Genomic DNA, 114,562 nt, shown 5'->3' on the forward strand with positions numbered 1-114,562 from the left:
GGCGGCATGGGCCTGGGCCTGTCCGGCGCGCGCCGCCTGGCCGACGACTTCATCCTCGACAGCGCGCCGGGCAAGGGCACGACCGTCACAATCGCGAAATGGAAGCTGTTTTGAACAGATTAGGCAGGCAAGCGGCGTATCACGTAGGCGAATTAAGCGAAATCGCATCGGCCCGCCGCGCCGGCAATACCCTGGCACGCCAGCTGGGGTTCGACGAAACGCGCGCCGGCCAGCTGGCCATCGTGATCACCGAAGCGGCCACCAACATCGTCAAGCATGCCCGCGAAGGCGAGATCCTGCTGCGCGCGCTGCATGCGGGCGAGCGCGCCGGCGTGGAAGTGATCGCGCTCGACCGCGGTCCCGGCATGGCCAATGTGGCGCTGCGCATGGAAGACGGTAATTCCACCGCCGGCACATACGGCGTGGGACTGGGCGCCATCGGCCGCCTGACGCCCGAATTCGATATCTATTCGGTCGAAGGCCAGGGTACGGTACTGCGCATGACGGTGTGGAGCGGCGCGGCCGGCGCGCCCGTGTCGGACTGGGAAGCGGGCGCGGTATGCCTGCCGATGCCGGGCGAAGACGTGTGCGGCGACGCCTGGGACTTCGGTTTCGCCAAATGGGGCCTGACGTTCGGCATGGCCGATGGCCTGGGCCACGGCCCGGAAGCGGCGGTCGCATCCGAGGCGGCGGTCGCGCTGGTGGTCGACCGTGCCGCCGTGGGCGTGTCGGAACTGATGCAGCTGGCGCATGGCGCGCTGCACGGCACCCGCGGCGCCGCCGTGGCCCTGGCCGCAATCGATTGCGACGCTGGCGAACTCACTTTTGCCGGCATCGGCAATATCGCCGGCTGCATCTTCGATGGCAGCGCGCGGCGCCACCTGATGTCGCACAACGGCATTGTCGGCAGCAATCTGCGCAAGGTGCAGACGTTCACCCATCCGTGGGCGCCCGGCGCCATGCTGATCATGCATTCCGATGGCCTGGGAACGCGCTGGGACCTCGATGCCTATCCGGGCCTGGCGTTCCGCCACCCGGGCCTGATCGCGGCAGTGCTGTACCGCGATTTCGCGCGCCAGCGCGACGACGCCAGCGTGCTGGTGGTGCGCGAAAGGGAACTTGGGTAATGTCGCTGCGCATTCTCAAGATCGCGATCGGCACCGAGCTCGATGTGGTCGGAGCCCGCCAGCGGGCGCGCGAGATCGCGGTGCTGTGCGGCTTCGCCATGCAGGATCAGGTGCGCATCGCCACCTCGGTGTCCGAACTGGCGCGTAACGTCTTCAATTATGCGCATGGCGGCAAGGTCGAGTTTTCGATCGAGGACGCCGACGGCGTGCAGGCGCTGCAAATCCGCATCGACGACCAGGGCCCCGGCATCGCCGATCTCGACCTGGTGCTGTCCGGGCGCTACCAGTCATCGACCGGCATGGGCCTGGGCATCCTGGGTGCGCGCCGCCTGATGGACCGTTGCGACATCAGCACCGCGCGCGCCAGCGGCACCCGGATCGTGCTGCAAAAGCGCTTTTCCAGCGATGCGCCGCGCATGACGGCGCGCATGGTGGGCGACATGTGCGCCCACCTCAACGCGCAGGCGCCCGATTCGATGCTGGGCGAGGTGCAGCAGCAAAACCAGGAACTGCTCGGCACCCTCGATGAACTCAAGGCACGCCAGGAAGAGCTGCTGCAGCTCACGCGCGAACTCGAAGAGAACAACCGCGCCGTCAAGGTCCTGTACGCGGAGCTCGACGAGAAGGCCGACCACCTGCGCCGCGCCGACCAGATGAAGTCGCGCTTCCTGTCGAACATGAGCCACGAATTTCGCACGCCACTGAGTTCGATCCGGGCCCTTGCCAAGCTGCTGCTGGCGCGCGCCGACGGCGAGCTGTCGGGCGAGCAGGAGAAGCAGGTCAGCTACATTTTGCAGGGCACGGTCGCCATGAACGAGATGGTCGACGACCTGCTCGATCTGGCCAAGATCGAAGCGGGCAAGGTCGATGTGCGGGCCGAGCGCTTTCTGGTGGCCGACATGTTCAGCACCTTGCGCGGCCTGCTGCGACCCTTGCTGCATAGCCCCAACCTGGCACTGACGTTCCAGGAGCCCGAAGCGGAGCTGGCGCTGCACAGCGACCAGGGCAAGCTGTCGCAGATCCTGCGCAATTTCATATCGAACGCGATCAAATACACCGAACGGGGTGATATCACGGTCCGGGCGGCGCTTCTGCCGGAGCAGGGTATGATGCACTTCAGCGTGTCCGATACCGGGCTCGGAATCGCTGAGTCGGACCAGGCACTCATTTTCGAGGAGTTCAGCCAGATCGAAAACCGCTTGCAGACGCGCGTCAAGGGAACGGGCCTGGGCTTGCCGCTGTGCCGTAATCTGGCCGGCCTGCTGGGCGGGTCGGTCGGCGTCGACAGCGTGCCGGGCGCCGGTTCCGTGTTCTGGGTGTCGATCCCGCTGACCTATACGGCAGAGGGAGGCAATGCCGCCGTACCGCCGTATTCCTACTAACCGGATTGAGGTCCACCATGCAGTCCATGCCATTTGCCGATTCCCTGATCCTCAACGTCGACGACAGCGAAGGAGCGCGCTACGCCAAGTCGCGCATCCTCACGCGTGCCGGTTTCACGGTGATCGAGGCCGCCGACGGCAACTCGGCCCTGTTGCGCGCGCGCGAAGACAAGCCGGACCTGGTTCTGCTCGACGTCAAGCTGCCCGACATTAACGGCTTCGAAGTGTGCCGCCTGCTCAAATCCGACCCCGACACGCGCGCCGTGCTGGTGCTGCAAACGTCGGCCTCGTACATTGGCGTGGCCGACAAGATCAGGGCGCTCGAAGGCGGCGCCGATAATTATCTGTTCGAGCCGATCGAGCCCGAAGAACTGGTCGCCAACGTCAAGGCGCTGCTCCGGCTGGGCAAGGTCGAACGCGAACTGCGCGATGTCGACCGCCGCAAGGACGAATTCCTGGCCACGCTGGCGCATGAACTGCGCAATCCCCTGGGGCCGATCCGCAACGCGGTCGAGCTGCTGTGCCGCCTCGATCCGAACGTGCCGGAGCGCCAGGACAAGGCACGCCAGACCATCCTGCGCCATACCGGCCACCTGGTGCGGCTGGTGGAAGACCTGCTCGACGTGGCCCGTATTTCGCAGGGCAAGATCACGCTGCACGAAGAGCGCGTGGAACTGCAGACCTTTATCGGCAGCGCGCGCGAGTCGGTGACGCACATCGCCGAAAGCCGCAACCAGGCGCTCGAAGTGAGGCTGCCGGCGCACGAAGTGTGGCTCAGCGGCGACCATGTGCGGCTGGCGCAAATCGTCGGCAACCTGCTGCACAATGCCTTCAAGTTCACGCCGCCGGGCGGCGTCGTCAAGCTCTCGGCCGAGGTGATCGGACAGGAAATCCTGATCCGCATCGCGGACAACGGCATCGGCATTGACGCCACCAAGCTCGATTACATTTTCGACCTGTTCGCGCAGGATGGCTTTACGCCGGACCGGGTGCAGGACGGCCTGGGCATCGGCCTGTCGCTGGTGCGCACGCTCGTCGCCCTGCACCATGGAACCGTCAGCGCCTCCAGCGCCGGGGTAGGCCAGGGCAGCGTGTTCGAGGTGCGCCTGCCGATCGACGCGGTCGGCAGCGCTGACGATAGCGCCGCCGTGCCGGGCGCCGATGACGCCGGCGCTGCGCGCATCCTGGTGGTGGACGATAACGTCGACGCGGCCGACATGCTGGCCGAGCTGCTCGGCATCAGCGGCCATGATGTGAAGGTGGCGTACAACGGGCAGCAGGCGCTCGACCGCGCGGCCGAGTTCAGGCCGACCTATGTATTCCTCGATATCGGCTTGCCCGACATGAGCGGCTACGAGGTAGCGGCCAAAATGCGCGTACTGCCCGGCATGGACGACGCGGTGCTGGTGGCTCTGACCGGCTACGGCCAGGCGCGCGATCGCGAGCAGGCGATGGAGGCCGGCTTCGACGACCATATCGTCAAGCCGATCGATTTCGCCAAGGTTACCTCGCTCGACCTGCAGCGCCGCAAGCGCTGACCGCCACAGCCGCCTGGTCGCTTACTGCCAGGGGAAGAACCACGTGAGCGGCTTGTCGACGCGCGCAGCCCACGATTTTTCGTTGTGGGTTGCGCCTTCGGCCACGTGGTAAAACAGGTCGGCGTCCTGGCGGTAGCCCTGTTTGAGCATCGCGTCGCGCATCTTGACGGTATCTTCAAGGCCATCCTTGACGGTGCCGGCATCGAGGTAGAACCTGACCGGCAGGCGTGGCGGCAGGCTGGTGACGAATTCCTGCTTGTTCCACCAGAACGAACCGGACACCGACGCCGCCTTTGAAAACACCGCCGCATTTTTCTGCGCGATCCAGACCGATGCAAGGCCGCCCAGGGAGGAACCCATGATGGCGGTCGATTCCTTTGCCGGCATGGTGCGCAGCGTGCTGTCGATATACGGCTTGACGGTGTCGACCACGAAGCGCTGATAGGTGTCGAGCTGGCCGCCGCCGTACTGCGGGTCGCAGCAAGTCGTGTATTCGGCGATGCGTTCCGGCGTATTGTCGATGCCGACCACGATGATCTCTTCCATGATGCCGGTGGCTACCAGCCGGTTCACCGTTTCGTCCACACCCCATTCGACACCAAAGGCGGCGGTTTTTGCGTCGAACAGGTTCTGGCCGTCGTGCATGTACAGCACGGGATAGCGCTTGGCCCGATTTTCGTCGTAACTGGGCGGCAGGTAGATGCGCAGATTGCGGCTGTTCTTGAGCTGGGGCGAGGCGAAGCCGGGAATGATTTTCACCTTGCCGAACGGAGCACCAAAAAAAGGATAGATGTCGCGCGTGCTGCCGGCGGCGAGCTTGTAGGTGCCGCCGATGGCGACTTTTTCGTCACCGAGGGTGGGCTTCATGACGACGTCGCCCAGGTCGTCGGGCCAGGTATAGGTCCATACCTTGGCGTCGTCGCTCTTGGCCGCTGCGCCCTTCGACCAGGACATCGGTCCCTTGTCGCCACGGATGGTGACGCCATCCTTCGGGCTCTCGTAATGGACGCGCACCGTGGTGGCGCCCGCGGCCAGCGGCAGCAGGCTTGCCGCGGCCAGCGTAACTCGTGCCAGTGTCATTGCGTTTTCCTTTTTTACTTCAGGCGCAGCAGCCGCGCGCCGTACACATCGAACTTGTTGGATGGGCCTTCGGCGCCACCGGCCGCGCTGAAGGTGCTGTTACTTTGCAGGTAGCTCATATTATAGAAGTCGCTCATCTCCAGCGAGTATCGGCCCGGCTTGAGGCGGGTCCGCAAGGGCGTCGACATCACCGGTGGCGTGCCGGTCTTGTCGATGCGCGCATGCGGCAGCTGCACCACGCCCTGCGCCGCAATGCGGCCGGCGGCGTCTTTCAGGACCAGCCATTTTACGCCGCCGCTGATGCCAAGGTTGATCTGGTTGGCGCGATTATGGTAGCGCACCTGCAGGCCGTATTCGCCAGCCTGCGCGACCCTTACCGCGCCGAAACGCAGGCGCTCGCCCGGCTTGCCCCAGTCCTTCAGCGGCGTCTGCGCAAGGGCGGCGCCGATCAGGGGGATCTCGATCACCGTGCCGGTGCAGTGCGGCACGCTGTGGTGGCTGCGATTGCCCGAAGCGGAAAATTGCGCCTCGACAGCGTAGCACGCGGCCGCCGGCGCAGCGCGGTCGCTCCAGGCGCCGGCGGCGACGCTGGCGGCAGCCAGCTTGCCGTCGCGGTAGATGTTGTACACGGTGCCGGCACCATTGCCGTTCGCATCGATCCGCAGCGTGGCCGCTTCAGTGCCCTTGGCGATGCCCGGTTCGCGCGGTCCGAAAACGTCGGGCCCTTCGGCGTAGGGCGCCGCATCGACGCGGCGGATCTGCTGGTCGCCTTCCTGCAGTGGACCGAGCGCGATATCGATGGTCGCGTTATCCGGCAGTTGTTGCCACGTGAGCGACGCCGCTGCCGGCACGCCGCCGATGGCGATGTTCTTGACCGGATAGTAGCCGTCTTCCTTGCTGGCGGCGGGCAGTGCGATCCGGACGTTCATGCGCTTGCCGCGCAGGGTCAGGTTATTGAGGGTGATGACGGAGGCCGCGCCAAACGTCTCGCGCCGCAGCTTGGCGGTGATAAATGGACGTACATCGATGCCGCTGCTTGTCACGCTGATGCCGAACACGTTCCCGATCACCATGCCGAGGTAGCCGCCGACCGACCACAGTTGGCGCTTCGAGTTGATCACGGGGCCGATCAGTGCAGGCTGCTGTTCATCGAGCAGCAGCGGCTGGCCGGAGATCCACTCCAGGTTTTCCATGTTCGACAGGTTCAGCGCGGCGCCGCGCATCAGCGTGCCGTATGCGGCGTCGGCCACGCTGACGTTGGCGCGCAGGCTGGCGGCCTTGAGGCCGTAGGCGGTCACGAACGGCCAGATGGCGCGGTTGTGGTACACCGGCGTGCCTTGCTGCTGCGGGTAGATCACGGGTGCGCCCATCGGCCCGTGCGGATAGCTGGCCAGGATGCGGCGCGCGCGTTCGCCGTCGGCCACGCCGGTGACGATGGCCAGCGCTTGTCCGAGCCAGTCGAATTTATGCATTGGCGCCCCGTCGAAGTGGGGCGCGCTCAAGCTGCTGTACATGCCGGCGTCCTCAAGCCACAGGCGCTCGTTGATGCTGCGCTTGAGCGCCGTGGCCCAGCGGCCATATCTGGCCGAACGTGCGTGGTCGCCGCTGTCGTGTGCCAGCGATGCGGCCAGGGTCAGCGCCTTGTAGTGAAGGACGTTGGTCGACAGGGCTTTCGAGCTGGCCAGCGAGGCCAGGTCGCCCACGATCCAGGCGGCGTAGCTCTGGTCGCGCCAGTCGAGAAAGGATTGTTCGCCCATGTACAGACCGGAGGCGGCGTCGAACGCAGCCAGCCGGTCGTTTTCCAGGGTGTTGACCAGCGCTTTCAGGGCGCGCTCCACAAACGGTGCGCGCTGCGCCGGCGGCAAATTATTGAGCGCCGCTTCGGCGCCGAGTACCCACGCTACGCGGTCGGTGCTGACCGGCCAGCTGCCGCCGCTGCCGGTATCCTGGATGATCTGCATGCCGTCGGCGCTGCCCGCCACCTGCGGCGCGCGGGTGATACCGGGCCGGTAGCCGGACAGCTTGAAGTCGAGCGAGTTGCGCACCCGCTCCGGGTCGAGCATCGCCAGCCCCAGGTCGGCTGCGTACGACAGGTCGCGTGTCCAGACGTAGTGCCATTTTTCGCCGGTTTCGAAGCAGTCGCAGTCGATGGCGCTGGCGCCGTTGTAGTTGCCATCCTTGATTTGCGCGACCGCATTCTGCTTCATTTCATCGAGCGCCAGTGCGAACAGCGCGTCGAAGGCGAGGCTGCCGCTGCGCACCGTGGGCTGGCCTGCGGCCTCTCGATAGGTGGCCGATTGCGGGCCGGGGTCGCGCAGCGGCATTGTGGTCGATTGGGTATAGCTGCGCAGCGTCGCATGCACGTCCGGCGTCGAGAAGCGCACCGTGGCAGTGGCGCCATCAATGATGCGGTATTCGCTGGGGCTGATGACGGCGTGGCCCTGGTGCGGATCGGCCGTGCTGGCGGGCGGCGTGCCTGTCTGCGCCACGCGCAGCAGCGGCGCCGCCGGGTCGGAGGCGTCGATGGAAAAGCGCCAGGTCGATGTCTTTTTGACGAACAGGTAGTCCTCGGGACCGGGCCGGGGTTGCATCTTGTAGCTGGCGCCGGCGGCGACGGTGACGCTGGCGGTCGGGTCGATCACCCATTCGGCCGACCAGTCCTTGCTGCCGACCTTGAAGCCGTGATAGCCGGGGCTGACCAGGATCTCCGCTTCGTACACGCCCTTGCCTTTGTAAGCCAGCGGATGGTCAATGCCCCAGCCATTGAAGCCGCCGCGCAGGTACATGGGCGCGGCCAGCGTGCCGCTGTCGGCGATGCTGGCGGCGCTGGCCGAGAACAGGACGGCGGCGAGCAGGTGGGTGGTCTTGAACATCAGCGGTATTCCTTCCGTTCGACGATGCCCTTCAAGGCATCCTTCGATTTGAGCATGGGGAAGTCGTCGGCGCGGTAGCGCCGGGGCGTCTGGAAAACGAGTTCGCCGATCTCGCTGGCATAGCTGGCCTGGCGCGGGCGCACCGCGAGCGGCTTGCCGTTGACCGTGGCCTTGCCGCCACCCGTCACCAGCAGGGCCGGTTTGCCGGGAGCGAGTTCGAACGCGAGCTGCGATCGGCTCTTGTCGCCGTTCAGGAAGTTGAACGACACCTTGCGCGGCGCGCCGCCGTTCAGACGCAGCGTCCAGTGCTGCTGCTTGCCCACGCGGCGGAAATCGACTTCGATGCTGTCCGCTGCGCCGAAGGGCAGGGTCGCGTAAAACTCGCTCCACGCGGCGGGGATCGCCGGCGTGAAGGCCAGCGTGTTGTCGAGCAGGCGTGGCCGGAAGCCGACGTAGTCCTGGTAGCCGTTGCGCGCATACTCGGCCACGCTCCACGACTGAGCGTAGGTGCCGGATGGTGTGGGCTTGCCGTCGTCGCCGGGCAGGGCGTCGAGCAGTTCGCTCATGTTCCCCAGTGTGCCGAGGCCGAGGATTTGCTGGCCCAGGTTTTGGCTCAATTTCCAGGCCAGGTCCTGGTAGCCGAATTTGTTCAGCGCCGTGACCGTGAAGCCGGCATTCCAGCCCCAGATGGTGCCCTGGTGGTAGGCCGCATCCTTGTGGTGAAAGGCCGGGTTTTCATGGCGCGGATGGAAGTAGGGATCGTTCTGGCTCAGCGAAGCAATGCCGTAGGGGTAGAGCAGTTCGGACACCGCGTTGCGCGTCACGCGCGCCTGCACCAAGGGCGCAATGAAGTCGTCGAACGGAATGGACACCAGCATCAGCTGGTTGGGACGGATCTTGGTATCGCGGCTGGCGTCGTCACGAAGGCGGTCGGCCATGCTGCTGCCGTCCCAGTACAGCTTGAGGAAGCTGCGCTGCGCCTTGGCGGCCAGTGCGTTCCACTGGCGCGCGCGGCCCTTGTCGCCGGCCTGCGTTGCCAGCCAGGCGCCGGTCTTGAGGGCGGTGTGCCACAGGGCCTGGATTTCGACGGCGCGCGGGCCGCGTGCAGACCACGGGTCCTTGTTGTCGATGCGGGCGTCCATCCAGGTGTCGGCCGAATCGTGCGCCAGCAGGCCGTCCTGGTCGACATAGTTGGCGAGGGCGCCGTCGAAGTAGGGCAGGGCGAGCTGGTACATCTGGCGCGCAAAGGCTTTGTCGCCGGTGTACTGGATGTACTCGAAGGCTTCGCGCAGCATCCACGGCGTACCGTCGACGGTGTTGTAGATAATGCTGTCGCCGGCCGCGACGCGGTTGGGAATGCGGCCGTACTCCTTGTCGCGCGGTTCGCGCAGGTTCTGGTAGCGCGCGAAATTCGACAGCACGGCTTTGGCTTCGTCGAACTGGCCCGATACCAGCAAGGTGCCGGGCAGGGCGATGAAGGTGTCGCGGCCCCAGTTGTCGCGAAACCACGGCAGGCCGGCCCAGATGCCGGTGCCGAATTCCTCGACCACGAACATGCGGCTGGCGGCCTTGGCCCAGTTGAGCGCCTTGTTGTATTCGGCGTCGCTGGTGGACAGGTAGCTTTTGGTCAGCGCTTCATATAGTGCCTTGCGTTCGGCGTCGATCGGCTCAAGCTTCACCTGCGCCAGTGCGCGTTCGCTGGCCTGGGCTGCGGTGTCGCCAAAGGCCACGACCACCGTCATGTCACGCACCGCTTGCGCGCTGCGCAGGGTGAGGCCGTCGCCCAGCACGAAGGGGCGGTTGGCTGCGATGGCGGTGAAAAGACCCATGGCATCGGCTGGCGCCACGACCACAACGTCGCCGTCGCGGCCGATGGCGCCCGGCGCCTTGAGCAGCGCCTGCACTGCCAGCTCGGCGTCGGCCGGGTTGGTCAGCCGGATCGCGAGCGCGTGCTTTTTCGACAGCAGCGCCATTTCCTCGATGGCGCCGCCGGCGTGGCGCACCCGGTGGCCGTAAGGGAGAACCTGTTCGCTGGAGCGTGTGCGTTCGTTGGGTGTGCCGTTTACAAACGTGGCGTAGCCCTCGAACATGGAGGCATTCCTGATCGTGTAGCCGGCACCCCTGTCGTAGCTCTGGGTGTAGCCCTCGAAGTAGCCCGCCAGGTTGTCGCCCACCACGAACTGCGGTTGCTGGCCCGGCGGAACGCTGATCGCCATGGCGTCGAAGAAGGCGTCCACGCCAGGCTTGCCGGCAGCCGCGGTGATTGGCATGGCGATGGCGGCCGCCAGCGCGATCAGGTACTTCATTCAATCTCCAGGATCAATGCCGAACGGGCCGGCAGGGTCAGTGCCGTTGCGAGGGCATGGGTGGCACCGGTGATGGCATCGGTGCCGCTTTTGGCGCCCTTGAGCATTTCGTGAAAGCGCTCTAACGGCAGCACGGCGTCCTTGTCGCCTTTGTTCAGCGCCACCATGACCTTTTTCTTGCCGTCGTAGCGGAAGTAAACCCAGGTGCCATTCTCGGCGCCGTACTGCATGGTCTTCCCGTGGTGGATGACGCTGTGCGACTTGCGCCAGTTGACCAGCTTCTTGACGAAGGCCTGGGCCTCGCGCTGCTGGGCGTTCAATCCATCGCCGGTAAAGGCGCTGGCCGCGTCGGCGCGCCAGCCGCCCGGGAAGTCCTGGCGGAAGCTGGCGTCGTCGCGGATTTTGGTTTCGCTGGTCATGAGCACCTCGGTACCGTAGTAGAACTGAGGTATGCGCGGCAAGGTCATGAGCATGGCGAGGCTCATCTTGTACAGCTTGAGGTCTTCGCCGACCACGCTGAAGGTGCGCGCGATGTCGTGGTTCCCCTCGAACAGCACCAGATTGCCGGGGTCCGGATACAGGTGGTCTTGCGAAAGCATTTCGTAGACGTCGGTGAAGCCCGGTGCCGGATCGGTGGCGGCGAGGGTGGCGCGGATGGTTTCGGCCAGCGGAAAGTCCATCAGGCTGGGAAGGTAGCTGATGTAGCCGTCGAAGTTGACTTTGCCGCGCTGCCAGTGCGACACCACCACCGGCGACTTGTGCCATTCTTCGCCCACCAGGTTCAGATTGGGATATTCGGCCATCAGGCGCCGCGTGTACTCGGTGAGGAAGGCGCTGTCGGAGTAGCCGTAAGTGTCGATGCGCAGGCCGGACAAGCCGGCGTACTCGATCCACCAGATGTTGTTCTGAATGAGGTAGTTGGCTACCAGCGGGTTGGCCTGGTTCAGGTCCGGCATGCTGCTGGCGAACCAGCCCTTGGTGAAGTTGGCGCGGTCCTGCTGCGATCCGTACGGGTCCTGCACCGATACGCGATGGTGCTGGGTGGGCGTGAACGTGCCGCCGTTGGTGGTCCAGTCCGGGCCCGGCAAGTCTTTCATCCACCAGTGGTGGCTGCCGATATGCGACAGCACCACATCCTGAATGATGCCGATACCTTTCTTGCGCGCCTGCGCCGAGAGCCGGCGGTAGTCCTCGTTGCTGCCGTAGCGCGGGTCGATGCGGTAATGGTTGGTGGCCGCATAGCCGTGGTAGGAGTAGGCCGGCATGTCGTTTTCGACCAGCGGCGTGGGCCAGATCTGGGTGAAGCCCATGGCCGCGATGTAGTCCAGATGGTCGGCCACGCCGCGCAGGTCGCCGCCATGGCGCGCGGTGCCCGAGGTGCGGTTGGCCTGGTCGGCCATGCCGGGGACGTTGTCGTTGGCCGGGTCGCCGTTGGCGAAGCGGTCGGGCATGATCTGGTAGATGGCGTCCTTGCTGCCGAAGCCCTGGCGTTGGGCCGATCCGGCGTCGCGCGCCTGCAGTTGGTAGGGGTAGCGGATGGTGCGGGCGCCCTCCTTGAACAGGATGTCGAATGTGCCCGGTCTGGCGTCAGGCCCGATCATCAGGTCAATGAAGAGGTAGTTGCGGTTCGCGACCTGGGTGACCGCTTCGATGCGCACGCTCGGATAGTCGATGACGGGGCGGGTATCGGCGATGCGCTCCCCGTGGACCATCAGCTGGAGTTTGCTGTGCCGCATCCCGGTCCACCAAGAGGGCGGTTCGAGGTGGGAAATGCGTGCGGCCGGCAGGGATGCGGCGCCGGCAAGCGCGGCGGCACTTCCCAGGGCAGCAAGAGCAAACAGTCGGAGTAGGGGCGTGCGGCTTCCTGCTGGGGTCATGCTGTCTCCAATGTGTCAGGGATGACTGTCTGTGCAGTCGCGTAGTATGGCTACATGGTCTTGTTATCGATAAAGCATACTACAGAAGAGGATGGCTATCAAACGCCATGGCGCGGCGGCGATCAGTCAGCTTTACAGGTGCTAGTTTAGCTACATGGCGTGTCAATACTGTCTTAATACGCCGCAGAGATCGTCTGCGGGTCCAGCATCCGGGCATTTTTTGATCGGGTGCAACGGCGTGGGTATCCATGGTGTGGTTTTTTACTACGGAATCTGCTACAAAAATGTAGTAACGATAAATTTCCAAAAAGGAAGATTGCACTAGCTTGGTGCGAAAACTATCCAAAGCAAGGAAAAATCCGGATGATGTAGTCGGACTACAGCTGTCTTTACCGTGTTCTGTAGCCGAAATACAACGAGCCACCCCATCGCAGCCGGTAGGCGATGCAAAAACCGCACTTTTCCGTAGTCGTACGCAACTCACGTTGACAGTGCATCTAGTTTTAGTACAGAATCGGCTCAGAGCGTCCTAGAACGTTGCATTTGGAACCCGTGCAGTCGCCGCCATGCTGAAGATACGGGAATTGTGTAGTAATGATGAGATGAGGGGACAGAATGAAATTTTTCGCCAATACCCGTACCAAGAGTGCCGCATTCCCACTGAGCCCGGTCGCTGCCGGCTGCGCGCTGTTCGTGTCCGCCATGTCGGGCAACGTCTATGCGCAAGCTTCCGCTGCGCCGCAAGCAAGCGATCAGCCGATCACAACGGTCAAGGTGTCGGGCATTCGCCGCGGTATCGAGGACGCGATTTCGGTGAAAAAGGATTCGTCTTCCATCGTCGAGGCTATCTCCGCGGAAGATATCGGCAAGTTGCCGGACGTTAGTATTGCTGAATCGATCGCCCGCCTCCCCGGCTTGGCGGCGCAGCGCGTCGGCGGCCGCGCCCAGGTTATCAGCGTACGCGGCCTGTCGCCGGACTTTTCGACCACCCTGCTCAATGGCCGTGAACAGGTCAGCACGGGCGACAACCGCAGCGTCGAATTCGACCAGTATCCATCCGAGCTGCTCAGCGGCGTGACCATTTATAAGACCCCGGACGCCGGCCTCGTCGGCCAGGGCTTGTCCGGCACCATCGACATGCAAACCGTGCGTCCGCTGTCGTTCGGCAAGCGCACCATCGCGATGAATGTGCGCGGCGAGAAAAACTCGCTCGGCGGCATTGCCAATGCGAAAGACACCGGTAACCGTTTCAGCGTCAGCTACATCGACCAGTTCGCCGACCGCACGATCGGTATTGCGATCGGTTACGCGCACCTGGCGTCGCCGGTGTTGTCCAACGAAACTGGTTTGTACGAGCCGTGGAAAACCGACTCGCGTCCTGGCGTGCCTGCCGGCACCTCCTTGATGGATGGTTTGAAGTCGGTCGCGCGCAGCGGTACCAACAAGCGCGATGGCGTCATGGGTGTCCTGCAATATCGTCCCAACAAGACCTGGACCAGCATGATCGATATGTACGCGTCGAAATTCAAGCGCGAGGAAACGGCCAATCAATACGAAGTCAACCTGAGCAACTACAACGGCGGCTTCGAGCCGGGCCTGATGTACACGCCCGCAACCACCTCGAACGGCGTGCTGACGGGCGGCTCGGCCAGCGGCGTATATCCGCTGGTGCGCGGCATGTACAACAACCGCAAGGATGAAATCAAGGCGATCGGCTGGGGCAACACCCTGCGCTTCGATGGCTGGTCCGTGTTTGCGGACGTCAGCTACTCGAAGGCGAACCGGGATGAAGTGAGCCTGGAAAACAACCTGCAACTGAGCAACGCTGCCGGCGATCCTTTCCTCGACACCGTCGACCTGAAATTCGCCACCGGCGGCTTCTCGCAAATCGGCGGCCGCCTGAACTACAGCGACCCTAAAAACCTGTATCTGCGCAACACGATCTACGGCTCGGGCTACGGCAAGACGCCAAGCATTGAAGACGAACTCAAGGGCTTCAAGCTGGTCGCCTCGCTGCCGATGCCGACCATGCTGCAAAGCTACTTCTCGGGCCTGGACGTGGGTGTTAACTACGCCGACCGCACCAAGAGCAAGATTCAGCCGGAAGGCGCGATCACCCTGCGCGGCGCACCGGGTCCGGTTCCAAGCGAGCTGTCGTACGGGCAGATCGATCTGGGCTTTGCCGGCACCGGCATGGTTCCTGCGTGGAACGTGCCTGGCGTTGTCAGCCAATACATGAACTTTAACCCGAGCTCGACCGAGTCATTCCTGATTTCGAAGGCGTGGGAAGTGAACGAAAAGATCACTACCAGCTTCGTCAAGGCCAATATCGACAGCGAAATCGGTTCGGTCACCGTCAAGGGCAATGTGGGCGTGCAGGTGCAGCATACCGAGCAGTCGTCCAAAGCCAACTATTTTGATGGCACAGCCCCCGCCGGCACCCAGGTCAAACCCGTCCAGGATGGCATGACCTACACGGATTACCTGCCGAGCCTGAATCTGGCGTTTGGCCTGGGCAACCAGCAGACCGTTCGTTTTGCGGCCGCCAAGCAACTGGCCCGTCCGCGTATCGACCAGTTACGCTCGGCGCTCGATTTTAACGTTGGCACCACGGACTTCAAGCCGAGCGCCAACGGTGGTAACGCGCGCCTCGATCCCTGGCGCGCCAAGGCACTCGATCTGTCGTACGAAAAGTATTTCGGCAACAAGGCGTACTTCGCGGTCGCGGCTTTCCACAAAAAGCTCGATACGTACATCTTTACGCAAACCAAGGATTACGATTTCTCCAAATATGTTCCTGGCACCAACGCAATTACCGCGATTGGTAACTACAAGGCGCCGTATAACGGCAATGGCGGCAAGCTGAAGGGCCTGGAACTGTCGGCATCGCTGCCGCTGAGCTTGCTTACGCCGGTGCTGGATGGTTTCGGCGTCTCGGCCAGTGCGACTCACAGCAAGAGCTCGATCGCGATTGAAGATCCGGACAGCAATATCGGCAAGAACATTCCGCTGCCGGGTCTGTCGAAGCGCGTGACCAACCTGACTTTGTACTATGAAAAGAATGGTTTCGAGACCCGCGTGAGCCAGCGCAAACGTTCCGATTTTGTTGGTGAAATCGGCAACTTTGCCAATGACCGCAGCTTGCGCTATGTCGTTGGCGAAGATGTGGTCGACTTCCAGATCGGGTACAACTTCACCGAAGGTAGCTTCAAGGGCTTGGGATTGGTGTTGCAGGTTAATAACGTTGGCGACACCGCGTATGAAACCTACGCTGGCGACCGCAACAAACCGCTGGAATACCAGAAGTATGGCCGCACCTTCCTGATGGGCGCGAATTACAAGTTCTAATGCGTGTTCTACCGGGTTGATCCCGGTGCTGAAAACAACCCCGGTGCACGCGAGTGTGGCGGGGTTGTGTCATTTTGGGAATGGCGCGAGAAGGGCGGGGAGCGCGTTAACGACGATTAGATTGCACGAATAGCCTCAATTACACCCCACTTGCACGCAACTCCGTTACAAAAAATCGCATTCTGGACTACAAGAGAGTAAACTGCAGGATGCTTTCCCGTCGGGCTAGCTAGTCAAATTGTGAGTGTCCTATGTCTGAAACCCCTGTACTACTGTTTTCCGAACTCAACCTGAGCGCCCAAGTGCTGAAGGTCATGAAAGAGGTCGGTTACGAAACGCCGTCGCCGATCCAGGCTGCCACCATCCCGCTGCTCCTGGCCAATCGCGACGTGCTGGGGCAGGCACAGACCGGAACCGGGAAGACCGCGGCCTTCGCGCTGCCGATTCTGTCGCGCATCGACATCAAGCAGCAGTCGCCACAGGCGCTGGTGCTCGCACCAACCCGCGAACTGGCCATCCAGGTCGCCGAAGCATTCCAGAAGTACGCAACGCACATTAAAGATTTCCACGTCCTGCCGATCTACGGCGGCCAGAGCTACGGTCCCCAGCTGCAGGCCTTGCGCCGCGGCGTGCACGTGATCGTCGGCACCCCGGGCCGCGTGATCGACCACCTGGAAAAAGGTTCGCTCGATCTGTCCAAGCTCAAAACGCTGGTGCTCGACGAAGCCGACGAGATGCTGCGCATGGGCTTTATCGACGACGTCGAACAGATCCTGCAAAAAACCCCTGAATCGCGCCAGACCGCGCTGTTCTCGGCCACCATGCCGTCCGCGATCAAGCGCATCGCCAAGACTTACCTGCGCGATCCGGCAGAAGTCACCGTCGCCGCCAAGACCGGCACCGCCGACAATATCCGCCAGCGTTACTGGATGGTGAGCGGCATGCAGAAGCTCGAAGCGCTGACCCGCATTCTGGAAGCGGAACCGTTCGACGGCATGATCATCTTCGCGCGCACCAAGCTCGGTACCGAAGAACTGGCGACCAAGCTGCTGGCGCGCGGCTTCGCGGCCACCGCGATTAACGGCGACATGCAGCAAACGCAGCGCGAACGCACCATCGAACAGCTCAAGAACGGCAAGATCGACATCCTGGTCGCCACCGACGTCGCCGCGCGCGGCCTGGACGTGGAACGCATCAGCCACGTGATCAACTACGACGTGCCGTCGGACCCGGAAAGCTACACCCACCGCATCGGCCGTACCGGCCGCGCGGGCCGCAGCGGCGAAGCGATTTTGTTCATCACCCCGCGCGAGCAGGGTTTGCTCAAGGCGATCGAACGCGCCACGCGCCAGCCAGTCGCGCCGCTGACCTTGCCGACCGTGAAAGCCGTCAACGACGTGCGTATCGCCAAATTCAAGGACCAGATCACCGAGGTGCTGGCCGCCGGCGGACTCGATGTATTCCGTTCGCTGATCGAAGAATATGAGCGCGAGCAGAACGTGCCAGCCGTCGAAATCGCAGCGGCCCTGGCCAAGCTGGCGCGCGGCGACATTCCGCTGCTGCTGGAAAAACCGAACCGCGACGCCAAGAGCGCACCATCGTGGCAGGAAAACGCCCCTGCCGCGCGCGCACCGCGTTCGGACGCGCCAATGCGCAGCGACCGTGGCGATGCGCCAGCGTTCAAGCGCGAGCGCGTATCGCGTCCGTCGGAAGAGGGCATGGGCACCTTCCGTATCGAAGTCGGTCATGCGCACGGCGTCAAGCCGGGCAACATCGTCGGCGCGATTGCCAACGAAGCCAACATCGAGTCAAAGTTCATCGGCCGCATCGAGATTTATGACGACTACAGCACGCTCGACCTGCCGGTCGACATGCCTGCGGACCTGATCGATCACCTCAAGGGTGTGTGGGTCGCGGGTCAGCAGCTGAACATCACGCGTGATGGTGAAGCGCCGGCGGTCAAGAAGGCAGCTCCGAAAAAAGCGGGCGACCGTCGTTTTGAAGAGAAAAAGCTCGGACCTAAGAAGCCGTACGACGCGGCCACCAAGGCCAAGAAGGAAGCGCGCAAGCTGGCCAAGCCAGAGTAAAGTGGCAGGCGGGTAAAAAAATGGGCAGCTTCGGCTGCCCATTTTGCTTGGGTGGTACTACGCAATTTGATCGGGGTGACTGGCACAAAAGCGGACCATCAGCGAGGACTCGACATCCATCCGAAGTCCAATTGCAGCCAATCCTATTCGCTCCACCTGATTGTACTAAGGACCGCGTCGAGATCCCGGCGTGCCTCTTGAGCGGAGCTTGCATCCACTTGAGCTGCATACACGAAGCCCGCAGGCCCGCATAGCAGGCGAATGGATGTGTACATCGTCCCTTCCGGCAGGTCGGTCTGGTCCGATGCCTCGTACTCGACGTAAGCACCTGCGCGTTCGACTGGTTTAAGCGCGAACCGCAGATTGGGCACGGATCCCGACCGTTTGATCGTTGAAAGGTCGCACGCCGATGGGCACGAGCCCCCGCTTCCCAATTGGCATGACTCAAGGATCAGCAGCGGGGGCGCCGGCAGCCCTGTCTTGCTCGACAAAAGGCGTCGTCCTTTATCCCACTCGTTATGCCACCCAGGCAGGGGTGCTACTGAAAAGATGCCCATATCCACCCTGTCCGACGCATGTGCTCCGGATATGGAAGCCAAGGTGATAGCGACGAGGACCGCACAGGCTTTCAAAGTTCTTGAGACTGATTTCATGACTGGTTTTTCCGGGGTGGCGCGCTGCGGGGAAGATGCCCGATCCGAGCGCAAGCTCGCCGCCGATTGTACCAGTCGATCATGTACGGTTTTCCGACCCCGCAGCAAGCTGCTCTTGCGTTGACATCAGTGTGCGCGAGCGGGCATCGCGGCCTGTGTGGCTGGCGCCTCATCCTTCACCAGGCACCACAAGGCCGCCGAGATGGTCAGCGAGGTGCCGCAGATGATGTACAGGGTGCTCTGGTCGGGCACCTTTTTCAGTACGAAGCCCACGCCGGTGGACATCAGCTGCGGCAGCACCACCGACAGGTTGAACACGCCCATGAAAAAGCCCATGCGGCTTTTGTCCACCTTGTCGCTCATGATCGCAAACGGCAGGCTGACCATGGCGCTCCAGCCGATGCCGACCACCGCCATCAGCGCGTACAGCATCATCGGCGTGCGCGCCATGGTCGCAATCAAAAAGTAACCGACCGCCATGATGGCGATGCAGCCGGCCTGCGTGTGCACGCGCCCGATCCTGCGCGCCAGGGGCGCGAGCACCAGCGCCGGCAGCAGGAAGCCGACGGTATTAAGCACCGCAAAGGCATAGGCGATGATCTGGCCGCTCATGGCGTCCGCCGCCTTGGTTTCCAGGCCCGCCGGCACCAGCTGCTGCTGGATGAAGCCATAGGTGTAGACGAACATCGACTGTACGCCGAGCCACGCAAAGCCGTGCGCGATGTAGATGCGCCACAGCTGGCCCCAGTCGGCTTTGGTGGCCGCCGCGGTGTCGTTCTTTTTCACCAGCTCGCGTTCTTCCTTGATGAAGAACATCGGCACCACCGAGAACACGAACACGATGCCCGCGCCGACCGAAATGAGCACGTCGTTGCCCATGGTCGCGCCGATCACGTAGGCCATCACGCCGAAGAATCCCGACACGGTCTGCATCCACGTGTAGCCACGGGTGCGCGCTTCGCCTTCCGGGGTCAGGTCGGCGATGATCGAGCGGGTCGGGTTGAAGCTGATATTGATCGACAGGTCGAGCGTCAGCGCGATGATCACCGCCACGATGACCATGTCGTCGATACCCAGCAGTTTCCCTACCACGTCGATGCGCGGCAGCAGGAACACCATCAGCGCGGCCAGGGTGCCGCCGATCAGGATGAAGGGCCGGCGCCGCCCGCCCCAGAACCAGGCGTCGTCGCTGATCAAGCCGATGATCACCTGGCCGAAGATGCCTGCCAGCGGTCCGGCCGCCCAGACGATCCCGATTTCGTGAATTTCGAGGTTGAAGCGCGTGCTCAAAATCCAGCTCAGGGCCGAAATCTGGATACAGAGCGCAAATCCCATCGCCGTTGAAGGCAGACTCAGGGTCGCGTAAAAAAGGTTATTCAGGCGCTTCTGCATGTCCAGCATCATGTCCCCATCTTGTCTGTTATTTGACTACAAAATCGTGATTTTGCTCGTCTTGTTGCGGCGATTTTACTATGGAACTGTTTAGATTGACACTTAGAAATCGTCATGTTATTTTCCTACAAATATAATGCGTAGCCAAACGCCTGGAGACTCCTGATGCAGATGCAATTCCCGCCAATCAAACCACGCCTGAGTTTCTGGCAGTTGTGGAACATGAGCTTCGGCTTCTTCGGCATCCAGTTCGGGTTTGCACTGCAAAACGCCAACACCAGCCGCATTTTCTCGACCCTGGGCGCGAACGCCGACGACCTGCCGCTGTTCTGGCTTGCCGCCCCGGTCACCGGGCTGCTGGTCCAGCCAATCATCGGCTACCTGAGCGACAATACCTGGCACCCGTTCTGGGGCCGGCGCCGTCCGTTCTTTTTCCTCGGCGCGATCCTGGCGACCGTGGCCATGTTCCTGATGCCGAACTCCACGTCGCTGTGGATGGCGGTGTTCGTGCTGTGGATGATGGATGCGTCGATCAACGTATCGATGGAGCCGTTCCGCGCGTTCGTCGGCGACAAGCTGCATCCGACCCAGCAGACGTCAGGCTTTGCGATGCAGACCTTCTTCATCGGCTGCGGCTCGGTGATCGCCTCGCTGCTGCCGACCATGTTTACCGAGTGGTTCAACGTCAGCAATGTGCCGGTCAACGGCGGCATTCCGGACACGGTGCGCTACTCGTTCTATGTCGGCGGCCTGGCCTTCATGGGCGCGGTGTCATGGACCGTCATCACCACCCGCGAAACGCCGCCCGAAGACATCAAGGCGTTTCGCGCCGATGTAGAGAAGCGCAAGGGCACGCTCCATGCGCTGCGCGAGATTCTGGGTGGCTTCACCACCATGCCGCGCACGATGGTGCAACTGGCGAGCGTCAGCTTCTTTTCGTGGCTGGCGCTGTTTACGATGTGGGTCAACACCACTCCTGCCGTCGCCGAAAACGTCTTCGGCACGCTCGACGCCCAGTCGCCAGCATTCCAGAGCGCCGGCAACTGGGTCGGCGTGATGTTCGCCGTGTATAACGGCGTGTCGGCCATTGCCGCCTTTATCCTGCCCGCCATCGCGCGCCGCACCAACCGCAAGATGACGCATTTGGCTTGCCTCGTCATCGGCGGCATCAGCCTGGCCAGCATTTTCTTCATCACGCAAAAAGAGATGCTGCTCATTCCGATGATCGGCGTCGGCATCGCGTGGGCCAGCATTCTCACCGTGCCGTATGCGATCCTGGCGGGCGCGCTGCCGGCCGAGCGCATGGGCTTCTACATGGGCGTCTTCAATTTCTTCGTCGTGATCCCGCAGATCATCGGCGGTGTGATTCTCGGTCCGATCAGCGCGGCCCTGCTGGGCGGGCGTCCGGTGGCGACCCTGCTGCTGGCCGGTGCGTGCATGGCCATCGGCGGCTTGCTGACCGTGTTCGTGGCTGACAAGGGCGAGCAGGCCAGCTAACGTGGCGTCGAAATTTCCCTACCTGTCGTATCTTATTGTTAACAGACAGGAGTAAAAATGACCATCCACACAGTGAACACCACGGCTTTTGCCGGACAGCGGCCGGGCACCTCCGGCTTGCGCAAGAAGGTAAGCGAGTTCCAGCAACCCGCTTACCTCGAAAACTTCGTGCAGTCGATCTTCAACACCCTGGGCGACTGCGCCGGCCAGACCCTGGTCGTCGGCGGCGACGGGCGTTACTTCAACCGCCACGCGATCCAGGTCATCCTGCGCATGGCGGCGGCACACGGCTTTGCCAGGGTGCTGGTGGGGCAGGGCGGCATTCTGTCCACCCCGGCGCTGAGCTGCGTGGTGAGGAAGCGCGCCGCCTCGGGCGGCATCGTGCTCTCGGCCAGCCACAATCCGGGCGGGCCCGATGGTGATTTCGGCATCAAGTACAACATCGCCAATGGCGGCCCGGCTCCTGAAAAAATCACCGATGCCATCTACAGCCATTCCCAGGTCCTGAGCGAATACCGCATCAGCGACGCCGGCGACCTTGATCTCGATATCATCGGCAGCGCGCGCATCGAGCAGATGGACGTCGAAGTCATCGACCCGGTGGCCGATTACGCAGCGCTGATGGCCGACCTGTTCGACTTCGGCGCCATCAAAGCCCTGTTCTCAGGCGGCTTCACGATGCGCTTCGACGGCATGCATGCCGTCGCCGGCCCGTATGCGCACGCCATCCTCGAAGGCTTGCTTGGAGCGCCGCGCGGCACCGTCATCAACGGCGAACCGCTGGAAGACTTCGGCGGCCACCATCCCGATCCGAATCCCGTCAACGCGGCCGAACTGATTGCGCTCATGTCCACTGCGGACGCACCGGACTTCGGCGCCGCATCGGACGGCGACGCCGATCGCAACATGATCGTCGGGCGCGGCATCGCCGTGACACCGTCCGACAGCCTGGCCATCATCGCCGCCAATGCGGCTGTGGCACCGGGCTACCGCGGCGGCATCAAGGGCATCGCCCGCTCCATGCCCACCTCCACCGCGCCGGACCGGGTGGCGGCCGCGCTCAAGGTGCCGTGCTACGAAACCCCGACCGGCTGGAAGTACTTCGGCAACCTGATGGATGCCGGCATGGTGACGCTCTGCGGCGAAGAAAGCTACGGCACCGGCTCGGACCATATCCGCGAAAAGGATGGCTTGTGGGCCGTGCTGTTCTGGCTTAACCTGCTGGCGGCCAGCGGCAAATCCGTCGAAACGCTGGTGCGCGAGCACTGGGCGCGCTTCGGCCGTAATTACTACTCGCGCCACGATTACGAAGCGGTCGAGTCCAGCGCGGCGGAAGGCTTGATGACGCACCTGCGCGAGCAGCTGCCGGCGCTGGCCGGCCAGGTCATCGACGGCTACACTGTTGATTTCGCCGACGATTTTGTCTACAAGGACCCGGTCGACGGCAGCATCGCCAGCAAGCAGGGCGTGCGCATCGTGATGACCGATGGCTCGCGCATCGTGTTCCGCCTGTCCGGCACCGGAACCGAAGGCGCCACCATCCGCCTTTACCTCGAACGCTACGAGCGCGACGTGGCCATGCACGACATCCCGGCGCAGGAGGCGCTGGCCGGCCTGGCCACCATCGCCGACCGGCTGGCCGGCCTGCACCAGCGTACGGGGCGCGACCGGCCGACGGTCACGACCTGACGAACCACTTTAACAATCAGCCAACAGGGAATACATGAAATTTTCCGCACTTGCAGTTTCACTGGCGCTCACTTTCGGCGCTGCCCACGTCAGCGCCGCCCCGCCGGTGGCGCGCACCCCGTTTATGTGGGAAAACGCGACTGTGTATTTCCTGTTGACGGACCGCTTCAACAACGCCAACAAGGCCAACGACCTGGCGTACGGGCGCAAGGCCGATGCCGCGCCGCTGCGTGGCTACATGGGCGGCGACCTGGCCGGCGTGACCGCGAAGATCAAGGAAGGCTACTTCAAGGAGCTGGGTGTCGATGCGATCTGGATCACGCCGCCGGTCGAGCAGATTCATGCCGGCACCGATGAAGGTACCGGGAAATCCTACGGCTTTCATGGCTACTGGGCGCGCGACTTCACCAGCATCGACGCCAACCTGGGCACCGAAGCGGACCTGCAGGAACTGGTCGACACCGCGCACGCCAACGGCATCCGCGTGCTGCTCGACGTGGTGATGAACCACACCGGCCCGGTCACGGCATCCGACCCTGTATGGCCCAAGGATTGGGTGCGCACCGCACCGGTGTGCGCCTTCAAGGATGCCCGCACCACCGTCGACTGCACGCTGGTGAAGAACCTGCCGGACTTGCGCACCGACGTCGACCGGCCCGTTGCGCTGCCGCCGGCGCTGGTGGCCAAGTGGAAGGAAGAGAAGCGCTACGATCGTGAAGTGGCTTCGCTCGATGCCTTTTTCAAGGAGACCGGCTACCCGCGCGCGCCGCGCTACTACCTGATGAAATGGCACGCGGACTGGGTGCGCAAATATGGCTTCGACGGCTTCCGGGCCGACACCGCCAAGCACGTCGAGCCACGCGTGTGGAAGGACCTGAAGAAAGTCGCCAGCAAGGCGTTCGAGGACTGGAAGCGCGAGAACCCGGCCAAGCGCCTGGGCGACAGCAAATTCTATATGACGGCTGAAGTCTACAACTACTCGCTGCGCCACGCGCACCAGTTCGACATGGGCGGCGAGACCTTCGTCGACTTCTACGACAATGGCTTCGACAGCGTGATCAATTTCAGCATGACGTCGGACGCCAAGGGCGGCTACGACGCCATGTTCGGCCGCTACGCAGCGCTGCTGGGCGGGCCGCTGCGTGGTTATTCGGTGATTAATTATCTGAGTTCGCACGACGATGGTGCGCCGTTCGATCCGACGCGCGCGCGTCCTTTCGACTCGGCGGTCAAGCTGCTGCTCTCGCCTGGCGCGGCGCAGATTTATTACGGCGACGAGACCGCGCGCCTGCTCACGCACGACGGTGCGAAGGGCGACGCGGTGCTGCGTTCCTTCATGAATTGGGAGGAACTGGCCAGCAACGCCCAGCGAGACGGCTACCGTATCGCCGATGTGCGCAAGCACTGGGGCCTGATCGGCCGCTTCCGCCAGGCGCATCCGGCGGTGGGCGCGGGCGAGCATCGCAAGCTGCAAACGACCCCCTACACGTTTGCGCGCACGTACGAGAAGGACCGGGTCGTGGTGGCGCTCGACCTGCCGACCGACAAGTCGACGCCGATTGTGGTGGGGCCGATTTTCAGGGACGGCGAGTCGGTGACGGATTACTACTCGGGCAAGAAGGCCGTGGTGGCGGGCGGGAAGGTCGATTTCCACACGAAGAACGGGATCGTGCTGATCGCGAACTGATCCACCCGCGCTAACGAAAAACCGTCGTTCCCGCGGGCGGGAACCCAATTCCGTGGAGCCGCCTGAAACTACGGCATGAACTTGGGTTCCTGCCGAGGGCCGCCTTTGCGCGGGAACGACGCTGCTGCCATTTCATACATTTCATACAATAGGGTATGCTACGCGCGAACTGCCCGAACTGTCCCAAGCGACCGCGATGACCAAAGAACACGACTCAGAACAAAAGTACAGCCGTACCGCCTACGCCGACGGCCCGCGCCTGCTGGCCGATATCGGCGCGACCCACGCGCGCTTTGCCCTTGAAACCGCACCCGGCGTGCTGCGCTCGGTGCGCGTGCTCAAGTGCGACGACTTCTCGGGCATCGTCCCGCTGCTCCACACCTATCTCGCCGACCACGCCGGCATCCGCATCAATCACGCTGCCTTCGCCCTCGCGAACCCGATCAGCGGCGACATGATCCGCATGACCAACCGCGACTGGCAATTCTCGACCGATGAAGTGCGCCGCGAACTGGGCCTCAATACCCTGCTGATCGTGAACGACTTCACCGCCCTGGCGATGTCGCTTCCCGGCCTGTCGGGCGAGGACCTGATGCAGGTTGGCGGCGGAACGCCGGCAACGAATGCCGTTATCGGCGTCGTCGGACCGGGCACCGGCCTTGGCGTCTCCGGCATGATCCCGACGGTTGACGGCTTCGTCACCCTCGGCAGCGAAGGTGGCCACGTCAATTTCGCCCCGGCCGACGAGCGTGAATTCGCGATTCTGCAATATGCATGGAACGAGTGGTCGCATGTATCGAACGAGCGCCTGATCTCCGGCCCCGGCATGGAAATCATCTACCGCGCGCTGGCCCAGCGCAACGGTGTGCAGGCCACGCCACGGACCTCGCCCGAGATCATCACCGGCGCGCTGGACGATAACGACCCGCTCTGCCTCGAAGTGCTCGACTGCTTCTGCGGCATGCTTGGCGGCGCGGCCGCCAACCTTGCCGTCACGCTCGGCGCCTTCGGGGGCATCTTTATCGGCGGCGGCATCGTGCCGCGCATGGGCGAATGGTTCGCCACATCGACGTTCCGCGCGCGCTTCGAGGCCAAGGGCCGCTTCACGTCCTACCTCGGCCAGATCCCGACTTACGTCATCATGATTCCCAACCCGGCCTTCATCGGCGTGGCGACGATCCTGTCCGAACACCTGCGCGGGCGCAGCGGCGCCAACACGCTGATGGAGCGCGTGCAGCATCTGCAGCACGAACTGTCGCCGGCCGAACAGCGCGTCGCGACCCTGGTGCTGGAACATCCGCGCAAGGTCCTCGGCGAACCGATCGCCGAGATCGCGCGCCTGGCCGACGTCAGCCAGCCGACCGTGATCCGTTTCTGCCGCTCGCTGGGCTTTCTGGGCCTTGCCGACTTCAAGCTCAAGTTCGCAAGCAGCCTGACCGGGACCATCCCCGTGCGCCACAGCCAGGTGCGGGTATCCGACAGCACGCACGACCTGTCGGCCAAGGTGATCGACAATACCGTGTCGGCGATTTTGAAATTCCGCGACCAGCTCGACGTGGTGTCGATCGACCGCGCTATCGCGCTGCTGCGCAAGGCCAACCGGGTCGAGTTCTACGCGATGGGCAATTCACGCGTGGTGGCGCTGGACGGCCAGCACAAATTCTTCCGCTTCCGTATTCCCACCTCGTCGTACGGCGACTCGCATCTGTTCACGCTGGCCGCCGAACTGCTCAAGCCGGGCGATGTGGTGATCGCCATTTCCACCTCGGGCCAGTTGCCGGAGCTGCTGGCGGCCGTGGATGCGGCGCGCGCCACCGGCGCCGACGTCATTGCGATTACCAGCAGCAAATCGGCGCTGGCGAAGCGGGCGACTATTTGCCTGGCGGTCGATCACAGCGAAGACAGCACCAGCTTCCTGTCGATGATCTCGCGCGTGCTGCAGCTTCTGCTGATCGATATTCTGTCGGTCGGCATTTCGCTCGGTGCGCAGGGCGACGATCCGGCGGATCACGAGAAAAAGCGCTCGCTCATCTCGCACCTCGATATCTGATCACTCCACGAACACGACGGCGGTACGCGCGGGGATGGTAAAACGTCCCGTCGCGCTGTCAAACGTGCTTGCCGCGGCACGCTGGTCGGCTGCGGTGGGTGCCGTATGCACCGGATGCAGGCGCAGGCGCCTGCCGCGCATCTCGGCCACATCGAGCGTGTGCGCCACCTTGTCCACATTGATGAAGTACGTCACGCCCGCAAAACCGGCGCCGGCGTAGCCCGTGCCATCGATATGCGCAGCGATCACGGTGGGAACCTGCTTCGACCCGGTGTTGTAGAAGCGCAGGCGCTGCCCGATGTCCTGCGCGCTGCGCATGCGGAACAGCGTGGAGCTGGCCCTGATTTTCAGCAGGTCGCGAAACGCATTGCGCGTGAAGGCGATATCGGCCGGCGCGGGCTTGAGCGCGGCATTGGCCAGCAAGGGTTTGATCAGCGCGTAGTCCTTGGCGTTGTCGTCGGCCGGCGGTGCGCCGGTGCCGAAGTAATTGTCCTGGTAAGTCCAGTCGATGCGGTTGAACCAGTCGCCCGAATTGAAGCTGTTGCGGTCCATCGACTTCGAACGCAAGGTGTCGATCCCGGCGTGGAAGTAGGCCACGCCCTGGCTAAACGCGTTGATTGCCGTGCCCAGTGTCTGCACCCGGGCGCGCTCGGCGCCTGATGTCGCCAGCGGCAGCTTGAACACGTTCATGTCGTACAGCGTCTGGTTGTCGTGATTCTCGACGTAGTTGACCACTTCACCGGGCTCGCTGGCGTATCCGGCCGGCTGGCCGTTGTAGTCGATGGCCTCCAACGCCAACGTGCTGTCTTTCCAGGTCGTCATGGCGTAGCTGCGCACCGAACCGGCCAGCCCAACGCGCACCATGTCGGCCGCCTGCATCAGGTCCGCCGGCGCCCGCTCGCCGGCCAGCGCATTCGGGTCGTACACCAGACCGTTGATGTAGCCCTGGCGCCGGATCAGGTCCGCCCCGCCATCGGCCGCCGAGCCACCGCGTACATGGTCGCGCGCCCGGTCGCTGAAGGTGCCGATGCCGCTGCCGTTCAGCGACAATTGCGACGCTTGCATGAAGCGCGCGCCATCGGCCACCTCGCCGAAGTTCCAGCCTTCGCCGATCAGCTGTACATGGCGGCCCGCCGCCGCGTTCACGCGCGCCTGCAACCGCTCCATCGCCGCGCGCGGCTGGTGGCCCATCAGGTCGAAACGGAACGAGTCGATCCTGTACTCGCGCGCCCACAAGGCGGCCGAGTCGATCATGAGTTTGGCCATCATGCGGTTTTCGGTCGCGGTGTTGTCGCAGCAGGTCGACTGCTCGACGCCACCGGCTGCGTTCAGGCGGTGGTAGTAGCCGGGCACAATGCGGTCGAGGACCGATTTTTCCTTCTGGCCGGAGGCAAAGGTGTGGTTGTACACCACGTCCATGCCGACCCGCAGGCCGGCCCGGTGCAGGTTCATGACCATGCCGCGCAATTCGACGATGCGCGTGGCACCATCAGCCGCATCGCTGGCGTAGCTGCCTTCCGGCGCGTTGAAGTGATATGGGTCGTAGCCCCAGTTGAAGCAATCGGTTGCCGCTGTCTGCCTGATCAGCGTCTGCTGCGCTTCGCTTTCCGCCGCGCCGGTGGGAGCCGGCTGTGCGCATCCGCGTTCCGGAATGGTGGCGATGTCGTACACCGGCAGCAGATGTACGTCGGTCATGCCGGTGCGGGCGAGGGCGGCCAGATGCTTCATGCCGTTCGAGCCTGTGTGGGAAAAAGCGGCGTACTTGCCACGCCTGGCCGCCGGCACGGTGGCGTCGTTGATCGAAAAATCACGCACGTGCAGCTCGTAGACGACCATGTCGGTCTGCGTCGTGACTGTCGCCGGTGGCGCCGACTTGTCCCAGCCGGCCGGCTTTAGTCGCGGCGAGGCCAGGCTGGCGATGTAGCTGCGTTTCGAGTCGGTGGTCAGGCTGACCGAATACGGGTCGGTCACCATGTTGCGCACCAGGCCCGTGCCATCAGCCACCACGTCGACCGCGTATTTGTAGTATTTGCCGGACAGGTCGCCTTTTCGGGTGGCGCTCCAGATACCGGTCGCGCGGTCGAGCCGCATCGTATCGATCGCTGTCGCGCGCCCGCTGCCGCTGTCATAGGTGCAGACGGATACCTGACGCGCAGTCGGCGCCCACAGCTTGAAAGTGGTGCTCCGGCGCGCAGGGATGGCACCGAGATCGCTCGCCGATTCCGCGGCCGCATAAAGATCGTCGAGCGCGCCCGCCGCCTGCAGCCTTGTCGCCGCGCGCACTTTTCCGTCCTCGTCCTCCTGCACCAGTACCAGCTGCTGGCGGTGCAGGTCGGGCAGGCGCGCCAGATCGGATGCCGCTACGATCAGCACCGCGCCCTTGCCGACGTACTTGAAGCGCTGCGCCACGTCCGGCGCCAGTGCGCCGCTGAAAGCAGCGAGCGACAGGGCGCCTGATGCACCGGTGACCGTGCCGCCGGTCGGCGCGGCGATGGTGCCGTCGGGCGAGTGATAGAGTTTGAATCGTCCCGCGTTCTCCACGCCGGGCCATTGCGCAAGGCGCCGGTCCAGCCAGACGGCGCGTGCATCGATGCTGCCGGGCGACGGCTGCACGATCGTTTGAAACGCGTCGCTGTCGCAGACCGCTGCCATCTGCGAGGCCGACGCCGATGCGCTGGCGCCGGCGAGGACTGCGGCCCTGAAAAGTGAGAAGGTCATCTGGCGTCCGGTGTCGTCGTTGTAGAAGCGCCAGGACAGCGAGGTTATCTTTGCTACACCCCGATTTCGTCCAAGCCCCCGATTTTTGCATATTATCGGCGACTTTGTAGTGAAATTACATATGCTGGCTATTTTTTGCCAGGAGCCAGCTGATATTTTTTGAGCTTGTCGTACAGGGTTTTACGCGGCACGCCGAGTTGGTCGGCGGCGGTCGATACGTTCCCGTCAACCGCATCGAGCGCGTTGGCGATCAGTTCGCGCTCGTAGGCGTCGAGCTGCTGCGGCAGCGTCAGTGCGGCGCCCGGGATGGAGGTGGGGGCGGGCGCCGGCGCGGCAACGATGCCAAGCACCAGCCGCTCGGCGAAGTTACGCAGCTCACGCACGTTGCCCGGCCACTCCGCCGCCTGCCACTGGCTCATTTGCTGGCTGCTCCACTGCGGCACCGGCCGCCCGTAGCGCTGCGCCGCATCCTGCGTGAAGTGCGCCATCAGCGGCGCGATGTCGTCGCGCCGTTCGTTCAGGCGCGGCAGGTCGATGGTGGCCACGCCGATGCGGTAGTACAGATCTTCGCGAAAGCGGCCCTCCGCGCTCAGTTCCAGCAGGTCGGCCTTGCTGGCCGCGATGATGCGAAAGTTCACCGCAATCGCCTCGTTGCCGCCCAGCCGCTCGAGCCGGCGTTCCTGCAGCACCCGCAGCAGCTTGACCTGCAGCGCCATCGGCATGCTCTCGATCTCGTCGAGGAACAGGGTACCGCCGTTGGCGTATTCAAGCTTGCCGATGCGGCGTTTGTGCGCGCCTGTAAAGGCCCCCGCTTCGTGCCCGAACATCTCGCTCTCGAACACCGATTCGGGCAGGGCGCCGCAATTGATCGCGACAAAATTGCCCTTGCGCGCGCTGGCCGCGTGGATCAGGCGTGCGACGACTTCCTTGCCGGTGCCGGTCTGGCCGTTGATTAGTATGTCCACGCCGGCCGGCGCGATATTGCGCACCAAAACCTTGAGCCGTTCGATGGCGTCGGAGTGTCCCACCAACTGCGGCGTATCCGGATGCAGCGCCCACGCGGTCTTGAGGCGGCGGTTTTCCAGCACCAGGCTGCGCCGCTCCTGCGCGCGCCGGACCGCGTCGAGCAGGCGTTCGGCGCCGAACGGTTTTTCGATGAAGTCGTACGCGCCCGCGCGCATGGCGCCCACCGCCATCGCCACGTCGCCATGGCCGGTGACCATGATCATGGGCAGTTCCGCGTCCAGCGCCACTACTTGGGCCAGCAGGTCGAGGCCGGAGCGTCCGGGCAGCCGGACATCGCTGACGATCACGCCATCGAAAGCCGCGTCCAGCGCCGCCCCGGCTTCTTCGGCGCTGGCAAAGGCGCGCACGCCGAAGCCCCCCAGTTCCAGGGTCTGGGTGGTGGCCAGGCGCAGCGGCGCTTCGTCTTCCACCAGGATGGCTTGCATGGTTTTCATTCGTTCTCCTCGTCGTTTTCCCTGCCCGGCAGCGGCAGACGCACCTCGAACTGGGCGCCGCCGCCGGGGCGGTTGCTGCCTTCGAGTCGCCCGTTCATGGCTTGCACGATCGATGATGATATCGCGAGCCCGAGCCCGAGGCCCTTGCCCGATGGTTTGGTAGTAAAAAATGGCTCGAACAGGTGGGCAGCCACGCTGTCGGACATCCCCGGCCCACTGTCGGCGATGCGCACCACGGCGTAGCCATCCTGCTGCGCCAGCGTGACCGACACTTCACGTACTGCTGCGTCGTCGACGGCGTCGAGCGCATTGCGCAGCAGGTTGATGAACACCTGCTCGATGCGTACGGCGTCGCCGGTGATCAGCAGCGGAGCGGGCGGCGGCAGCGCCAGCGCGACGCCCAAGCGTTTGAATTCGCCCTGCAGCAAAAATGCCGAGGCGGCGAGGGACTGGGCGATGTCGACCGTCGCCACGGCGTCGCTGCGCCGCGCGAAGCCCTTCAACTGGCCGATGATGGCGCCCATGCGCGCGCTGGCGTCGCTGATGTGGGTCAGGTTGGCGCTGGCCTGCGCTTGCTGCCCGCGTTCGAGAAAGGTGCGCGCGTTGTCGGCAAACGCGCGGATCGCGGCCAGCGGCTGGTTCAGTTCATGCGTGACGCCGGCCGCCATCTGTCCCAGCATTGCGAGCTTGCCCGCCTGGACCAGCTGGTCCTGGGTCGAGCGCAGCACATGTTCGGTTTGTTTCAGGGTGGCGTAGCGCGCTTCCAGGTCGTCGTTGGCCTGGCGCAGCAGCGCGGTGCGCTCGGCCAGTTTCACATCGAGTTCGCCCGCCGCACGCTGCAACGCCGCATTGGCGGCCTGGCGCTCTTCGAGCCGGCGGCGGCGCTGGTACATGGCCCAGGCGGCGACGATGGCGCTGGCCGCGACCAGGGCGGCTGCCAGCGCCCACAGGGCCGCCACGCGCTGCACCCGGCCCGGCGCGGGGAACAGCATCAGCTGCCACCCCAGGGGGCCCGTCTTGCGCGCGGCATGCGGCGCCGGCTGCCCCTCGATGGGGGTGATGGCGCGGCGCGCGTATTGGTCGGTGCTGGCCAGCTCGCGCTGGGTGGCGGCGCTCAGGGGGTGCAGGCTGCGGTACTTCCATTGCGGCCGGTTGGACAGGAACACCACGTCGGCACGGTCGGCCAGCACGATGGTGTCCTCGGCGCCGGCCCAGTTTCGTTCAAATTCGTCGAGGCTGATCTTGACCGCGACCACGCCGCTCACGGTGGCGCCGATCATCACCGGCTGGGCGATGAAGTAACCGGGTTCGCTGGTCGTGCTGCCGATGCCGTAAAAGCGCCCGGCGCGCCCGGCCAGCGCTTCGCGAAAATACGGACGGTAGCCGAAGTTCCTGCCCACGAAGGTGAGCGGCAAATCCCAGTTGCTGGCGGCGATCGTGTTGCCGGCGCGGTCCATCAGGTAAATGGCGCCCACCCGCGACTGGCGGGCGATCGCCTTGAAGCTGCGGTTGACCTGATCGATGCGCGCGCGCTCGCCGGGTTGGGCGAGCAGCGCGGCCACGTTTTCCTGCAGGCCGACGACGTAGGGCAGCGTTTCGAACTTGTCGAGCGCCGATTCCAGTTCGGGCGCCATCAGCTGCAGCTGGCGCGCGCCGCGTTCGAGTTCGTCGGCAGCGCCCTGGCGCGCCGCCCAGTGATAGGCGCCCGCAATCAGCCCCGCGCTGACGAGCAGCGCGAGGAGCCAGGCGAGTTGTCGTTTTACGTGCATGATCGGCCCACGGTGAGTGGCCTCGATTCTACTGCACGCGCATGCTCAGTCGACAGCCGCCATCCTGATTTCATCGTTGTGGTGGCGCTGCTGCTCTTCCATCACCAGTGCCCCCAGCTCGCGCTTAAGTTCATTGAAAGCTGCCGACGACGGATCGCGCATGCGCGGCAGTTCAACGATGATGTCGCGCTTGACGGTGCCCGGCCGGTAGGTCATCACGATGATGCGGTCGGCCAGGTAGATCGCCTCTTCGATGCTGTGGGTGACGAACACGATGGTCTTTTTCAGGTCGGCCCAGATGCGCAGCAGCTCGTCCTGCAGGTTGCGCCGGGTGAGGGCGTCGAGCGCGCCGAACGGTTCGTCCATCAGCATGATGGGCGAGTCGAGCGCCAGCACGCGCGCGATCGCCACGCGCTGGCGCATGCCGCCCGACAGGTCCTTGGGAAAGCGATGCCGGAAATCCGACAGCGACAGCATCTCCAGCAGGGCGCCGACGCGCTGGTCGATCGCGGCCGGCTCCATGCCCTTGATCCCGAGGCCGAAGCCGATGTTCTTTTCGACTGTCATCCAGGGGAACAGGGCGTACTCCTGGAACACCATGCCCCGGTCCGGGCCGGGGCCGGTCACGCGCGCGCCATTGGCGTGGATGTCGCCGGTGGACGGCAGCGAAAAACCGGCGATGGCATTGAGCAGGGTCGATTTTCCGCATCCCGATGGCCCCAGCAGGCAGACGAACTGGCCGTCCGGGATGTGCAGGTTGATGTCGCGCAGGGCGGTCACTTCGCGCTCGCCGGCATTGAATATCTTGCTGACGTTCGCAACGTCGATATGGGAGGAAGTCATGTCAGCTCTCCAGGCCACGGTGCCAGCGCAGCAAATGGTTGTTCAGTTTATTCATGGCGATGTCGATGCCCAGGCCGAGGAGGCCGATGCTGATCATGCCGGCGACGATTTTGTCGGACCAGAAGTATTCGCGCGCTTCGAGAATACGGAAACCCAGCCCGTTGTTCACAGCGATCATTTCGGAGACGATGACGACGATGAACGCGGTACCGATCCCGATCCGCACGCCGGACAGGATGTACGGCACGGCGGCCGGCAGCATCACGCGCAGGAACATGGTGCTCTGGCTGGCGCCCAGGTTGCGCGCGGCACGGATATAGATGCTGTCGACCTGGCGCACCCCGGCGATGGTATTCATCAGCACCGGGAAGAACGCGCCGATGGCGATCAGGAACACGGCCGGCGCATTGCCAAGGCCGAACCACAGGATCGCCAGCGGAATGTAGGCGATCGGCGGAATCGGGCGCAGCACCTGCATCAGGGGATTGAGCCACGCGTACATGGTGCGGCTCGATCCCATCGCCAGCCCGAGCGGCAGGGCCAGCCCGGCGCCGATGACGAAACCGACCACCACGCGGTACATGCTGCCCATGGTGTCGATCAGCAGTTCGCCCGAAAACATCCACGCCAGGCGCGATCCGGCGGCCGGGTCGTAGGCGCTCAAGGGCAGCGCATACTCGATCCACTTGAGCAGCACCGCCCATGGCGATGGCAGCACCTGCGGGTTGATCACCCCCAGCATTGCCCCGGCCTGCCACAAGGCGATGATGACGACCGGTACGACGAATCCAACGGCGCTTTCGCGCCATTTAGCTTGGGTCATGAAGGCCTCCGCTTACTGGACGGACAGGGACTTCTTGGCCTGGTCGAGCAGGTCGGTCTTGACCCAGTCCTTGGCGAGCGGCGGCGTGCGCATCTTGCCGGTACCGGTTTTGGCCATCACGTCGGTGGTGGTCTGGATATGCTCGATGCTGACGTCGTAGGTGTAGGGCGAGTTGGCGATCGCGTCCTCGAAATCGTCCTTGGTGATCTGGTTCTTGAACATCGATTCGCGCACATATTTTTCGCCGGCTGCCTTGTTATCGATGAACAGCTTGGTGGCCTGCACGAAGCAGCTCATGAACTTGGCCGCAGTGGCGCGGTTCTCCTTGTAGAATTTTTCGCTCATGACGAGCGTGCGTACCGGCTCGCCGATCGGGGTATCGTAGGGCTTCATCACTTCCATGCCGAAGCCCTTGTTGATCGCTTGCGACGATTGCGGCTCGCTTTGCATGATCGCGTCCAGGTTCTTGCCGAGCAGCGCCTGGTTCAGGTCCGCGAACGCGAGGTAAATGACATGCACGTCCTTGCCGGCCGAATCGGACCAGGTCAGGCCATGCTTGGCAAGCTGCGCATACAGCAGCACTTCATGGATGCCGCCGCGCGTCACGCCGACCTTCTTGCCCTTGAGGTCCTTGACCGACTTGATGCCGCCGTCGGGGCGCGCGACCAGGCGCGCGCCACCTTTAGCGAAACCGGCCACGATGTAAATGGGAGCGCCATTGGCGCGGCCGGAAATGGCCGCTTCCGATGCGGTGGCGCCGACGTCGAGGTCTCCCGACAGGATCGCCTGCATCACGTCGGGGCCTTTGGCGAACATGTTCTCTTCCACCTTGATGCCGCACTTGGGCGCGATCTCCTTGATGTACGAGACGGCGCCGTAATGGGCGAATTTGAGGTTGCCGAGCCTGACGACATTGTCGGCTGCTTGAGCGGACGCGGACAGGGCGGCAGCCGCCAGGATCAGGTGGTGGATGGTTTTCATTTTTCGTCTCCGTTATGGTTTAACTACACCATGTCTATTGCATCTTTCGTGCCAGCGGCGCAGGCGCTGCCCGCACGGGCAAAGCGGCAAGGAGACGGACGCAAACTGGCGAAAATCCGGAACGGGGACACTGCGGCGTGCGGAAAACCGCGTGGAAGGAGAAAGGCGCCACGGCTGCGGCGCCCGGAGTGCGTACTTACTTGTAGATGCCGCAGTTGATGATCAGGTCTTCGTATTTTTCGAAGTACATCGACTTCGGTTCGATCTGCTTGGTGACCGGGTTGACGAATTTGTAATCTTGCCAGCCTTTGCCCTTGGCCTTGACCAGGTCGAGGCGCTCGCGCATGAACGACTTGCCGTCGGCGTCCTTCAGGTCGATCAGGTCCTTGCCCTGCATCTTGGCGTTGGCGCCATGCGCCAGGTTCTTCATGGTCATGTCGTTGATGGTCACGTACAGGTCGCGGTCGCGAAAGCGCGTGCTTTGCATGTCGTTGATCTCGGCGATGGTTTTTTCGCGGCCATTCGCTTTCATGTAGGCGATCACCTTCTGCACCAGTGCCTTGGCTTCCTCGGCACTGCCATGGTCGCTGGCGGCGACACTGCTGGTGCAAAACACGGCGGCGCAGCACATTAACGCGATCTGGAACAATTTACGCATGATGATCCCCTTATCGTTGTCGGGCGGGGAGGCTGGCAGCTTCCCCGCCCTTATACGGCCAGTTTTTACGCCTTGGCCGGTGCGGCGTCGGAACGGTAGTTATCCATCATCTTATAGCGTGTCGCGTACCAGCCGAAGACGGCGGCGGCCACGAACGCAAAGCCGGCAAAGAAGTACATCTGGAAGGCGATGACGCTAAAGCCGCTGGTGGCGATGTTCGCGACCACTGCGTCGTTCTTGACGCTGGCGTTGACGATCAGGACCCACAGGCTGCCCACGGTGGTGGCCAGGAACCAGAAGGCCATGATCACGCCCTTCATGGATGGTGGCGACTGGCTGTAGGCAAATTCGAGGCCGGTGGCCGATACCAGCACCTCGCCGAAGGTGAGCAGCGCGTAAGGCAGGACCTGCCATGCCATCGAGGTTGGCGTGCCGCCGTCCATCTGCACCTGCAGGGTGCCGATCACGATCCACGACAGCGCCGAGAACACGATCCCGGTCGTCATGCGGCGCAGCGGAGTCGGTTCGACGCCCATCTTGCGCAGGGCCGGGTACAGCACCAGGTTGTTGAACGGGATCAGGATCATCACCAGCAGCGGATTGAGCGCCTGCATCTGGGCCGGTACGAACGTGAAGTCGCGGCCGAATATGCTGAGGGTGGGCGGGATCATCGAATTGGCTTGCACAATCCAGGTCGACGCCTTCTGGTCGAACAGCGAAAAGAACGGTGTCACCAGCGCGAACACGATCAGGATGCGCAGCACGGCGCGCACGCCGTCGACCGCAACGTCCGGGTGCAGGCCGCGCGCGCGCTCGAGCTGCATCGAAGTGCCGATGCCGCCGAACGCCAGCAGCAAGACCAGCGCGGTACAGGCGGCGATGACGAAACCCCACTGTGGCGACATGGCCAGCGAAGCCACCGCGCCGGCTACGCCGAACAAGGCCACCCCGAGGCCGGTGCGGGCCTGGCCGGGTTTGTGCGCCAGCAGGGCAGTGCGCGCCACGCGGGTAAACGAATCCGGATCGGGCGGGGCGGGCGGGACGTGGATATATTTTTTGCGGCCCAGCCAGAACACCATCGTGGCCACGAACATGAGCGCACCCGGAATGCCGAAAGCGACGGCAGGTCCGTAATCGCGCAGGAAGATCGGCATCAGCAGCGAGGCGAAGAAGGAGCCGAAGTTGATCATCCAGTAGAACACGTCGTAGACGACTTTCGCCTTGTTCTTGTTGGTCTGGTCGAACTGGTCGCCCACGAACGACGAGATCAGGGGCTTGATGCCGCCCGAGCCTAGCGCGATCAGGAACAGGCCGAAGTAAAAGCCCTTGAGGCTATCTTCAAAGATCGCCAGGCAGGCGTGGCCCGCGCAGTACACGAGGCTGAGCCAGAAGATGGTGTCGTATTTACCGAAGAAGCGGTCGGCCAGCCAGCCGCCCAGCAGCGGAAAAAAATACACACCGATGACAAAGGTGTGGAACACGTGCTTGGCTTCGCCGGCGCGGTCGGCAACCGGCATGAACAGCAGCAGAGTGCTGATCAGGAAGGGGGTGAGGATGTTGCGCATCCCGTAAAAACTGAATCGCTCGCATCCCTCGGTGCCCACGATGTACGGAATCTGACGGGGCATCGGCCCGTTTCCGTTTTCTTTATCCAACTGCGACATGGGTACTCCCACTATTTAAACAGATGGGATGCTAAGCCCAAGCCCGGAGGCTGGCAATAGGTATCGTTCGTCGTGGCGGTGTGCCGTGCGCAGTCCCCGGGCGCGTCGTTACAACAGTACCGGTCGGTACCGGGTATGCCTGTAGTTTGACTACTGAATCCATTGCGTCAGTGTCGATGCATTTGGCATAAGTTATTGAAATAAAAGGAAATTTCTCGATATCACTGTTTTGTGCTGTAAATTGTAAAATCCCTTGGCTTGATGTATATTATGTACAAAAACTCCTATGGGCGCCCATCATGAACAAAGATAATTCGCTGCACTCCGAACAAAATACGCCATGGTGGCGCGAGGCCGTCATTTATCAGGTTTATCCACGCAGTTTCCGTGATACCAATGGCGACGGAATCGGCGACCTGCCCGGCATTACCGAAAAACTCGACTACATCGCCGGCCTGGGCGCCGATATCGTATGGATCTCCCCGTTCTTTACGTCGCCGATGAAGGACTTCGGCTACGACGTGGCCGATTATTGCGACGTCGACCCGATGTTCGGCACCCTCGACGACTTCGACGCGCTGATCGCCAAAGCGCACAGCCTGGGCCTGAAGATCATGATTGACCAGGTGCTCTCGCACACCGCCGACATCCACCCGTGGTTCGCCGAGAGCCGCAAGAGCCGCGACAATCCCAAGGCCGACTGGTACGCGTGGGCCGACCCGCTCGCGGACGGCAATCCGCCGAATAACTGGCTGTCGGTGTTCGGCGGCTCGTCGTGGCAGTGGGACAGCCGGCGCAAGCAGTACTACCTGCATAACTTCCTGGTCAGCCAGCCGGACATGAATTTCCACCATCCCGACGTGCAGCAGGCGCATTTGGACAACCTGCGTTTCTGGCTGGCGCGCGGCGTGGACGGCGTGCGCATGGACGCCTGCAATTTCCACTTCCACGATCCTGAACTGCGCAGCAATCCGGCCGCCACCAATCGTGACACCTCCACCGTCACCGATGTGAACCCGTACGGCATGCAGGCGCACGTCTACGACAAGACGCGTCCGGAGAACCTGGCCTTTCTGCAGAAAATCCGCGTGCTGCTGGACGAATTCGGCGCGGTCGCCATCGGCGAAGTGGGGGCGGACGATGCGCTCGGCGTCATGGCCGACTACACGGCCGACGGCGACAAGCTGCACATGGCGTACAGCTTCAATCTGCTCACGCCTGAATTCTCGGCAGGCCACGTGCGGCGCCAGGTCGAAGAATTCGAGGCGCGCGTCAAGGGCGGCTGGGCCTCATGGTCGGTCGGTAACCACGACAGCATCCGCGTCATGACGCGCTGGGGCGGCGCCGCGCCGACCCATGCGCTGGCCAAGCTGGTGCTGGCGATGCAGCTCTCGCTCAAGGGCACGCCGTGCCTGTACCAGGGCGACGAACTGGCGCTGACCGAGGCGGACGTGCCGTTCGAGCTGCTGCAGGACCCGTACGGCATCACCTTCTGGCCCGAGTTCAAGGGCCGCGACGGCTGCCGCACGCCGATTCCCTGGACCGCCGAACTGCCCAACGCCGGCTTCACCACTGGTACGCCGTGGCTGCCGGTGGCTGAAGAACACATCGCGTCGGCCGCCAGCGCACAGGAAACCGATACGGACTCGCCGCTCAATTTCGCGCGCCGCATCATCGCCTGGCGCCGCCAGCAGCCGCAGCTCACGCGCGGCGAGATCGTCTTCTTCGACGCGCCTGAACCCGTGCTGGCGCTGCGCCGCGACCTGGCCGGCCACGCGAGCGTGCTGGCCGTGTTCAACCTCGGCCCGGACCCGGTCACCTACGAGTTTGCCGACGCCCTGGATGCGGTCTCGATGATCGGCCACGGCCTGCATGGCAGCGCCGAAGGCAGCACGCTGACCTTGCCGGCGTATGGCGCGTGGTTCGGTACCAAGAACTGATGAACGAGCAGCCGGATCCCGAAAAATTCGGCCGCACGGCCTTTGCCGACGGCCCGCGCCTGCTGGCCGACATCGGCGCGACCCATGCGCGTTTTGCGCTGCAGACCGCGCCCGGCGTATTTCGCTCGGTGCGGGTGCTCAAGTGCGACGACTTCGAGGGCATCGTGGCGCTGCTGCGCTTTTACCTGGCCGACCATGCCGGCATGGTGCTGAACCATGCGGCGCTGGCTGTCGCCAACCCGGTCAACGGCGACCAGGTGCGCATGACCAACCGCGCCTGGGAGTTTTCCACCGATGCGGTGCGGCGCGAACTGGGGCTGCACACGCTGTTGATCGTCAACGACTTCACGGCCCTGGCGATGGCGCTGCCGGGCCTGACGCCGGACGACCTGATGAAGGTCGGCGGCGGCACGGCGGCCGGCAATGCCGTCATCGGCGTGCTCGGTCCCGGCACCGGCCTGGGCGTGTCGGGCGTGATTCCCACGGTCGATGGCTTTGTCACCCTCGGCAGCGAAGGAGGTCACGTCAATTTCGCGCCGGCCGACGAGCGCGAATTCGCGATCCTGCAGTTTGCCTGGAAGGAGTGGCCGCACGTATCGAACGAGCGCCTGATTTCCGGACCCGGCATGGAAATCATTTACCGTGCGCTGGCGCAGCGCAACGGCGTGGCGGTCGCGCCGCGCACCTCGCCCGAGATCATCGCCGGCGCCGTCGACGACAAGGACCCGCTGTGCCTGGAGGTGATCGAGTGCTTCTGCGGCATGCTGGGCGGCGCCGCGGCCAACCTGGCGGTGACCCTGGGCGCGTTTGGCGGCATCTTCATTGGCGGGGGCATCGTGCCGCGCATGGGCGAGCTGTTTGCCGGTTCGCCGTTTCGCAGCCGCTTCGAGGCCAAGGGGCGCTTTTCTACCTACCTGGCCGATATTCCCACCTACGTCATCACCACGCCCAATCCGGCCTTTCACGGCGTGGCGACGATTTTGTCGGAGCACCTGCGCGGGCGCAGCGGCGCCAATACGCTGATGGAGCGCGTCCAGCATCTGCAGCACGAACTGACGCCCGCCGAGCAGCGCGTGGCCAGCCTGGTACTGGAGCAGCCGCGCCTTGTGCTCAATGAGCCGATTGCCGATATCGCGCGCCTGGCGGAGGTGAGCCAGCCGACCGTGATCCGCTTCTGCCGTTCGCTCGGCTTCCTGGGCCTGGCCGACTTCAAGCTGCGCTTCGCCAGCAGCCTGACCGGCGCCATTCCCGTGCGCCACAGCCAGGTGCGCGGCGGCGACAGCACGCATGACGTGTCGGCCAAGGTGATCGACAACACCGTCTCGGCGATCCTCAAGTTCCGCGACCAGCTCGACGTGCGCGCGCTCGACCGCGCCATCGAACTGCTGACCCACGCGCACCGGGTCGAGTTTTACGCGATGGGCAATTCACGGGTGGTGGCGCTGGACGGCCAGCACAAGTTTTTCCGCTTCCGCATTCCGACCGCCTCGTACGGCGACTCGCACCTGTTCACGCTCGCGGCCGAACTGCTCAAGCCGGGCGATGTGGTCATTGCGATTTCAAATTCCGGGCGCTTGCCCGAACTGCTGGCCGCCGTGGATGCGGCGCGCGCGGCCGGCGCCGATGTGATTGCGATGACCAGCAGCGGCTCGCCCCTGGCCAAGAAGGCCACGGTGTGCCTGGCGGTCGATCATGCGGAAGACAGCACCAGCTTCCTGTCGATGATCTCGCGGATCATGCAGCTGCTGCTGATCGATATTCTGTCGGTCGGGATTTCGCTCGGCGCCGACGGGCAACCGGACGGCGGCAACCGCCACACGCAGATTTCGCACCTGGGCGGGTAGGGCACCCGCCGGCATCAATCAAGGCGGAGGAGCCGGAACCGGAGTCGGGCCAGTCTCGGTTGGCGCGGGCGCCGCTTCTTTAGCAATGCGCTCCATCGGGCGCGTTTCGGTGCGCCACTGGGCCAGCGTGAGCTGGCGGTCGTCGTTCATGTCGTCGACCAGAATCTCGTCGCCTGTGGCGGCAACCAGAAAAGTCTCCCAGCGATGAGCCGCATCCTTGCTGTTTTCGACGAAGCTCAGGGTCCAGTAATTTTTGCCGTTGATGACCTTCATCGCGGTCTCGTCGTCGAGCACCGCGCCACGCGCGGTTCCGCCCGAGGATTTCTCGATATGCGCCGACCAGGCTTTCAGCTCCGGCAGCGCCATCAGCGCATCGATCGCCTGCGCTTTGGTGCGCGCGATCTGCGCCCCCGGCTTGGCACTGGCGGCCACCGGGGTCGGCGCATGGGCCGATTCATGGTACCGGTGGTACACCACGGCGCCCGCGGCGACCAGGGCGATCATGGCAAACAGCAGGACTACTTTTTTCGACGATCCGGACATAGATGTGGGCTGCAAAGGCACGTTGATGTTGTGGTCATACTACGCCAAAACTATACGGGGAGCAACATGGCCAGCGGCCCACGCAACGGCATCCTCCAGCCGGTCGTTTCCCCAGAACATCTCGTCCCGGGCAAAGAACATCGGCGCGCCGAACACGCCGCGCCGCATGGCTTCCTCGCCCTGGGCGCGCATGGCCAGCTTGTTCTCGTCGGTGCCGGCGGCGGCGATCAGGGCGGCGGCGTCCAGGCCCAGCGCGGTGAGGATCTCGCCGACCAGGGCCGCGTCATCGATCTCGCGGTCCTCGACGAAATTGCATTGTATGATGCGGCGGCAAAACGCGCCGATCCACGCTTCGCCGGCACCAAGCAGGGCGACGCGCAGCGGCAGCAGCGCGCGCCGCGGAAAGGTGCCCGGCTGCGTCCACGGCAAGCCGTATTTATCGCACTGGCGCTGCATGTCGCGCCACACGTAGGCGCCTTTTTCCTTTTGCAGCACGAAGGGCGACGTGGTCCAGCCCAGGGACTTGAACACGGGCCCGAGCAAAAATGGCTTCCACAGCACGCGCACGCCCTGCGCGGCGGCCAGCGCCTCGATGCGCATGGTAGTCAGATAGCTGTAATTGCTGCCGAAATCGAACCAGAATTCGATCTGCGGATCATTGGTAAGCATGACGTCTCCTTGCTTGGTTAATCGTAAATGACGAGGCAGCGCGCTTCGATGCTCACGCGCGGTGGCACGCCGGGCGGCGCGTCGGGATGCTCGAACGCGGCATGCGGCGTGAAGCGGGCCGCCCCGCTGCGTTGGGAATCATACTGCTTGAAGACCAGCGCCTCGTCCGGATGCATGGCCGGAAAATAGAACCAGCGGTGCAGGGGCGAATAACGCGCCAGATAGATTTCGCCGGTGCGGCGCGGATAGCGTACCTCGGCCTCGACCATGTCCTGCGCGGCCACGCTGCGGGCGTCGCACACGGCCAGCGGCGTGTCGAGCACCGGGGCGCGGATCGAGCGCCACACATTGACGATGCTGTAGCGCCGTCCGTGCAGCTGCGCGGCCAGTTCGCCGAAGACCAGGCCAAGGCGCTTGTCGCCGGAATGATCGGTGTAGTCGTTGTGGACGCAGCCGTTGGGACCGGCCGGCTGGCCCCGGTCCGCACGTCCGAATCCCGGTGCGCCGGCGCCGGGGCGGCAATGGCGCACCAGATGGTCGAATACGCGGGCGCGGGTCGCGCCGGTGACGGCGCAGGCCAGTTCGGCCACCTCGGGATAATAAAACCGCACGATGTCGTCGTCGGTCAGGAAGCTGCGTTTGTCGACCGGCGCGTCGCACAGGACGAAGCCGTCGGCATGCACCGATGGCGCAGTTGCCAGCAGCCGGGCGTCGCCGATGCACACCGTGCGGCGGTCGGCGTCGTAGTTCTGCCATGGCTGGCCGGGCGGCGGTTCGCAGGCATAGTTGAACGGGCCGGCGGCCGGCGGATGCATGTAGGCGAGCGTGGCCTGGACTGATCCGGCTTGCGCGGGCAGGGCGAAGGGGGCGTTCATGCGGAGTCTCCTGGGGGTGTCGCCGGGACGATTCCCGTTCGACCCGTTCATTGAAACCCGCCGGCGGCATGCGCTCAAGCGCAGAACGCGCCGTGTTCGCATGCATGCGGCGCATGCGTGGCGCAGCGGCTCGTGCCGCTTCAGTTGACGGCCGCAGCTTCGTTGACGATCCAGTCGATCACCGCGCCGACGTCCGCACGCGGCTCGGCGACGGCGCGCACCAGCCAGTAGGCGTGCTCGCAGGGGGAAGCGAGTCGGGAGCAGGGCAGTTGCACCAGCCGGCCCGCGCGCAGCATCGGCTCGATCAGCTCGATGCGGCCAAGCGCGACGCCATGGCCGGCCAGGGCCGACTGGATCACTTGATCGTACTGATTGAAGCGCAGGATGCTTTTCGGTCCGGCCAGGCTTGGTCGCGCCCGGTCAGGCCCGGCGGCCTGCAGCCAGTCCTTCCAGTGCAGCCAGGGCTGGCCCGGATGATCGAATTCGAGCAAGGTGAGGCCGGCCAGATCGGCGGGTCCGTCAAGACGCGTGATGCCGAGCGACGGGTGGGCCACCGGCGCGATCGTTTCGCGAAACAGCAGCGTGGAGTGGGGCGCAACGGCGGCCAGCGGTGCATAGCGGATCGCCAGGTCGAGCCCTTCGCGTTCCAGGTCCTGGATGCGGTTGTTGGCGGCCACGCGCAGATCGATGCCGGGGTGCTGCTGCTGGAAGCTTCCCAGGCGCGGCAGCAGCCACAGGCCGGTCACCCCGATGCTCGCGCTCAGCGCCACTTGCCCGTTGCGCGCCGACGGCTTGATGGCGGCGCAGGCGTCCTGCAACTGCCGGAGCGCGCCGTCAGCGCTCTGGAACAGCCTTTCCCCGGCCGGCGTGAAGGCGATCGCGCGATGGGTGCGGACGAACAGGCGCACGCCGAGCCGCTGTTCGAGCGCCTGGATCTGGCGGCTCAGGGCCGACTGGGTCAGGCACAGGTCGGCGGCCGCCAGGGTGATGCTCATGCGCCGCCCGACCGCCACGAAACCGCGCAGCGGCTCCATCATGGCCGCCAGGGGAACCAGCGAATCCGACATGCGCCCTCCTCATGCAAAACGCCAGCATACCAGCGCCCGCCGCCAGGTCTGGTATTCAGACACGGGCCGAAGCGTACTGCTTGTCAATCAGGCAAGTTCGCGTTACAGTCGTCGCTCTACTTCACTCGGGGAAGGTCTTTGCCATGCGACACATTTTGACCGCGCTCTCGGTTTGCCTGGCGTGTGCGCTGCCGGCCGCCGTGCGCGCTGAACCGGCCAAGGTCCAGTTCGCGACCGAAGTGTTTTTCGACAGCGGCAGCGCGCGCCTGTCGGCCGATGCGGTATCGATTCTCGACCAGGTGGTCAGCAAGAGTGGCGAACTCGCGCCGGAGCTGATCATGGCCATCGGCCACACCGATGCGCTGCTTAGCGACGCCAGGGCGCAGACGCTGTCGGTGCAGCGCGCCGAAGCCGTAAAAAAATATCTGGCCGACAAAGGATTCGAGCGCATCCGCATTTATACCGAAGGCAAGGCCAAGCGCCTGCCAGTGGCCGAGAACGACACGCGCGAAGGGCGCGCCCGCAATAACCGGGTCGAGGTGCAGCTGGTGGGACCTAGAGCCGGAGCCGCCGAGCAGTAAGCAGACAGACGTAAAAAAGCCTGCAAGGCGCAAACCTTGCAGGCTGTTCGGTGACGCCGGAAGCGGACCAGCCGCTCCGGCGCGTCCGGCAATTACATCATGCCGTCCATGCCACCCATGCCGCCCATACCACCCATGCCGCCCATGCCGCCAGCTGGCTTGTCTTCAGCCAGTTCGCATACCATGGCGTCGGTGGTCAGCATCAGGCCAGCGATCGAGGCTGCGTTTTGCAGTGCCGAACGGGTGACTTTTGCTGGATCCAGAACACCCATTTCGACCATGTCGCCGTAGGTGCCGTTCGCTGCGTTGTAGCCGTAGTTGCCGGTGCCGGCCAACACTGCTGCAACAACCACCGACGATTCTTCGCCAGCGTTTTGAACGATCATGCGCAGTGGCTCTTCCATGGCGCGCAGGACGATCTTGATGCCGGCTTCCTGGTCAGGATTGTCGCCTTTGACCTTGATGTTGGCACGAGCGCGCAGCAGGGCAACGCCGCCGCCAGGAACGATGCCTTCTTCCACGGCAGCGCGGGTTGCGTGCAGTGCATCTTCAACGCGTGCTTTCTTTTCTTTCATTTCGACTTCGGTGGCTGCGCCAACCTTGATCACTGCAACGCCGCCTGCCAGCTTGGCAACGCGCTCTTGCAGTTTTTCACGGTCGTAGTCCGACGTTGCTTCTTCGATCTGAACGCGCACTTGCTTGACGCGCGCTTCGATCGCTTCTGCCTGGCCGGCACCGTCGATGATGATGGTGTTTTCCTTGCCCACTTCAACGCGCTTGGCTTGGCCGAGTTCTGCCAGGGTGACCTTTTCCAGGGTCAGGCCGACTTCTTCAGCGATCACCTGGCCGCCGGTCAGGACAGCGATGTCTTCCAGCATGGCCTTGCGACGGTCGCCGAAGCCTGGGGCTTTGACTGCGCAGGTTTTCAGGATGCCGCGGATGTTGTTCACAACCAGGGTGGCCAGTGCTTCGCCTTCGATGTCTTCCGCGATGATCAGCAGTGGACGGCCGGCTTTGGCGACTTGTTCCAGGATCGGCAGCAGATCGCGGATGTTCGAGATCTTCTTGTCGCACAGCAGGACGAACGGGCTGTCCTGGATGGCAACTTGCTTGTCCGGGTTGTTGATGAAGTACGGCGACAGGTAGCCGCGGTCGAACTGCATGCCTTCGACGATGTCGAGTTCGTCGTTCAGGGACTTGCCGTCTTCAACGGTGATAACGCCTTCCTTGCCGACTTTTTCCATCGCTTCAGCGATGCGCTCGCCGATCGAGTAGTCCGAGTTGGCGGAGATCGCGCCAACCTGGGCGATTTCCTTGGTGGTGGTGCATGGCTTGGAGATCTTGGCCAGCTCTTCGACGGTGGCAGCAACTGCCTTGTCGATGCCGCGCTTCAGATCCATCGGGTTCATGCCGGCGGCAACGAACTTCATGCCTTCGCGCACGATGGCTTGTGCCAGCACGGTCGCGGTGGTGGTGCCGTCGCCGGCGTTGTCGCTGGTACGGGAAGCAACTTCCTTGACCATTTGCGCGCCCATGTTCATGAGCTTGTCTTTGAGTTCGATTTCCTTGGCGACCGAGACACCATCCTTGGTGACGGTCGGCGCGCCAAACGAGCGCTCGAGCACCACGTTGCGGCCTTTCGGGCCCAGGGTGACTTTGACTGCGTTGGCGAGGATATTGACGCCTTCAACCATTTTGGCGCGCGCTGCGTCGCCGAATACTACATCTTTAGCTGCCATGTTTATTTTCTCCGTTGTGCGTAGATTTCTATCGCGTGGAATTCTTAATGAAAGGTCGTGCGCGGACTAGTTGAAGATCACTTGACCAGGACGGCCATGATGTCTTCTTCACGCATCACCAGCAGCTCTTCGCCGTCGACTTTGACGGTTTGGCCGGAGTATTTGCCGAACAGGACGCGGTCGCCGACTTTCACTTCCAGCGCGCGTACTTTGCCGTCATCCTGGACTTTACCGTTGCCGACAGCCAAGATTTCGCCTTGATCCGGTTTTTCAGCAGCTGCGTCAGGAATGATGAGGCCGGACGCAGTTTTGGTTTCCTGGTCGAGACGCTTGACGATAACGCGATCGTGCAATGGGCGAAGGTTCATGCAAAACTCCTTAATATTCAGTGGTTTAGTAGCTATTGGTCAGGACCGCCACAGGCGTTCCCGGTGTTTCAACATGTCTCGCGGTGTTGCCGCGGAGACTAGAAAGAGTTGTTAGCACTCTCTACTAACGAGTGCTAATTATAGGGACGGTCAAGGTGTTTTTCAAGGCGTCCTGTTGACTATTTAACAGACGAGCTTGATCTGGCGCAAACCGCGGGCCCGCCGCGGCACCGTAAACTGGAGAGATCTCAACGCTGCGCGGGAATGCGGTTCCCCGCATCCTGCGCACTTGCCGGCGCAACTTCCGGTTTGCGCCAAGTCTGAAAAGGCGGTAATGAATCGGTCCGGGCGCGGCCGATTCAGCCGGGCGCTATTACATCCCCTTACATCAATCGTCTACCCCTGTTACTGATTCGGTTGACGGACTTTCATTCACACCCCTATAGTTACGGGATGATTTCTGAATTCGACGAACTATCCGAAAAAATTGACCGGCTTGCCGCGTTGACCCTCTCACTTCGCAGCGAGAACGCGCAGCTGCGCCAGACCAATGCCGAACTGCGCCAGTCGAATATGGCGCTGTGCGCCGAAAACGAGGAATGCGTGGGACGCATGCATGAAGTGCAGCGCCGGCTTGAAGCCTTGCTCTCGCAAATGCCCGATCCGAATGCGCCGCCTGCACCGCTTGTACAGCATGATGAGGTTGCACAATGACCGAGCTCAATGTCACGATCATGGGAAGCTCCTACCGCCTCATGTGCAAGGAAGGCGAGGAACGCACCTTGCTGGAAGCGGTGAGCTATCTCGACGGCAAAATGTGCGGCTTGCGCGATTCGGGCAAGGTCAAGGGAAATGATCGCATCGCCGTCATGGCCGCGCTCAGCGTGGCCGCCGAATTCCTGTCGGTGAAAACCCCGCAAGGACCGCTTTCCGAAATGTCGATTTTGGAAGTCAAGCAGAAACTCGGCGACATGCACACGGTCCTCGATAACGCCCTGACCCCCCAAGAAAATCTGTTCTGAGGCTAATTTCGTTTGACATGACGGCACATCGGAGTAAACTCCGTCTCACCCTGCGGTGTTCGCGATTGCCATATATTCCTTGAACCATTTATGTGCACCGGTTGCGGAATTTTGTTCGATGGGAGTGAGCGTCGCTTGTCCGACGAACCCGAAATTGGACTAACTGCGACCACCTTGAACCATTAGGTTCGGGATGCCGGCAAAAACGGCACAGGCGGGGCTCTGATTTTCATAAGCGGTTGCAAGCATTCGGTGCGCAACCGTTTTTTTATGGGCGCGCGCTTTGTCAATGCTTGGCAACGGCGCGCCGCCAATGGCGACGCGCCGACGGAGTGGCATACATGGCTTATTGGTTGATGAAGTCCGAACCGGACGAAGTGAGTATCGACGACGTGCTGGCCGCGCCGGATCGCACGGTGGCCTGGTTCGGCGTGCGTAATTACCAGGCGCGTAATTTCATGCGCGACGCCATGCGCGAAGGCGACCTGGTGCTGTTCTACCATTCCAGCTGCGCCGAGCCGGGCATCGCCGGCATCGTCGAGGTGTGCTCGAACGCTTATCCGGACGCCACCCAGTTCGACCCCGCCAGTCCGTATTACGACCCCAAGGCCACCCGCGAACAGCCGCGCTGGATCAGCGTCGACGTGCGCGCCGTGCGCAAGACCGCGCTGCTGAGCCTGAAAGAGCTGCGCACCATTCCCGAGCTGGCCGGCATGCGCCTGCTGGCCAAGGGCAGCCGCCTGTCGGTCATGCCGGTCGAGCCGCACGAATGGCATGCCATCGACGCCTTGCTGGGCCGCTAGCCGGCATCCTGCTCAAGATCGAACGCGACGCGCGCAGCTGATGGCGGGGCGCCTCCAGCTGCCGCAGCGCTAGCGCGGTAGAATGGTTTCTCGGGCAAGTCTGTGCGTGGCTTGCAAATAACCACAAGCCATCAAGAGCGCACCATGACGACTGCACCTGCAACGACGCCTATCCCAGCGGGAGGCCGATGGACTGGAGCCTGATTCTGATCCTTCTGGCCATGGGCGCCGCCGGCGGCTTCGCGGCCGGCTTGCTGGGCATCGGCGGCGGCATGGTGCTGGTGCCCTTCATCACCATGATCTACACCGCCCAGCATTTCCCGCCCGAGGCGGTGGTGCACATGGCGATCGCCACCTCGCTGGCCACCATCATGTTCACCTCGCTGTCATCGGTGCGCGCGCATCACGCGCATGGCGCGGTGGTGTGGCCGATCGTGCGCATGCTCACGCCCGGCATCGTGGCCGGCTCCTGGGTCGGGCCGTGGCTGGGCAAGCAGCTCAACACCACCGCGCTGGCGCTGGTGTTCGCCGCGTTCGTGGCGTTTTCGGCCACGCAGATGCTGAGCGGGAAGAAGCCGGCCGGCGCGCGCGAGCTGCCGCAGGCGCCAGGCATGTTCGCGGCGGGCGGCGCGATCGGCGTGGTGTCGGGCGTGGTGGGGGCGGGCGGCGGTTTCATGTCGATTCCGTTCATGACCTGGTGTAACGTCAAGATTCATCAGGCCGTGGCCACCAGCGCCGCGCTGGGCTTTCCGATTGCGCTCTCGGGCACCTTGTCGAACATCTGGTTCGGCTGGGACCAGCCTGGCTTGCCGCCGTATTCGCTCGGCTACATCTACCTGCCCGCGCTGGCCGTCATCGCCGCCGCCAGCGTGCTGGCCGCGCCGCTCGGGGCGCGCGCCGCGCACCGCATGCCGGTACAGACGTTAAAGCGCATCTTCGCCTTTATTTTGTATGCGCTGGCCGGCTATATGCTGTGGAAGGCGTTTCACTGACCGCACCGCTGCGGTAGGCCCAGACCAGCATGGCCACGCCGCCGATGATCATCGGCAGCGACAGCATCTGTCCCGACGTGACCGGCAAGCCGGCCACGCTGATCTGCCAGTCCGGTACGCGGAAATATTCCGTGAAGAAGCGCGCGCAGCCGTACAGCAGCGTAAACATGGCGCCCACGGCCAGCCGCGGGCGTTCCTTGCGCGCATACATCCACAGCAGCACGAACACCACCAGCCCGTCGACGATCATCTGGTACAGCGGCGACGGATGGCGCGGCCCCTGCACGCCCGGCCACAGCATGGCCCACGGCAGGCTGGCGTCGGCCACGCGGCCCGGCAGTTCGGCGTTGATGAAGTTGCCCATGCGCCCGGCCGCGTAGCCGAGCGGGACCAGCGGCGCGATGAAATCGTAGACGTCCAGCAGGTTGCGCCTTGCCTTGCGCGCCCACAGCGCCATGGCCACCAGCACGCCGAGAAAACCGCCGTGGAAGGACATGCCGCCCTCCCAGACCTTGAAGATGGCCACCGGATCGGCCATGAAGCGGGCCGGCTGGTAAAAGAACACTTCGCCCAGGCGCCCGCCGATGATCACCCCGAGCATGCCGTAGAACAGCATGTCGTCCAGGTCTTCTTTTTTCCAGCCACGCGCGGCGATATGCGCTTGCTTGATGCGCACGCGTCCGAGCGCGAGGAACATGGCGAACGCCAGCACGTACATCAGCCCGTACCAGTGCACGTGCAGCGGGCCGAGCGAAAAGGCGACGGGGTCAGGCATCGGGTGGGTCAGCATCAGTATTTTTCCTCAGTAAATCCAAAAAACCCTGCAAGACCGGCGAGACGGCGTCGCGCCGCCAGGCCAGCCCGGTTTCCACCTGCGGCGTCGGTTCGCGCAGGGCCCGGTATTCTACGCCGGGCCGCATCAGATTGGACACCGATTGTGGCACAAGTGCCATCCCCATGCCGGCCGACACCAGACTGACGATGGTCTGCATCTGGATCGCTTCCTGCCCGATCTCGGGCGTGATGCCGGCCGCGCGAAAGCACCCCAGGATCGCATCGTGCAGGGCCGGGGCGATGGGGCGCGGAAAGATAATCAGCGGCAGCGGCGGCAAGGCCGCCAGCGCTACCGGCGCATCCCCGGCGGCCCCGCTGGTGCCGGCCGGCAGGGCGGCGATCAGCGGCTCGGTCAACACCTTGAGGTAATCGAGTTCCAGGCGCGCCTTGTCCGGCAGCGGCGGAATCAGGAGGCCGGCGTCGATGCGCCCGTGCAGCAAGTCGTCGATCTGCACGTCCGAGGTGGCTTCCTGCAGCGCGATCTGGACCTGCGGAAACGCCGCGCGGTAGCTGCGCAGGAAGGGCGGCAGCACGCTGTAATCGGCCGAGGACACAAACGCCAGCGACAGGCGGCCCGCCTCGCCGCCGGCCGCGCGCCGCACCAGGGTGGGGAGAAACGCGCTGGCGGCCAGGATGCGGCGCGCTTCGGGCAGCAGGGCCTGGCCGGCCGGGGTCAGTTCGACCGCGCGCCGGCTGCGCGCGAACAGCGGCGCGCCCAGCAAGTCTTCGAGGCCCTGGATGGTTTGCGACAGCGGCGGCTGAGTCATGTGCAGGCGCAGCGCGGCCTTGCCGAAGTGAAGTTCTTCAGCGACGGCGACAAAATAGCGCAACTGGCGCAGTTCCAGGTTCATCGATATGCTTTTCCATGTGAAGAAGGTGTTGTGATATGCGTTGCGACTCACAGCAATGCAAATGATATATTTGACGCGCGCCCGGCTGCAAGGCATTCTTGGCAATATTAGATCAACACCAGATCATCACCGGAGTGAAGCCATGTCAGACCAGCCACGCTATAACCGTCGTTCCCGCAACATCACCGAAGGCGTCTCGCGCAGCCCGAACCGCTCGATGTACTACGCCATGGGCTATGAAACCGAGGATTTCGACAAGCCGATGATCGGCATCGCCAACGGCCACTCGACCATCACGCCATGCAACTCGGGCCTGCAAAAGCTGGCCGACATTGCGATTGCCACCGTCAAGGCCGCCGGCGCCAATCCGCAGGTGTTCGGCACCCCGACCATCTCGGACGGTATGTCGATGGGCACCGAAGGCATGAAATATTCGCTGATCTCGCGCGAAGTGATCGCCGATTGCATCGAAACGTGCGTGAACGGCCAGTGGATGGATGGCGTGGTCGTGATCGGCGGCTGCGATAAGAACATGCCGGGCGGGATGATCGCCCTGGCGCGCACCAATGTGCCGGGCATTTACGTGTACGGCGGCACCATCAAGCCGGGCAACTGGAAGGGCAAGGATCTGACCATCGTCTCAGCGTTCGAGGCGGTGGGCGAATTCACGGCCGGGCGCATGTCGAAGGAAGACTTCGACGGCATCGAGCGCAACGCCTGCCCGTCGGCCGGTTCCTGCGGCGGCATGTACACGGCCAACACCATGTCGTCCTCGTTCGAGGCGCTGGGGATGGGCTTGCTGTACTCGTCGACCATGGCCAATCCGGACGACGAAAAGGTCGGCTCGGCCGCCGAATCGGCGCGCGTGCTGGTCGAAGCGGTGAAAAAGGATTTGAAACCGCGCGACATCATCACCCGCAAATCGATCGAGAACGCGGTTTCGCTGATCATGGCGACGGGCGGATCGACCAACGCGGTGCTGCACTACCTGGCGATTGCCCATGCGGCCGAGGTCGAGTGGACCATCGACGACTTCGAGCGCGTGCGCCAGAAAGTGCCGGTCATCTGCAACCTCAAGCCGTCCGGACAGTACGTGGCGACCGACCTGCACAAGGCGGGCGGCGTGCCGCAAGTGCTCAAGCTGCTGCTCGACGCCGGCTTGCTGCATGGCGACTGCATCACCATCACCGGCCGCACGATTGCCGAGGAACTGGCCGAGATCCCGTCGGTACCGGACCCGAAGCAGGATGTTATCCGCACCATCGACAAGGCGCTGTACCAGCAGGGGCACCTGGCCATCCTCAAGGGCAATCTGTCGCCGGAAGGCTGCGTTGCCAAGATTACCGGGCTGAAGAATCCGGTGATCACCGGTCCTGCGCGCGTGTTCAACGACGAGTATTCGGCCATGGATGCGATCCTGGCGGACGGCATCAAGGCCGGCGACGTGCTGGTGATGCGCTACCTGGGGCCGAAGGGTGGTCCGGGCATGCCGGAAATGCTGGCGCCGACCGCTGCGCTGATCGGCAAGGGGCTCGGTGAATCGGTGGGCTTGATTACCGACGGGCGTTTCTCGGGCGGCACCTGGGGCATGGTGGTGGGCCACGTGGCGCCGGAAGCGTTCGATGGCGGCACGATTGCGTTGGTGGAAGAGGGCGATTCGGTGACGATCGATGCGCACCAGCAGCTGATTCAGCTGAACGTGAGCGATGAAGAGATTGCGCGCCGCCGTGCTAACTGGGTCAAGCCGGCGCCGCGGTATACCCGTGGTGTATTGGCCAAGTTTGCGGCGCTGGCGTCGTCGGCCAGCAAAGGTGCTGTCACGGGCTGATTAGCCTTACACCGTCTCCCTCGCGCCAAGGCGGCCCTCGGCGGGGGCCCAAGTTTTCTGCTCAGTCGAGGACTACAGAGCCGTCAGGCGCGGGGCGACCGTGATGAAGTCCGCCCCCCCTCGCCACAGCTCCTACTTCTTATTCGCCTTCTCAAACGCTTCCTTCACACGCGCCTTGCGCCGTGCCTCATCGACGTTGTGCGCTTTTTTCTTGTCCAGTCCGAAAATCTTTTCGACGAACTCGAACCAGATGAAGGCCACGAACATCAAACCAATCACCCACCACCACGACAACTCGGCAAAACGCCAGACTTCGAAATAGCGCAGGCCCACAAGCGCTGCAATTAATAGTATCAGTGGCATGGCAAACTCCTTTTCATACGCATATCTTACAAACAATTGCCTCTGAGGGGCAGTAAAATCGTGTCGCTGGGCAAATAGTTGGGTCAACCGTCCACAGGCTTGACCCGTTATAGAGCGTGTGGCCGCACATTCGGATTTCCGAAACACGGTAAAATTGCATTCAGTTGTTCACTCTGGAGAAATACATGAAACGGTCCCTGATGTTGTTCACGGTGTTGTCGGCGCTGGCCTCGTCGAGCGCCATGGCAAACGCCGATTTGGCAAAAGCAAAAAATTGCATGGCTTGCCACGCTGTCGCGAACAAGCTGGTCGGACCTGCCTACAAGGACGTTGCGGCAAAGTATGCCGGCCAGAAGGATGCTGAAAACAAGCTGACCGCCAAAGTCCTCAAGGGCGGCGCCGGCGCCTGGGGCGCGGTACCGATGCCAGCCAATCCGCAAGTGAGCGATGCTGAAGCCCGCACCCTGGTCAAATGGATCCTGGCACAGAAATAAGCCGCTGCTTCCTCGATCATCCGCAATAGAAAAAACGCGCTGTCACTGCAGCGCGTTTTTTTATGCCTGCGGCTCTGGCTGCGGCGCTGGCCGCGGCCAGGGCTGCAGCCAGCGCAAGGTCTTTACTTGACGACCGACATTTTGGTCTTCTTGCCACCTTTGAAGGTGAACATGGTCAGCGCGCCATCCTTGATGTCGCCCTTGTCGTCGAACTGAATCAGGCCGGTCACGCCCTGATGCTTGATCTTCTGCAGTTCAGGCAAGTACTTGACCGGGTCGGCCGACTTGGCGTTTTGCATTGCCGCCGCCATGACCATCACCGCGTCGTACACATATGGCGAGTACAGCTGGACGGACTCGTTGGGGAAGCGTTTTTTGTAGCGTGCCACAAAGTCCGCCAGCGATTTTTCCTGCTCGCCAGTCACGCCGCCTGCTTCGGCGCAGGTGACATTGCCTTCGCCCACGCCATCACCGGCCAGGCGCACCAGCGATTCGGTGCAAATCCCGTCGCCGCCCATGAATTTGGCGTTGATGCCGAGTGCCTTCATTTGCTTGAGCATCGGGCCGCCGACCGCATCCATGCCGCCGAAGAAGATCAGGTCCGGCTTCTTGTTTTTGAGCGAGGTCAGGATGGCGGTGAAGTCGGTCGCGGTGGCGCTGGTAAATTCCTTGCCCACGACCTTGATCGCCGGATTTTTTGCCTTGGCGCCCTTGAGGAACTCGGTGGCCACGCCCTGGCCGTAGGCCGAGCGGTCATCGATGACGGCAATACTGCTCACTTTCAGGGTGTCGACCGCGTAGCGGCCCAGGGTGCCGCCAAGCTTGTTGTCGTTGGCCACCACGCGGAAGGCCGACTTGAAGCCTTGCTTGGTGTACTCGGGAATCGTGGAGGAAGGGGAAATCTGGGGAATGCCCGCGTTATGGTAAATCCGCGAGGCCGGCACGGTGGTGCCCGAATTGAGGTGGCCGATCACGCCCTGTACCTTGGCATCGACCAGCTTCTGCGCCACGGCAGTGCCCTGCTTGGGATCGGCGCCGTCATCTTCCAGCACCAGTTCCAGCTTGACCTTCTTGCCGTTGATCATGAAGCCCTTGGCGTTCAATTCTTCCACGGCCATCTTGGCGCCGTTCTCGTTATCCTTGCCCAAGTGCGCGCTGGCGCCCGAGATCGGACCGACGTGGCCGATCCTGACGACGTCCTGGGCGCTGGCGCTGGCGGCAAATGCCATGGCGATTGCGAGTGGAATGAGTTTGGTCGTGAACTGCATGTGCATTCTCCATTGGATTGAAAACAGACAGCGCTCATGGCGCCGTTTCGAAAATTTTGTGTAGGGCAAAAGGTACAACAATTTAAATGCTTCGCAAAGCCGATTGTCAGAATTTAAGGAAGAAATTGTGGCTTCTCACCATAAACGCGCGTGCGGGCGTTGCGTGCACGCCGGGGTGCACCGGATTACCGCTGTTTTGTAAGCAAATGAAAGGCGCCGCCCGCGAGGGCAGGCCGGGCAGGCTATTTGTGGCTCTGCAGATGGCTCAGTTCCTGGGCCACCGCCCGCACCACGATGCTCTCGATGGCGTCCTGCAGGCCGGTGCGCAGCTCGGCCGTCAGCCCCGCCACGGCGTGCTGCAGCACTTGTTCCATGCTGTCGCGCAGGCGCTGTTCGAGCACGAAGTCGACTCTTCCCTGGATTTGCTGGAGAATGCGCTCGGACAGGCGACGTTCGAGCAGGGCCCATTCCGGCTCGCTCCAGTCCGCCAGCAGGGGTTCCTGCGCCGACGGCTGCGCGGCCGGATCGGCTTGCGCCTCGCCTTTGTCGGAAAACAATTCCGTCAGCACGGGGATATTCGGATCGAACGGACGAGCCTGGGTCATGACTGGCCTGCGACGAAGTGAGTCAGTGGATAGGATTGCTGCTTGTAGGCGACGTAGCGCTTGCGCCCGGCGGCGGCGTCGCTGTCATCGGTGGAAATGATCTCGAACACGCGCTGGAATCGCCCGAGCTGGGCCGGCGTGGCCCGCGTCAGGTTCACCAGCATGTCGTAATGGGGCAGCTCGGCATCGTCCCTGTCGGTGATGATGATGGGCGTGTGCGCGGCCAGCGGGTCGCCGGCCATCACGTGCGGCAGGAAATCGGTTTCCGACAAGGTCCACAGGGCCTCGTCCAGCGCTTGCGCCTGCGCCGCATCCTCGGCCAGCAGCACCACCTTCGCACGGCTGGCATAGGCTTTGCGCGCCAGCCGGCAGGCGTAGCTCAGCTTGTCCGGGATGTTGGTATGGAAATCGATGCGCGTCATCGGCGTGCTCAGAACACGAAGCCGGGCGGGGATGTCTTTTCCTGCGGCGGCGCGCGTTCGGCATCCTGGGCAGCCTTGGCCTTTTCATCGACTTTCGGCACCACCGGCTCCGGTGGCGCGGCGGAGGTCGGTTTCGGGTACTGGTACGTTGCCGGCAGGATTTTCTTTTCCGGGTAGGACGCTTCGGTCAGCATGGTATTCCATGCGCCCGCTTCAAAACCGGTCGATTTGGCGCGGCCGATCTTGATGAAAGGCAGGCGGCCATCGCTACCGGCTTCCTTGAGCTTGGCTTCATCGGACTGGGTTTGCACCGTTTTCTCGGCAAACGGAATGCCGCGCTCCTTCAGGAAGGTACGGGCCTGGTCGCAAAAATCGCACTTGGAGCGCGTGTAGAGCACCACCGGCTGCGAGCGCACGGCCTGCGCCAGCGCATACGGCAGGGGCACGCTGGCCGCGCCGCCGACGCCGGCCTTGATTTCCACCGGCTTGGTGTTGGCCGGCGGCGGCTGGTCGCTGAACGTGACCTTGCCCGAGGCATCGACCCATTTGTACATCTGCTGTGCACTGGCGCCGCCCGCGCACAGCAGCAGCGCCATCATCGTGCCAGTCATCTTTTTTGTTACTGTCATTACAATTCTCCTGCTGGCACGGTCTTTCAGGACTGCATGCCGCTGTGGCGCAACAGCGCATCGATACTGGGCTCGCGGCCGCGGAAGGCCTTGAACGATTCGAGCGCGGGGCGCGAACCGCCGACGGCCAGTATCTCTTGCTGGAAGCGTTTACCGGTTTCTTCGGACAGGGCTCCGCCGCCCGCCTCGACCGCTTCTTCAAAGGCGGCGTAAGCGTCGGCAGATAATACTTCAGCCCACTTGTAGCTATAGTAACCGGCGGCGTACCCTCCGGCAAAAATATGTCCGAAAGAGTGTTGGAAACGGTTAAATGCGGGCGGCATCATGACCGAGAACTTCTGGCGCACGTCGTTGATCAGTTCCTGCACGGTTTGCGCGCTGGCCGGATCGAAGTCGTAGTGCAGGTGCATGTCGACCAGCGAAAACTCCACCTGGCGCAGGGTTTGCAGGCCGGACTGGAAGTTCTTGGCGGCCAGCATCTTGTCGTACAGCGCGCGCGGCAGCGGCTCGCCAGTCTTCACGTGGGCGGTCATGTGCTGCAGCACATCCCATTCCCAGCAAAAGTTTTCCATGAACTGCGATGGCAGCTCGACCGCATCCCACTCCACGCCGGAAATGCCGGAGACGGCGATTTCGTCCACTTGCGTGAGCATGTGATGCAAACCGTGCCCGAATTCGTGGAACAGGGTGGTTACTTCGTCGTGCGTGAACAGCGATGGCTGCAGCTGGCCGTCAACCGTGGCCGGCGGCGTGAAGTTGCAGGTCAGGTAGGCCACCGGCGTTTGCAGGGTACCGCCGGTTTGCAGGCGGCGCCCGCGGGCGTCGTCCATCCAGGCGCCGCCACCCTTGCCGCTGCGGGCGTACAGGTCGAGGTAGAACTGGCCGACCAGCTTGCCGTCGCGCTCGATGCGGAAAAAGCGTACGTCCGGATGCCAGGCGGCGGCCGTGTCGGGCTTGATCTCGACCGAGAACAGGCTTTGCACGAGGCGGAACAGGCCGTCGACGACTTTCGGCTCGGGAAAATATTCCTTCACTTCCTGGGCCGAGAAGGCATAGCGGCGTTCGCGCAGTTTTTCCGAGGCGTAGGTCAGGTCCCAGGCTTCGAGCTTGTCGATGCCCAGCTCGTCCTTGGCGAAGGTGCGCAGTTCGGCCAGGTCTTGCTCGGCGAACGGACGCGCGCGGCGTGCCAAGTCTTCCAGGAATTCGATCACATGCTCGGGGCTCTGGGCCATCTTCGGCACCAGCGAGACTTCGGCGAAATTGCGATAGTCGAGCAATTTGGCTTCTTCGTCGCGCAATTTCAGCAAACTGGCGATGTTGCTGCTGTTGTCCCACTTCTCCAGCTCGCTGAACACGGTACCCATTTCCGACGCCTTGGTGGCGCTGGCGCGGTAAATCGTTTCGCGCAGTTCGCGCTTGTCGGCAAATTGCAGGATCGGGAAGTACGACGGGAAATGCAGGGTGAACTGGTAGCCGGCCTTGCCATCGGCCTCGGCGGCGGCGCGCGCGGCCTGCTTGACGTCGTCCGGCAGGCCGGCCAGGTCGGCTTCGTTCTCGACCATCAGCTTGTAGTCGTTGGTGGCGTCGAGCACGTTTTCCGAGAAGCGGGTCGAGATGCTGGCGTGCTGTTCCTGGATTTCGGCGAAACGCTGCTTTTTCGATTCCGGCAGTTCGGCGCCGCCCAGGCGGAAGTCGCGCAGGGCGTTTTCGACGATGCGCTTGCGCGCCGGCGACAGCGCTGCATAGGCGCCGCTTGCGCGGATCGCCTTGTATTTGGCAAACAGCGCTTCGTTCTGGGCCAACGCGGTCCAGAATTCGGTCACTTTTGGCTGGTTGTCGTTGTAGGTGGCGCGCAGTTCGGGCGTGTCGACCACGTTGTTGAGGTGGCTGACCACGCCCCAGGCGCGGCCCAGCTGTTCGGTCGCTTCTTCGAGCGGAATGACGAAATTGTCCCAGGTCACGTCGTCGCTGGGCGCTTCGAGCTCGGCCACGACCGCGCTCGCATGCGCGATCAGCTGGTCGATGGCGGGCGTGACATGCTCCGGCTTGATATCGTTAAAACGTGGCAGGTCGCTGAAATCGAGCAGGGGATTGCTGGTATCGGTAGTCATCGTGTTTTCCTCATGTCGGTTTCAAATAATTTGTCAATCGCGCTGGCAAGCCCGAGGTTTAGCCGCGCTCGGCCGCTTCGACCGTGTTCATCAGCAGCATGGTAATCGTCATCGGGCCCACGCCCCCTGGCACCGGCGTGATATGCGAGGCCACTTCGCGCACTGCGGCGGTATCGACATCGCCACACAGTTTGCCGTCATCGTCGCGGTTCATGCCCACATCGATCACGATCGCACCGGGCTTGACCATGTCGGCCGTCAGCGTGTTGCGGCGACCCACGGCGGCCACCACCACGTCGGCCTGGCGCGTGTGGTAAGCCAGGTCCGGCGTCGCACTATGGCATATGGTCACGGTGGCGTTCGCTTGCAAGAGCAGCAGCGCCATTGGTTTGCCGACCGTGTTGCTGCGGCCGATGACCACCGCGTGCTTGCCGCGCAGATCGACACCGGTGCTTTCGATCAGTTTCATGCAGCCGTACGGGGTGCACGGGCGAAAACCCGGCAGGCCGGTCATCAGTTCACCGGCGCTGAGCACCGAGTAGCCGTCCACGTCCTTGGTAGTGGAGATCGCCTCGATCACCTTGTTCGGGTTGATGTGCTTGGGCAGCGGCATCTGCACCAGGATGCCGTGGATGGCTGGATCGCTGTTCAGGCTCGCGATGCGGTCGAGCAGGGCCGCTTCGGTCAGGTCGGCATCGTACTTTTCCAGGATCGAATGAAAGCCCACGTCAGCGCATGCCTTGACCTTGTTGCGCACATACACATGGCTGGCCGGATCTTCCCCCACCAGGATCACGGCCAGCCCCGGCTGCTTGCCTTTGGCGGTCAGGACCGTGGCGCGCTGCTTGATTTCTGCGCGTAATTGTTGGGAGAGGAGAACACCATCGATCAGTTGAGCGGACATGATTTTTAGCCGGGAAAAGAGTGGGAAGAAATAGTGCGGAGAAAAGCGGGATTATAAAGCCACTGCTGCTATCGCGTGCCCCGAATCCCGGGAACTCCCCATAATCTTGCATTGGGAGAAAGATGGACTTTACGTTCACGTCAAGTGAAATTCCACGATATGAAACGATATATCGTAATTTGAAAAAGCAGAAAACTACTGTTAGAATTGCTCCACTAAATTTGGGTATTGGTAAATAATCAGCAAAACGTCCGCCGTTGATTTCGATCGGGTAGGGCACTAACAAAGGAGACGCATCAATGTCAGCTCAACTCGACCAGTTGACGGCAGCAGCCGCCAACGATCCCGACACGCTCGAAACCAAGGAGTGGCTCGACGCGCTCGAAGCCGTCATTGAAAATGAAGGCACCGACCGCGCCCACTACCTGATGGAACGCATGGTCGACCTGGCCCGCCGCCGCGGCGCCCACATCCCGTTTTCCAGCAACACCGCCTACGTCAACACCATCCCCACCCACCTCGAAGAACACTGCCCCGGTAACCTGGAGTACGAAGAGCGCCTGCGCTCGTGGATGCGCTGGAACGCGATGGCGATGGTGGTCAAGGCCAACCGCGCCGACGGCGACCTGGGTGGGCACATTTCGAGCTTCGCCTCGCTGGCGAACATGCTCGGCATCGGCTTCAACCACTTCTGGCGCGCCCCGACCGCGGACCATGGCGGCGATTTGCTGTACCTGCAAGGCCACTCCTCGCCTGGTATCTACGCGCGCGCTTTCCTCGAAGGCCGCCTGTCGGAAGACCAGATGCTCAATTTCCGCCGCGAAGTCGACGGCAAGGGCCTGTCGTCGTATCCGCACCCGAAACTGATGCCGACCTTCTGGCAGTTCCCGACCGTCTCGATGGGCCTGGGCCCGCTGATGGCGATCTACCAGGCGCGCTTCCTGAAGTACCTGCACGCGCGCTCGATCGCCGACACCTCCAACCGCAAGGTCTGGGTCTTCTGCGGCGACGGCGAGATGGACGAGCCGGAATCGATGGGCGCGATCGGCATGGCCGCGCGCGAGCGCCTCGACAACCTGGTGATGGTTGTGAACTGCAACCTGCAGCGCCTTGACGGCCCTGTGCGCGGCAACGGCAAGATCATCCAGGAACTCGAAGCGGACTTCCGCGGCGCCGGCTGGAACGTGGTCAAGGTCATCTGGGGCCCGGGCTGGGACGCCCTGCTGGCCAAGGACAAGGAAGGCATCCTGCAGCGCGTGATGATGGAAACCGTCGACGGCGAATACCAGAACTACAAGGCCAAGGATGGCGCCTTCGTGCGCAAGAACTTCTTCGGCAAGCATCCGAAGCTGCTGGAGATGGTCGCCAACATGACCGACGACGACATCTGGCGCCTGACCCGCGGCGGTCACGATCCGCACAAGATCTACGCCGCCTTCAAGATCGCGCAAGAAAACAAGGGCACCCCGACCGTCCTGCTGGTGAAAACCGTCAAGGGCTTCGGTATGGGCAAGTCCGGCGAAGCGCGCAACACCGCGCACCAGACCAAGAAGCTCGACGACGAAGCGATCCGAGAAATGCGCGACCGCTTTGCGATCCCGATCCCGGACGACAAGCTGGCCGAGATCCCGTTCTTCAAGCCGTCCGACGATGCGCCGGAAATGGTCTACCTGCACAAGCGCCGCGAACTGCTGGGCGGCTACCTGCCGCAGCGCCGTCCGCAAGCAGCCGAATCGCTGCCGGTGCCTGCGCTGTCGGCGTTCCAGAACGTGCTCGATGCAACCGCTGAAGGCCGTGAAATCTCAACCACGCAGTCGTTCGTCCGTATCATTTCGACCCTGCTGCGCGACCCGAACCTGGGCCAGCGCATCGTGCCGATCCTGGTCGACGAATCGCGTACCTTCGGCATGGAAGGCCTGTTCCGCCAGATCGGCATCTTCAATCAGCAGGGCCAGTTGTACGAGCCGGTTGATAAAGACCAGGTCATGTACTACCGCGAAGACAAGGCCGGCCAGATTCTGCAGGAAGGCATCAACGAAGCGGGCGGCATGAGCTCGTGGATCGCCGCGGCGACCTCGTACTCGACCAACAACCGCATCATGATCCCGTTCTACACCTTCTACTCGATGTTCGGCATGCAGCGCATCGGCGACCTGGCGTGGGCGGCGGGCGACATGCGCGCACGCGGCTTCCTGATGGGCGGCACCGCGGGCCGCACGACCCTGAACGGCGAAGGCTTGCAGCACGAAGATGGCCACAGCCACGTGATGGCGGCGACCATTCCTAACTGCCTGCCGTACGATCCGACCTTCGCGCACGAAGTCGCGGTCATCGTCCAGGACGGTCTGCGCCGCATGGTGGCGGAACAGGAAGACGTGTTCTACTACATCACGCTGATGAACGAGAACTACGAGCAGCCAGGTCTCACGCCAGGCACGGAAGAGGGCATCCTGAAGGGCATGTACCTGCTGCAGCAAGGCGACGCCAGTGCCAAGCAGCGCGTGCAGCTGATTGGTTCGGGCACCATTTTGCGCGAATCGATCTTCGCGGCTGAACTGCTGCAGAAGGACTTCGGCATTGCGGCTGACGTGTGGTCGGCACCGTCGCTGACCCTGATCGCCCGCGACGGCCAGGACGCCGAGCGCTGGAGCATGGTCCACCCGACCGACGCGCCACGCCTGCCGTATGTCACGCAGCTGATGGAAAAGACCACTGGTCCGATCATCGCCACGACCGACTACATGCGCCTGTTCGCGGAACAGATCCGCGCGTTCATGCCGAAGGGCCGCACCTACAAGGTGCTCGGTACCGATGGTTTCGGCCGCTCCGACAGCCGCGTCAAGCTGCGCGAGTTCTTTGAAGTGAACCGTTACTACATCGTGGTGGCGGCGCTCAAATCGCTGGCCGACGAAGGCGTGATTGCGACGTCCGTGGTGGCCGATGCGATTGCCAAGTACGGCATCAATCCTGACAAACCGAATCCGGTGACCCAGTAACTTTGCCCGGCGTTTTTCCGCACCTCCGATAGCTTCGTCGTTCCCGCGCAGGCGGGAACCCAAGTTACGGGGTGCGGCGAGCGCGCGACTAAACGAATAAGAACGGAGTAAACGCTATGAGCATTGTGGAAGTCAAAGTCCCGGATATCGGCGACTTCAAGGAAGTCGAAGTCATCGAGCTGATGGTCAAGCCGGGCGACACCATCAAGGTCGACCAGTCGCTGATCACCGTCGAATCCGACAAGGCCAGCATGGAGATCCCGTCCAGCCACGCAGGCGTGGTCAAGGAACTCAAAATCAAAGTCGGTGACAAGGTCGCCGAAGGCGCGCTGCTGCTGATCCTCGAAAGCGACGACGCAGCAGCCGCACCGGCAGCCGCAGCACCGGCCGTCGCAGCCGCACCTGCCCCGGTGGAAGCCGCGCCAGCCGCCGCAGCCGTTCCGGCGCCAGCCGCCGCTGCTCCGGCACCAGCCGCAGCGCCAGCACCAGACGCACCAGCCGCCGCAGCCGCACCAGCCCAATCGAACGCCAAGGCGCACGCCTCGCCGTCGATCCGCAAGTTCGCGCGCGAACTCGGCGTCGACCTGCTGCGCGTGCCCGGCAGCGGACCGAAGGGCCGCATCACCCAGCAGGATGTGCAGAACTTCGTCAAGGGTGTGCTCGCGAGCGCGTCGCCTGGCAACGGCAGCAAAGCCTCTGGCGGCGGCTCCGGCGTGGGTCTCGACCTGCTGCCATGGCCATCGCTCGACTTCAGCAAATTCGGCCCGACCGAACTGCTGCCGCTGTCGCGCATCAAGAAAATCAGTGGCCCGAACCTGCACCGCAACTGGGTGATGATCCCGCACGTGACGCAGTTCGACGAATCCGACGTGACCGACCTCGAACAGTTCCGTGTCGATTCGAACGCCGCGCTGGCCAAGTCCAAGTCGACCGTCAAGCTGACCATGCTCGCTTTCGTGATCAAGGCCAGCGTCGCCGCGCTCAAGAAATACCCGGCGTTCAACGCATCGATCGACGCCACCGGCGCCAACCTGATTCTCAAGCAGTACTACAACATCGGCTTCGCGGCCGACACCCCGAACGGCCTGATGGTCCCGGTCATCAAGGACGCCGACAAGAAATCGATCTCGCAGATCGCCGTCGAAATGGGCGAGCTGTCGGCCCAGGCGCGCGACGGCAAGCTCAGTCCCACCAACATGCAGGGCGCGACGTTCACCATTTCGTCCCTGGGCGGCATTGGCGGCACGGCCTTCACGCCGATCATCAACGCACCGGAAGTGGCGATCCTTGGCCTGTCCAAATCGTCCATGAAGCCGGTGTGGGACGGCGCGGCATTCCAGCCACGCCTGATGCTGCCGCTGTCGCTGTCCTACGACCACCGCGTGATCGACGGTGCCATGGCCGCGCGCTTCACCGCATATCTGGCCGAAGTCATGGCCGATCTGCGCAAGACCTTGTTATAAGGACGACACAGCGATGAGCACAATCGAGGTAAAAGTACCGAATATCGGCGACTTCAAGGAAGTTGAAGTCATTGAAGTGATGATCAAGGTGGGCGACACGATCAAGGTCGACCAGTCCCTGATCACCGTCGAATCCGACAAGGCCAGCATGGAAATCCCGGCCAGCCATGCCGGCGTGGTCAAGGAAATCAAGGTCAAGGTGGGCGACAAGATCGCCGAAGGCTCGATGCTGCTGGTGCTCGACGAAGCCGGCGGCGCCGCGGCGGCTCCTGCGGCGGCAGCACCTGCCGCAGCGGCTCCGGCGCCGGCGGCGGCCGACCGGGCCGAATCGCAGGCGCCTGCGCATCCGACGCCGCCAGCGGCCCCAAGCGCGGCAGCGCCAGCGCCGGCCATGGCCAAGTACGACGGCAAGGTCGACATCGAATGCGAGATGATGGTGCTGGGCGCGGGTCCCGGCGGCTATTCCGCGGCGTTCCGTTCGGCCGACCTGGGCATGAACACCGTGCTGATCGAGCGTTACGCGTCGCTGGGCGGCGTGTGCCTGAACGTCGGCTGCATTCCATCGAAAGCGCTGCTGCACGTGGCCGCCGTGATCGATGAAACGCAAGCCATGTCCAAGCACGGCATCAGCTTCGCCAAGCCGGACATCGACATCGACCAGCTGCGCGCCTACAAGGACAAGGTCATCACCAAGATGACCACCGGTCTGGCGGGCATGGCCAAGATGCGCAAGGTGAATGTGGTGCAGGGCGTCGGCCAGTTCGTCAGCGCCAATCACATCGAAGTGACCGCCGCCGACGGCAGCAAGAAGATCGTGCAGTTCCAGAAGGCGATCATCGCCGCCGGTTCGGCCGTGGTCAACCTGCCGTTCGTGCCGAAAGATCCGCGCATCGTCGATTCGACCGGCGCGCTGGAACTGCGCCAGATCCCGAAACGCATGCTGGTTATCGGCGGCGGCATCATCGGCCTGGAAATGGCGACGGTGTACTCGACCCTCGGTGCGCGCATCGATGTCGTCGAGATGCTCGATGGCCTGATGCAGGGCGCCGACCGCGACATGGTCAAGGTCTGGCAAAAGTTCAACGAGAAGCGCTTCGACAAGGTCATGACCAAGACCAAGACGGTTGCCGTGGAAGCGCTGGAAGAGGGCATCAAGGTCACGTTTGAAGCGGCGGAAGCCGGCGTCACCGCGCCCGAGCCGCAGATCTACGACATGGTGCTGGTGGCCGTTGGCCGCAGCCCGAACGGCGGCAAGATCGCGGCCGCCAAGGCCGGCGTGACGGTCACCGACCGTGGTTTCATTCCGGTCGACGCGCAGATGCGCACCAACGTGCCGCACATTTTCGCCATCGGCGATCTGGTGGGCCAGCCGATGCTGGCGCACAAGGCGGTGCATGAAGCGCACGTCGCCGCCGAAGCGGCGCATGGCGAGAAGGCCTTCTTCGACGTCAAGGTGATTCCATCGGTGGCCTACACCGATCCCGAAGTGGCATGGGTCGGCATTACCGAAGACGAGGCGAAAGCCAAGGGCATCAAGCTGGAGAAGGGCCACTTCCCGTGGGCCGCAAGCGGCCGCGCGGTTGCCAATGGCCGCGACGAGGGCTTCACCAAGCTGCTGTTCGACGCCGAGACGCACCGGATTGTCGGTGGCGGCATCGTCGGCACGCATGCGGGCGACATGATCGGCGAAATCGCGCTGGCGATCGAGATGGGTGCCGATGGCATCGATATCGCCAAGACGATCCACCCGCATCCGACCCTGGGCGAGTCGATCGGCATGGCGGCGGAAGTGTATGAAGGCGTGTGCACGGACTTGCCGCCGGTGCGCAAGAAGTAAGAGCCGTAAATAGAAAAAGCCCCGTTCACGCCATGCGTCAACGGGGCTTTTCATCGTCCTCCCGGCCACTAAATCGTCGTTCCCGCGCAGGGCTGGGCGCCCCCACGGCAACCCAGTTTTCGTGTAGTCGTCGGTGCAGTACGAACTTGGGTTCCCGCCTGCGCGGGAACGACGGGGCGTTTTAGTGAAAACTCACCCACCGCGCAGGAATCTCGATATTCCCCGAGCGCGCGGCAGCCGCATACGCGTGCATTTCGGCGACGACCGCTTCAAGTTGTTCCATGTTCGGGTTCTCTAAAAAACCCTTCATCCGTTCATTCAGCGACGCTTGCTGGTCATGCCATTCGTAGCGAGCAGACTTGCTCATACATCCTCCTTGAAAGACTGAACTTTGCCAGAAATGATGCACCACTTCGGTGCGATGACGCACATTCTGCCTGGCACGCCGTCCCGCTACCGCCTCACGGCGCGCGCAGAACGCTGCGATAAAACAGATCCAGGCGCTGCTCCAATGCCGTCACCACCTCTTCCCGCGCTTGCGGAACCGGTTGAAACAGGAACCGTCCGAAGTACTCACCCTGCACGCAGTTCAGCAAAAACGTCGGAACCAGTTCCAGCGCCAGATCCTCGCGCAACTGGGCCCGGATATCGGCACGCGCGAAATAGCGCATCAGCATATCGCGCGTCTGGCGTGGCCCCGCTTCGTAAAACGATGTGGACAATTCCGGATTCGACGCCGCTTCCGCAATCACCATGCGCTGCATGCTCAGGGCTTCCGGCGCGGTGATCATGTCGAAAAAATGCAGGCTGAATTCGGAAATGACCTGCTTGAGCGGGCGCATGTCCTGTTCCACTTCGTTGGCCGTGAAGAACCGGCTGCGGTTAGCCAGCAGCACCGCCTGGAACAAACCCGCCTTGCCGCCGAACTTGACGTAAATCGTGCGCACCGCCACGTGCGCTTCGCGGGCAATGGTTTCCAGGCTGACCTTGCCGTAGCCGTGCTTGAGCATCAGCTGGCCGGCCGTGTCGATCAGATTATTGTGGCGCGCCTCAAGCTCGCTAGCGCGCGGACGGCCCGCCGATTTGGCGGCCGGAACTGGTGGGGCAGGGTTGGCTGTCGTCATGGCCATCACTCTAATTCAATCTTAAATGAAATGCAATCGTTTCATTTCTTGACTTGATGCAATGCATAAGGAATAATGCACTTACCCCATTTCATTATTCGGAGCAGTACCATGTCGCAAGCACAAGCCAAGGCCGAGCCACAAGCCCTCGCCGTTGTTCCACCCGTCGCGGCGCCCGCCGCGACCCCGCCCAACTGGCGCGTGCGCGGCATTCTGGCCCTGATCGCCCTGGTGGCAGTCGGCGCGGGCGGGCGCATGTGGTACCGCAGCTCCCATTTCGTCGAGACCGAGAACGCCTATGTGTCCGGTCACGTGCATCCGGTTTCGGCGCGCATTGCGGGCGTGGTGACCAAGGTGCTGGTGGAAGATAACCAGAGCGTCAAGGCGGGCGACGTGATCGCCGAACTCGATCCGGCCGACCAGCGCGTCAAGGTCGAACAGATCCAGGCGCAGATCGCCAGCGCCCAGCAGCAGGTACTGCAGGCCGACGCCCAGGTCGAACAGGTGCGCGCGCAGGCCGCCGCCGCCTCGGCCCAGGTACTGCAATCGGAAGCGCAGCTGGTGCGCGCCAGGCAGGACGCCGAGCGTTTCGGCCAGTTGTATAACGCGCAGATGAAGGCCGTGTCGAAAGCGGAACTCGACGCCGCCAACGCCGGCCGCGCCGGCGCCGTCGCCGACGTGTCGGCACGCCGCGGCACCGTGGTCGCGGCCCAAGCCCAGATCACCGCCGCCGGCGCCGCGCGCGACGTCGTCAAGGCCCAGATCAAGGTCCTGCAAACCCAGTTGAAGGACGCCCAGCAGCAGCTGGCCTACAACCGCATCGTGGCGCCCGTCGAAGGCCGCCTTGGCCGCCGCAGCGTGGAAGTGGGCGCGCGCGTCCAGCCCGGCCAGCAGCTCGCCGCCATCGTCCAGGACGACGTCTGGATCACCGCCAATTTCAAGGAAACCCAGTTGGCAGGCCTGCAGCCCGGCCAGTCGGTCCACGTGGTGATCGACGCCATGCCGAAGCACCCGCTGGTCGGGCGCATCGACAGCTTCTCGCCGGCGTCGGGCAACCAGTTCGCGCTGCTGCCGGCCGATAACGCCACCGGTAACTTCACCAAGATCGTCCAGCGCGTGCCGGTCAAGATCGTGCTGCGCGCGGAAGACGTCAAGGCCCTGCGCGGCCGCCTGGTGCCCGGCATGTCGGCACTGGCGGAAGTCGAACTTGGCCAGGCCGCTCCCGCCACCACGACCGCGACCGCACCGGCCGCTCCCGCAGCCCACTAAGCACAGTTCATGAGCAGCCCGACCAACACCATGACCGCCGGCGCAATGGCGGCAGCGCCGCCGATCTCCGACAAGGTCGACATGCGCACCTGGATCGCCGTCGCCGCCGGCATGCTGGGCGCCTTCATGGCGATCCTGGACATCCAGATCACCAACTCCTCGCTCAAGGACATCCTTGGCACCCTCTCGGCCACGCAGGAAGAGGGCTCGTGGATCTCGACCGCCTACCTGTGCGCCGAAATCGTCGTCATCCCTATGACCGCGCTGCTGGCGCGCGTGTTCGGCATGCGCATGTACATGATGGGCACGACGGCCCTGTTCCTCGTCTTCTCGACCCTGTGCGGCACCGCCTGGAACCTGGAAAGCATGATCGTGTTCCGCATGCTGCAGGGCTTTACCGGCGGCGCGTTGATTCCGATGGCGATGACGCTGGTGATGGCCAAGCTGCCGCCGTCGCGCCGTTCGGTCGGCATGGCCATTTTCGGCCTGACCGCGACCCTGGCGCCGGCCATGGGCCCGACCCTGGGCGGCTATCTGTCCGAGCTGTACGGCTGGCCATCGATCTTTTACATCAACTGGGTGCCGGGCCTCTTGCTGATCGGCGGTATCTGGTGGGGCCTGGACCGCGACCGCGGCAATCTTGGCCTGCTGGCGAAAGCCGACTGGCTCGGCATCGTCATGATGGCCATGGGCCTGGGCTGCCTGACCATCTTCCTGGAAGAAGGCAATTCGAAGGACTGGTTCGATTCGAGCTTCATCATCACCTTTGCCGCGCTGTCGCTGGTGGGCCTGGTGGGGTGGGTGACAACGAGCCTCACGCGCGCCGATCCGTTCGTGAACCTGCGCCTGTACGGCCAGCGCAACTTCATCGTCGCCACCATTTTGTCGGCGGTGATCGGCATGGGCCTGTATGGCTCCTCGTTCCTGCTGCCGCTGTACCTGGGCCAGATCGCCGGCTATACGCCGATGCAGATCGGTGAAGTGATCATGTGGGCCGGCCTGCCGCAACTGTTCATCATGCCGTTCGCCGCCGCGTTGTCGTCCAAGGTCGACAACCGCATCCTGTGCTCCATCGGCCTGACCCTGTTCGGCATCTCGTGCCTGATGAATTCGCACATGGATGCGACCACCGGATACGACCAGCTTTTCTGGTCTCAGGTCGTGCGCGCCCTGGGCCAGCCTTTCATCATGCTGACCTTGTCGAGCTTCGCGATGCATAAAGTCGCACCGGCCGATATGTCGTCGGCATCGAGCCTGTTCAACATGACGCGTAACCTGGGCGGCTCGATCGGCATCGCCATGCTGGCCACCACGCTCACCAACCGCGAGCACTTTCATTCCGCGATCATCGGCCAGTCGGTCACGGCGATGTCGGCCCCGGTGCAGCAACGGCTGGACCAGCTGACCCAGGCCTTCACGGCCAGCGGCATCGATCCCGCCACCGCCGCCAACCAGGCGCTGGCCGTGATCGACCGCCTGGTGCGGCGCGAAGCCTATGTCATGGCCTATAACGATGGCTTTGTCATCATGGCCGTATTCCTGTTCGCTTGCGTCGGCGCGCTGCTGTTCGCCGACAACGTCAAAGCCCCGTCCGGTCCCGGCGCGGGCGCTCATTAAAGTAGGGAGAATCACCTTGAAGCCACTGATCCTGTGCGCGCTGCTGGCGCTGTCCGGCTGCGCCACCATCGGCACCGATTTCGTCGAACCTGTCGCCGCGGCCAACCCGGCATGGCGCCACGCCGGCGCCGACAACCTGGCCAGCGCGCGTCTGCCGGCGAGCTGGTGGACCGTGTTCGGCGACACGATCCTGAACGACCTTGAGCAGCGCGCCGTGCGCGACAACCCGGGCGTGAAAGCCAGCGCGCAGCGCCTGCTGCAGGCGCAGGCGCAAATGGGCAACCTGCGCGCCGCGCAGTCGCCGAGCGTCAACCTCACCACCTCGGCCGCCAATTCGCGCACCTCCGCCGAAACCTCGCAAAGCCTGGCCCTGGGCGGGCGCTCGATCGAAGGGAGTAACTACTTCGTCGGCGCCTCGCTGTCGTATGAGCTGGACCTGTGGGGCCGCGTCAAGCGCGTGGTGGAAGCGGCCGATGCCCAGGCCCTGGCCGCGCAGGACGACCGCGATGGCGTGATCCTGCTGCTGTCGGCGCAGGTGGCCAGCACCTACTGGCAGCTGCGCGGCATGGATGCCGAAATGGCCATCCTCAAGAATGCACTGGCAACCCGCGGCGAATCGCAGCAGCTCATTGAAGCGCGTTTCGACGCCGGCCTGTCGAACGAACTCGATGTCTCGCGTGCCCGCATCGAGCGCGCCAACGCCGAAGCGGACCTGCACGAAGTGCAGCGTCAGCGCAACCTGCTCGAACACAGCCTGGCCACCCTGGTGGGCGTGTCGCCGTCGTCGCCGCTGATCGCCGCCGCCAAGGTGGACCTGCCGGCGCCGCCGGCCATTCCGGTCGGCCTGCCGGCCAGCCTGCTGGCGCAGCGGCCCGACCTGGCGTCGAGCGTGGCGACCCTGCGCGCGGCCAATGCACAGGTGGCGGTGTCGGAAGGCGCGTTTTATCCTTCCTTGACCCTGACCGGCAATTTCGGTTTCGCATCCGAGAGTCTGAGCACTCTGACCAATAGCGGCGCGCGCCAGTTTTCCATCGGCCCGCTGGCCTTGTCGCTGCCGCTCTTCGATGGTGGCCGCAACAAAGCCAATCTGGCGATGTCGCAGGCACGCTACGCCGAAGCGCGCGCCAACCATGAAACCAGGCTGCTGACGGCTTTGCGCGAAGTGGAAGATGCGCTGTCGGACGTGCAGCAGCGTCAGCGCCAGGGCGAAGTGCAGGCCCAGTCGCAGCAGGCCGCGGCGCGCGCCTATCTGGTGGCGCAGGCACGCTATGAGCGTGGCCTGTCGACCTATCTGGACGTGACCGACGCCCAGCGCAGTTCGCTCAATGCCGACCGCGCCGCGGCGCAAATCCGCACCCAGCGCCTGCTGGCCAGCGTGGCGGTGGCGCGTTCGCTCGGTGGCGGCTGGACCCAGCAAACGGCCGAAGCGACCATCGCCCAGACGTCGCGTTAAGCCTTGCCCGCAGTGGTGCCTACGCCGTGCTACTGCGGGCCGAAGTGCTCCAGCAGAAAATCGACGAAGGTGGTCAGTTTCGGCGTGGCCTGACGGTCGCGCGGATACATGACGTGCATCGTGCGCGGCGCCGGAATATGCGCTTCCAGGAGCGATACCAGCCGTCCCGCGGCCACTTCCTGCGCCAGCATCACCTCCGCCTGCATCACAATCCCGAAGCCCGCCAGCGCCGCCTGTTTCAGCGCCTGGCCATTGTTCGACCGGAACCGGCTGGCCCGCGCCGGCGCACCGCCGTCATCGTCGCCCAGGCGCCAGCGCACCAGTTTTTTCCAGTGCATGAAGTCCAGACACTCGTGGTCGGCCAGGTCGGCCGGCACGCGCGGCTCGCCGTGGCGCGCAAGGTAATCGGGCGAGGCGCAGATCAGCATGCGGTAAGGTCGCAGCCGGCGCGCGATCATGCCCGAATCATCCAGTTCGCCGATGCGGATGGCCGCATCGTAGCCATCGTCCACCACATCGACCAGGCGGTCGTTCAATTCCAGGTCGAGGCTTACTTCGGGATGCCGCGCCAGATAGCCTGGCAGCAGCGGCGAGAGCGATTCACTGCCGAAGGTGACGGGCGCGCTGATGCGCAGGCGTCCGCGTGGGGCGAGGCGCATCGCTTCGGCTCCCGATTCGGCCGCGCGCACCTGCGCCAGGATGCTGCGGCACTGCTCCACATACTGTTCGCCGATTTCGGTCAGGCTCTGGCGCCGCGTGGTGCGCGCGATCAGGCGCGCGCCCAGGCGCTCCTCCAGGAAGCGGATGTGCTTGCCGACCATCACGGCCGACATATCGAAACGCGCGGCGGCCGCGGTGAAGCTGCCGTCGTCCACCACCGCGGTAAAAATCTCCATGCTGCGCAGCTTGTCCATTGATTCCGAATCATGAGTGAGCAATATCCGTCATATTAGTCCATTTATCTTCATTGCTAAGGGATCGATACTGATTGCTTGCATCGCCCATTTCTTAACTTCTATGGAGTAGCTATGAAAATCATCGTGATCGGCGCCAGCGGCACCATCGGCAAGGCAGTTTCTTCCCATCTGGCCGCGCGCCACGAGATCGTGACCGTGGGGTCCAACAGCGGCGAGGTGCGCGCCGATATCCGCGAGATCGCCCAGGTGCGGCATCTGTTCGAGCAGGTCGGCAAGGTCGACGCCGTGGTGGTGGCCGCCGGGGCGGTGCATTTCGGACCGCTGGCCGAATTGGGACCGGAGCAGTTCCAGGTTGGCATCGCCAGCAAGTTGATGGGGCAGGTGAATGTGGCGCAAGTGGCGCCGGCATTCCTGAACGATGGCGGGTCGATCACCTTGATCAGCGGGATCGTGGCGGAGCAACCGATCCGGTACGGCGCGTCGGCCAGCATAGTGAATAACGCCGTGGAGGGGTTTGTGCGCGGCGCCGCCATCGAACTGCCGCGCGGCTTGCGCATCAATGCCATCAGCCCGACGGTGCTGGAAGAATCGCTGGATGCGTATGGCCCGTATTTTTACGGATTCGAGGCGGCGCCGGCCAGCCGCGTGGCGCTGGCGTACAGCCGCAGCGTGGAAGGCGCGCAGACGGGGCAGGTGTACCGCGTGTGGTAGAAAGATGCACTGATTGATGGCGGGATGGCACGGGAAGGTATTGGCCCGCGCCCCTATCGGGCACCCGCTTTGCGGATCAATTTGATCAACACGTTCTTTTGGGCGATGTCGAAACGTCCAGAAAGGTTGCGCTCACGTTCAGTCAGAAGTTCCAGCCATTCCGCGAGAAACGCAATGTCATTTTGCAGCCCATTTTTTTCCGCCGCCCACCGTGTCACGTAAGGCTTGATCTGTTCTGCAATGGCATTCGACTGGTTCCAGCATGGCCTGCACAGTTTGCGTTCCTGGTCGATGTAAGCCTTTTTTACCTCGTACGTATATTTCTGGTCTTGCGCTGTAAAAATGCACGGTGCGCCGCAGGTCCGGCAGACATATTCCTTGTCGGTGTAATGCGTGACCCATCCAAACTGGCACGGAACCGAGTTTTGGCTTTGGGCGGACCAGAGTCCTGTATCGGCGGGAACGGTTGACGGGCGACCATCGGGAATGGTGTTGTTGAGCGAGGTCAAGTTGACACTCCATCCAATGCTGAAAAGCATATTTTACGTGAATGGATAGCGCCGGCTACCGATGGGTTCGAGATTGTGGATTACCGATTCGGCAAAAGCGACTTGCAGGTCCATCCCGAGATAACAGGTTCCAAACCGTCCGGCCGCATCATCGAAGCGACAGCCAGCGGTGCGCCCGAAGAATGGTTCGCCGGTGTTGTGGCCGGAAATCCGGTACAGCCTGGTCGAGATCGTGGCCCAGGTACGGGCCGGCACGGCGACCATCACCACCGCCTCGTCCGAGATCGCAGCCGGCAACCTGGACTTGTCGGCACGCACCGAAAGCCAGGCCGGCACCCTGGAAGAGACGGCCTCGTCGATGGAAGAGTTGACCAGCACCGTGCGCCAGAACGCCGACAATGCGCGCCAGGCGAACGGGCTGGCGCTGTCGGCCTCGGAGGTGGCGGTCAAGGGCGGCGCGGTGGTATCGCAGGTGGTCGATACGATGGCCCCGATCAACGAATCCTCAAAAAAGATCATCGATATCATTGGCGTGATCGACAGCATTGCTTTCCAGACCAATATCCTGGCCCTGAATGCGGCGGTGGAAGCGGCGCGGGCAGGCGAGCAGGGACGCGGCTTTGCCGTGGTCGCTGCCGAAGTGCGCAACCTGGCCCAGCGCTCGGCTGCGGCGGCGCAAGAGATCAAGACCCTGATCGGCAATTCGGTCGAGCGGGTCGACGCCGGCGCGCGCCTGGTCGACCAGGCTGGCAGCACGATGCAGGAGATCGTCTCCAGCGTCAAACGGGTGACCGACATCATGGCCGACATCAGCCTGGCCAGCCAGGAACAGACGGCCGGTATCGAGCAGGTGAACCTGGCGATCGGGCAGATGGACCAGGCAACCCAGCAGAATGCGGCGCTGGTGGAGCAGGCTGCGGCCGCGGCCTCGTCCCTCAATGGCGAGGCGGCTTCGCTGACGCAGGTGGTGGGCGTGTTCGTGCTGGCAGAAGGCGCCGCGCGCGTGCCGGCCCCGGCGGCGCGGGTCAAGGCTGCGGCGCCAGCCAGACCGGCGCAGAAGAGCAGGGCGCTGGCACGGGTCCCGGCGGCCCCGGCGCGCGGGCACGGCCAGAGTGCCGGCCCCGGCAAGCGTGCCGACGTTGTTGCAGACGCGTGGGAAACCTTCTGATTGTTTGCGTTGGCGCTAGCTTGACATGGCGCCATGTTGAGAATTTTCCACAAGGAAAGATATTTTTCCCAAAGCGTCCCAGAGGTCTATATTATTGCTCTTAGGCATTTATAGACCTCCTGAGGAAACGCCATGTTGAAGCACCTTTTGACTGCCCTGCTCGCCCTTATTCCTGTTGCCGCCACTGCTGGCGCCACCCTGACCGAGCTGGAAACGCGCTGGTTGAAGGCCGCCGCTCCCGTGTTGGCGTATTCGCAACGTATGAACTTGCCAATAGATATCACCGTGCAACCAAAAGCCGGCCCCGGCGATGTGCCGCTGGCGATGGGCTTTGTCGACGGCCGCTGCAAGCTGGTGCTGTCGCTGCGCGGTAATCCCGATGCCGAAAAAATCCTGCACAGCGTGCCGGAAGCCGAGCGCGCGCTGCTGATCGAAACCATGGCCGCCCACGAAATCGGCCATTGCTGGCGTTACGTGCAGGGCGTGTGGCACGCCCTGCCGGCCGGCTTCGTCGAAACCGGCGACGAACATGCGCACGACGGGCAGATGCTGGCCGAATCGAAAGCCATGCGCGACATGCGCCGCGAAGAAGGTTTTGCCGATCTGGTGGCGCTGGCCTGGGTACAGCGCCAGCACCCCGCGCAATACGGTCGGGTATATGCCTGGCTGTCCACCCTGCGCGACGCCGTGCCGGTCGAACGCAGCGGCCACGATACCCGCGCCTGGGTGCGCCTGGCGAAGAATGCCGACGGTTTCGGCCGCGGCGCCAGCCCCTTCGACGACGCCGTGACGATGTGGCAAGCCGGATTGCTCAACGATGAATAAGCTGTGCGCCGCCGTACTGCTGGCGCTGGCCGGCCCGGCGGCATCGGCCGCCGCTCCCGCCACCGAAGCCCAATGGATCGCCGCCGCCACCGAGGCGGTCGCGTATGGCCGCGCGCAAGGCATGCCGATCGACCTGGAAGTGGTGGACGGCAACGGCTTGCCCGGCCATACGCCGGTCGGGCTGGCCAGCGAAAACGGCCGCTGCACTTTGGTCGTTTCGGCCAGCAATAATCCGACCGCCGACAAGCTCAGTTCCATGATTAAACCCGAGCTGCTCGACACCTTTCTGGCGGGCGCGGCGATGCATGAAGTGGGCCATTGCCACCGCCGCCTGAACGGCTATCCGCATAACGAAAAATTGCTGCCGGTGGTGGCCTGGATCGGCCCGCTGCGAGACTGGTTCACGCGCCGCGTGCGCACCGAGGAAGCCTACGCCGACATGACCTCGGTGGCCTGGATCGCGCGCTACCATCCCGAGCGCTACACGGCCCTGGTCAACGAAATGCTGCGCGTGCGCACGCGTTTTCGCGAACCCAAGCACGACACCGTGGCCCTGCTCGAACGCGCCCTCGCCGAAGGGCCGCAAGATGCCAACGAGAATCTTTTTGCCCAGGCCGATGAGCGATTAAACAGATATCGATAGTCCTTTTGCGTCCGTATGTACGTTGTCGCACAGATGTTGCGTGTGGTTAGGATGTTAAATCCGTCTACCAACAACCATACATTTAAGGGACCTCACCATGAAACCTATCGTCGCCACATTGCTTGCCACCGCCCTCAGTGTCGCTTTCCCCAGCGCCAATGCCGCCGAGACGCCCGCCAAGTCCGATACCGCGACCTACCGCACGATGACGCAAAAGGCCGCCGCCGATTACAAGGCAGCCTCGGCGCAGTGCAAGGACATGAGCGGCAACGCCCGCAGCCTGTGCATGGAAGAAGCGAAAGTCGTGCGCGCGCGCGCCGACCTGGCTGCGTTGACCGATTACAACAACACCCTCAAAGGCCGCACCAAGGCCCGCACCGAACTGGCTAACGCCGACTACTCGCTGGCCAAGATCAAGTGCGCCGACACCACCGGCGCCGAAAAAGACAGCTGCATGAGCAACGCCCGCGCGGTCCACACCGCGGCGCTGGCCGATGTCAAGGCCGACCGCAACCTGCAGGTCGCCAGCAGCGGCACCACCGATACCATGAGCCCGGTTACCCGCACCACCACCACCGATGCCACCAAGTCGGCGGCCGTGGACAAATGCGCCCAGGTAGCAGGCAGCCCGAACACCGGCTGCCTGGTCGATAACAACAACCGCGCCGCGGTCACCACGACCACCACCACCGGCGCCGTGGCCAACCGCACCGAAATGGCGGCCGACACCGCTGCCCAGCGCACCGCCAACGCGGTGGACAATGCCGCCGACAAGACCCGTGCCGCCGGCGCCGCCGTGGCTGCCAAGACCGAGCGCGCGATCGACACCCTGGCCGACAAAACCGAGCGCGCCGCCGACAACATGGCCAACAAGACCGACCGCGCAGCCGACAAATCGGGCGCCGTGATGGCCGATTCGCTCATCACCACCAAGGTCAAGGCCGACATCTTCAAGGAGCCTGAGCTGAAGTCCATGGCAATTCACGTGGAAACCGAAAAAGGCGTGGTCATGCTGAGCGGCTTCGTCGATTCCAAGGCTGATGCCGAGAAAGCCGTGCGCCTGGCCAAGAGCGTCGAAGGCGTCACTTCCGTCAAGAGCGCCATCAAGGTCAAGTAAGCCAAGCTCTTGCACTACCCAGGCCGGCCCGGCAAACCCGGGGCGGCTGGCGCAAAACAGCGGCCCCGTGCGGTGCGACGATGCGATTGTGTTGCATTGCCGCACTGTTCGGGGCTTTGTCGCTGCAATCCATGGCGCCAGACCCTGCCCAAGGTATAATTTTCCTGTGAACAGACTAGAAGCCTTTGGATATATTGCCGCGCAAGCCGCACGCGGGGAAATCACCCTCCCCACCAGCGTGAATGCCGCCTTGCGCCTGCAACTCGCACTCGACAATCCCGATTGCCATATTGAAGACGCCATCAAGCTGGTGCTGGGGGAGCCGCAACTGGCCGCGCGCACCGTCGCGCTGGCCAACTCGGCCGCTTTCAACCGCAATGGCGACGCCCCGATCACGAACGTGCGCGCGGCCGTCATGCGGGTGGGCTACCGCAGCTTGCAGACCCTGGTCGCCAGCCTCGTGGTGCGCCAGTTCGGCATGCGCATCGTCGATCCGGTGCTGCGCGCCAAGGCCGAGCAACTGTGGGAGCATACCGCCCACGTGGCGGCGCTGGCCCAGGTGCTGGCGCGGCGCGTTACCTTCGTCAATCCCGATACCGCCATGTTCGCGGCCATCGTGCACGAGGTGGGCGGCTTTTACCTGCTCTCGCGCGCCGATGAATTCCCCGGCCTGCTCGACGACGATCCCGAAAAATGGGCGGAGTTGTGCGAGGAAGTGGTCAGCCGCGAAGTGCTGAAAAAACTCGCCATTCCCGAGACCGTCACCCAGGCCATCCTGGCCCTGCGCGATGGCTGGCTCACCATGCCGCCGGGGACCCTGCTCGACACCCTGCTGCTGGCCAATCAGTTCGCACCCGTGCGCTCGCCGCTGGGCGTGCCGGAAGAGCCGCTGCCGGAGCATGCCGATTCGGTGCTCGACTTCGTCATCGACAACGATACGCTGCAATCGATCCTCGACGAGTCGGCCGACGAAGTCAAATCGATGAGCGCCGCGCTGCTGGTCTAACCAAGGCAATCAAAACACGGAACCAAAGCGCTTGTCCGGTTTCTAACCCCAGGTAAGGCGGGACACGGGGTCCCATGCCGGGGGAGCGATGAGGCGCATGACGCATGTTTGGTTTGGCGCTGCGGATGCCGATGCGGGACCAGGGCTGCCGTCCCTGCCGCGCGTGCTGATCGCGTGCGCCACCTTTCTTTTGCTGCTCATGTGGCCGCCGGCCGCCGCCGCGCCGGTCGCAGCCGCGCCGGCGGCTGTCACCGTGCTCACGGTGAACGGCGCCATTGGCCCCGCCACTGCCGACTACGTGGCACGCGGCCTCGAGCGCGCCGCGCAAGACCGTCACCAGCTGGTCATTTTCGCGCTCGACACGCCGGGCGGGCTCGACACATCCATGCGCGCGGTGGTCAAGGCCATTCTCGGTGCGCGCCTGCCGGTGGCCGTCTACGTGGCGCCCTCGGGAGCGCGCGCGGCCAGCGCCGGCACCTTCATCCTCATGGCCAGCCACATCGCCGCCATGGCGCCCGGCACCAACCTGGGCGCCGCCACGCCCGTGCAACTGGGCGGCCCGGGCTCCGGGGGCGATGACGCGCTGCCGGGCCCGGGCAGCGGCGAGCGCGGCGGCAAGGCCAAGGACACCACCAAAGATGGTCCCGCCGGGCGCGCCGGCAAGGCCGACCCCCGTGCCTCCACGCCCATGGAACGCAAACAGCTCAACGACGCGGCCGCCTACATCCGCGCGCTGGCCGACCTGCGCGGACGCAACGCGGACTGGGCCGAGCGCTCGGTGCGCGATGCGCTCAGCCTGCCGGCGGCCGACGCCCTGAACGCGCGCGTGATCGACTTTGTGGCCGCCGATGTGGCGGCGCTGCTGGCGCAGGTCGACGGCAGGCAGGTCGCGCTGCGCGCGGGCGCCGTGCCGGACGCCGTAACGCACGCCGTAACGGACGCCGTGACCCTGCACACGCGCGGCGCTACGCTCCACCACGCCGATCCCGACTGGCGCGCGCGGCTGCTGGCCGTGATCTCCGATCCGTCGGTCGCGCTGATCCTGATGAGCATCGGCATTTATGGCCTGCTGTTCGAATTCATGAGTCCCGGCGCGGTCGCGCCCGGCGTGGTGGGCGGGCTGTGCCTGCTGCTGGGCCTGTACGGACTGCACCTGCTCCCCCTTAACTACGCCGGACTCGGCCTGATCCTGCTCGGCCTCGCCTTCATGGTGGGGGAGGCGTTCCTGCCCAGCTTCGGCGTGCTCGGCCTGGGCGGCATGGCGGCCTTCGTGGCCGGTGCGCTGATCCTGATCGATACCGACCTGCCCGGATACGGCGTGCCGGCCGGCGTGGTGGTGCCGCTGGCGATCGTCAGCGCGCTGCTGCTGGCGGGCATGGCGGGGGTGGCGCTCAAGACGCGCCGGCGCGCCGCGGCCGGCGGACCGAACGCGCTGGTCGGCAGCCTTGCCGAGGTCATCGGCACGAGCGGGACCGACACCTGGGCCAACGTCAACGGCGAAACCTGGCGCGTGGCCGGCAGCGCCGCGCTGCGGCCCGGGCAGACGGTGCGGGTGCTGGCGCGCAAGGGGGCGCGGCTGGACGTCGTCCCGGTTAACGATGTCAAACAAGGAGAATAACGATGATCAATGGATTCGGGTTCGGTATCGGCACGCTGGTATTCCTTCTGCTCGTGCTGCTGGCGATGTCGGTGCGCATCCTGCGCGAGTACGAACGGGGCGTGGTGTTCCAGCTGGGACGCTTCTGGTCGGTCAAGGGGCCGGGGCTGATCCTGCTCATTCCCGTGCTGCAGCAAATGGTGCGGGTGGACCTGCGCACCATCGTGCTCGACGTGCCCAAGCAGGACGTGATTTCGCGCGACAACGTGTCGGTCAAGGTCAACGCCGTGCTGTACTTCCGCGTGATCGATCCCGAGCGCGCCATTATCCAGGTGGCCAACTTTCTCGAAGCGACCAGCCAGCTGACGCAGACGACCTTGCGCTCCGTGCTGGGCAAGCATGAACTCGACGACATGCTGGCCGAGCGCGAACGGCTCAACATCGATATCCAGCAAGTGCTCGACGCCCAGACCGACGCCTGGGGCATCAAGGTGGCCAATGTCGAGATCAAGCATGTCGACCTGGACGAATCGATGGTGCGCGCCATTGCCCGCCAGGCGGAGGCGGAACGCGAGCGGCGCGCCAAGGTCATCCACGCGGAGGGGGAACTGCAGGCGTCGGAAAAATTGATGCAGGCGGCCAATGTGCTGTCCCGGCAGCAGGGCGCGATGCAGCTGCGCTATCTGCAAACCCTGGGCACCCTGGCCAGCGACAAGAGCAACACGATCGTCTTTCCGCTGCCGCTGGACATGCTGGGCGGGCTGCTCGAGCGTGCGCGGGACAGGCCGTCCGCCGCTGCGCACAGCAGTCCGGTCAGCAGCCCGTACAGTTAATGCGCTGCCACGCCAGCCCGATCCACTCGTGGGTGGCGTAATACGAGCGGAACATGCCGCTCCAGCCGGGCACGAACATCAGCGGCGAGAGCGCGCTGCGCGCATAGAACATGGTCGGCGCCGGCACCACCTCCAGCCCGGCCGCCACAAAGGCGCGCTCGGCGCGCGGCATGTGCATGGCGTGCGTGACCAGCAGCACGCGCCGCACGCCGGCCGCCTTGAGGATGGCGGCGCTGCAGGCGGCGTTCTGGGTGGTGTCGGCCGAGCGCTCCTCGGTCCAGGTGACGGCGGTGCGGAAATCCTCGCGCAGGGCGCGCGCCATGGTGCTGGCCTTGGGTGGAATGCCCTTTTCCGGTTCGCCGTTGCCGCCGCTCACCAGCAGCGGCAGTCCGGTGGCGTGCTGCAGGCGGGCCGCGTAGCGCAGGCGCACCAGGGCCACCTCGTCGGGGATGTCGGCGCCGTATTCGGGGGCGGCATGTACATTGCCGGCGGCCAGCACGACGATGGCCTGGGCGCCGCTGGCACGGGCGTCGGCCAGCGGCGCCGTGAGCCCTTCGAGCGGCCGCACCAGCAGCAGCGAACCGGCGTTGGTCGACAGCACCAGCAGCGTGGCCCATCCCACCCCGCTGACGGCGCGCCCGCAGCGCGGCCAGCGCCGCCGCAGCGCGTAGCCTGCCAGGATCAGCACGATCAGGCTCATCGGCGGCACGAGCAGCACGCGCACGAGGATATCGATCATGCCGGCAGCGCGTTCAAGGAGCAGGGTTCACAGCGAAGCCCAGGCCTGGCGCAGGCCGAGCACGTGGACAATGCCGATCGTCATGCAAATGGCCGAGCTCCAGCCCCAGAAAACCGTGCTGCGGCCGGGCATCATGATCATCATCGGCACAACGGCCAGACCGCGCAGCACGTAGACGGCAGTAATGGCGCACAGGATAATGCGCAGCAACGGCAGGCGCGGCAGCACGCCGGCGCCGGACAGGGCATACGCCGCCCAGACCGTCAGCGCGACGCAAATGCCGAAGGTGACGATGGCCGGATACCACGAGCCTGATTCGGCCATTTGCGCCATCTTTTCGCCCGCGCCCAAGGCGCGATACCAGGCGGGACCGCCGACAATGCAGGCAATATGCAGCGCGGCGGCGGCGGCGCTGAGGGCGGCGCCGATCGTGAGAAAGTGGATGGATGCTTCGGGCATGGGTGGCAGGCAGGTCAGGTTGTCGCGACAATGCGGCGCGAAGGTTACTGTGTGCGCCAGGAAATTGGCTTTCAGCGTAAAGTCATTATAAGATTAACAAAATGCATTGTGGAGCAGAACATGAAATGGGAAGGTAATCGCGAAAGCGACAACGTGGAAGATGTGCGGGGTTCGGGCGGCGGCGGAGGTGGTGGCGGGTTCGGCTTCGGCGGACGCTCGGTCGGCATCGGCACGATCGTGATCGCGCTGGTGGGCGGCTGGATCTTCGGTATCAATCCGATGACCATTCTTAATATCATGAGTGGCGGCGGAGGCGCGGTGCCTGTGCAGCAGCAACAGGGCCAGGCGCCGGGCGTGCCGGCCAACGACCGCGGTTCGAAATTCGTGCGCGTGGTGCTGGCCGATACCGAAGATGTGTGGACGGCTTTGTTCCGCGAACAGGGCGGCACTTACCAGAAGCCGGCATTGCAATTGTTTTCCGGCCGCACCCAGACAGCTTGCGGCGCCGGACAAAGCGCGACCGGGCCTTTTTATTGTCCGGCCGACCGCAAGGTGTATCTGGACATGAGCTTTTTCCAGCTGATGGAAGAGCGCTTCAAGGTCGAGGGCGAGTTTGCCCAGGCTTACGTGATTGCCCACGAAATCGGGCACCACGTGCAGCATTCGATGGGCCTGACCGACAAGGTCGACGAGGCGCGCCAGCGCGGCACGGAAAAACAGGCGAACGCGATGTCGGTGCGCCTGGAATTGCAGGCTGACTGTTTTGCCGGGGTTTGGGCTTTCCATGCCAACCAGTCGCGTGCGATTCTGGAGCAGGGCGACGTCGATGCCGCGCTGAAAGCGGCAACGGCCATCGGCGACGACGCCTTGCAGCGCCAGTCGCAGGGCCATGTCGTGCCCGACTCGTTTACCCACGGCAGCTCGGAGCAGCGTGCGCGCTGGTTCAAGCGCGGCCTCGACGAGGGCAAGGTCGCCTCGTGCGATACCTTCGCCGCGCGCCAGCTGTAACAGTGTGACTAGTGGCCGGCGAGCGCTTCGGCGCCGGCCATCAGGGACTCGACCGCGCGCTCGAACACGGGCGCGTGTTCCATCGTGCGCAAGGTTTCGGACTGCATCGCCGCCAGCAGGGCATCGCGGGTGAAGGTGGACGGCGCCGCCTGGCCCTTGACCGAGAACAGATACAGGCTGCCGCGCGGGCTGACCGCATTCAGGCGCGCCGGCACGTAGCGCCCATCCACGGCAATCTCGAAGCCGGCGCCCGGCAGCGCCATGCCCAGCCATTCCTGTTCGTCGGCGGCGCGCGCGGCGCTCTTGCCGCCGTCGGTGTACAGCTCGGCGCGAATGCCGCGCTGCTCCAGCGCCGCTTCGAGCTGGGCGTGGCCGATGCTGACCGCATCCTGGCCCGCTTCGCACACACCGCCGAAAGCGGCGAAGTGCGCGCGCAGCTGGTCCAGATCCATGGCCTTTGCCGAGGCCGGCTGGCGGTTGCCCAGCACATCCATGTGGACCATCACCAACTGGTCGAGCGCGGCCTTGGAGACGGTCTCTCCCATGCCGATCGCGGCCAATCCTTCGCGTACCCGTTTGACCAGGCTGGGCAGCATGCGGACCATCTGGGCACGCTCCTCCATCGTATTTTTTTCCTGCGCGCTCCATACCAGCTCGGCCAGCATCGCCTGGCTGGCGGGCGCGTCGCTGCCCGGATGGACCAGGACGCGGCTCCACATATCGGTGACGAAATTGCCGATGCGCGGATCGACATCGAGCGGATCGAGCAGGGCGCCCAGGGCCGTGGCGGTGTCGCTGTGGCGGGCGCTGCTTGCTTCGACCGCGCCGAGGGCGTCGATGCAGCGCGCCAGGCCCACGTCGCCGCGCGGCAACAGGGTCGAGACGAACTGGTCGAGCCTGCGCTGGCCGTCGGCAAAGGTCGTCATGTCCGTGTCAAAGCGCTCCAGCACGCCGTCCAGGACCGTGTCGATTTCGTCTTCCAGCGCCGGGTAGCACGCCATGTCGGGCGTGATGCCGGTGGCGACGGTGCCGATCCGGTCGAGCAGGCGGCGCGCCGGATGCTGGGCGTCGTGCAGCATCGATGGGTCGAGCATGGCGGCGCGCAAAAACGGCACATGCAGGCGGCCAAGCTGCTGGCGTACGCCTTCGGGCAATTGCTCGTCGTGCACGATGGATTCGAACAGCAGACTCACCAGGTCGATGGTAACCCGGTCCGGCTCGCTGCTGGCGGCATCGGCCAGCTGGGCGCGCAGGTCGAGCGGAGCTGGCGCGGGCGCACCCCTGGCAGTGGCGGCCGGCTTTGCCTGTTGCATTTGTTTTAAGCGCGCATCGAGGGCGGTGCCGGGCTGGCCGTCCGCAGCAGGGGCCGGGGCGTCGGCATGGCGCGGCGGGCGCGCTGCCTTCGGCTGGTTAAAGACATTCCAGACCATTTCCTGCAAATCGGGCGCGTGCGGCTGCGCCGGGGCGCCGGCCGCCACGTTGCGCTGTTGCTGCATCATGCGTTGTAATTCCGGCAGTATGCGCGACTGCTTGGGCGGTGCCGCCTGCCCCTGCTGCGCCGGCTGGCTGTCCGCGCGTCCACCCGCCGCCACGCGGCCGATGAGCTGCTCGGCGGCCTTTTGCCAGGCAAGCCGCTCACGCTGGGCGCGCGTGAGCGCGCTCGGCCGGGCGGTCAGCTTGCTGGAAATCCCGCGCGATTTGAATACTTCTTCTATTGCAACGTAGTATCCTTGCAGGCAATGCTCCATCGCGACCGACAGTGTATCGAACAGCGCTTTGGATTGGGCCTCGTCCCTGACCGCTTCGCGCAGGGCTTCGTGCAGCGAACGGGCCAGCAAATACGGGCGGAATGGGTTTTCGCGTTCGCGCACCTCGCCGTCGCCGTGTAGCTGGGCGATCATCATGTTCAGGCGCCCGAGGCTGGGCTGGTCGGCATCGCGCAGGCGCATCACCAGCCGGTCGATCTCGATTTGCCGCGTCACGACGTCATCCTCGATGAGGGTCAGGTTGTCCGCACTGATCTCGTCCAGGCTGGCGCGCGTGTCCATGTACATGGTGTGCATGGCGCGTTCGAGGTAATTGGCAAAGTGGTGTTGCATGCGCGCTAACAGAAAGTTGCCTTGCTCGCGCAAGGCCTGGCGTGCATTCATCATCAGGCGCTCGTCGGGCCGGGCGGCGCCTTTCAGGGCCTTGTCCAGGATCGCCTCGGCTTCGGCCAGGGTTTTGGTGGCAAGGACGTGAAAACCCGACAGTGCGGGTTGTTTCGCAAGCTGGAACACTCTTTTTGGTATTTGCATGGCGTTTTTTGTGCTCAAATGGATGAGCTGCTCCGGGTTTCTGAAAGCCATGATAGCGCATTAGAGCAACAAAGTTGGCCTGAATGCACTGTTCAGTTGCATTTATTTAAGGAAGATGTATAAGATACAATGCCCGTTCGCGACCTTTATCTATGCGTGTTGGCGAACCGACCACATGTAAGATCAACCTTAGTATCCCAGAATGAAAATATTCGCTGAACTCGATGATGCGGTACTGAACAGAACTGTTCACGCCAGTAACGACCCTGTCGCGGTGGCCACAGCCATGGCCGCCCCGCTGCGGCCCGAGTCACGTCCTCTGCGCGTGATCGGGCGCGGCGATACGCTCACGGCGCAAAAAGTTGAAGTCGGCATTATCTTGCAAGCCATGCTGGGCACGGGAGGCGCTGCGGAGTATCTGGCGGACAACGCCGTGCATATCAGCGTGTCCTTGCGGGTGCTCACCAAACCGGCTTTGCGGCGCGGTCAACATGACGAGTTCGGCATTCCCACCGATCTGGAAGGTTAAGAAAGCGTTGTTTTCTGGCGATTGAACCGTTGTGACACTGGCGAACGCCGCTTCGTCACCACGGCAACACGGCAAAGTGCTCCACCAGAAAATCAAGTAGCGCGCGTACCGCTGGCGACAATTGCCGGCGCGATGGATAAATCGCATAAATCGTCAGCGCTGGCACGCGCCACTGCGGCAGCACGCACGCCAGCTCCCCGCTGGCCACCACCGGGTTCACCAGATAGGTCGGCAACATGGCGATGCCGCCGCCGGCCAGGGCCGATGCCAGCAGGGCGGTTGCATCATTGGCGCTGAAATAGCTGACCACGCCGACCTGGACCGCTTCCCCATCGCGCGCGAACGACCAGATGCTGCGTCCCACGTTGGCGTGGCTGAGGCAGCGGTGTTGTTCCAGTTCCTGCGGCGTGGCCGGCGCGCCATGCGCGGCCAGGTAAGCGGGCGAGGCCACCAGCAGCGAATCGCACTGCGCCAGCGGGCGCGCAATAAGCAAGGGCGACGGTTCGCCGCTGATGCGGATCGCCAGGTCGATCCGTGCTTCGACCAGATTGAGGGCGCCTTCGTTCAGATTCAGATCGATTTTCAGGCGCGGATGGCGCGCCGTGAAGCGCACCAGCGCCTGCGCCAGTTGCGCATGCCCGAAGGACAGGCTGCAGGTGACGCGCAACAGGCCGCGCAGCTCACCGCTGCTGGCGGTTTCCTCTTCCATATTCTCACTCAGCGACAGCATTTGCTGGCTGCGCCGCAAGCATGTTTCGCCGGCATCGGTGAGCGTCACGCGGCGCGTGGTGCGCTGGAGCAGGCGCGTGCCCAGCCACTTTTCCATTTCGGACACATAGCGCGTCACCATCGCCCGCGACATGTCGAGCTTGTCCGCGCTGGCGCTGAAGCTGCCGCTGCCGGCCACCTCGACGAAGACGCGCATTGCTGTGATTCGATCCATTTGTCCAATCCATGAAACAGTGATGTACAGTTTAACCCGTTTATCCGGACGAAAGAGGTCACTACACTGCAGGCTTCCTTAAAACAACTTTATCGGAGTCTGTATGTTTCGTACCACCACCATTGGCGCCGTCCTCACGCTGGTGTTTAGCAACGCCCTGGCCGCGCCCGCCCTGCAAACCAAGGTCTACAACGCCGATGGCGCCAGCTTCAACGTCAATTCGACATTGATTTATGGCGAGACCGAAGCCATGGTGATCGACGCCGGCTTTACGCGCGCCGACGCGCTGCGCATCGCCGCCAACGTGCTCGACAGCGGCAAGCAGCTCAAGACCATCCTGGTCAGCCAGGCCGATCCGGATTACTACTTCGGCGTCGACACGCTCAAGCAGATTTTCCCGAAGGCGCAAGTGGTCGCCACGCCGCAAGTGATCGAGAAGATCAAGGAAAAGATGGCGGCCAAGCTGGCCTTCTGGACGCCCAAGATGGGCGCCAACGCACCGGCGGCGCCAAGCCTGCCCACGGCGCTGCAGAACATGACCCTGACGGTGGATGGCCAGGCGGTGGAAGTGCGCGGCACGCAAGGCGTGCTGGCGCATCGCCCGTATGTGTGGATTGCGTCGACCAGGACGATCACGGGCGCGCTCGGCGTGTTCGGCAACCTGCATTTGTGGATGGCCGACGCACCAACGGCGGCCCAGCGCAGTGCGTGGAGCGCCCAGCTCGACGAGATGGCCGCGCTCAAGCCGGCCGTTGTCATTCCGGGGCATATGAAGGCGGGCACGCAACTGGACGAGAGCAGCATCGCCTACACCCGGAACTACCTCAAGAGCTACGAAAAAACGCTGGCAGCGAGCGGTAACAGCGCCGACGTGATTGCACGCATGAAGACGGCGTATCCTGACGCGCCGCCGGGCATGGCCCTGGATATCGGCGCCAAGGTCAGCAAGGGCGAGATGACATGGTAAGCGCGTAAAAGCCGGTGCGCGGCGCCTTCCGACATCGTTCGCAGCGATCGTGCGGGTGCTTCGGGTTAACAGCCGGGAAGCTCGATCGCGAGCGGCATACTTTGCCGCTGCCGATGCATGCGGTGGCGGTTCCGAACGGCAGCCAGTCCCGCCGATGGCAAGTATGCGCCTGCCCGGCTCACTCCGGCCCCAGCACCCGGAACACCTCATCGGGCGTCGTCAAGCCGTCGCGCACCTTGATGAACGCGTCGTCGCGCAAGGTCATGAATCCCTGGGTGATAGCGTACCGCGTGATTTCCGTGATGGCGACCTGGGACGCGATCAGGTGCCGCATGTGCGTGTCGGGAGCGAGCACTTCATACAGGCCGAGGCGGCCCTTGTAACCGCTGCCGTGGCAAACTTCGCATCCCGCGCCGTAAAAGGCTTGGAACGGCTGGGCGGCGAAATTGCCGCCGAGGCGCTGCAGCAAGTCCGGCTCGGCCGGCGCAGCTGCGCGGCAGCGTTCGCACACCTTGCGCACCAGGCGCTGCGCAATGACCGCTTCAAGCGCCGTGGCGATCACGAACGGCTTCAAACCGAGGTCGAACAGGCGCGAAATGGTGGCGATCGCCGAATTGGTGTGCAGGGTCGAATACACCTGGTGGCCGGTCAGCGCCGCGTGAAATGCCACCTCGGCTGTTTCAAAATCGCGGATCTCGCCGATCAGCAAGACGTCCGGATCCTGGCGCAAGATGGCGCGCAGCACCAGGGGGAAGGTCAGGCCGATTTTTTCGCGCACCACCACTTGCCCCGCCGAGTCGAGGTAGTATTCGACCGGGTCCTCGATCGTGATGTAGTTTTTTTCCGACGTTGCGCTGCTCTGGAGCAGGCTGTAGAGCGTGGTTGTCTTGCCGCTGCCGGTCGGGCCCGTCGCCAGGACGATGCCCTGCGGCTTGTCGCTGGCGTTGCGCACCTTGGCCAGGTCCATCGGATTGAAACCGATGCCGTCGAGACGCAGCACCGCCGCGTTCCGGTCGAGAATGCGCATGACGATTTTTTCGCCGTTGATCGTGGGCAGCGTCGAGATCCGCAGGTCGACCACCCGCTGCGGGGTCTTGACCGCCAGGCGTCCGTCCTGCGGCCGCCTGCGCTCGGAAATATCCATCTCGCCCATGATCTTGATGCGCGAGACGATCGACTGGTGCATATTGTGCGGAATCTGCATCTTGTCGATCAGCACGCCATCAACCCGCAAGCGCACCATCACGTTCTTGGTGCGCGGCTGGATGTGGATGTCGGACGCTCCCAGGTTGATCGCCTCGAGCAGGATCGCGTTGACCAGCCGGATCGCGGGCGGCTCGTCCGTGCCGCGCAACAGCTCTTCGAGCGACTGCCCCAAGCCGTCGTCCTCGATGACGATTTCCACCCCTTCGTACGGGTCGTTCGAGCCGAACGCCGCTTCGAGGTCGGTCAGGTCGGCGCGCCCGGTGCCGTAGACGGTGGCAATCTTGGCCAGGATGGACGACATCGGTGCGAGCACGGGCGCAATTTCCAGGCCGGTCACGAAACGCAAGTCGTGCAGCAAGCCTTCGTCCAGCGGGTCGGCCATCGCGACCGTCAGGCGCTTGTCGTCGATGCGCAGGGGAATGATCAAGTGGCGCTGGCACAAGGCGGCCGGCACCAGCGCGGCCACCGCCACGTCGATCGCCATTTCGTCGACGCTCACCTGCTGGATCATCAGCTCGGCAGCCAGCAAGTCGTGCACGACCTTTTCCTGCACCCAGCCGCGCTCGACGATTTCCTTCAACACCGCCTGCTGCTTCTGGGCCTGCTGCTGGATGCGGATCAGCTCCTGCACTTGCCCCAGATTGAGTTTGCCGTGGCGATGCAGCACGGTGGCCAGCCGGCTGCGGTTGCCTGCCGAAAACTTGGCCATCTGCTCGATTTCCTGCGACTTGCGCGCGTTTTCCTGGAGCAGGACTTTGTTGCTGCGGTTGAGTTCCTGGCGTTCGAGCGCCAGCGCAACCGTCACGCGCAGGTCGTCATCGTTCCACGGCTTGAGGATGAACTTGTAGACCGCGCCGGTCTTCACCGCCCCGACCACCGCGTTGACGTCGGCATGGCCGGTGAGCATGATGCGGATCATGTCCGGTTCGATCTGGCGCGCCTGGCGCAGCAATTCACCGCCGTCCATGCCCGGCATCATGAAATCGCTGATGATCAGGTGGAAGGTGTCGGCCTTGAGCAGCGCCAGCGCCTCGCGCGGATTGCCGCTGGTAACGATCTCGTAATTTTCCTGGCGAAATACCCGGCGCAAGGCCGACAGCACGTTCGGCTCGTCGTCGACCAGCAAGATGCGGTAGGCGCGCACCGGCGCCGCACTGCTGTCGCCCTCGGCGGCGCCGGTGAACAAATGCCCGTAGCTCATGCGCGTTGGTCCGCCTGCAGCGGTAGGTGCACATCGAAGGTGCTGCCGCCGCCCGGCGTCGAGCGCACCGCGATATGCCCGCTGTGGGCGCGCACCACGTCCGCGGCCACCGTTAAGCCGAGCCCTATCCCGCCGCCCACGCCATGGGTGGTGAAGAAGGGGTCGAAGATGCGGGGAAGCACCGCCTCCTCGATCCCGCAGCCCTGGTCGCACACCGAGACCAGCAGCTCGCCGTCGCGGGCGGCGCTGGCGAGCCGGATCACGCCCTGCCGCTCGCGCATGGCCGTGCGCGCGTTGAGCAGCAAGGCCAGCACCACCCGGGTCAGGCCGTCGCGGTCGCAACTGACTTGCGGCAGCAAGCCGAGCTGCGTGTCGAGACGCACCCCGGCCGGCAGTTCGCCCAGCATCCTGACGGCCGCGCGCAACGCATCGTTCGGATCGATGGCAGCAAACTGGGCCGGCTCGCAATGCGCGTACGCCTTCAAGTCCGCGATGATGCGCGACACCCGGTCGGCGCCGGCGATCGATTCGTCCAGCAAGTTGGGAAAATCGGCGACGATATAGGCCAGCTGTTTCGCCTCGGCCGACGCCAGGGGCTGGGCCGCGATGGCCTGTCCAAGTTCGGCGACGTAGTCCTTGGCGGTGCTCAGATTGCTCCTGATGAAACCGATCGGGTTGTTGATCTCGTGCGCCATGCCGGCGGCCAGGCTACCGATCGAGGCCATCTTCTCGGCCTGGTACATGCGACGCTGGCTCTGCTCGATCAGGCCCACCTGTTCGTGCACGCGCGCCTCGAGCTGCGCGCTCAGGGCGCGGTAGCGCGCCTCGGATTCGCCCAGCGCGGCGTGCTTGTCCATGAGCTCGCGGTGATCCGCAATCACCGTCTCCAGATGCAGGTCGGCGGCCATCCGGTAACGGTTCGATGCGCCCAGCAGCAGTTCGATCCATTTGCCCGCCGGCGCCAGCCAGGCTTGCCGGTCGGCCGGCGCCGACAAGGTGCCGACGACCTCGATGTCGACCACCAGCGCGACGGAGCAGACGGGGCCGTCGATCGCCAGCGCGCCTGCGTGCACCAGCCCGTCGTCGGCGCCGTCGATGCGCCAGGCACGGCCGACGCTGTGCCCCATCGCCGTTTCCAGCGCGGTCGTCGGGACGTTGCGCATCATCTCGCGCAAGCTGACCTGGCGGTCGAAGGCGGGTAGGGTTTCGTTCACCGCGCCGCTCCTCCGGCCGCTTCGATGAACGCGTCTTGCGTCAAGCCATGCTCGACCAGCAGCGCGAACTGGACGTCGAGCCGCACATAGACCAGCTTGAGCAAGGCCGAAAACGTTTCCCTTACCCCATCGCCCTGCAGCGCGCTGGCCAGCAGCACCGGCCAGGGCGCCTTGCTCCAGCGTTGCGCGATCTCTTCCTCGGACAAAATATCGGGCAAGTCGCGCTTGTTGTACTGCACCACCAGCGGAAAGCTGGCCACATCGATCCCGACGGTCGCGGTATTGGCGATCAGGTTGTCGAACGATGCGCCATTATTGACTGCCTGGTGACGCTGGGAGTCGGCCACGAACACGGCGCCGTCCGCACGCGAGAGCACCGCCTTGCGCGTGCCATTGTGCGCAACCTGTCCGGGAACGGTAAACAGCTTGAATTTGACGAGCAGGCCGGATGGCGCGGTGAAACCGAAAGGCAGCAAGTCGAAAAACAAGGTTCGGTCGCCTTCGGTTTCGAGCAGCATCATGTCGCCCACCAGGTCGGCCGTCAGCAAATCGTGCAGGCGCGTCAGATTGCTCGTCTTGCCGGACATCGCGGGGCCGTAGTAGACCAGTTTCACGGTCAGGCGTTGCGCTCGCTCGTCCAATTCCGCCATATCGTTCCCCGCCTCCATCGACACCTGTCCCCAAGAGTACCTTAACTTTGCCCGTTCGCATGTAATGCGGCCGTGCGCGTATGCCGGGCGCAACAACGTTAACGATCTGAGGAAGGTCGCTCCAAGGCCCATCATTTTTCTATTGGCAAATGCAGCGGGGGGCGGGGCGGACGGCAAAAAGCCCACAAGCGAACTTGTGGGCTTTTTTGATGAAACTTGGTAGGCCGTGCGGGATTCGAACCTGCGACCAACGGATTAAAAGTCCGCTGCTCTACCAGCTGAGCTAACGACCCAAGGTAAAACGATCAAAAAAAGCAGTGGCGATCGCTCGCAACTGCTTCGTTTGCTTACTGCGAATTCGTGGTAGGCCGTGCGGGATTCGAACCTGCGACCAACGGATTAAAAGTCCGCTGCTCTACCAGCTGAGCTAACGACCCCGAAAGAGGCAATATTATAGCTGGCGATTTCGATTTCCGCTAGGAAGTTTTGCAACAGCTGTTGCGGACCCCGTTGTTCAGGTCAGCTTGGCCGTCACTTTGAGCACTTCGTCGGCCGTGGTCGTGCCCTCGATAATCTTGTACGCGCCCGCGATGCGCAGCGGCTTCATGCCGTCGTTCACACTCTGCTGGCGCAGGGCGGCCAGGTCGGTCTGCTTCCCGATCATGTTGGTAAAGCCTTCGGTGACCGTCAGCAGTTCGTACAGGCCGGTCCGGCCGCGGAAACCCGTCTGGCGGCATTCCGGGCAACCGATCGGGCGGTACACGACCGCCGGCTTGGGAATGTTCCAGGAGCCGCCGATGCTGTCCCACACGTCGTCGTTGAGTTCCCCGCCCGGCGCCTTGCACAGCACGCACAGAGTACGCACCAGGCGCTGCGCCATGATGCCGATCAGCGTCGCTTCCAGCAGGTAATGCGGCACGCCCAGTTCCAGCAGCCGCATCACGGCCGAGGGCGCGTCGTTGGTGTGCAGGGTCGACAGCACCAGGTGGCCGGTCAGGGCCGCCTGGATCGCCATTTCGGCCGTGGCCAGGTCGCGGATCTCGCCCACCATGATGATGTCGGGATCTTGCCGCATCAGCGCCCGCACGCCATCGGAAAAGCCGAGCTCGATGCCGGACTGCACCTGCATCTGGTTGAACGAGGGTTCGACCATCTCGATCGGGTCTTCCACCGTGCACACATTCACTTCGGTGGTGGCAAGCGCCTTGAGCGTGGTGTACAGGGTCGTGGTCTTGCCCGAGCCGGTCGGCCCGGTCACGAGGATGATGCCGTGCGGCCGCGTGGTCAGTCCATCCCAGCGCGCCGCGTCGTCCGCCGGAAAGCCCAGTTCGGGCAGGGTCTTGACCACCACTTCCGGATCGAAAATCCGCATCACCAGCTTTTCGCCGAAGGCGGTCGGCATGGTCGACAGGCGCAGCTCGACTTCCTGGCCGCCGCTGGTGCGGGTCTTGATGCGTCCGTCCTGCGGGCGGCGCTTTTCGATCACGTCCATGCGCCCGAGCAGCTTGATGCGCGCCGTCATGGCGATCATCACCACCGCCGGCACCTGGTACACCTGGTGCAGCACGCCATCGATCCGGAAACGCACCGAGGCAATCTCGCGCTTGGGTTCCAGGTGGATGTCGGAGGCGCGCTGCTCGAAGGCGTACTGCCACAGCCAGTCGACGATGTTGACCACGTGCTGGTCGTTGGCGTCGAGCTTGTTCGACTTGCCCAGTTCAACCAGTTGCTCGAAGTTGTTGCGCAGCGCCAGATCCTGGCCCTTGGACTTGTTGGCGTCCTTGATCGATTTGGCCAGGCTGAAGAACTGCGAAATGTACTGCGAGATTTCGAGGGGGTTGGCCATCACCAGCTCGATCTTGCGGCGCGAGACTTTCATGATCTCGGCTTCCCACTCGACCGAGAATGGTTCGGCGGTGGCCACCACCAGCTTGGTGCCGCTCAGTTCGACCGGCAGGATGTTAAAGCGCGCCGCGTAGCTCGCCGTCATCACGTCGGCCACCTTGGTGAAGTCGATTTTCAGCGGGTCGATGCGGATGAAGGGCAGCCGCACCTTGCCTGCCGCCCATTCGGTCAGCACGTCGAGCGTGAGCAGGTTGTGCGGGGGCAGGGCGGAGACCAGCTTGCACTGGGCCACGGCCGACAGCGGATGCATGGAGCCGACCGCCGTTTTCAGGATGCCCTGGGCCTGGGCATAATTGGCCTTGACGTTGGGCTTTTCCACGATGCCATCGGACAGCAGCCACGAAAAGATGGCTTGCAGGTCGAGCGACTTGGGGGTGCTGCGTTTGGGCGCCGCGCTGGTTTCCGTATGTTCTGCGTTCAATCCGTTTTCTCCCTTGGGCACTGCATTTACTTGGCCGACAGCATGCCCTTGACCCAGGATTTGGCCGGCAATTTGGTCGCCGCCACGATCTGCACGGCACGCGCGGCGAGCGCTTCCGGATCGATGACGGGGCGTTGTTTGAAGCACAAGGCGACGACATTGCCGTCGTGGACTTCAGGCAGGCAGATCACGTGCCCAAAGGCGAATTTCATCGCCTTGATATTGCGCGCAAAGCTGGGATGGTCGCCGAACAGGTTGACCGTCATCATGCCGCCGTCGCGCAGGCAAGCGTTGCAGGCCTGGTAGAACTCGGGCGTGTCGAGCACCGGGCCGCGCGCGGTGGCGTCGTACAGGTCGCATTGCAGCACGTCGAAGGCGCCTTCGTTGGCGGGATCGTTGACGAAGTCGAGCGCATCCATTTCCAGCACGCGCAGGCGCTCGTCCTCGGGCGGCATCTTGAACATCGAGGCGCAGATCGCGATGACGGAGGGATTGAGTTCGACCGCCGTCACCACTGCCTCGGGGAAGGTGCGGTAGCAGTATTTGGTCAAGGTGGCGGTGCCCAGGCCGAGCTGGGCGATGGCGCGCGGGGCGTCGATGAACAGCATCCAGGCCATCATCTGCTGCGCATATTCGAGCTCGGGCCAGTCGGGCTTGCGGATGCGCATGGCGCCCTGGACCCATTCGGTGCCGAAGTGCAGGTAACGCACGCCATCCTGCTCGGATAAGGTCACGGGCGCAAATTTGGGCTTACGGGCTGGACGGCGCGATGACTCGGCCTGTTCGATGGATTTTCTTTTGATGAGCATAGGACGCCTGATTCGATCGCCCATTATCGATGGAGGGCTTACCGGAGTGCAAGCGAAATGCGGGGATGGATGGAATGGCGCTGCCGCGAGAGGCGTTGCCCCCGCGCCAAGGCGGACCTGGGCGGGGAAAGGTTCCGGAGCGGGTCAGGCGGGCTGTCACCTGGACCCCCGCCGAGTGCCGCCTTGGCGCGGGGGCGACGGTGACTCAGGCTACCCCCTGCGCGGAGGGGGCGGTCAGTCGGACCCGCCGGCGCCTGGCGCGGGACGCGTCGCAGACAGCTGTTGCGGATTACTGCCCGCGTTCCGGCTCCACCGACACCCGCAGACGGATGCGCTGGCCCGGATCCCGATCCATCAGGCTGGTGTAGGTTTGTCCGCGGTAGTCGTACGTGACATCGTAGCCGGTGGTGCGCGATTCGTACCCGTCGACCATGCGGCACTGGCGCACCGCCTGTTCCTGCACGTGCTGCGGCTGCTGGTTCTGCACCACGCGGCCATTGTTGTCGACCCGGTCGCCAACGACCGCACCGGCGATCGCGCCGGCCGCCGTGGCTACCGCGCGACCGCTGCCGCCGCCGACCTGGTTGCCCAGCAGCGCGCCGGCAATGCCGCCGATGATGGCGCCGCCGGCGCTGCGGTCCTGCTGCTGGTACTGCTGTTGCACCGGCACCTGCACGTACTCGGTGCGGCATTCTTCGCGCGGCTGGCGAATCTGCTCGACCCGCGGCTGGACACGGATGACGCGGCCGTAATCGGCGAATTCGCTTGCCTGGGCGAACGGCAGGGCGCAGATGCCCAGTGCCGTCACGATCAGTCTGGTGTGCATGTTCATGGGAATACCTCGTATGTAGGATAAGACACTTGGACGGGCTCTGAGTTCCAAAGACTGAAAACCACCATGACATGGTATTCCTGTCCGACCGGAAGTTGGAATCCGCATGGCAACAATTTGTAACAGCGGAGAACCCCGGCCGCCCCAGGTCGCAGAATGACCAGGCATTCTTCCCGCGGGTCTTATAAATTAGAGTCTTTCTACAGAATTCGATCTGATTTATTACAAATATTGTGGTTCAAATCACATTCGGGTTGATTCAGTAACCACAAAACGTTACCCTTATACGATTAGGGGGTATATTGGCGGGTGGCAACGGTAGCAGGAGATCGGCGTTTTCCCCGGTAAACGCAACGCATCGGCAACAATAGAAACTGAAATGCACCCGACCACACCAGGACGACTTGAGGGAAAAATGAGTTTGTTGATTACAGTGCCGCCCAATCTTGTGCAGTCCATCCGTGCCTTCCGTGTAGTGGAACTGCAAGAAGAAGCAGTCCGACTGGGACAGCATTTCCTGTACGCGCATTGCGCCGATACGCTCACCAAGCAGCAGGTGTGCGGCCGCATCGCCGAGAATTTTTACTTTCCCAAGCCTTGCGGCAAGAATTTCGACGCCCTGCGCGAGTGCCTGACCGATACCATCGGCAAGGCCGGCCCGCAGCCGGGCTTTATCGTCGTGCTCGAACAATTGCCCAATACGCAAAAATTCGACAAGGAAGCGCGCGAAACCCTGCTCGACGTGTTCCGCGACGCGGCCGACTTCTGGGCCGAGAAAAAAGTCCCGTTCCGCGTGTTTTACTCCTTCGAGTAAGCCGGCGCCGGCATGCGCCGGCACCTGGCGTTTCTTGCCGTGTTCGTGCTGCGCTGCAACAATTGTACCCCGGTTTATTGGTCCGGCCAGCCGCTCAGGGTACAATGCGCGCTATGAAAAACATTGTGATCCTCATTTCCGGGCGCGGCAGCAACATGGAAGCCGTCGTCCATGCTGCTCGGGAAGAGCAGTGGCCGGCGCGCATCGCGGCCGTCATCAGCAACAAGGCTGACGCCAAAGGCCTCGAATTCGCCCAGTCGCACGGCATCCCGACCGCCGTGGTCGCCAACAAGGAATTCGCCACGCGCGAAGCGTTCGATGCTGCCCTGCAGGAAACCATCGACCGCTTTGCGCCGGACCTGGTGGTGCTGGCCGGCTTCATGCGCATCCTCACGCCAGGCTTTGTCGCCCATTACGACGGGCGCATGCTCAATATTCATCCGTCGCTGCTGCCGCTGTTTCCCGGCCTGCATACCCACCAGCAGGCGCTCGATGCCGGCGTGGCCAGGCACGGCGCCACGGTGCATTTCGTCACCGCCGAACTCGATCACGGCCCGGCCGTGCTCAAGGCGGAAGTCGACGTGCTGCCGGGCGACACCCCGGACACACTGGCCGCGCGCGTGCTGGTGCAGGAACACACGCTGTACCCGCGCGCGATCCGCCTGTTCGTCGAGGACCGGCTCAGCATCGCCAACGGCGACGTTCGCATCGCCGATAAAACAAATATTTAACCAAGGAATACCATGAGATTGCCACCAGCGATTCTCGCCAATACGGAAGAAGTATTGCGCGAGATCTTGCGTTTTTCGGCGCCCGCCGACTCCACTTTGTCGCGCTACTTCAAAGACCACCCACGCCTGGGCTCGCGCGAGCGCGGCGCCGTGGCGGAAGGCATTTACGCCATCCTGCGCAATAAATCCTTCTTTACCGACTTCGCCGAAGCGGGCGCCAGCCCGACCATGCGCCGCCTGACCATCCTCGGCCTGGCCGAAGCGGTGGGTGTCGATTCGCTGGGCGGCCTGACCGAAGAAGAAACCGAATTCCTGAACCGCATCCAGGAAATCGACCGTAACCTGATGCCGCCGCAAATGCGCTCGAATCTGCCGAAGTGGCTGTTCGACAAGTTCGTGGCCCAGTACGGCGAAGCCGAAACGCTGGCCCTGTCGCACGCGCTGAACCAGCCGGCGCCGCTCGACCTGCGCGTCAATTCGATCAAGGCCACGCGCGATGAAGTCGTCGCCGGCCTGGCCGAAGCGCCGATCGAAGCGATGCCGATGCCGTACGCGCCGCTCGGCCTGCGCGTGCTGAAAAAGCCGACCCTGCAAAACCTGCCGCTGTTTAAGAGCGGCGCGATCGAGGTGCAGGACGAGGGCAGCCAGGTACTGAGCCAGATCGTCGGCGCCAAGCGCGGCGAAATGGTGGTCGATTTCTGCGCCGGTGCCGGCGGCAAGACCCTGGCACTGGGTGCGCTGATGCGCAACACCGGCCGTTTGTACGCCTTCGATATTTCCGAAAAGCGCCTCGCCAAGCTCAAGCCGCGCCTGGCGCGCAGCGGCCTGTCGAACGTGCATCCGGTGCAGATCGCGCACGAACGCGATGCCAAGATCAAGCGCCTGGCCGGCAAGATCGACCGCGTGCTGGTCGACGCCCCGTGCTCGGGCCTGGGTACCCTGCGCCGCAATCCGGACGTGAAATGGCGCCAGAAAGTGGAAGCCGTCGCTGAAATGCAGGAAAAGCAAGCCTCGATCCTGGACGGCGCGGCGCGCCTGCTCAAGGGTGGCGGGCGCCTGGTGTACGCCACCTGCAGCCTGCTGGACGAAGAGAACGACTTTATCGTCGAGCAATTCCTGGCCGCGCATCCGGAATTCGATCTGGTGCCGATGAGCAAAGTGCTGGCTGAGCAAAAGATCGACCTGGAGATGGGCGACTACCTCAAGCTGCTGCCGCACAAGCACCAGACCGACGGCTTCTTCGCCGCCGTGATGGAACGCAAGCCGATGGCGCCGAAGCCACCGAAAGACAAGCCGGCCGACGAGATCGACGCCGACGCCGACGAATAAAGCCCTACCCAGCCCATGCCCTTATCGAACGTGCTGTCCGACCTGATTGAGGATTTCGACAAACCCAGCTTCCTGTACCAGGCTGGCGCAATCGTTGTTTGTATTGTATTGGGATGGAGCCTGGGTTACGCGATCCGGCGTGCCTGGCTGCGCGGCGGCTCCGGAAACGGGGTGGTGCAGATAGGAGTGGAAAGTTTCTCCTATGTGCTAAGCCCGCTGGCGGTGGTGGGCTTCCTGGCGCTGGCCAAACTGCTGTTCGTGGCGGAACGCTACAATGTGCACCTGCTGCGCCTGGCGCTGCCGCTGTTTGCCTCGCTGGCGGTGATCCGCCTGGCGTTCTACCTGATGCGGCGCGTGTTCGCGCGCCACGGACCGGTCGGCGCCGCCATTCTCACCTTCGAAAAAATCTTCGCCATGCTGGTCTGGCTGGCGGTGGCCCTGTACATCGCCGGGCTCTGGCCGGATGTGTTCGAGTTCCTCGACGATACCAAGCTGCCGCTCGGTAAAAACAAGGTATCGATGGCCGCGATCCTGCAAGCCATCGTGTCGGTGGTGATCCTGCTGATGCTGGCGCTGTGGGCCGGGGCTTCCCTGGAAGAGCGCCTGATGGGCGTGCAGGGCATCCACACCTCGTCGCGCGCCGTGATCGGCCGCATGAGCCGCGCCGTGCTGATCATTATTGCCGTGCTCGGCAGCCTGACCCTGGTCGGCATCGACCTGACCGTGCTGTCCGTGTTCGGCGGCGCGCTCGGCGTCGGCCTCGGCCTTGGTATGCAGAAGATTGCCAGTAACTATGTGTCGGGCTTCGTCATCTTGCTCGAACGCAGTCTTGCCATCGGCGACATGATTTCGGTCGATAAGTTCACCGGCAAGGTTACCCATATCAATACCCGCTACACCATCCTGCAGGGGCTCGATGGGGTGGAAACCGTGTTGCCGAATGAAATGCTCATTTCCGGTCCGGTGCAGAACCAGTCGCTCTCGCATCGCTCGATCCGGGTGGCGACCACGCTCAGCGTGGCCTACGACAGCGATCTGAACGTCGTGATGCCGCTGCTCGAACAGCAGCCGCACGGGGTCGAGCGCGTGCTCGACGACCCGGCGCCGGGTGTGTCGCTGACCAAGTTCGGCGCCGATGGCTACGACCTGGAAGTGGGCTTCTGGATCAGCGACCCGGAAAACGGCCGCGGCGGGGTTCTTTCTGAAGTAAACAAGAAGATCTACGCGCTGATTCAGTCGGGCCAGATCAAGCTGGCGTATCCTTCGCGCGACACTCGTCTGCTCGATGCCCAGATGGTGTCGGTTCTGGCTGGAATTTCTCGTCCGTAATTGAAATGATTGGTGACAATCGTACCGTGCGGTACGGTATCGTCGTAAAATGGGGCACTCGATCATTTCCATGTGGCATGGTCGAGAAGGCAACGAACACCATTTTGGAGCGGTAATGACCTTGTTAAGCACCACCTTGAACGCTGTGCTCGAATTTATGACGACTGGCCTGGTTGGCCTGTCCGGCTGGGAAGTCGTGATTTACACGCTGATCGTGACACATATCACGATTGCCAGCGTCACCATCTATCTACACCGCCACCAGGCGCACCGCGCGCTGGACCTGCATCCGATTCCAAGCCATTTTTTCCGTTTCTGGCTGTGGCTGACCACCGGCCAGGTGACCAAGGAATGGGCCGCGATCCACCGCAAGCATCACGCCAAATGCGATACCGTCGAAGACCCGCACAGCCCTGTCACGCGCGGCATCCGCAAGGTCTTGTTTGAAGGTGCCGAGCTGTATCGCGCCGAATCGAAAAACCTGGAAACGCTGGAAAAGTACGGCCACGGTACGCCGACCGACTGGATCGAGCGCAATCTGTACACCCGTTTCAGCTGGCAGGGCGTCGCTTCCCTGCTGGTGATTAACTTCGCGCTGTTCGGCGTGATCGGCGTGACGATCTGGGCGATCCAGATGGCGTGGATTCCCATTACCGCGGCCGGCATCATCAACGGCATTGGCCACTACTGGGGCTATCGCAATTACGATTGCTCCGATGCAGCCACCAACATCATCCCGTTCGGCATCCTGATCGGCGGCGAAGAGTTGCATAACAATCACCACACGTTTGCGACCTCGGCCAAGCTGTCGTCGAAATGGTATGAATTCGATATTGGCTGGTTCTATATCCGCGTGCTGGAAACCCTGGGCCTGGCCAAGGTGAAGAAAGTAGCGCCGAAGCCGGCGTTTGAACATGGCAAGATGGTCGCCGACCTCGATACCCTGCAATCGGTGATCGCCAACCGCTATGACGTGATGGCGAAATACGCCGCGTCGGTCAAGCAGGCGTGGCGCGACGAGTTCGAGCATCTCAAGCACAAGGCCGAGCTGGAAGCGCGCTTCCTGAAGTCGTCGCGCAAGCTGTTGCAGCGCGAGCCGGGCAAGCTGGAAGATCCGCAGAAACAGCAGCTGGTGGAGTTGTTCCAGCACAGCAAGGCGCTGGAAACGATGCACCAGATGCGTGTGGAGCTGGGCGCGATCTGGGAACGTTCGCACTTCACGCGCGACCAGTTGCTGCAGCAGTTGCAGGACTGGTGCAACCGCGCCGAAGCGTCGGGCATTAAATCGCTGCAGGAATTTTCGATGCGTCTGCGCAGCTACGCATAAGCGGGCGACGTACAGTCCGCTTGGCATCCGGCGTCTCATTTAGCCGTCTGCCTTAGAACCGTCATTCCCGCGCAGGCGGGAATCCAAGGCCTCTCAGATACGCGGAGGAAATTGGATTCCCGCCTCCGCGGGAATGACGGTTTTGAGGTTTACGGTTGTCGCCGGCATGCCCGGCATGCCGGCCTGTTTGCAATCATTCATCGCCGGAAAACTCCATGACAAAAAAAATCGCCATCCTGTTCATTTGCATGGCCAACTACTGCCGTTCCCCGACCGCCGAAGGGGTATTCCGCAGCCGCGCCGCCGCTGCCGGCCTCGATCCCTTCCTGCTGATCGATTCGGCCGCCACCTCCAATTACCGCATCGGCCACGCGCCCGACCCGCGTTCGAGCGATCACGCCGCCCGCCGCGGCATCGACCTGACCGGCCAGCGTGCGCGCCAGGTGACGCAGGCCGATTTCGAGAACTTCGATCATATCTACGCCATGGACCGCCAGAATCTGGCCATGCTCAAAACCGCCTGCCCGCCGCGCTTCCACCACAAACTCGGCCTGCTGATGGAATTTGCCACCCGTTCCGACTCGGACGTGGTGCCCGATCCGTACGGCGGCGACGTCGATGGTTTCGAACTGGTCCTCGACTATATTGAAGACGCGTCGGACGGCCTGGTTGCCAGCCTGCGCGAGCGCATCGGCAGGGGCTGACCGGGACCCGCAATACAAAAGAGCCGCGCACTTGCGTGGGCGGCTCTTTCGGTACTGAAATCGGGATCGCGGATTACTTGATCTTGGTTTCTTTGTACATCACGTGCTTGCGTGCTTTAGGATCGAACTTCATGATCTCCATTTTAGCAGGCATCGTGCGCTTGTTTTTATCGGTGGTGTAGAAGTGACCCGTACCTGCGGTCGATTCCAGCTTGATTTTGTCGCGGCCAGTTTTTGCCATGATAGCTCCCTAATTAAACTTTTTCGCCACGGGCACGCATGTCGACCAGCACGGCATCGATGCCGACTTTGTCGATTACGCGCAGACCGGCGTTGGACAGGCGCAGGGAGACCCAGCGGTTTTCCGATTCCACAAAAATACGACGGTTTTGCAGGTTAGGCAAAAAACGACGCTTCGTTTTGTTGTTAGCGTGGGAGACGTTGTTACCAACCATCGGGCCCTTGCCAGTTACTTGGCAAACACGTGCCATAGCGCACTCCTTGAATATATCCAAAATTGGAAAAACAAGAGTATAGCGTGAAAAGCGAAGCTAAATCAATGACTTGTGAAAAACAATTGTGTCTTTTGATGGGTTATATTTAACATTTGGCGCATGGTCCGCGTGTGGGAGACTGCATTACCTTGAAACCGCCGCCTCCGCGCAGGCGGGTGTGACGGCATGGGGGAGGCTTACGGTGATGATGCGGCAGAGGGCTGCCGGGCAAGCTCATAGTTGCCCATGCTCCGCAAATGAATGGACATGAGGACCGGCGACCACAAAATGATCGAGCACGCGCACATCGATCAGTGCCAGCGCCTGCACCAGCGCGCGGGTGAGCAGCAGGTCGGCTTCGCTCGGATCGGGCGTGCCCGATGGGTGGTTGTGCGCAAGCAAAATGCTGGCCGCGTTACGCGCCAGCGCCGCCTTCACCACCTCGCGCGGGTGCACGCTGGTATGAGTCAGGGTGCCGCGGAACATTTCGTCGCAGGCAATCAGGCGATTTTTGACGTCCAGAAACAACACAAGGAAGGATTCGTGCGGCTGGCGTCCGAGCTGGATGCGCAGGTATTGCCGCACCGCTTCCGGGGAATTCAGCACCTCGCCGCTCTCCAGGCGCTCGCCGATGGCGCGCTGGGCCAGCTCCATTACCGCCTGCAATTGCGCGAACTTAGCCGGGCCCAGCCCGTGCACCGTCGACAACTGCACCAGGCTGGCCCCGAACAAGCCGTTGATCGAGCCGAAGCGCAGCAGCAGCTCGCGTCCCAGTTCAACCGCACTCTTGCCGCGCACGCCGACGCGCAGGAACACGGCCAGCAATTCCGGATCGGACAGCGCCGACGCCCCCTCGCTGATGAGCCGCTCGCGCGGACGCTGCTGTTCGGGCCAGTCCTTGATCCCCATCGCGCCTCCGGTTTAATGTAAATGAGCAACATGAGAAACGTGGCAGGAATTACAATCGATGCTGTCAATACCTTGCCGGTGCATGACACGCCATTATCGGCGTGCTATTGCGGACGGTACTGATCCCGGCGTGAGAAGCGGCGGGAACCATATGGCGCGTGCGTGGCCGGAAAAATCATTGAACAAACAGGGAAGCGTGATGCGAAGATTGGCAATCTGGGGAATCGTCCTGCTGACAGGCACTGTGCAAGCGGCCCCCGACGCGCCGTCCAAACGCTGGGTAAGCGCCGATGACGTGCGTCTGCGCGCCCATCCCGGTCCGGATGGCAAGGTTCGGGCAATCCTTCCGCGTGGCACCGAGATGCGTCTGGACGGCAGCGCCCAGACCGATGGTTTTTGCGCGGCATCGGGCGCGGGCACAGCGGGCTATGTCGCGTGCGAGTTCCTCAGCGCCAAGCCGGTGGCGCGTTCGCAGGCCGGCGCGCGCACGCCGGTGATCCTGGCCAATGTGCAGGGCCACCGGATTGCCGCGACCGACCCATTGCCAGCCGATTACAACCCTGAACGCGCGTTCTGGCTGCAACCGAGCTGGAGCGCCCTGGAGCAGTACGCGGATTACCTCAAGAAACAGCATCCGAAGCTTCCCCAGCAGGGACCTTTCCCGCGCAACGAGGCGCTGGAGCGGATGAAGGCGCACCTCGCTTTGGGCATGCATGGCCGCAAGAGCGCCCCCTATGCAAGCTGGTCGTCCCTGCAGCGCATTGCCCTGCAACACGCCGCCATGAGCAAGGAAACCAGCCGCTTGCAGGCGCAAGGCAAGATCGATGCGCCGGCGCTGAAAACGCGCGAGCAACAAGCCCAGGAGATTGCCGTCAACCTCCGCCATTCGCTCGGGATTTTGGGCGAGCTGCACTATGCCGAGGAGAGCGACGGCGCGCGCCGCCTTGTCGCCCTGATCGGGGCGCTGGCGTTTGCCGAGGTGCAGCCTTCGCTGTTCCGTACCGACGAGCAAATCGCACCGCCCAACGCAACTGCCGAGCAAGCCAGCGGCCGTTTCGGCATCGTGTTCCGGCAACTGGTCAACCCGCGCCCCAAGCCGGCGCCGCTGGCCGGCGACGACAATGCGCCCGGCCTGTACGACATGCTCAGCCGCACCGATGCCCTGGTGCGGTCGGTGCAGCGCGTCCAGCTGAACCGTGACGGCCAACTGCGCGCCTTGCCGAGCGTGCTGCGCAAGACCGAGACCTTGTGGCGCTATGCCGATGGACCCGAGTGCGAGGGCTGGACGCCCGGCTTCGCGTTCGGCGACGCCGACGCCGGTCCCTGGCGCTTCTTCGGCAATGCCGCCGCCGCCAACAGAAAAAGCAGCCGCAATCCGCCCGGCAGCCTGTTCGCCTTCTACACCACCGTCGACCTGCCGCCCGGCCCGGCCGCCCGCAGGGAAGCGGCCATGACGCTCGACCGTGCCAAAACGGGCTTCGTCCGCGGCACGCATTTGTACTACGACATCGATGCCGACGGCATTGCCGACCTGACCGTGTGGGAGGGGGAGGGCATCGGCCCGGGCCATCTGGACGGCCCCACGAGCACCGACGACCGCTGGTACCGCCTGGTGCTGGTCAACATCAACGGCACCTGGAAGTTGCTGGGCAGCGACAACTTCGAGTACGGCTGCGGCTGCTGAAGCGCGCGCGCTTTCTCGCCCGCCTGCAATCAAATGCGGGCAGGCGAGGCCGTTTCGACCCCCGTGGCTTACAATGGCGCTTTGCACGCTTCGATCAAGACCATGTCCACTACTTCCCCCGCCGTCGTCACCGAATCGGCCTACCTGACCCTGCATTACCGCCTGGCCACGCTCGACGGCACCGATCTCATCACCACCTTTGCCGGCAACCCGGCCACCCTGATGATGGGCAGCGGCCAGCTCGCGCCCTTCCTCGAAACCTGCCTGATGGGCATGCCGGAAGGCACGCACCAGACTTTCCAGCTGGCCCCGGCGCAAGCTTTCGGCGAGCGCAACCCGGAACTGGTGCGCGACGTCTCGCGCGCCACCCTGGACGAGAACTCAGCCCCCGGCGCCGACTACAAGGTCGGCGACCTGGTCGACTTCGCCGCGCCGGGCGGCGGCCGTTTTGCCGGCGTGCTGCGCCAGTTCGGCGACGGTGTGGTGACATTCGACTTCAACCACCCGCTGGCTGGCCAGTCGCTGCAATTCGAAGTTCGGTTGATTTCCGTTCTTTAATCAATGTTGTATATATAACTGTTGTATAAATAATACAGAGGCTCATCATGGACAGCGAAATTCTCCTGGCCCAGCCGCGCGGTTTTTGCGCCGGCGTCGACCGCGCAATCGAAATCGTCGAGCGCGCCCTGCAACAATTCGGTGCGCCGATCTATGTGCGCCACGAAATCGTGCATAACGCCTACGTGGTCGAGGACTTGCGCAGCAAGGGCGCGATTTTCATCGAGGAACTCGATGATGTCCCGCCGGGCAATACGCTGGTGTTTTCCGCCCATGGCGTGTCGAAGGCGGTGCGGGCCGAAGCCGAAGCGCGCGGCCTGACCATTTTCGATGCGACCTGTCCGCTGGTCACCAAGGTGCACGTCGAGGTCGCCAAGATGCGGCGCCAGGGCTGTGAAATCGTCATGATCGGCCACGACGGCCACCCGGAAGTCGAAGGCACCATGGGCCAGACGGAAGAGGGCATGCACCTGGTCGAAACGGTGGCCGACGTGGCCAATCTGCAAGTCAAAACCCCGGACCACCTCGCCTACGTGTCGCAGACCACCTTGTCGGTGGACGATACGGCGGACATCATCGCCGCGCTCAAGCAAAAGTTCCCGAACATCATTGAGCCGAAGAAGGGCGATATCTGCTACGCCACCACCAACCGCCAGGAAGCGGTCAAGTTCATGGCGCCCCAGGTGGATGTAGTGATCGTGGTCGGCAGTCCGAACAGCTCGAACTCGAACCGCCTGCGCGAAGTGGCGGAAAAGAAGGGCACGCCGGCCTACATGGTCGACAACGCTTCCCAGATCGATCCGCAATGGCTGGTCGGAAAGCTGCGGATCGGCGTCACGGCCGGCGCCTCGGCCCCGGAAGTGCTGGTCCAGGCCGTCATCGACCGCCTTAAGGAACTGGGCGCGCGCAGCGTGCGCGCACTCGATGGCGTGGAAGAGAACGTTACCTTCCCCCTGCCCAAGGGACTCGATGGCGTCAAGGCCGGGCTCGCATAACCCAGGACATGGTGCTTTGTCAAAATTAAATTCGGAACACGTGTGATTTTCCGATATTAGTTTTTTCTAAACCTCGTTATGATGACGACGCTCGGATTTTTTGTCATCAGGACGTCATGTTCGTTCTGATGACGCACGGTTGCAGCAAAGACATGAAAAACCGCCATTCCCGTGGCCAGGGGAGGCGGAGTTTGTGAATTGGCGGCGTGAGGCCAGGAGCGGCACTACGGGGGTTTCCCCGGGTGCCGTTTTTGTTAGAACGAAATAAAATGAGGTCATCATGGATACCTTTATCCAACAAATTATCAACGGCCTTGTGCTCGGCAGCATGTACGCTCTGGTCGCGCTGGGCTACACCATGGTGTACGGGGTGCTCAACCTCATTAACTTTGCCCACGGCGACGTGCTGATGATCGGGGCCATGGTCGGCTTGTCCATCCTCAAGGGACTGGAAATCGTGGCGCCCGGCTTGCCCGGCTATGTGAACCTGGCCATTGCCATCGCCGGCGCCATTCCGGTGTGCATGATCGTCAATGTCCTCATCGAACGGGTCGCTTACCGGCGCCTGCGCAACGCCCCCCGCCTCGCCCCCCTGATTACCGCCATCGGCATTTCCACCCTGCTCACCACGTTCTCGATGATGATCTGGGGCCGCAGCCCGCTATCGTTCCCGCAACTGCTCTCGAGCGAACCGCTGCATATCGGCGGCGCCGTGATTTCCCAGACCCAGGTGCTGTTGCTGGCGCTGGCGGCCATGTCGATGGGCGCGCTGGTGCTGCTGGTCGAAAAAACCAGGCTGGGACGCGCCATGCGCGCCACCGCCGAAAATCCTCGCGTGGCCGGTCTGATGGGCGTCGATTCGAACAAGGTCATCGTGGCCACCTTCGCCATCGGCGCGGCGCTGGCCGCCGTGGCTGGCGTGATGTGGGGCGCCAACTATTCCTCGATCCAGTTCGCGATGGGCTTCCTGCCCGGCCTGAAAGCCTTCTCGGCCGCGGTGCTGGGCGGCATCGGCAATATTTACGGCGCCATGATCGGCGGCATCCTGCTCGGCCTGATCGAAGCGCTCGGCGCCGGCTACATCGGCGACCTGACCGGCGGCTTCCTGGGCAGCCATTACCAGGATATCTTCGCCTTCGTCGTCCTGATTATCGTACTCACGATCCGGCCCTCCGGCATCATGGGCGAACGCGTGGCCGACCGCGCCTGACCGGAACAGAAAAGGAACATCATGGCTCTGCTCTCATTCGACCTTGAAAACCACCCGCGCCAGGCCCGCATCAGCATGGTCGCGCTGCTGCTGACCTTGCTGATCTTCCCCTTCGTTGCCCAGCAATTCGGCAACTCGTGGGTGCGCATCATCGACATGGCCCTGCTGTACATCATGCTAGCGCTGGGATTGAACATCGTGGTCGGCTTCGCCGGCCTGCTCGACCTCGGCTACATCGCGTTCTTTGCGGTCGGCGCCTACATGACGGGCCTGTTGGCCTCGCCGCAATTTGCCGCGCTGCTCGAATCGGTGGTCAACCAGTATCCGGTGTTCGGGGAATGGCTGGTCGCGATCATGGGGCCGGAAATCCGGGAAACCGGGATTCACCTGTCGGTCTGGCTGATCGTGCCGCTGGCGGCGGCCACGGCCGGTTTCTTCGGCGCCCTGCTCGGCGCCCCGACGCTCAAGCTGCGCGGCGACTACCTGGCCATCGTGACCCTGGGTTTCGGCGAGATCATCCGCATTTTCATGAACAACCTGAACGACCCGATCAACTTCACCAACGGTCCGCAGGGCATCAACCTGATCGATCCGATCCGCATTTTCGGCGTCTCGCTCGCTGGCGAACCGGGCTCGAAAGCGACCGTCTTCATCGGCAGCTACGGCATGCCGTCAGTGAACGCTTACTACTTCCTGTTCCTGTTTCTGTGCATCGCCATCGTGTTCGTCACCACGCGCCTGCAGCACTCGCGCCTGGGCCGCGCCTGGGTGGCGATCCGCGAAGATGAAATCGCCGCCAAGGCCATGGGCATCAACACCCGCAACGTCAAGCTGCTCGCGTTCACCATGGGCGCCTCGTTCGGCGGCGTGGCCGGCGCCATGTTTGCCTCGTTCCAGGGCTTCGTGTCGCCGGAATCGTTCTCGCTGACCGAATCGATCGCCGTGCTGGCGATGGTGGTGCTGGGCGGTATCGGCCACATTCCCGGCGTGATCATGGGCGGCGTGCTGCTTGCGGCCTTGCCGGAAGTGCTGCGCCACGTGGTCGAACCGCTGCAGATGACCCTGTTCGGCAAGGTGCTGATCGAAGCGGAAGTGCTGCGCCAGCTGCTGTACGGCCTGGCGATGGTGCTGATCATGCTCAACCGTCCGGCCGGCCTGTGGCCCGCTCCCAAGCACGAAGACCGGCCCGAGGCCGCCGACACCAACAAAACCGGCGAGTTGCCGGCCTGATGGCAGCGTAAGGATATCCAGATGAGCGAACAAGTCATTCTCAATATTTCCGGCGTCAACAAGCGCTTTGGCGGTTTGCAAGCGCTGACCAACGTCGGCATCAAGATCATGCGCGGCCAGATTTATGGCCTGATCGGGCCGAACGGCGCCGGCAAGACGACCTTTTTCAATGTCATTACCGGGCTGTACCAGCCCGACACCGGCACCTTCGAGCTGGCCGGCAAGCCTTATTCGCCGTCGGCCCCGCATGCGGTGGCCAAGGCCGGGATTGCCCGTACCTTCCAGAACATCCGCCTGTTCGGCGAGATGACGGCGCTGGAAAACGTGATGGTCGGCTGCCACGTGCGCACCCATCAAGGCGTGTTCGGCGCCGTGTTCCGGCACAAGGCGGCGCGCCTGGAAGAGGCGGCGATCCGCGCCCGGGCGCAGGAACTGCTCGATTTCGTGGGGATCGGCGCGTACGCCAAGCGCACCTCGAAATTCCTGTCCTACGGCGACCAGCGCCGCCTCGAAATCGCGCGCGCGCTGGCGACCGAGCCGCAACTGCTGGCGCTGGACGAACCGGCCGCCGGCATGAACGCAACCGAAAAACTGGCGCTGCGCGAGCTGCTCATCAAGATCAAGCAGGAAGGCAAGACCGTGCTGCTCATCGAGCACGACGTCAAGCTGATGATGGGCTTGTGCGACCGCATCACCGTGCTCGAATACGGCAAACCGATCGCGGAAGGCTTACCGGCCGACATACAGAAAAATCCGGCAGTGATTGAAGCCTACCTGGGAGGTGCTCACGCATGAGCGACAATATTCTGAGAATCCAGGGCTTGAAGGTGGCATACGGCGGCATCAAGGCCGTCAAGGGCATCGACCTGGAAGTAAACAAGGGGGAGCTGGTGACCCTGATCGGCGCCAATGGCGCCGGCAAGACCACCACCTTGAAAGCCATCACCGGCACCTTGCCGGACTGCAAGGTCGAAGGCGTGATCAGCTATATGGGCCAGTCGCTCAAGGGCAGCAAGTCGTTCGAGCTGGTGCAGAAAAAACTGGCCATGGTGCCGGAAGGGCGCGGCGTGTTCACGCGCATGTCGATCCATGAAAACCTGCTGATGGGCGCCTACACGCGCGACGACAAGGCGGGCATCGAGGCCGATGTGGAGAAGTGGTTCTCGGTGTTTCCGCGCCTCAAAGAGCGTGCGGCGCAGATGGCGGGCACCCTGTCGGGCGGCGAGCAGCAGATGCTGGCGATGGCGCGCGCCTTGATGAGCCACCCGAACCTGTTGCTGCTCGACGAGCCGTCGATGGGCCTGGCGCCGATCATGGTGGAAAAGATTTTCGAGGTGATCCGCGACGTGCACAAGCAGGGCATCACGGTGCTGCTGGTGGAGCAGAATGCGAAGCTGGCGCTGGAAGCGGCCAACCGCGGCTATGTGATGGATTCGGGCGCGATCACCATGAGCGGCAATGCGCAGGACATGCTGCACGATCCGCGCGTGAAGGCGGCATATTTGGGCGAGGAGTAAGGGCGCCGGACCCTGCGCAGCAGGTTCTCGCCCCGCAACCGGCCGGACCGGACATCCACTTAACAGTTGGTGACCATTGCCAATGTCTGGAGCTCATCGATATGTTTCGGCACCCTGGGCTTGATGATCTCCTCATTGATTTGCAATACGATCGATTTCATCAAGTCGGTTTTGTTGAGGTTGGTGCTTTTCATCACAGCTGCAATTTCATCCGCCATCGGTTGCGAAACCTTGATTGACAATCTTTTTCTCGACGGTTCCGCTACCACTTCAAATTCGGTCTTTTTTTTCAATGCGCCAACCAGCCGTTCTGACCCGCCTGCGCTGTTGGCCGACTTCCTGACGTAGTACATCAACAGCCGTTTTCTGAAATCGGAGTTCACGGACGAATCGATGCGATAGCATGCCAGATCCAGGGCATCGATATAAATCGCCGGCAGCTGTGCCTCGATGGGCACCATCGCTTTGTCGCGACTGGCCTTGATTGCCGGAGTTGACTGCGCAGGAGTTGATACAACGCGATCGCAGATGTCGCACACACCCGCCAAGATATCTTTTGCGACGCCAACGCCATCGCTGAAGGGAACGTCTCTTCGTTTATAGGTGGTATGCACCAACTCGTTGCAGTCGTAGCAAATCGCTTTGCTTTTGTCGCCCACGTTTAACAGTTTCATGATTTCTCACTGATGTACGCTGATGAAGACGGTGTCCGGATCAACAAAGTAGAACTTGATATACCATTTCTTGCATTTGATTACGTGTACCTCAACGCCTTTGATGGCATGATGCGCGCTGCTCGAATGATCAGTTCCCGAGCTGGATTTAATCAGTTTGATCACTTCCTCCGGCGTGATGGTACCCATATGCAACAGGTTCTTGACTTCGATAGCCTCACGGGCTTCGTGAGAAAAGGCGCGCGTTTCAAGTGCGTCTAGAACTTTCTTCTTTGCATCTTTGAATCCCATCCACGCCTCCACTATACGACGATCTTCGTACGTTCGCAAGATTTTGCGAACATGCTTGCCCTCTGTTCAGTGTAAAAGCAAAAAACCCGCAGAATCGCGATTCTGCGGGTTTGGGGCGGATGCGTGGTGACACCCGTGAGTACTACACTACCGACTTACCTCTTGGTGGTGCGTGCGGCAGCGTTCTGTGCAGCCTGGGTGAACTGCGATACGGCTGCGTTCACATTGGTTTCCATGGCTTCTTTGGCTTGCTTGGCGGTCTTGGTCAGCTGCTCGTAGCCAGCGTTGGCATTGCCGATCGATGCCTTGATGGCGGCGACGACGTTCTCCGAACCGGCCGGTGCATTCTTGCTCACTTCGTCAACCAGCGAAATCACCTTGCGGTTGGTTTCGGCGATCTGGAATTCAGCAGCCTTGCTGAATTCAGCCTGGGTGCCGGTGGCGATAGCGGCCAGCTGGCGGCTGTACGACATGGCTTTTTCAGCCGTTGGCTGCGCCTGGGCGGCGGTCAGCGAGAAAAATTCTTGTGGATCCTTGGCCGACAGCAGCTGCTTGGTAGCGATCGACGACTCTTCCAGCGTTGCCTTGGCAGCGGTGATGTTCAGCTCGACCAGCTTTTCAATGCTTTCAAACGCTTTCGACGTCAGCGACGAATACAGCGCGAACTGCGATTCAAAGTTAGCTTTGGTGGCGTTCGAAAACTGCTCAGGGATTGCAAACATATATATTCTCCAAATATTGATTAATAGTATTGTTGATAAATGCTGCGTTGAACCGGTGAGGCAGAAAAATCTGTCAAGCCAAGGCTGAACAATAGGATTGTGCAGCGCAACAAAGGCCATTTTAATGATTTTCTGAGCAGTGTCAAGCGAATCTTGTGCAGTGCACAAATCTCCGGCCGCGGGAAGAAATGGCTTGCCCGGAGGCTGAAAATGCGCCGCCGCGCATGCCCTCAAGCGGCCTCGTGTCATAGACAAAATGGGCCTTGATAACATGGCAATGGCGCCCATGCTAGACTCGCTGCTCGCGCAGTTCAACCTCTTGATGCGGCGCCTTGACGTTTTGACGTCGATGGCGGCTATTGATATATGTCAAACGAAGCTTTAAAAAATGCTGCGCCGCGCCACAGTGCGCCCTGGCTGTCGCCAATGCCGGTGTTTTTCGTCCTATTGTGGAGTACAGGCTTCATTGTCGCGAAGTTCGGCTTGCCCTATGCGCCGCCGCTGACCTTCCTGCTGCTGCGCTGTGTTGCCGTGCTGGTGGTCTTGCTGCCCATCGTCCTGATCTGGAAAGCGCCGTGGCCCAAGGGCAGCATCGGCCATATCGCCGTGGCCGGTCTGCTGCTGCAGGCCGGCTATCTCGGCGGCGTCTGGTGCGCGATCAAGCTCGGCATGCCGGCCGGGGTCACCGCCCTGATCGTCGGCATGCAACCGATCCTCACCGCCGCTTGCGCCCCCCTGATCGGCGAAACGGTGCGTCCGCGCCAGTGGCTGGGCCTGCTGTTCGGCCTGACTGGCGTGGCCCTGGTGGTGTATGCCAAGATCACCCTGGTCGGCCTGTCGGGGCTGGCGATCGGTTTCAGCGTCATGGCGCTGCTGTCGATCACGGCGGGAACGATGTACCAGAAGCATTTCTGCCCGCGTTTCGATTTGCGCACCGGCACCGTGATCCAGTTCGCGTCCACGGTGGCGGTGCTGCTGCCGGTCGCCATTCTGTTCGAGGGGCTCGATCCGGGCCTGAGCAGCATCGAATGGACGCCGCGTTTCGTGGGCGCGTGGATGTGGTCGGTGTTTGCGCTGTCGATCGGCGCCATCTTCCTGCTGTTTCAATTAATCCGCCGCAGCGATGCGACCCAGGTGACCAGCCTGCTGTACCTGACGCCGCCGACCACGGCCATCATGGCCTGGCTGATGTTCGGCGAAGCCTTCAGCTGGCTGGGCGTGGCCGGCATGGTGGTGGCAGTCATCGGTGTGGTGTGTGTCGTTAAAAAATAGGAGAAGCAATGTTGGTAAGTAAAGAACAAGAAATCGTGGACGCCGCCATCGCCTCGCGCCGTTCGATCCGTGCCTTCCTGCCGACCCCGGTCGCGCGCAAAGATATCGAGCGGATCCTGGAAGTGAGCGCTCGCGCACCGTCCGGCACCAATATCCAGCCATGGAAGGTCACCGTGCTGACCGGGCAGGCCAAGGACAAGCTGGCCGAAGCGGTCCTGGCCGTGCATAACGATCCCGCGCTGGCCAAACAGCA

At 63.2% G+C, this 114,562-nt stretch carries 98 protein-coding genes, 2 tRNA genes, 1 other RNA gene and 1 pseudogene (2 of these 102 cut by a window edge); 52 read left to right on the forward strand and 50 right to left on the reverse strand.

Features of this window, described 5'->3' with window-relative positions:
- The 4 genes in view from CR152_RS13780 to CR152_RS13795 are tightly spaced (at most 26 nt apart) and all read left to right on the forward strand, a layout consistent with a single transcriptional unit that may run on beyond the window.
- Positions 1-114, forward strand: partial view of an anti-sigma regulatory factor gene (locus CR152_RS13780; RefSeq protein WP_229413385.1) — the final stretch only. Its footprint begins 300 nt before the window's first position; the window shows 114 of its 414 coding nt (coding positions 301-414); its start codon lies beyond the left edge, outside the window; its stop codon occupies positions 112-114.
- A complete protein-coding gene (locus CR152_RS13785) occupies positions 111-1,127 on the forward strand; it encodes an ATP-binding SpoIIE family protein phosphatase (RefSeq protein WP_307718577.1) in 1,017 nt (338 codons plus the stop codon). Before CR152_RS13780 ends, CR152_RS13785 begins: the two co-directional genes overlap by 4 nt.
- On the forward strand, positions 1,127-2,509 hold the full coding sequence (locus CR152_RS13790) for an ATP-binding protein (RefSeq protein WP_099875420.1): 1,383 nt from the start codon (positions 1,127-1,129) through the stop codon (positions 2,507-2,509). The genes CR152_RS13785 and CR152_RS13790 overlap by 1 nt, the downstream gene beginning before the upstream one ends.
- A 26-nt stretch (positions 2,510-2,535) precedes the next feature.
- Positions 2,536-4,047, forward strand: a complete 1,512-nt coding sequence (locus tag CR152_RS13795; protein ID WP_099882317.1) for an ATP-binding response regulator — start codon at positions 2,536-2,538, stop codon at positions 4,045-4,047.
- A gap of 21 nt (positions 4,048-4,068) precedes the next feature.
- Here CR152_RS13795 and CR152_RS13800 read toward each other — a convergent pair whose 3' ends face one another.
- The 4 genes from CR152_RS13800 to CR152_RS13815 are packed head-to-tail and all read right to left on the reverse strand — an operon-like array spanning position 4,069 to position 12,183.
- On the reverse strand, positions 4,069-5,127 hold the full coding sequence (locus CR152_RS13800; RefSeq protein WP_099875421.1) for an alpha/beta hydrolase: 1,059 nt from the start codon (positions 5,125-5,127) through the stop codon (positions 4,069-4,071).
- Positions 5,128-5,141: 14 nt separating this feature from the next.
- Positions 5,142-8,000: an MGH1-like glycoside hydrolase domain-containing protein gene (locus tag CR152_RS13805; protein WP_099875422.1), complete on the reverse strand. Its 2,859-nt coding sequence runs from the start codon at positions 7,998-8,000 to the stop codon at positions 5,142-5,144.
- Positions 8,000-10,306, reverse strand: coding sequence for an amylo-alpha-1,6-glucosidase (locus CR152_RS13810; RefSeq protein WP_099875423.1), 2,307 nt, complete (start codon positions 10,304-10,306; stop codon positions 8,000-8,002). Before CR152_RS13810 ends, CR152_RS13805 begins: the two co-directional genes overlap by 1 nt.
- Positions 10,303-12,183 (reverse strand): glycoside hydrolase family 13 protein, encoded by a 1,881-nt coding sequence (locus tag CR152_RS13815; protein ID WP_099875424.1) that lies wholly within the window; start codon positions 12,181-12,183, stop codon positions 10,303-10,305. Before CR152_RS13815 ends, CR152_RS13810 begins: the two co-directional genes overlap by 4 nt.
- 615 nt (positions 12,184-12,798) lie before the next feature.
- On the opposite strand from CR152_RS13815, the gene CR152_RS13820 reads away from it, so the two are divergent.
- Positions 12,799-15,531: a TonB-dependent receptor gene (locus CR152_RS13820; protein ID WP_099875425.1), complete on the forward strand. Its 2,733-nt coding sequence runs from the start codon at positions 12,799-12,801 to the stop codon at positions 15,529-15,531.
- 251 nt (positions 15,532-15,782) lie between these two features.
- Entirely contained in the window at positions 15,783-17,618 is a 1,836-nt protein-coding gene (locus tag CR152_RS13825; RefSeq protein ID WP_099875426.1) for a DEAD/DEAH box helicase, read from the forward strand.
- A 779-nt stretch (positions 17,619-18,397) separates the two neighbouring features.
- Here CR152_RS13825 and CR152_RS13830 read toward each other — a convergent pair.
- Positions 18,398-19,675 (reverse strand): MFS transporter, encoded by a 1,278-nt coding sequence (locus CR152_RS13830; RefSeq protein WP_229413387.1) that lies wholly within the window; start codon positions 19,673-19,675, stop codon positions 18,398-18,400.
- A 153-nt stretch (positions 19,676-19,828) separates the two neighbouring features.
- On the opposite strand from CR152_RS13830, the gene CR152_RS13835 reads away from it, so the two are divergent.
- From CR152_RS13835 to CR152_RS13850, 4 genes are all read left to right on the forward strand, one after another.
- The gene (locus CR152_RS13835; protein WP_099875427.1) at positions 19,829-21,160 is read left to right on the forward strand and encodes an MFS transporter; all 1,332 of its coding nucleotides are present in this window, start codon (positions 19,829-19,831) and stop codon (positions 21,158-21,160) included.
- Positions 21,161-21,217: 57 nt separating this feature from the next.
- Complete coding sequence (locus tag CR152_RS13840) at positions 21,218-22,849, forward strand: alpha-D-glucose phosphate-specific phosphoglucomutase (RefSeq protein ID WP_099875428.1); 1,632 nt, start codon at positions 21,218-21,220, stop codon at positions 22,847-22,849.
- Positions 22,850-22,883: 34 nt separating this feature from the next.
- Entirely contained in the window at positions 22,884-24,536 is a 1,653-nt protein-coding gene (locus CR152_RS13845; protein WP_099875429.1) for an alpha-amylase family glycosyl hydrolase, read from the forward strand.
- Positions 24,537-24,732: 196 nt separating this feature from the next.
- Positions 24,733-26,586, forward strand: a complete 1,854-nt coding sequence (locus tag CR152_RS13850) for a glucokinase (RefSeq protein ID WP_099875430.1) — start codon at positions 24,733-24,735, stop codon at positions 26,584-26,586.
- Here the strand turns inward: CR152_RS13850 and CR152_RS13855 are convergent, their stop codons facing one another.
- The 8 genes from CR152_RS13855 to CR152_RS13890 form a co-directional block, all read right to left on the reverse strand.
- Positions 26,587-29,304 (reverse strand): alpha-1,6-glucosidase domain-containing protein, encoded by a 2,718-nt coding sequence (locus CR152_RS13855; RefSeq protein WP_099875431.1) that lies wholly within the window; start codon positions 29,302-29,304, stop codon positions 26,587-26,589.
- 128 nt (positions 29,305-29,432) lie between these two features.
- A complete protein-coding gene (locus CR152_RS13860) occupies positions 29,433-30,764 on the reverse strand; it encodes a sigma-54-dependent transcriptional regulator (RefSeq protein WP_370663818.1) in 1,332 nt (443 codons plus the stop codon).
- Positions 30,761-32,533, reverse strand: coding sequence for a sensor histidine kinase (locus tag CR152_RS13865; protein WP_099875432.1), 1,773 nt, complete (start codon positions 32,531-32,533; stop codon positions 30,761-30,763). The genes CR152_RS13860 and CR152_RS13865 overlap by 4 nt, the downstream gene beginning before the upstream one ends.
- Before the next feature lie 45 nt (positions 32,534-32,578).
- On the reverse strand, positions 32,579-33,376 hold the full coding sequence (locus CR152_RS13870) for an ABC transporter ATP-binding protein (RefSeq protein ID WP_099875433.1): 798 nt from the start codon (positions 33,374-33,376) through the stop codon (positions 32,579-32,581).
- Position 33,377: 1 nt separating this feature from the next.
- Positions 33,378-34,199, reverse strand: coding sequence for an ABC transporter permease (locus CR152_RS13875; RefSeq protein ID WP_099875434.1), 822 nt, complete (start codon positions 34,197-34,199; stop codon positions 33,378-33,380).
- Between the two features lie 12 nt (positions 34,200-34,211).
- Positions 34,212-35,180: an ABC transporter substrate-binding protein gene (locus CR152_RS13880; protein ID WP_099875435.1), complete on the reverse strand. Its 969-nt coding sequence runs from the start codon at positions 35,178-35,180 to the stop codon at positions 34,212-34,214.
- Positions 35,181-35,376: 196 nt separating this feature from the next.
- Positions 35,377-35,838 carry a cache domain-containing protein gene (locus CR152_RS13885; protein ID WP_099875436.1) on the reverse strand — a complete coding sequence of 154 codons (462 nt, stop codon included), beginning with the start codon at positions 35,836-35,838 and terminating at the stop codon, positions 35,377-35,379.
- 65 nt (positions 35,839-35,903) lie between these two features.
- Positions 35,904-37,466, reverse strand: coding sequence for a POT-type proton-dependent oligopeptide transporter (locus tag CR152_RS13890; RefSeq protein WP_099875437.1), 1,563 nt, complete (start codon positions 37,464-37,466; stop codon positions 35,904-35,906).
- A gap of 335 nt (positions 37,467-37,801) precedes the next feature.
- Between CR152_RS13890 and CR152_RS13895 the strand changes: the two genes are divergently transcribed.
- A complete protein-coding gene (locus CR152_RS13895; protein ID WP_099875438.1) occupies positions 37,802-39,442 on the forward strand; it encodes an alpha-amylase family glycosyl hydrolase in 1,641 nt (546 codons plus the stop codon).
- Entirely contained in the window at positions 39,442-41,286 is a 1,845-nt protein-coding gene (locus CR152_RS13900; RefSeq protein ID WP_099875439.1) for a glucokinase, read from the forward strand. Before CR152_RS13895 ends, CR152_RS13900 begins: the two co-directional genes overlap by 1 nt.
- A gap of 18 nt (positions 41,287-41,304) precedes the next feature.
- Here CR152_RS13900 and CR152_RS13905 read toward each other — a convergent pair whose 3' ends face one another.
- The 4 genes from CR152_RS13905 to CR152_RS13920 form a co-directional block, all read right to left on the reverse strand.
- Entirely contained in the window at positions 41,305-41,829 is a 525-nt protein-coding gene (locus tag CR152_RS13905) for a hypothetical protein (protein ID WP_208640120.1), read from the reverse strand.
- A gap of 39 nt (positions 41,830-41,868) precedes the next feature.
- The gene (locus tag CR152_RS13910) at positions 41,869-42,498 is read right to left on the reverse strand and encodes a 2-hydroxychromene-2-carboxylate isomerase (RefSeq protein ID WP_099875440.1); all 630 of its coding nucleotides are present in this window, start codon (positions 42,496-42,498) and stop codon (positions 41,869-41,871) included.
- Between the two features lie 17 nt (positions 42,499-42,515).
- Positions 42,516-43,373 (reverse strand): CmcJ/NvfI family oxidoreductase, encoded by an 858-nt coding sequence (locus CR152_RS13915; RefSeq protein WP_099875441.1) that lies wholly within the window; start codon positions 43,371-43,373, stop codon positions 42,516-42,518.
- A gap of 140 nt (positions 43,374-43,513) precedes the next feature.
- On the reverse strand, positions 43,514-44,440 hold the full coding sequence (locus CR152_RS13920; RefSeq protein WP_099875442.1) for a LysR substrate-binding domain-containing protein: 927 nt from the start codon (positions 44,438-44,440) through the stop codon (positions 43,514-43,516).
- Between the two features lie 143 nt (positions 44,441-44,583).
- On the opposite strand from CR152_RS13920, the gene CR152_RS13925 reads away from it, so the two are divergent.
- Positions 44,584-45,021, forward strand: a complete 438-nt coding sequence (locus CR152_RS13925; protein WP_157778478.1) for an OmpA family protein — start codon at positions 44,584-44,586, stop codon at positions 45,019-45,021.
- A gap of 92 nt (positions 45,022-45,113) precedes the next feature.
- Here CR152_RS13925 and groL read toward each other — a convergent pair whose 3' ends face one another.
- Positions 45,114-46,760, reverse strand: a complete 1,647-nt coding sequence (gene groL / locus CR152_RS13930) for a chaperonin GroEL (protein ID WP_099875444.1) — start codon at positions 46,758-46,760, stop codon at positions 45,114-45,116.
- A gap of 77 nt (positions 46,761-46,837) precedes the next feature.
- A complete protein-coding gene (gene groES, locus CR152_RS13935) occupies positions 46,838-47,128 on the reverse strand; it encodes a co-chaperone GroES (RefSeq protein WP_054264305.1) in 291 nt (96 codons plus the stop codon).
- Positions 47,129-47,545: 417 nt separating this feature from the next.
- Here groES and CR152_RS13940 point away from each other — a divergent pair, with 417 nt between their 5' ends.
- The 5 genes from CR152_RS13940 (at position 47,546) to CR152_RS13960 (ending at position 49,945) form a co-directional block, all read left to right on the forward strand.
- Positions 47,546-47,842: a cell division protein ZapB gene (locus tag CR152_RS13940; protein ID WP_307718578.1), complete on the forward strand. Its 297-nt coding sequence runs from the start codon at positions 47,546-47,548 to the stop codon at positions 47,840-47,842.
- Positions 47,839-48,150, forward strand: a complete 312-nt coding sequence (locus CR152_RS13945; protein WP_099875446.1) for a cell division protein ZapA — start codon at positions 47,839-47,841, stop codon at positions 48,148-48,150. Before CR152_RS13940 ends, CR152_RS13945 begins: the two co-directional genes overlap by 4 nt.
- A gap of 44 nt (positions 48,151-48,194) precedes the next feature.
- A non-coding RNA gene (gene ssrS, locus CR152_RS13950) (6S RNA) lies at positions 48,195-48,375 on the forward strand.
- Between the two features lie 116 nt (positions 48,376-48,491).
- The gene (locus CR152_RS13955; RefSeq protein ID WP_099875447.1) at positions 48,492-48,953 is read left to right on the forward strand and encodes an EVE domain-containing protein; all 462 of its coding nucleotides are present in this window, start codon (positions 48,492-48,494) and stop codon (positions 48,951-48,953) included.
- 188 nt (positions 48,954-49,141) lie between these two features.
- Positions 49,142-49,945: a sulfite exporter TauE/SafE family protein gene (locus CR152_RS13960; RefSeq protein WP_099875448.1), complete on the forward strand. Its 804-nt coding sequence runs from the start codon at positions 49,142-49,144 to the stop codon at positions 49,943-49,945.
- Here CR152_RS13960 and lgt read toward each other — a convergent pair.
- Together lgt and CR152_RS13970 are read right to left on the reverse strand one after the other, a co-directional pair.
- Positions 49,896-50,735 (reverse strand): prolipoprotein diacylglyceryl transferase, encoded by an 840-nt coding sequence (lgt, locus tag CR152_RS13965; protein WP_099875449.1) that lies wholly within the window; start codon positions 50,733-50,735, stop codon positions 49,896-49,898. The genes CR152_RS13960 and lgt overlap by 50 nt on opposite strands.
- Positions 50,713-51,630, reverse strand: coding sequence for a LysR substrate-binding domain-containing protein (locus CR152_RS13970; RefSeq protein WP_099875450.1), 918 nt, complete (start codon positions 51,628-51,630; stop codon positions 50,713-50,715). The genes lgt and CR152_RS13970 overlap by 23 nt, the downstream gene beginning before the upstream one ends.
- Positions 51,631-51,772: 142 nt before the next feature.
- Here CR152_RS13970 and ilvD point away from each other — a divergent pair, with 142 nt between their 5' ends.
- On the forward strand, positions 51,773-53,458 hold the full coding sequence (gene ilvD / locus CR152_RS13975; protein WP_099875451.1) for a dihydroxy-acid dehydratase: 1,686 nt from the start codon (positions 51,773-51,775) through the stop codon (positions 53,456-53,458).
- A gap of 132 nt (positions 53,459-53,590) precedes the next feature.
- Here ilvD and CR152_RS13980 read toward each other — a convergent pair whose 3' ends face one another.
- The gene (locus CR152_RS13980) at positions 53,591-53,821 is read right to left on the reverse strand and encodes a TIGR04438 family Trp-rich protein (RefSeq protein ID WP_099875452.1); all 231 of its coding nucleotides are present in this window, start codon (positions 53,819-53,821) and stop codon (positions 53,591-53,593) included.
- Positions 53,822-54,006: 185 nt separating this feature from the next.
- Between CR152_RS13980 and CR152_RS13985 the strand changes: the two genes are divergently transcribed.
- Positions 54,007-54,315, forward strand: a complete 309-nt coding sequence (locus CR152_RS13985) for a c-type cytochrome (protein WP_099875453.1) — start codon at positions 54,007-54,009, stop codon at positions 54,313-54,315.
- A 122-nt stretch (positions 54,316-54,437) separates the two neighbouring features.
- Here CR152_RS13985 and CR152_RS13990 read toward each other — a convergent pair whose 3' ends face one another.
- From CR152_RS13990 to folD, 6 genes are all read right to left on the reverse strand, one after another.
- Complete coding sequence (locus CR152_RS13990; RefSeq protein WP_099882323.1) at positions 54,438-55,583, reverse strand: branched-chain amino acid ABC transporter substrate-binding protein; 1,146 nt, start codon at positions 55,581-55,583, stop codon at positions 54,438-54,440.
- Positions 55,584-55,825: 242 nt separating this feature from the next.
- The gene (locus CR152_RS13995; protein WP_099875454.1) at positions 55,826-56,188 is read right to left on the reverse strand and encodes a DUF2486 family protein; all 363 of its coding nucleotides are present in this window, start codon (positions 56,186-56,188) and stop codon (positions 55,826-55,828) included.
- A complete protein-coding gene (locus CR152_RS14000) occupies positions 56,185-56,610 on the reverse strand; it encodes a DNA polymerase III subunit chi (protein ID WP_099875455.1) in 426 nt (141 codons plus the stop codon). The genes CR152_RS13995 and CR152_RS14000 overlap by 4 nt, the downstream gene beginning before the upstream one ends.
- 8 nt (positions 56,611-56,618) lie before the next feature.
- Positions 56,619-57,239: a glutaredoxin family protein gene (locus CR152_RS14005; protein WP_229413388.1), complete on the reverse strand. Its 621-nt coding sequence runs from the start codon at positions 57,237-57,239 to the stop codon at positions 56,619-56,621.
- Positions 57,240-57,265: 26 nt separating this feature from the next.
- Positions 57,266-59,350, reverse strand: a complete 2,085-nt coding sequence (locus CR152_RS14010) for a M3 family metallopeptidase (RefSeq protein WP_099875457.1) — start codon at positions 59,348-59,350, stop codon at positions 57,266-57,268.
- A gap of 58 nt (positions 59,351-59,408) precedes the next feature.
- Positions 59,409-60,254, reverse strand: a complete 846-nt coding sequence (gene folD / locus CR152_RS14015; RefSeq protein WP_099875458.1) for a bifunctional methylenetetrahydrofolate dehydrogenase/methenyltetrahydrofolate cyclohydrolase FolD — start codon at positions 60,252-60,254, stop codon at positions 59,409-59,411.
- 299 nt (positions 60,255-60,553) lie between these two features.
- Between folD and aceE the strand changes: the two genes are divergently transcribed.
- The 3 genes from aceE to lpdA all read left to right on the forward strand — a co-directional run bounded on the left by aceE (position 60,554) and on the right by lpdA (position 66,550).
- A complete protein-coding gene (aceE, locus tag CR152_RS14020) occupies positions 60,554-63,250 on the forward strand; it encodes a pyruvate dehydrogenase (acetyl-transferring), homodimeric type (protein ID WP_099875459.1) in 2,697 nt (898 codons plus the stop codon).
- Between the two features lie 116 nt (positions 63,251-63,366).
- The gene (gene aceF, locus CR152_RS14025; protein WP_099875460.1) at positions 63,367-64,713 is read left to right on the forward strand and encodes a dihydrolipoyllysine-residue acetyltransferase; all 1,347 of its coding nucleotides are present in this window, start codon (positions 63,367-63,369) and stop codon (positions 64,711-64,713) included.
- 13 nt (positions 64,714-64,726) lie between these two features.
- A complete protein-coding gene (gene lpdA, locus CR152_RS14030; protein ID WP_099875461.1) occupies positions 64,727-66,550 on the forward strand; it encodes a dihydrolipoyl dehydrogenase in 1,824 nt (607 codons plus the stop codon).
- Between the two features lie 181 nt (positions 66,551-66,731).
- Here the strand turns inward: lpdA and CR152_RS14035 are convergent, their stop codons facing one another.
- Together CR152_RS14035 and CR152_RS14040 are read right to left on the reverse strand one after the other, a co-directional pair.
- Positions 66,732-66,917: a hypothetical protein gene (locus tag CR152_RS14035; protein ID WP_099875462.1), complete on the reverse strand. Its 186-nt coding sequence runs from the start codon at positions 66,915-66,917 to the stop codon at positions 66,732-66,734.
- A 94-nt stretch (positions 66,918-67,011) separates the two neighbouring features.
- Complete coding sequence (locus CR152_RS14040) at positions 67,012-67,674, reverse strand: TetR/AcrR family transcriptional regulator (protein ID WP_099882325.1); 663 nt, start codon at positions 67,672-67,674, stop codon at positions 67,012-67,014.
- Between the two features lie 111 nt (positions 67,675-67,785).
- Here CR152_RS14040 and CR152_RS14045 point away from each other — a divergent pair, with 111 nt between their 5' ends.
- Genes CR152_RS14045 through CR152_RS14055 form a run of 3 tightly spaced genes read left to right on the forward strand, consistent with a single transcriptional unit; the run spans position 67,786 to position 72,013 of the window.
- A complete protein-coding gene (locus CR152_RS14045) occupies positions 67,786-68,943 on the forward strand; it encodes an HlyD family secretion protein (protein ID WP_099875463.1) in 1,158 nt (385 codons plus the stop codon).
- Positions 68,944-68,952: 9 nt separating this feature from the next.
- On the forward strand, positions 68,953-70,560 hold the full coding sequence (locus tag CR152_RS14050) for a DHA2 family efflux MFS transporter permease subunit (protein ID WP_099875464.1): 1,608 nt from the start codon (positions 68,953-68,955) through the stop codon (positions 70,558-70,560).
- Positions 70,561-70,576: 16 nt separating this feature from the next.
- Positions 70,577-72,013 (forward strand): efflux transporter outer membrane subunit, encoded by a 1,437-nt coding sequence (locus CR152_RS14055; RefSeq protein ID WP_229413389.1) that lies wholly within the window; start codon positions 70,577-70,579, stop codon positions 72,011-72,013.
- A 29-nt stretch (positions 72,014-72,042) separates the two neighbouring features.
- Here CR152_RS14055 and CR152_RS14060 read toward each other — a convergent pair whose 3' ends face one another.
- Positions 72,043-72,927: a LysR family transcriptional regulator gene (locus tag CR152_RS14060; protein ID WP_099875466.1), complete on the reverse strand. Its 885-nt coding sequence runs from the start codon at positions 72,925-72,927 to the stop codon at positions 72,043-72,045.
- 114 nt (positions 72,928-73,041) lie between these two features.
- Between CR152_RS14060 and CR152_RS14065 the strand changes: the two genes are divergently transcribed.
- Complete coding sequence (locus CR152_RS14065) at positions 73,042-73,641, forward strand: short chain dehydrogenase (RefSeq protein WP_099875467.1); 600 nt, start codon at positions 73,042-73,044, stop codon at positions 73,639-73,641.
- 53 nt (positions 73,642-73,694) lie between these two features.
- Here the strand turns inward: CR152_RS14065 and CR152_RS14070 are convergent, their stop codons facing one another.
- Positions 73,695-74,150, reverse strand: a complete 456-nt coding sequence (locus CR152_RS14070; RefSeq protein WP_157778479.1) for a zinc-ribbon domain containing protein — start codon at positions 74,148-74,150, stop codon at positions 73,695-73,697.
- A gap of 205 nt (positions 74,151-74,355) precedes the next feature.
- On the opposite strand from CR152_RS14070, the pseudogene CR152_RS14075 reads away from it, so the two are divergent.
- From CR152_RS14075 to CR152_RS14105, 7 genes and pseudogenes are all read left to right on the forward strand, one after another.
- Positions 74,356-75,318, forward strand: a pseudogene (locus CR152_RS14075) (methyl-accepting chemotaxis protein); the annotation flags it as partial.
- A 132-nt stretch (positions 75,319-75,450) separates the two neighbouring features.
- Positions 75,451-76,143 (forward strand): hypothetical protein, encoded by a 693-nt coding sequence (locus tag CR152_RS14080; protein ID WP_099875470.1) that lies wholly within the window; start codon positions 75,451-75,453, stop codon positions 76,141-76,143.
- Positions 76,136-76,786 carry a hypothetical protein gene (locus CR152_RS14085; protein ID WP_099875471.1) on the forward strand — a complete coding sequence of 217 codons (651 nt, stop codon included), beginning with the start codon at positions 76,136-76,138 and terminating at the stop codon, positions 76,784-76,786. Before CR152_RS14080 ends, CR152_RS14085 begins: the two co-directional genes overlap by 8 nt.
- Before the next feature lie 97 nt (positions 76,787-76,883).
- Entirely contained in the window at positions 76,884-77,903 is a 1,020-nt protein-coding gene (locus CR152_RS14090) for a BON domain-containing protein (protein WP_099875472.1), read from the forward strand.
- 166 nt (positions 77,904-78,069) lie between these two features.
- The gene (locus CR152_RS14095) at positions 78,070-78,909 is read left to right on the forward strand and encodes an HDOD domain-containing protein (protein WP_229413390.1); all 840 of its coding nucleotides are present in this window, start codon (positions 78,070-78,072) and stop codon (positions 78,907-78,909) included.
- Positions 78,910-79,006: 97 nt separating this feature from the next.
- Complete coding sequence (locus CR152_RS14100) at positions 79,007-80,527, forward strand: NfeD family protein (protein WP_229413391.1); 1,521 nt, start codon at positions 79,007-79,009, stop codon at positions 80,525-80,527.
- A gap of 2 nt (positions 80,528-80,529) precedes the next feature.
- Positions 80,530-81,339 carry a slipin family protein gene (locus tag CR152_RS14105; RefSeq protein WP_208640121.1) on the forward strand — a complete coding sequence of 270 codons (810 nt, stop codon included), beginning with the start codon at positions 80,530-80,532 and terminating at the stop codon, positions 81,337-81,339.
- Here CR152_RS14105 and CR152_RS14110 read toward each other — a convergent pair.
- Together CR152_RS14110 and CR152_RS14115 are read right to left on the reverse strand one after the other, a co-directional pair.
- On the reverse strand, positions 81,320-82,078 hold the full coding sequence (locus tag CR152_RS14110; protein WP_099875474.1) for a YdcF family protein: 759 nt from the start codon (positions 82,076-82,078) through the stop codon (positions 81,320-81,322). The genes CR152_RS14105 and CR152_RS14110 overlap by 20 nt on opposite strands.
- 27 nt (positions 82,079-82,105) lie before the next feature.
- Entirely contained in the window at positions 82,106-82,537 is a 432-nt protein-coding gene (locus CR152_RS14115) for a hypothetical protein (protein ID WP_099875475.1), read from the reverse strand.
- 120 nt (positions 82,538-82,657) lie between these two features.
- Between CR152_RS14115 and ypfJ the strand changes: the two genes are divergently transcribed.
- Complete coding sequence (gene ypfJ, locus CR152_RS14120; RefSeq protein WP_099875476.1) at positions 82,658-83,545, forward strand: KPN_02809 family neutral zinc metallopeptidase; 888 nt, start codon at positions 82,658-82,660, stop codon at positions 83,543-83,545.
- An 8-nt stretch (positions 83,546-83,553) separates the two neighbouring features.
- Here the strand turns inward: ypfJ and CR152_RS14125 are convergent, their stop codons facing one another.
- Positions 83,554-85,842, reverse strand: coding sequence for a DUF1631 family protein (locus CR152_RS14125; protein ID WP_157778481.1), 2,289 nt, complete (start codon positions 85,840-85,842; stop codon positions 83,554-83,556).
- Positions 85,843-86,044: 202 nt separating this feature from the next.
- Between CR152_RS14125 and CR152_RS14130 the strand changes: the two genes are divergently transcribed.
- Entirely contained in the window at positions 86,045-86,371 is a 327-nt protein-coding gene (locus CR152_RS14130; RefSeq protein ID WP_157778482.1) for a hypothetical protein, read from the forward strand.
- Positions 86,372-86,426: 55 nt separating this feature from the next.
- On the opposite strand, the gene CR152_RS14135 is transcribed toward CR152_RS14130, so the two are convergent.
- Positions 86,427-87,314: a LysR family transcriptional regulator gene (locus tag CR152_RS14135; protein WP_099875479.1), complete on the reverse strand. Its 888-nt coding sequence runs from the start codon at positions 87,312-87,314 to the stop codon at positions 86,427-86,429.
- A gap of 103 nt (positions 87,315-87,417) precedes the next feature.
- Here CR152_RS14135 and CR152_RS14140 point away from each other — a divergent pair, with 103 nt between their 5' ends.
- Positions 87,418-88,281, forward strand: a complete 864-nt coding sequence (locus CR152_RS14140) for an MBL fold metallo-hydrolase (protein ID WP_099875480.1) — start codon at positions 87,418-87,420, stop codon at positions 88,279-88,281.
- A gap of 178 nt (positions 88,282-88,459) precedes the next feature.
- Here CR152_RS14140 and CR152_RS14145 read toward each other — a convergent pair whose 3' ends face one another.
- From CR152_RS14145 to CR152_RS14180, 8 genes are all read right to left on the reverse strand, one after another.
- A complete protein-coding gene (locus CR152_RS14145) occupies positions 88,460-90,688 on the reverse strand; it encodes an ATPase, T2SS/T4P/T4SS family (protein WP_099875481.1) in 2,229 nt (742 codons plus the stop codon).
- The gene (locus CR152_RS14150; protein WP_099875482.1) at positions 90,685-91,902 is read right to left on the reverse strand and encodes a sensor histidine kinase; all 1,218 of its coding nucleotides are present in this window, start codon (positions 91,900-91,902) and stop codon (positions 90,685-90,687) included. The genes CR152_RS14145 and CR152_RS14150 overlap by 4 nt, the downstream gene beginning before the upstream one ends.
- Positions 91,899-92,552, reverse strand: coding sequence for a GTP-binding protein (locus tag CR152_RS14155; protein ID WP_099875483.1), 654 nt, complete (start codon positions 92,550-92,552; stop codon positions 91,899-91,901). The genes CR152_RS14150 and CR152_RS14155 overlap by 4 nt, the downstream gene beginning before the upstream one ends.
- Before the next feature lie 217 nt (positions 92,553-92,769).
- Positions 92,770-92,845: transfer RNA gene (locus CR152_RS14160), tRNA-Lys, on the reverse strand.
- Positions 92,846-92,913: 68 nt separating this feature from the next.
- Positions 92,914-92,989: transfer RNA gene (locus tag CR152_RS14165), tRNA-Lys, on the reverse strand.
- 77 nt (positions 92,990-93,066) lie between these two features.
- Positions 93,067-94,878, reverse strand: a complete 1,812-nt coding sequence (gene tfpB / locus CR152_RS14170; RefSeq protein WP_099875484.1) for a type IV pilus assembly ATPase TfpB — start codon at positions 94,876-94,878, stop codon at positions 93,067-93,069.
- A 26-nt stretch (positions 94,879-94,904) separates the two neighbouring features.
- The gene (locus CR152_RS14175) at positions 94,905-95,687 is read right to left on the reverse strand and encodes a spermine/spermidine synthase domain-containing protein (protein WP_099875485.1); all 783 of its coding nucleotides are present in this window, start codon (positions 95,685-95,687) and stop codon (positions 94,905-94,907) included.
- Between the two features lie 289 nt (positions 95,688-95,976).
- Positions 95,977-96,519, reverse strand: a complete 543-nt coding sequence (locus CR152_RS14180) for a glycine zipper 2TM domain-containing protein (RefSeq protein WP_099875486.1) — start codon at positions 96,517-96,519, stop codon at positions 95,977-95,979.
- Positions 96,520-96,934: 415 nt separating this feature from the next.
- Here CR152_RS14180 and CR152_RS14185 point away from each other — a divergent pair, with 415 nt between their 5' ends.
- The 6 genes from CR152_RS14185 to CR152_RS14210 all read left to right on the forward strand — a co-directional run bounded on the left by CR152_RS14185 (position 96,935) and on the right by CR152_RS14210 (position 102,753).
- Positions 96,935-97,333, forward strand: coding sequence for a barstar family protein (locus CR152_RS14185; RefSeq protein ID WP_054264252.1), 399 nt, complete (start codon positions 96,935-96,937; stop codon positions 97,331-97,333).
- A 113-nt stretch (positions 97,334-97,446) separates the two neighbouring features.
- Entirely contained in the window at positions 97,447-98,064 is a 618-nt protein-coding gene (gene purN, locus CR152_RS14190; protein WP_099875487.1) for a phosphoribosylglycinamide formyltransferase, read from the forward strand.
- 12 nt (positions 98,065-98,076) lie between these two features.
- Positions 98,077-99,393 carry an RsmB/NOP family class I SAM-dependent RNA methyltransferase gene (locus tag CR152_RS14195; protein ID WP_099875488.1) on the forward strand — a complete coding sequence of 439 codons (1,317 nt, stop codon included), beginning with the start codon at positions 98,077-98,079 and terminating at the stop codon, positions 99,391-99,393.
- A gap of 15 nt (positions 99,394-99,408) precedes the next feature.
- Positions 99,409-100,722 (forward strand): mechanosensitive ion channel family protein, encoded by a 1,314-nt coding sequence (locus CR152_RS14200; protein ID WP_099875489.1) that lies wholly within the window; start codon positions 99,409-99,411, stop codon positions 100,720-100,722.
- A gap of 115 nt (positions 100,723-100,837) precedes the next feature.
- Positions 100,838-102,049 carry a DesA family fatty acid desaturase gene (locus tag CR152_RS14205; protein ID WP_099875490.1) on the forward strand — a complete coding sequence of 404 codons (1,212 nt, stop codon included), beginning with the start codon at positions 100,838-100,840 and terminating at the stop codon, positions 102,047-102,049.
- A gap of 215 nt (positions 102,050-102,264) precedes the next feature.
- Positions 102,265-102,753, forward strand: a complete 489-nt coding sequence (locus tag CR152_RS14210; protein WP_099875491.1) for a low molecular weight protein-tyrosine-phosphatase — start codon at positions 102,265-102,267, stop codon at positions 102,751-102,753.
- A 73-nt stretch (positions 102,754-102,826) separates the two neighbouring features.
- Here CR152_RS14210 and rpmG read toward each other — a convergent pair whose 3' ends face one another.
- The 3 genes from rpmG to radC form a co-directional block, all read right to left on the reverse strand.
- A complete protein-coding gene (gene rpmG, locus CR152_RS14215) occupies positions 102,827-102,997 on the reverse strand; it encodes a 50S ribosomal protein L33 (protein ID WP_197422130.1) in 171 nt (56 codons plus the stop codon).
- Between the two features lie 10 nt (positions 102,998-103,007).
- Positions 103,008-103,244, reverse strand: coding sequence for a 50S ribosomal protein L28 (gene rpmB, locus CR152_RS14220; RefSeq protein WP_054264245.1), 237 nt, complete (start codon positions 103,242-103,244; stop codon positions 103,008-103,010).
- 237 nt (positions 103,245-103,481) lie between these two features.
- Positions 103,482-104,156, reverse strand: a complete 675-nt coding sequence (gene radC, locus CR152_RS14225; RefSeq protein WP_099875492.1) for a RadC family protein — start codon at positions 104,154-104,156, stop codon at positions 103,482-103,484.
- 199 nt (positions 104,157-104,355) lie between these two features.
- On the opposite strand from radC, the gene CR152_RS14230 reads away from it, so the two are divergent.
- The 7 genes from CR152_RS14230 to CR152_RS14260 all read left to right on the forward strand — a co-directional run bounded on the left by CR152_RS14230 (position 104,356) and on the right by CR152_RS14260 (position 111,350).
- Positions 104,356-105,840, forward strand: coding sequence for an SH3 domain-containing protein (locus CR152_RS14230; protein ID WP_157778483.1), 1,485 nt, complete (start codon positions 104,356-104,358; stop codon positions 105,838-105,840).
- 102 nt (positions 105,841-105,942) lie between these two features.
- Positions 105,943-106,398 carry an FKBP-type peptidyl-prolyl cis-trans isomerase gene (locus tag CR152_RS14235; RefSeq protein WP_099882331.1) on the forward strand — a complete coding sequence of 152 codons (456 nt, stop codon included), beginning with the start codon at positions 105,943-105,945 and terminating at the stop codon, positions 106,396-106,398.
- Between the two features lie 47 nt (positions 106,399-106,445).
- A complete protein-coding gene (ispH, locus tag CR152_RS14240; protein WP_208640122.1) occupies positions 106,446-107,393 on the forward strand; it encodes a 4-hydroxy-3-methylbut-2-enyl diphosphate reductase in 948 nt (315 codons plus the stop codon).
- 280 nt (positions 107,394-107,673) lie between these two features.
- Positions 107,674-108,603, forward strand: a complete 930-nt coding sequence (locus tag CR152_RS14245; RefSeq protein WP_099875495.1) for a branched-chain amino acid ABC transporter permease — start codon at positions 107,674-107,676, stop codon at positions 108,601-108,603.
- 21 nt (positions 108,604-108,624) lie between these two features.
- Positions 108,625-109,833 carry an ABC transporter permease subunit gene (locus CR152_RS14250; protein ID WP_099875496.1) on the forward strand — a complete coding sequence of 403 codons (1,209 nt, stop codon included), beginning with the start codon at positions 108,625-108,627 and terminating at the stop codon, positions 109,831-109,833.
- A gap of 21 nt (positions 109,834-109,854) precedes the next feature.
- Positions 109,855-110,628, forward strand: a complete 774-nt coding sequence (locus tag CR152_RS14255; protein ID WP_099875497.1) for an ABC transporter ATP-binding protein — start codon at positions 109,855-109,857, stop codon at positions 110,626-110,628.
- Entirely contained in the window at positions 110,625-111,350 is a 726-nt protein-coding gene (locus CR152_RS14260; protein ID WP_099875498.1) for an ABC transporter ATP-binding protein, read from the forward strand. Before CR152_RS14255 ends, CR152_RS14260 begins: the two co-directional genes overlap by 4 nt.
- 59 nt (positions 111,351-111,409) lie before the next feature.
- Here the strand turns inward: CR152_RS14260 and CR152_RS14265 are convergent, their stop codons facing one another.
- The 3 genes from CR152_RS14265 to phaP form a co-directional block, all read right to left on the reverse strand.
- A complete protein-coding gene (locus CR152_RS14265; protein WP_099875499.1) occupies positions 111,410-112,024 on the reverse strand; it encodes a hypothetical protein in 615 nt (204 codons plus the stop codon).
- 6 nt (positions 112,025-112,030) lie between these two features.
- Positions 112,031-112,315, reverse strand: a complete 285-nt coding sequence (locus tag CR152_RS14270) for a hypothetical protein (RefSeq protein WP_099875500.1) — start codon at positions 112,313-112,315, stop codon at positions 112,031-112,033.
- Positions 112,316-112,470: 155 nt separating this feature from the next.
- Positions 112,471-113,037 (reverse strand): TIGR01841 family phasin, encoded by a 567-nt coding sequence (gene phaP, locus CR152_RS14275; RefSeq protein WP_099875501.1) that lies wholly within the window; start codon positions 113,035-113,037, stop codon positions 112,471-112,473.
- A gap of 366 nt (positions 113,038-113,403) precedes the next feature.
- Here phaP and CR152_RS14280 point away from each other — a divergent pair, with 366 nt between their 5' ends.
- Both CR152_RS14280 and CR152_RS14285 read left to right on the forward strand, forming a co-directional pair.
- On the forward strand, positions 113,404-114,309 hold the full coding sequence (locus CR152_RS14280; protein ID WP_099875502.1) for a DMT family transporter: 906 nt from the start codon (positions 113,404-113,406) through the stop codon (positions 114,307-114,309).
- Between the two features lie 8 nt (positions 114,310-114,317).
- Positions 114,318-114,562: the beginning of a nitroreductase gene (locus CR152_RS14285; RefSeq protein ID WP_099875503.1), read on the forward strand. The gene runs 451 nt beyond the window's last position; only the first 245 of its 696 coding nucleotides appear in the window; its start codon is at positions 114,318-114,320; its stop codon lies beyond the right edge, outside the window.

This window comes from Massilia violaceinigra (assembly GCF_002752675.1).
Lineage (GTDB): Bacteria > Pseudomonadota > Gammaproteobacteria > Burkholderiales > Burkholderiaceae_D > Telluria_A > Telluria_A violaceinigra.

What these genes read in the sequence shown, in the direction of transcription:
- CR152_RS14195 (WP_099875488.1), top strand. Translation starts at nt 98,077, where the DNA reads ATGAGATTGCCACCAGCGATTCTCGCCAATACGGAAGAAGTATTGCGC.
- CR152_RS13925 (WP_157778478.1), top strand. Translation starts at nt 44,584, where the DNA reads ATGCGACACATTTTGACCGCGCTCTCGGTTTGCCTGGCGTGTGCGCTG.
- CR152_RS13900 (WP_099875439.1), top strand. Translation starts at nt 39,442, where the DNA reads ATGAACGAGCAGCCGGATCCCGAAAAATTCGGCCGCACGGCCTTTGCC.
- CR152_RS13895 (WP_099875438.1), top strand. Translation starts at nt 37,802, where the DNA reads ATGAACAAAGATAATTCGCTGCACTCCGAACAAAATACGCCATGGTGG.
- CR152_RS13825 (WP_099875426.1), top strand. Translation starts at nt 15,783, where the DNA reads ATGTCTGAAACCCCTGTACTACTGTTTTCCGAACTCAACCTGAGCGCC.
- lgt (WP_099875449.1), bottom strand. Translation starts at nt 50,735, where the DNA reads ATGCTGACCCACCCGATGCCTGACCCCGTCGCCTTTTCGCTCGGCCCG.
- CR152_RS13855 (WP_099875431.1), bottom strand. Translation starts at nt 29,304, where the DNA reads ATGACCTTCTCACTTTTCAGGGCCGCAGTCCTCGCCGGCGCCAGCGCA.
- CR152_RS13870 (WP_099875433.1), bottom strand. Translation starts at nt 33,376, where the DNA reads ATGACTTCCTCCCATATCGACGTTGCGAACGTCAGCAAGATATTCAAT.
- folD (WP_099875458.1), bottom strand. Translation starts at nt 60,254, where the DNA reads ATGTCCGCTCAACTGATCGATGGTGTTCTCCTCTCCCAACAATTACGC.
- CR152_RS13815 (WP_099875424.1), bottom strand. Translation starts at nt 12,183, where the DNA reads ATGACCCCAGCAGGAAGCCGCACGCCCCTACTCCGACTGTTTGCTCTT.
- groES (WP_054264305.1), bottom strand. Translation starts at nt 47,128, where the DNA reads ATGAACCTTCGCCCATTGCACGATCGCGTTATCGTCAAGCGTCTCGAC.
- CR152_RS14175 (WP_099875485.1), bottom strand. Translation starts at nt 95,687, where the DNA reads ATGCTCATCAAAAGAAAATCCATCGAACAGGCCGAGTCATCGCGCCGT.
- CR152_RS13805 (WP_099875422.1), bottom strand. Translation starts at nt 8,000, where the DNA reads ATGTTCAAGACCACCCACCTGCTCGCCGCCGTCCTGTTCTCGGCCAGC.
- CR152_RS14260 (WP_099875498.1), top strand. Translation starts at nt 110,625, where the DNA reads ATGAGCGACAATATTCTGAGAATCCAGGGCTTGAAGGTGGCATACGGC.
- CR152_RS13915 (WP_099875441.1), bottom strand. Translation starts at nt 43,373, where the DNA reads ATGAACGCCCCCTTCGCCCTGCCCGCGCAAGCCGGATCAGTCCAGGCC.
- CR152_RS13980 (WP_099875452.1), bottom strand. Translation starts at nt 53,821, where the DNA reads ATGCCACTGATACTATTAATTGCAGCGCTTGTGGGCCTGCGCTATTTC.
- CR152_RS13810 (WP_099875423.1), bottom strand. Translation starts at nt 10,306, where the DNA reads ATGAAGTACCTGATCGCGCTGGCGGCCGCCATCGCCATGCCAATCACC.
- CR152_RS14105 (WP_208640121.1), top strand. Translation starts at nt 80,530, where the DNA reads ATGATCAATGGATTCGGGTTCGGTATCGGCACGCTGGTATTCCTTCTG.
- CR152_RS14250 (WP_099875496.1), top strand. Translation starts at nt 108,625, where the DNA reads ATGGCTCTGCTCTCATTCGACCTTGAAAACCACCCGCGCCAGGCCCGC.
- CR152_RS14235 (WP_099882331.1), top strand. Translation starts at nt 105,943, where the DNA reads ATGTCCACTACTTCCCCCGCCGTCGTCACCGAATCGGCCTACCTGACC.
- CR152_RS13990 (WP_099882323.1), bottom strand. Translation starts at nt 55,583, where the DNA reads ATGCAGTTCACGACCAAACTCATTCCACTCGCAATCGCCATGGCATTT.
- CR152_RS13845 (WP_099875429.1), top strand. Translation starts at nt 22,884, where the DNA reads ATGAAATTTTCCGCACTTGCAGTTTCACTGGCGCTCACTTTCGGCGCT.
- CR152_RS13905 (WP_208640120.1), bottom strand. Translation starts at nt 41,829, where the DNA reads ATGTCCGGATCGTCGAAAAAAGTAGTCCTGCTGTTTGCCATGATCGCC.
- CR152_RS14100 (WP_229413391.1), top strand. Translation starts at nt 79,007, where the DNA reads ATGACGCATGTTTGGTTTGGCGCTGCGGATGCCGATGCGGGACCAGGG.
- CR152_RS13840 (WP_099875428.1), top strand. Translation starts at nt 21,218, where the DNA reads ATGACCATCCACACAGTGAACACCACGGCTTTTGCCGGACAGCGGCCG.
- CR152_RS14140 (WP_099875480.1), top strand. Translation starts at nt 87,418, where the DNA reads ATGTTTCGTACCACCACCATTGGCGCCGTCCTCACGCTGGTGTTTAGC.
- CR152_RS14210 (WP_099875491.1), top strand. Translation starts at nt 102,265, where the DNA reads ATGACAAAAAAAATCGCCATCCTGTTCATTTGCATGGCCAACTACTGC.
- lpdA (WP_099875461.1), top strand. Translation starts at nt 64,727, where the DNA reads ATGAGCACAATCGAGGTAAAAGTACCGAATATCGGCGACTTCAAGGAA.
- ypfJ (WP_099875476.1), top strand. Translation starts at nt 82,658, where the DNA reads ATGAAATGGGAAGGTAATCGCGAAAGCGACAACGTGGAAGATGTGCGG.
- CR152_RS14270 (WP_099875500.1), bottom strand. Translation starts at nt 112,315, where the DNA reads ATGGGATTCAAAGATGCAAAGAAGAAAGTTCTAGACGCACTTGAAACG.
- CR152_RS14155 (WP_099875483.1), bottom strand. Translation starts at nt 92,552, where the DNA reads ATGGCGGAATTGGACGAGCGAGCGCAACGCCTGACCGTGAAACTGGTC.
- ispH (WP_208640122.1), top strand. Translation starts at nt 106,446, where the DNA reads ATGGACAGCGAAATTCTCCTGGCCCAGCCGCGCGGTTTTTGCGCCGGC.
- CR152_RS13865 (WP_099875432.1), bottom strand. Translation starts at nt 32,533, where the DNA reads ATGCACGTAAAACGACAACTCGCCTGGCTCCTCGCGCTGCTCGTCAGC.
- CR152_RS14050 (WP_099875464.1), top strand. Translation starts at nt 68,953, where the DNA reads ATGAGCAGCCCGACCAACACCATGACCGCCGGCGCAATGGCGGCAGCG.
- CR152_RS13970 (WP_099875450.1), bottom strand. Translation starts at nt 51,630, where the DNA reads ATGAACCTGGAACTGCGCCAGTTGCGCTATTTTGTCGCCGTCGCTGAA.
- CR152_RS14200 (WP_099875489.1), top strand. Translation starts at nt 99,409, where the DNA reads ATGCCCTTATCGAACGTGCTGTCCGACCTGATTGAGGATTTCGACAAA.
- rpmB (WP_054264245.1), bottom strand. Translation starts at nt 103,244, where the DNA reads ATGGCACGTGTTTGCCAAGTAACTGGCAAGGGCCCGATGGTTGGTAAC.
- CR152_RS13955 (WP_099875447.1), top strand. Translation starts at nt 48,492, where the DNA reads ATGGCTTATTGGTTGATGAAGTCCGAACCGGACGAAGTGAGTATCGAC.
- CR152_RS14130 (WP_157778482.1), top strand. Translation starts at nt 86,045, where the DNA reads ATGAAAATATTCGCTGAACTCGATGATGCGGTACTGAACAGAACTGTT.
- CR152_RS14145 (WP_099875481.1), bottom strand. Translation starts at nt 90,688, where the DNA reads ATGAGCTACGGGCATTTGTTCACCGGCGCCGCCGAGGGCGACAGCAGT.
- CR152_RS13850 (WP_099875430.1), top strand. Translation starts at nt 24,733, where the DNA reads ATGACCAAAGAACACGACTCAGAACAAAAGTACAGCCGTACCGCCTAC.
- purN (WP_099875487.1), top strand. Translation starts at nt 97,447, where the DNA reads ATGAAAAACATTGTGATCCTCATTTCCGGGCGCGGCAGCAACATGGAA.
- CR152_RS14080 (WP_099875470.1), top strand. Translation starts at nt 75,451, where the DNA reads ATGTTGAAGCACCTTTTGACTGCCCTGCTCGCCCTTATTCCTGTTGCC.
- CR152_RS14245 (WP_099875495.1), top strand. Translation starts at nt 107,674, where the DNA reads ATGGATACCTTTATCCAACAAATTATCAACGGCCTTGTGCTCGGCAGC.
- CR152_RS13910 (WP_099875440.1), bottom strand. Translation starts at nt 42,498, where the DNA reads ATGCTTACCAATGATCCGCAGATCGAATTCTGGTTCGATTTCGGCAGC.
- CR152_RS14040 (WP_099882325.1), bottom strand. Translation starts at nt 67,674, where the DNA reads ATGACGACAGCCAACCCTGCCCCACCAGTTCCGGCCGCCAAATCGGCG.
- CR152_RS13875 (WP_099875434.1), bottom strand. Translation starts at nt 34,199, where the DNA reads ATGACCCAAGCTAAATGGCGCGAAAGCGCCGTTGGATTCGTCGTACCG.
- CR152_RS13820 (WP_099875425.1), top strand. Translation starts at nt 12,799, where the DNA reads ATGAAATTTTTCGCCAATACCCGTACCAAGAGTGCCGCATTCCCACTG.
- ilvD (WP_099875451.1), top strand. Translation starts at nt 51,773, where the DNA reads ATGTCAGACCAGCCACGCTATAACCGTCGTTCCCGCAACATCACCGAA.
- CR152_RS14005 (WP_229413388.1), bottom strand. Translation starts at nt 57,239, where the DNA reads ATGACAGTAACAAAAAAGATGACTGGCACGATGATGGCGCTGCTGCTG.
- CR152_RS13945 (WP_099875446.1), top strand. Translation starts at nt 47,839, where the DNA reads ATGACCGAGCTCAATGTCACGATCATGGGAAGCTCCTACCGCCTCATG.
- CR152_RS14180 (WP_099875486.1), bottom strand. Translation starts at nt 96,519, where the DNA reads ATGAACATGCACACCAGACTGATCGTGACGGCACTGGGCATCTGCGCC.
- CR152_RS14230 (WP_157778483.1), top strand. Translation starts at nt 104,356, where the DNA reads ATGCGAAGATTGGCAATCTGGGGAATCGTCCTGCTGACAGGCACTGTG.
- CR152_RS13790 (WP_099875420.1), top strand. Translation starts at nt 1,127, where the DNA reads ATGTCGCTGCGCATTCTCAAGATCGCGATCGGCACCGAGCTCGATGTG.
- CR152_RS14035 (WP_099875462.1), bottom strand. Translation starts at nt 66,917, where the DNA reads ATGAGCAAGTCTGCTCGCTACGAATGGCATGACCAGCAAGCGTCGCTG.
- CR152_RS14110 (WP_099875474.1), bottom strand. Translation starts at nt 82,078, where the DNA reads ATGATCGATATCCTCGTGCGCGTGCTGCTCGTGCCGCCGATGAGCCTG.
- CR152_RS13960 (WP_099875448.1), top strand. Translation starts at nt 49,142, where the DNA reads ATGGACTGGAGCCTGATTCTGATCCTTCTGGCCATGGGCGCCGCCGGC.
- CR152_RS13885 (WP_099875436.1), bottom strand. Translation starts at nt 35,838, where the DNA reads ATGCGTAAATTGTTCCAGATCGCGTTAATGTGCTGCGCCGCCGTGTTT.
- phaP (WP_099875501.1), bottom strand. Translation starts at nt 113,037, where the DNA reads ATGTTTGCAATCCCTGAGCAGTTTTCGAACGCCACCAAAGCTAACTTT.
- CR152_RS14010 (WP_099875457.1), bottom strand. Translation starts at nt 59,350, where the DNA reads ATGACTACCGATACCAGCAATCCCCTGCTCGATTTCAGCGACCTGCCA.
- CR152_RS14085 (WP_099875471.1), top strand. Translation starts at nt 76,136, where the DNA reads ATGAATAAGCTGTGCGCCGCCGTACTGCTGGCGCTGGCCGGCCCGGCG.
- CR152_RS13835 (WP_099875427.1), top strand. Translation starts at nt 19,829, where the DNA reads ATGCAGATGCAATTCCCGCCAATCAAACCACGCCTGAGTTTCTGGCAG.
- CR152_RS14060 (WP_099875466.1), bottom strand. Translation starts at nt 72,927, where the DNA reads ATGGACAAGCTGCGCAGCATGGAGATTTTTACCGCGGTGGTGGACGAC.
- CR152_RS14135 (WP_099875479.1), bottom strand. Translation starts at nt 87,314, where the DNA reads ATGGATCGAATCACAGCAATGCGCGTCTTCGTCGAGGTGGCCGGCAGC.
- CR152_RS14255 (WP_099875497.1), top strand. Translation starts at nt 109,855, where the DNA reads ATGAGCGAACAAGTCATTCTCAATATTTCCGGCGTCAACAAGCGCTTT.
- CR152_RS13795 (WP_099882317.1), top strand. Translation starts at nt 2,536, where the DNA reads ATGCCATTTGCCGATTCCCTGATCCTCAACGTCGACGACAGCGAAGGA.
- CR152_RS14205 (WP_099875490.1), top strand. Translation starts at nt 100,838, where the DNA reads ATGACCTTGTTAAGCACCACCTTGAACGCTGTGCTCGAATTTATGACG.
- CR152_RS14125 (WP_157778481.1), bottom strand. Translation starts at nt 85,842, where the DNA reads ATGCAAATACCAAAAAGAGTGTTCCAGCTTGCGAAACAACCCGCACTG.
- radC (WP_099875492.1), bottom strand. Translation starts at nt 104,156, where the DNA reads ATGGGGATCAAGGACTGGCCCGAACAGCAGCGTCCGCGCGAGCGGCTC.
- CR152_RS14065 (WP_099875467.1), top strand. Translation starts at nt 73,042, where the DNA reads ATGAAAATCATCGTGATCGGCGCCAGCGGCACCATCGGCAAGGCAGTT.
- aceE (WP_099875459.1), top strand. Translation starts at nt 60,554, where the DNA reads ATGTCAGCTCAACTCGACCAGTTGACGGCAGCAGCCGCCAACGATCCC.
- CR152_RS13830 (WP_229413387.1), bottom strand. Translation starts at nt 19,675, where the DNA reads ATGATGCTGGACATGCAGAAGCGCCTGAATAACCTTTTTTACGCGACC.
- CR152_RS13890 (WP_099875437.1), bottom strand. Translation starts at nt 37,466, where the DNA reads ATGCCCCGTCAGATTCCGTACATCGTGGGCACCGAGGGATGCGAGCGA.
- CR152_RS14280 (WP_099875502.1), top strand. Translation starts at nt 113,404, where the DNA reads ATGTCAAACGAAGCTTTAAAAAATGCTGCGCCGCGCCACAGTGCGCCC.
- CR152_RS14265 (WP_099875499.1), bottom strand. Translation starts at nt 112,024, where the DNA reads ATGAAACTGTTAAACGTGGGCGACAAAAGCAAAGCGATTTGCTACGAC.
- CR152_RS14000 (WP_099875455.1), bottom strand. Translation starts at nt 56,610, where the DNA reads ATGACGCGCATCGATTTCCATACCAACATCCCGGACAAGCTGAGCTAC.
- CR152_RS13800 (WP_099875421.1), bottom strand. Translation starts at nt 5,127, where the DNA reads ATGACACTGGCACGAGTTACGCTGGCCGCGGCAAGCCTGCTGCCGCTG.
- CR152_RS13985 (WP_099875453.1), top strand. Translation starts at nt 54,007, where the DNA reads ATGAAACGGTCCCTGATGTTGTTCACGGTGTTGTCGGCGCTGGCCTCG.
- CR152_RS13995 (WP_099875454.1), bottom strand. Translation starts at nt 56,188, where the DNA reads ATGACCCAGGCTCGTCCGTTCGATCCGAATATCCCCGTGCTGACGGAA.
- CR152_RS14090 (WP_099875472.1), top strand. Translation starts at nt 76,884, where the DNA reads ATGAAACCTATCGTCGCCACATTGCTTGCCACCGCCCTCAGTGTCGCT.
- CR152_RS14115 (WP_099875475.1), bottom strand. Translation starts at nt 82,537, where the DNA reads ATGCCCGAAGCATCCATCCACTTTCTCACGATCGGCGCCGCCCTCAGC.
- groL (WP_099875444.1), bottom strand. Translation starts at nt 46,760, where the DNA reads ATGGCAGCTAAAGATGTAGTATTCGGCGACGCAGCGCGCGCCAAAATG.
- CR152_RS13860 (WP_370663818.1), bottom strand. Translation starts at nt 30,764, where the DNA reads ATGAAAACCATGCAAGCCATCCTGGTGGAAGACGAAGCGCCGCTGCGC.
- aceF (WP_099875460.1), top strand. Translation starts at nt 63,367, where the DNA reads ATGAGCATTGTGGAAGTCAAAGTCCCGGATATCGGCGACTTCAAGGAA.
- CR152_RS13920 (WP_099875442.1), bottom strand. Translation starts at nt 44,440, where the DNA reads ATGTCGGATTCGCTGGTTCCCCTGGCGGCCATGATGGAGCCGCTGCGC.
- CR152_RS14185 (WP_054264252.1), top strand. Translation starts at nt 96,935, where the DNA reads ATGAGTTTGTTGATTACAGTGCCGCCCAATCTTGTGCAGTCCATCCGT.
- CR152_RS13880 (WP_099875435.1), bottom strand. Translation starts at nt 35,180, where the DNA reads ATGAAAACCATCCACCACCTGATCCTGGCGGCTGCCGCCCTGTCCGCG.
- CR152_RS14045 (WP_099875463.1), top strand. Translation starts at nt 67,786, where the DNA reads ATGTCGCAAGCACAAGCCAAGGCCGAGCCACAAGCCCTCGCCGTTGTT.